The 115,343-nt window shown below is 44.6% G+C and carries 108 protein-coding genes (2 of these 108 running past the window's edge); 74 read left to right on the top strand and 34 right to left on the bottom strand.

The window, feature by feature from the left end; genetic code table 11:
* Positions 1-60, bottom strand: partial view of an endonuclease I family protein gene (locus tag CCS02_RS02965; RefSeq protein ID WP_012069651.1) — the beginning only. Its footprint begins 798 nt before the window's first position; the window shows 60 of its 858 coding nt (coding positions 1-60); the start codon lies at positions 58-60; its stop codon lies off the left edge, out of view.
* A gap of 267 nt (positions 61-327) precedes the next feature.
* On the opposite strand from CCS02_RS02965, the gene CCS02_RS02970 reads away from it, so the two are divergent.
* The 19 genes from CCS02_RS02970 (at position 328) to CCS02_RS03060 (ending at position 19,592) form a co-directional block, all read left to right on the top strand.
* Positions 328-552 (top strand): SHOCT domain-containing protein, encoded by a 225-nt coding sequence (locus CCS02_RS02970; protein WP_012069652.1) that lies wholly within the window; start codon positions 328-330, stop codon positions 550-552.
* A 16-nt stretch (positions 553-568) separates the two neighbouring features.
* Positions 569-2,962: a phosphoketolase family protein gene (locus CCS02_RS02975; RefSeq protein WP_198515318.1), complete on the top strand. Its 2,394-nt coding sequence runs from the start codon at positions 569-571 to the stop codon at positions 2,960-2,962.
* Complete coding sequence (locus CCS02_RS02980; RefSeq protein ID WP_100635705.1) at positions 2,955-4,034, top strand: class I fructose-bisphosphate aldolase; 1,080 nt, start codon at positions 2,955-2,957, stop codon at positions 4,032-4,034. The genes CCS02_RS02975 and CCS02_RS02980 overlap by 8 nt, the downstream gene beginning before the upstream one ends.
* Positions 4,034-4,750 carry an HAD family hydrolase gene (locus CCS02_RS02985; protein WP_100635706.1) on the top strand — a complete coding sequence of 239 codons (717 nt, stop codon included), beginning with the start codon at positions 4,034-4,036 and terminating at the stop codon, positions 4,748-4,750. Before CCS02_RS02980 ends, CCS02_RS02985 begins: the two co-directional genes overlap by 1 nt.
* Positions 4,747-5,925 carry a transaldolase gene (tal, locus tag CCS02_RS02990; RefSeq protein WP_198515319.1) on the top strand — a complete coding sequence of 393 codons (1,179 nt, stop codon included), beginning with the start codon at positions 4,747-4,749 and terminating at the stop codon, positions 5,923-5,925. Before CCS02_RS02985 ends, tal begins: the two co-directional genes overlap by 4 nt.
* Positions 5,926-5,948: 23 nt before the next feature.
* Entirely contained in the window at positions 5,949-8,111 is a 2,163-nt protein-coding gene (tkt, locus tag CCS02_RS02995; RefSeq protein WP_232728804.1) for a transketolase, read from the top strand.
* Between the two features lie 3 nt (positions 8,112-8,114).
* Complete coding sequence (locus CCS02_RS03000; RefSeq protein WP_072842217.1) at positions 8,115-9,410, top strand: efflux RND transporter periplasmic adaptor subunit; 1,296 nt, start codon at positions 8,115-8,117, stop codon at positions 9,408-9,410.
* Positions 9,407-10,690, top strand: a complete 1,284-nt coding sequence (locus CCS02_RS03005) for an ABC transporter permease (protein WP_100635708.1) — start codon at positions 9,407-9,409, stop codon at positions 10,688-10,690. The genes CCS02_RS03000 and CCS02_RS03005 overlap by 4 nt, the downstream gene beginning before the upstream one ends.
* Entirely contained in the window at positions 10,683-11,423 is a 741-nt protein-coding gene (locus CCS02_RS03010; RefSeq protein WP_198515320.1) for an ABC transporter ATP-binding protein, read from the top strand. Before CCS02_RS03005 ends, CCS02_RS03010 begins: the two co-directional genes overlap by 8 nt.
* 229 nt (positions 11,424-11,652) lie before the next feature.
* Positions 11,653-13,152: a F0F1 ATP synthase subunit beta gene (gene atpD / locus CCS02_RS03015; RefSeq protein WP_100635710.1), complete on the top strand. Its 1,500-nt coding sequence runs from the start codon at positions 11,653-11,655 to the stop codon at positions 13,150-13,152.
* A complete protein-coding gene (locus CCS02_RS03020; protein WP_100635712.1) occupies positions 13,127-13,543 on the top strand; it encodes a F0F1 ATP synthase subunit epsilon in 417 nt (138 codons plus the stop codon). Before atpD ends, CCS02_RS03020 begins: the two co-directional genes overlap by 26 nt.
* Positions 13,540-13,944, top strand: coding sequence for an AtpZ/AtpI family protein (locus CCS02_RS03025; protein ID WP_100635714.1), 405 nt, complete (start codon positions 13,540-13,542; stop codon positions 13,942-13,944). The genes CCS02_RS03020 and CCS02_RS03025 overlap by 4 nt, the downstream gene beginning before the upstream one ends.
* Positions 13,931-14,287, top strand: coding sequence for an ATP synthase subunit I (locus CCS02_RS03030; RefSeq protein ID WP_232728805.1), 357 nt, complete (start codon positions 13,931-13,933; stop codon positions 14,285-14,287). The genes CCS02_RS03025 and CCS02_RS03030 overlap by 14 nt, the downstream gene beginning before the upstream one ends.
* Complete coding sequence (locus tag CCS02_RS03035; RefSeq protein ID WP_100635717.1) at positions 14,287-14,991, top strand: F0F1 ATP synthase subunit A; 705 nt, start codon at positions 14,287-14,289, stop codon at positions 14,989-14,991. Before CCS02_RS03030 ends, CCS02_RS03035 begins: the two co-directional genes overlap by 1 nt.
* Before the next feature lie 61 nt (positions 14,992-15,052).
* Complete coding sequence (locus CCS02_RS03040) at positions 15,053-15,334, top strand: F0F1 ATP synthase subunit C (RefSeq protein ID WP_100635719.1); 282 nt, start codon at positions 15,053-15,055, stop codon at positions 15,332-15,334.
* A gap of 3 nt (positions 15,335-15,337) precedes the next feature.
* On the top strand, positions 15,338-16,132 hold the full coding sequence (locus CCS02_RS03045) for a F0F1 ATP synthase subunit delta (protein ID WP_100635721.1): 795 nt from the start codon (positions 15,338-15,340) through the stop codon (positions 16,130-16,132).
* A complete protein-coding gene (locus tag CCS02_RS03050; protein ID WP_100635723.1) occupies positions 16,129-17,661 on the top strand; it encodes an alternate F1F0 ATPase, F1 subunit alpha in 1,533 nt (510 codons plus the stop codon). The genes CCS02_RS03045 and CCS02_RS03050 overlap by 4 nt, the downstream gene beginning before the upstream one ends.
* The gene (locus CCS02_RS03055) at positions 17,658-18,545 is read left to right on the top strand and encodes a F0F1 ATP synthase subunit gamma (RefSeq protein ID WP_100635724.1); all 888 of its coding nucleotides are present in this window, start codon (positions 17,658-17,660) and stop codon (positions 18,543-18,545) included. The genes CCS02_RS03050 and CCS02_RS03055 overlap by 4 nt, the downstream gene beginning before the upstream one ends.
* Positions 18,546-18,851: 306 nt before the next feature.
* Positions 18,852-19,592, top strand: coding sequence for a Crp/Fnr family transcriptional regulator (locus CCS02_RS03060; protein WP_100635726.1), 741 nt, complete (start codon positions 18,852-18,854; stop codon positions 19,590-19,592).
* Positions 19,593-19,597: 5 nt separating this feature from the next.
* Here the strand turns inward: CCS02_RS03060 and CCS02_RS03065 are convergent, their stop codons facing one another.
* The 8 genes from CCS02_RS03065 to CCS02_RS03100 all read right to left on the bottom strand — a co-directional run bounded on the left by CCS02_RS03065 (position 19,598) and on the right by CCS02_RS03100 (position 28,013).
* On the bottom strand, positions 19,598-19,843 hold the full coding sequence (locus tag CCS02_RS03065; protein ID WP_100187802.1) for a DnaJ domain-containing protein: 246 nt from the start codon (positions 19,841-19,843) through the stop codon (positions 19,598-19,600).
* Between the two features lie 78 nt (positions 19,844-19,921).
* Positions 19,922-21,541 (bottom strand): NAD(P)H-hydrate dehydratase, encoded by a 1,620-nt coding sequence (locus CCS02_RS03070; protein ID WP_100635727.1) that lies wholly within the window; start codon positions 21,539-21,541, stop codon positions 19,922-19,924.
* On the bottom strand, positions 21,538-22,386 hold the full coding sequence (locus tag CCS02_RS03075; RefSeq protein ID WP_100635728.1) for a PRC-barrel domain-containing protein: 849 nt from the start codon (positions 22,384-22,386) through the stop codon (positions 21,538-21,540). Before CCS02_RS03075 ends, CCS02_RS03070 begins: the two co-directional genes overlap by 4 nt.
* A gap of 96 nt (positions 22,387-22,482) precedes the next feature.
* Complete coding sequence (adhP, locus tag CCS02_RS03080) at positions 22,483-23,517, bottom strand: alcohol dehydrogenase AdhP (protein WP_100635730.1); 1,035 nt, start codon at positions 23,515-23,517, stop codon at positions 22,483-22,485.
* A 70-nt stretch (positions 23,518-23,587) separates the two neighbouring features.
* Positions 23,588-25,036: an NAD(P)(+) transhydrogenase (Re/Si-specific) subunit beta gene (locus CCS02_RS03085; RefSeq protein ID WP_100187806.1), complete on the bottom strand. Its 1,449-nt coding sequence runs from the start codon at positions 25,034-25,036 to the stop codon at positions 23,588-23,590.
* Positions 25,037-25,046: 10 nt separating this feature from the next.
* Entirely contained in the window at positions 25,047-25,388 is a 342-nt protein-coding gene (locus CCS02_RS03090) for an NAD(P) transhydrogenase subunit alpha (RefSeq protein WP_012069672.1), read from the bottom strand.
* 71 nt (positions 25,389-25,459) lie between these two features.
* The gene (locus CCS02_RS03095; RefSeq protein WP_100635735.1) at positions 25,460-26,620 is read right to left on the bottom strand and encodes an NAD(P) transhydrogenase subunit alpha; all 1,161 of its coding nucleotides are present in this window, start codon (positions 26,618-26,620) and stop codon (positions 25,460-25,462) included.
* Between the two features lie 10 nt (positions 26,621-26,630).
* Entirely contained in the window at positions 26,631-28,013 is a 1,383-nt protein-coding gene (locus CCS02_RS03100) for an NAD-dependent succinate-semialdehyde dehydrogenase (protein WP_100187808.1), read from the bottom strand.
* Between the two features lie 567 nt (positions 28,014-28,580).
* Between CCS02_RS03100 and CCS02_RS03105 the strand changes: the two genes are divergently transcribed.
* Both CCS02_RS03105 and CCS02_RS03110 read left to right on the top strand, forming a co-directional pair.
* The gene (locus CCS02_RS03105; RefSeq protein ID WP_100635738.1) at positions 28,581-28,880 is read left to right on the top strand and encodes a DUF4398 domain-containing protein; all 300 of its coding nucleotides are present in this window, start codon (positions 28,581-28,583) and stop codon (positions 28,878-28,880) included.
* Positions 28,877-29,812: an OmpA family protein gene (locus CCS02_RS03110; RefSeq protein WP_100635740.1), complete on the top strand. Its 936-nt coding sequence runs from the start codon at positions 28,877-28,879 to the stop codon at positions 29,810-29,812. Before CCS02_RS03105 ends, CCS02_RS03110 begins: the two co-directional genes overlap by 4 nt.
* Positions 29,813-29,851: 39 nt before the next feature.
* On the opposite strand, the gene CCS02_RS22120 is transcribed toward CCS02_RS03110, so the two are convergent.
* A complete protein-coding gene (locus CCS02_RS22120; protein WP_157807967.1) occupies positions 29,852-30,028 on the bottom strand; it encodes a hypothetical protein in 177 nt (58 codons plus the stop codon).
* On the opposite strand from CCS02_RS22120, the gene CCS02_RS03115 reads away from it, so the two are divergent.
* The 5 genes from CCS02_RS03115 (at position 30,022) to CCS02_RS03135 (ending at position 35,299) form a co-directional block, all read left to right on the top strand.
* Entirely contained in the window at positions 30,022-31,428 is a 1,407-nt protein-coding gene (locus tag CCS02_RS03115; RefSeq protein ID WP_100635743.1) for a YfcC family protein, read from the top strand. The two genes, CCS02_RS22120 and CCS02_RS03115, sit on opposite strands and share 7 nt — an antisense overlap.
* Before the next feature lie 115 nt (positions 31,429-31,543).
* Positions 31,544-32,785, top strand: a complete 1,242-nt coding sequence (locus tag CCS02_RS03120; RefSeq protein WP_072842264.1) for an arginine deiminase — start codon at positions 31,544-31,546, stop codon at positions 32,783-32,785.
* A gap of 179 nt (positions 32,786-32,964) precedes the next feature.
* Entirely contained in the window at positions 32,965-33,966 is a 1,002-nt protein-coding gene (gene argF / locus CCS02_RS03125) for an ornithine carbamoyltransferase (RefSeq protein ID WP_100187811.1), read from the top strand.
* 65 nt (positions 33,967-34,031) lie between these two features.
* Entirely contained in the window at positions 34,032-34,961 is a 930-nt protein-coding gene (gene arcC, locus CCS02_RS03130) for a carbamate kinase (protein WP_100187812.1), read from the top strand.
* Positions 34,962-35,011: 50 nt separating this feature from the next.
* Complete coding sequence (locus CCS02_RS03135; protein ID WP_100635744.1) at positions 35,012-35,299, top strand: coiled coil domain-containing protein; 288 nt, start codon at positions 35,012-35,014, stop codon at positions 35,297-35,299.
* Positions 35,300-35,395: 96 nt separating this feature from the next.
* Here CCS02_RS03135 and CCS02_RS22325 read toward each other — a convergent pair whose 3' ends face one another.
* The 3 genes from CCS02_RS22325 to CCS02_RS03145 all read right to left on the bottom strand — a co-directional run bounded on the left by CCS02_RS22325 (position 35,396) and on the right by CCS02_RS03145 (position 37,747).
* Entirely contained in the window at positions 35,396-36,226 is an 831-nt protein-coding gene (locus tag CCS02_RS22325; protein ID WP_232728806.1) for a PQQ-dependent sugar dehydrogenase, read from the bottom strand.
* A gap of 22 nt (positions 36,227-36,248) precedes the next feature.
* Entirely contained in the window at positions 36,249-36,728 is a 480-nt protein-coding gene (locus CCS02_RS22330; RefSeq protein ID WP_232728807.1) for a hypothetical protein, read from the bottom strand.
* Positions 36,729-36,853: 125 nt separating this feature from the next.
* A complete protein-coding gene (locus CCS02_RS03145) occupies positions 36,854-37,747 on the bottom strand; it encodes a cation diffusion facilitator family transporter (RefSeq protein WP_100635747.1) in 894 nt (297 codons plus the stop codon).
* 901 nt (positions 37,748-38,648) lie between these two features.
* Here CCS02_RS03145 and CCS02_RS03150 point away from each other — a divergent pair.
* A complete protein-coding gene (locus CCS02_RS03150) occupies positions 38,649-39,038 on the top strand; it encodes a type II toxin-antitoxin system RelE/ParE family toxin (RefSeq protein WP_198515322.1) in 390 nt (129 codons plus the stop codon).
* 20 nt (positions 39,039-39,058) lie between these two features.
* Here CCS02_RS03150 and CCS02_RS03155 read toward each other — a convergent pair whose 3' ends face one another.
* Positions 39,059-39,400 carry a helix-turn-helix domain-containing protein gene (locus tag CCS02_RS03155; RefSeq protein ID WP_198515323.1) on the bottom strand — a complete coding sequence of 114 codons (342 nt, stop codon included), beginning with the start codon at positions 39,398-39,400 and terminating at the stop codon, positions 39,059-39,061.
* A gap of 124 nt (positions 39,401-39,524) precedes the next feature.
* Between CCS02_RS03155 and CCS02_RS22455 the strand changes: the two genes are divergently transcribed.
* The gene (locus CCS02_RS22455) at positions 39,525-39,650 is read left to right on the top strand and encodes a KilA-N domain-containing protein (RefSeq protein WP_100635964.1); all 126 of its coding nucleotides are present in this window, start codon (positions 39,525-39,527) and stop codon (positions 39,648-39,650) included.
* 247 nt (positions 39,651-39,897) lie between these two features.
* Here the strand turns inward: CCS02_RS22455 and CCS02_RS03165 are convergent, their stop codons facing one another.
* Entirely contained in the window at positions 39,898-40,449 is a 552-nt protein-coding gene (locus CCS02_RS03165) for a stationary phase growth adaptation protein (RefSeq protein ID WP_100635749.1), read from the bottom strand.
* 217 nt (positions 40,450-40,666) lie between these two features.
* Between CCS02_RS03165 and umuD the strand changes: the two genes are divergently transcribed.
* The 6 genes from umuD to CCS02_RS03195 all read left to right on the top strand — a co-directional run bounded on the left by umuD (position 40,667) and on the right by CCS02_RS03195 (position 45,090).
* Entirely contained in the window at positions 40,667-41,113 is a 447-nt protein-coding gene (umuD, locus tag CCS02_RS03170) for a translesion error-prone DNA polymerase V autoproteolytic subunit (RefSeq protein WP_100635751.1), read from the top strand.
* Positions 41,113-42,384: a translesion error-prone DNA polymerase V subunit UmuC gene (gene umuC, locus CCS02_RS03175; RefSeq protein WP_100635753.1), complete on the top strand. Its 1,272-nt coding sequence runs from the start codon at positions 41,113-41,115 to the stop codon at positions 42,382-42,384. Before umuD ends, umuC begins: the two co-directional genes overlap by 1 nt.
* Positions 42,385-42,502: 118 nt before the next feature.
* Positions 42,503-42,802, top strand: a complete 300-nt coding sequence (locus CCS02_RS03180) for a type II toxin-antitoxin system RelE/ParE family toxin (RefSeq protein ID WP_100187742.1) — start codon at positions 42,503-42,505, stop codon at positions 42,800-42,802.
* A gap of 12 nt (positions 42,803-42,814) precedes the next feature.
* Positions 42,815-43,099: an addiction module antidote protein gene (locus tag CCS02_RS03185; RefSeq protein WP_100187741.1), complete on the top strand. Its 285-nt coding sequence runs from the start codon at positions 42,815-42,817 to the stop codon at positions 43,097-43,099.
* Between the two features lie 10 nt (positions 43,100-43,109).
* Complete coding sequence (locus CCS02_RS03190; protein WP_072839254.1) at positions 43,110-43,520, top strand: GFA family protein; 411 nt, start codon at positions 43,110-43,112, stop codon at positions 43,518-43,520.
* A 295-nt stretch (positions 43,521-43,815) separates the two neighbouring features.
* Positions 43,816-45,090 carry a cation:proton antiporter gene (locus CCS02_RS03195; protein ID WP_100635754.1) on the top strand — a complete coding sequence of 425 codons (1,275 nt, stop codon included), beginning with the start codon at positions 43,816-43,818 and terminating at the stop codon, positions 45,088-45,090.
* Positions 45,091-45,359: 269 nt separating this feature from the next.
* On the opposite strand, the gene CCS02_RS03200 is transcribed toward CCS02_RS03195, so the two are convergent.
* The gene (locus tag CCS02_RS03200) at positions 45,360-46,391 is read right to left on the bottom strand and encodes an aldo/keto reductase (protein ID WP_100635755.1); all 1,032 of its coding nucleotides are present in this window, start codon (positions 46,389-46,391) and stop codon (positions 45,360-45,362) included.
* Positions 46,392-46,498: 107 nt separating this feature from the next.
* On the opposite strand from CCS02_RS03200, the gene CCS02_RS03205 reads away from it, so the two are divergent.
* A complete protein-coding gene (locus CCS02_RS03205) occupies positions 46,499-47,392 on the top strand; it encodes a LysR family transcriptional regulator (protein WP_100635757.1) in 894 nt (297 codons plus the stop codon).
* 162 nt (positions 47,393-47,554) lie between these two features.
* On the opposite strand, the gene CCS02_RS03210 is transcribed toward CCS02_RS03205, so the two are convergent.
* Complete coding sequence (locus CCS02_RS03210) at positions 47,555-48,076, bottom strand: NADPH-dependent FMN reductase (protein WP_100635759.1); 522 nt, start codon at positions 48,074-48,076, stop codon at positions 47,555-47,557.
* 21 nt (positions 48,077-48,097) lie between these two features.
* Complete coding sequence (locus tag CCS02_RS03215) at positions 48,098-49,282, bottom strand: MFS transporter (RefSeq protein WP_100635761.1); 1,185 nt, start codon at positions 49,280-49,282, stop codon at positions 48,098-48,100.
* A gap of 132 nt (positions 49,283-49,414) precedes the next feature.
* Between CCS02_RS03215 and soxR the strand changes: the two genes are divergently transcribed.
* Positions 49,415-49,864, top strand: coding sequence for a redox-sensitive transcriptional activator SoxR (gene soxR / locus CCS02_RS03220; RefSeq protein WP_100635762.1), 450 nt, complete (start codon positions 49,415-49,417; stop codon positions 49,862-49,864).
* Between the two features lie 21 nt (positions 49,865-49,885).
* Here the strand turns inward: soxR and CCS02_RS03225 are convergent, their stop codons facing one another.
* Positions 49,886-50,101: a hypothetical protein gene (locus CCS02_RS03225; RefSeq protein ID WP_100187736.1), complete on the bottom strand. Its 216-nt coding sequence runs from the start codon at positions 50,099-50,101 to the stop codon at positions 49,886-49,888.
* 252 nt (positions 50,102-50,353) lie between these two features.
* Here CCS02_RS03225 and corA point away from each other — a divergent pair, with 252 nt between their 5' ends.
* The 3 genes from corA to CCS02_RS03240 all read left to right on the top strand — a co-directional run bounded on the left by corA (position 50,354) and on the right by CCS02_RS03240 (position 53,821).
* Entirely contained in the window at positions 50,354-51,541 is a 1,188-nt protein-coding gene (gene corA / locus CCS02_RS03230) for a magnesium/cobalt transporter CorA (RefSeq protein ID WP_100635764.1), read from the top strand.
* 443 nt (positions 51,542-51,984) lie between these two features.
* Complete coding sequence (locus CCS02_RS03235) at positions 51,985-52,827, top strand: carbon-nitrogen hydrolase family protein (protein WP_100635765.1); 843 nt, start codon at positions 51,985-51,987, stop codon at positions 52,825-52,827.
* 265 nt (positions 52,828-53,092) lie between these two features.
* A complete protein-coding gene (locus CCS02_RS03240; protein WP_012069699.1) occupies positions 53,093-53,821 on the top strand; it encodes a VIT1/CCC1 transporter family protein in 729 nt (242 codons plus the stop codon).
* A 91-nt stretch (positions 53,822-53,912) separates the two neighbouring features.
* Here the strand turns inward: CCS02_RS03240 and CCS02_RS03245 are convergent, their stop codons facing one another.
* Positions 53,913-54,323, bottom strand: a complete 411-nt coding sequence (locus CCS02_RS03245; protein WP_084122279.1) for an MAPEG family protein — start codon at positions 54,321-54,323, stop codon at positions 53,913-53,915.
* Positions 54,324-54,576: 253 nt separating this feature from the next.
* Positions 54,577-55,404 carry a PRC-barrel domain-containing protein gene (locus CCS02_RS03250; protein WP_100635767.1) on the bottom strand — a complete coding sequence of 276 codons (828 nt, stop codon included), beginning with the start codon at positions 55,402-55,404 and terminating at the stop codon, positions 54,577-54,579.
* Positions 55,405-55,567: 163 nt separating this feature from the next.
* On the opposite strand from CCS02_RS03250, the gene CCS02_RS03255 reads away from it, so the two are divergent.
* Positions 55,568-64,372: a GH36-type glycosyl hydrolase domain-containing protein gene (locus CCS02_RS03255; RefSeq protein WP_100635769.1), complete on the top strand. Its 8,805-nt coding sequence runs from the start codon at positions 55,568-55,570 to the stop codon at positions 64,370-64,372.
* A 118-nt stretch (positions 64,373-64,490) separates the two neighbouring features.
* On the opposite strand, the gene CCS02_RS03260 is transcribed toward CCS02_RS03255, so the two are convergent.
* From CCS02_RS03260 to CCS02_RS03290, 7 genes are all read right to left on the bottom strand, one after another.
* Positions 64,491-65,516, bottom strand: a complete 1,026-nt coding sequence (locus CCS02_RS03260) for a TRAP transporter substrate-binding protein (RefSeq protein WP_100187730.1) — start codon at positions 65,514-65,516, stop codon at positions 64,491-64,493.
* A gap of 136 nt (positions 65,517-65,652) precedes the next feature.
* Positions 65,653-66,723 (bottom strand): aromatic ring-hydroxylating dioxygenase subunit alpha, encoded by a 1,071-nt coding sequence (locus CCS02_RS03265; protein WP_198515324.1) that lies wholly within the window; start codon positions 66,721-66,723, stop codon positions 65,653-65,655.
* A gap of 45 nt (positions 66,724-66,768) precedes the next feature.
* Positions 66,769-67,713 carry a PDR/VanB family oxidoreductase gene (locus CCS02_RS03270; RefSeq protein WP_100635771.1) on the bottom strand — a complete coding sequence of 315 codons (945 nt, stop codon included), beginning with the start codon at positions 67,711-67,713 and terminating at the stop codon, positions 66,769-66,771.
* A gap of 237 nt (positions 67,714-67,950) precedes the next feature.
* Positions 67,951-68,439, bottom strand: a complete 489-nt coding sequence (locus CCS02_RS03275) for a MarR family winged helix-turn-helix transcriptional regulator (RefSeq protein ID WP_100635773.1) — start codon at positions 68,437-68,439, stop codon at positions 67,951-67,953.
* 287 nt (positions 68,440-68,726) lie between these two features.
* A complete protein-coding gene (locus tag CCS02_RS03280) occupies positions 68,727-69,128 on the bottom strand; it encodes a GFA family protein (protein ID WP_072839240.1) in 402 nt (133 codons plus the stop codon).
* Positions 69,129-69,169: 41 nt separating this feature from the next.
* Positions 69,170-69,994 (bottom strand): hypothetical protein, encoded by an 825-nt coding sequence (locus tag CCS02_RS03285; protein WP_072839239.1) that lies wholly within the window; start codon positions 69,992-69,994, stop codon positions 69,170-69,172.
* A gap of 102 nt (positions 69,995-70,096) precedes the next feature.
* Positions 70,097-71,023: a LysR family transcriptional regulator gene (locus CCS02_RS03290; RefSeq protein ID WP_100635775.1), complete on the bottom strand. Its 927-nt coding sequence runs from the start codon at positions 71,021-71,023 to the stop codon at positions 70,097-70,099.
* Between the two features lie 127 nt (positions 71,024-71,150).
* Between CCS02_RS03290 and lysA the strand changes: the two genes are divergently transcribed.
* Positions 71,151-72,398, top strand: coding sequence for a diaminopimelate decarboxylase (gene lysA / locus CCS02_RS03295; protein ID WP_100635777.1), 1,248 nt, complete (start codon positions 71,151-71,153; stop codon positions 72,396-72,398).
* Between the two features lie 128 nt (positions 72,399-72,526).
* Complete coding sequence (locus tag CCS02_RS03300; RefSeq protein WP_072839237.1) at positions 72,527-73,237, top strand: dienelactone hydrolase family protein; 711 nt, start codon at positions 72,527-72,529, stop codon at positions 73,235-73,237.
* A gap of 56 nt (positions 73,238-73,293) precedes the next feature.
* Here the strand turns inward: CCS02_RS03300 and CCS02_RS03305 are convergent, their stop codons facing one another.
* Both CCS02_RS03305 and CCS02_RS03310 read right to left on the bottom strand, forming a co-directional pair.
* Entirely contained in the window at positions 73,294-74,397 is a 1,104-nt protein-coding gene (locus CCS02_RS03305) for an ABC transporter ATP-binding protein (protein WP_100187726.1), read from the bottom strand.
* Between the two features lie 16 nt (positions 74,398-74,413).
* On the bottom strand, positions 74,414-75,196 hold the full coding sequence (locus tag CCS02_RS03310; protein ID WP_100635779.1) for an IclR family transcriptional regulator: 783 nt from the start codon (positions 75,194-75,196) through the stop codon (positions 74,414-74,416).
* Positions 75,197-75,398: 202 nt separating this feature from the next.
* Between CCS02_RS03310 and CCS02_RS03315 the strand changes: the two genes are divergently transcribed.
* The 17 genes from CCS02_RS03315 (at position 75,399) to CCS02_RS03395 (ending at position 97,831) form a co-directional block, all read left to right on the top strand.
* Positions 75,399-76,274, top strand: a complete 876-nt coding sequence (locus CCS02_RS03315) for a carbohydrate ABC transporter permease (RefSeq protein ID WP_072839234.1) — start codon at positions 75,399-75,401, stop codon at positions 76,272-76,274.
* Complete coding sequence (locus CCS02_RS03320) at positions 76,274-77,125, top strand: carbohydrate ABC transporter permease (RefSeq protein WP_100187724.1); 852 nt, start codon at positions 76,274-76,276, stop codon at positions 77,123-77,125. The genes CCS02_RS03315 and CCS02_RS03320 overlap by 1 nt, the downstream gene beginning before the upstream one ends.
* Before the next feature lie 6 nt (positions 77,126-77,131).
* On the top strand, positions 77,132-79,306 hold the full coding sequence (locus CCS02_RS03325) for an alpha-galactosidase (RefSeq protein WP_100635781.1): 2,175 nt from the start codon (positions 77,132-77,134) through the stop codon (positions 79,304-79,306).
* Entirely contained in the window at positions 79,307-81,043 is a 1,737-nt protein-coding gene (locus tag CCS02_RS03330) for an IlvD/Edd family dehydratase (protein WP_100635783.1), read from the top strand.
* Positions 81,043-81,816 (top strand): SDR family NAD(P)-dependent oxidoreductase, encoded by a 774-nt coding sequence (locus tag CCS02_RS03335; RefSeq protein WP_100635785.1) that lies wholly within the window; start codon positions 81,043-81,045, stop codon positions 81,814-81,816. Before CCS02_RS03330 ends, CCS02_RS03335 begins: the two co-directional genes overlap by 1 nt.
* Entirely contained in the window at positions 81,816-82,820 is a 1,005-nt protein-coding gene (locus tag CCS02_RS03340) for a 2-dehydro-3-deoxygalactonokinase (protein ID WP_100635787.1), read from the top strand. The genes CCS02_RS03335 and CCS02_RS03340 overlap by 1 nt, the downstream gene beginning before the upstream one ends.
* A 1-nt stretch (position 82,821) precedes the next feature.
* Positions 82,822-83,457 carry a 2-dehydro-3-deoxy-6-phosphogalactonate aldolase gene (locus CCS02_RS03345; protein ID WP_100635789.1) on the top strand — a complete coding sequence of 212 codons (636 nt, stop codon included), beginning with the start codon at positions 82,822-82,824 and terminating at the stop codon, positions 83,455-83,457.
* Positions 83,458-83,497: 40 nt separating this feature from the next.
* Positions 83,498-84,367 carry an SMP-30/gluconolactonase/LRE family protein gene (locus tag CCS02_RS03350; RefSeq protein WP_100635790.1) on the top strand — a complete coding sequence of 290 codons (870 nt, stop codon included), beginning with the start codon at positions 83,498-83,500 and terminating at the stop codon, positions 84,365-84,367.
* Between the two features lies 1 nt (position 84,368).
* Positions 84,369-86,339, top strand: a complete 1,971-nt coding sequence (locus tag CCS02_RS03355; RefSeq protein WP_100635792.1) for a beta-galactosidase — start codon at positions 84,369-84,371, stop codon at positions 86,337-86,339.
* A 115-nt stretch (positions 86,340-86,454) separates the two neighbouring features.
* A complete protein-coding gene (locus tag CCS02_RS03360; protein WP_072839226.1) occupies positions 86,455-87,681 on the top strand; it encodes an ABC transporter substrate-binding protein in 1,227 nt (408 codons plus the stop codon).
* A 242-nt stretch (positions 87,682-87,923) separates the two neighbouring features.
* Positions 87,924-89,471 (top strand): ABC transporter substrate-binding protein, encoded by a 1,548-nt coding sequence (locus CCS02_RS03365; RefSeq protein ID WP_232728809.1) that lies wholly within the window; start codon positions 87,924-87,926, stop codon positions 89,469-89,471.
* Complete coding sequence (locus CCS02_RS03370; protein WP_100635796.1) at positions 89,468-90,403, top strand: ABC transporter permease; 936 nt, start codon at positions 89,468-89,470, stop codon at positions 90,401-90,403. The genes CCS02_RS03365 and CCS02_RS03370 overlap by 4 nt, the downstream gene beginning before the upstream one ends.
* Entirely contained in the window at positions 90,400-91,182 is a 783-nt protein-coding gene (locus CCS02_RS03375; RefSeq protein WP_100635798.1) for an ABC transporter permease, read from the top strand. The genes CCS02_RS03370 and CCS02_RS03375 overlap by 4 nt, the downstream gene beginning before the upstream one ends.
* A complete protein-coding gene (locus CCS02_RS03380) occupies positions 91,179-92,567 on the top strand; it encodes an ABC transporter ATP-binding protein (RefSeq protein ID WP_100635800.1) in 1,389 nt (462 codons plus the stop codon). Before CCS02_RS03375 ends, CCS02_RS03380 begins: the two co-directional genes overlap by 4 nt.
* Before the next feature lie 191 nt (positions 92,568-92,758).
* Positions 92,759-93,010: a hypothetical protein gene (locus CCS02_RS03385; RefSeq protein WP_100635801.1), complete on the top strand. Its 252-nt coding sequence runs from the start codon at positions 92,759-92,761 to the stop codon at positions 93,008-93,010.
* 115 nt (positions 93,011-93,125) lie between these two features.
* Positions 93,126-96,905 carry a response regulator gene (locus CCS02_RS03390; RefSeq protein WP_100635803.1) on the top strand — a complete coding sequence of 1,260 codons (3,780 nt, stop codon included), beginning with the start codon at positions 93,126-93,128 and terminating at the stop codon, positions 96,903-96,905.
* Positions 96,905-97,831, top strand: coding sequence for a GGDEF domain-containing response regulator (locus CCS02_RS03395; protein WP_100635805.1), 927 nt, complete (start codon positions 96,905-96,907; stop codon positions 97,829-97,831). Before CCS02_RS03390 ends, CCS02_RS03395 begins: the two co-directional genes overlap by 1 nt.
* Before the next feature lie 110 nt (positions 97,832-97,941).
* Here the strand turns inward: CCS02_RS03395 and leuA are convergent, their stop codons facing one another.
* Complete coding sequence (gene leuA / locus CCS02_RS03400; RefSeq protein ID WP_100635807.1) at positions 97,942-99,630, bottom strand: 2-isopropylmalate synthase; 1,689 nt, start codon at positions 99,628-99,630, stop codon at positions 97,942-97,944.
* 194 nt (positions 99,631-99,824) lie between these two features.
* Here leuA and CCS02_RS03405 point away from each other — a divergent pair, with 194 nt between their 5' ends.
* Complete coding sequence (locus tag CCS02_RS03405) at positions 99,825-100,298, top strand: Lrp/AsnC family transcriptional regulator (RefSeq protein ID WP_100187705.1); 474 nt, start codon at positions 99,825-99,827, stop codon at positions 100,296-100,298.
* Positions 100,299-100,396: 98 nt separating this feature from the next.
* Complete coding sequence (gene ribA / locus CCS02_RS03410) at positions 100,397-101,005, top strand: GTP cyclohydrolase II (protein ID WP_100187704.1); 609 nt, start codon at positions 100,397-100,399, stop codon at positions 101,003-101,005.
* 103 nt (positions 101,006-101,108) lie between these two features.
* Here ribA and CCS02_RS03415 read toward each other — a convergent pair whose 3' ends face one another.
* Positions 101,109-102,314, bottom strand: coding sequence for a DEAD/DEAH box helicase (locus CCS02_RS03415; protein ID WP_100187703.1), 1,206 nt, complete (start codon positions 102,312-102,314; stop codon positions 101,109-101,111).
* 231 nt (positions 102,315-102,545) lie between these two features.
* Here CCS02_RS03415 and CCS02_RS03420 point away from each other — a divergent pair, with 231 nt between their 5' ends.
* Both CCS02_RS03420 and CCS02_RS03425 read left to right on the top strand, forming a co-directional pair.
* Positions 102,546-103,106, top strand: coding sequence for a DUF1415 domain-containing protein (locus tag CCS02_RS03420; RefSeq protein ID WP_100187702.1), 561 nt, complete (start codon positions 102,546-102,548; stop codon positions 103,104-103,106).
* 79 nt (positions 103,107-103,185) lie between these two features.
* Complete coding sequence (locus tag CCS02_RS03425) at positions 103,186-104,019, top strand: CvfB family protein (RefSeq protein WP_072839270.1); 834 nt, start codon at positions 103,186-103,188, stop codon at positions 104,017-104,019.
* Positions 104,020-104,044: 25 nt separating this feature from the next.
* On the opposite strand, the gene CCS02_RS03430 is transcribed toward CCS02_RS03425, so the two are convergent.
* Positions 104,045-104,992: a ketopantoate reductase family protein gene (locus CCS02_RS03430; protein ID WP_100635808.1), complete on the bottom strand. Its 948-nt coding sequence runs from the start codon at positions 104,990-104,992 to the stop codon at positions 104,045-104,047.
* 83 nt (positions 104,993-105,075) lie between these two features.
* Here CCS02_RS03430 and CCS02_RS03435 point away from each other — a divergent pair, with 83 nt between their 5' ends.
* Positions 105,076-105,561, top strand: a complete 486-nt coding sequence (locus tag CCS02_RS03435) for a YajQ family cyclic di-GMP-binding protein (RefSeq protein ID WP_072839214.1) — start codon at positions 105,076-105,078, stop codon at positions 105,559-105,561.
* Positions 105,562-105,604: 43 nt separating this feature from the next.
* On the opposite strand, the gene CCS02_RS03440 is transcribed toward CCS02_RS03435, so the two are convergent.
* The gene (locus tag CCS02_RS03440; protein WP_100187700.1) at positions 105,605-105,925 is read right to left on the bottom strand and encodes an MGMT family protein; all 321 of its coding nucleotides are present in this window, start codon (positions 105,923-105,925) and stop codon (positions 105,605-105,607) included.
* A gap of 47 nt (positions 105,926-105,972) precedes the next feature.
* On the opposite strand from CCS02_RS03440, the gene CCS02_RS03445 reads away from it, so the two are divergent.
* From CCS02_RS03445 to accD, 10 genes are all read left to right on the top strand, one after another.
* Positions 105,973-106,452, top strand: coding sequence for an FxsA family protein (locus tag CCS02_RS03445; protein ID WP_072839213.1), 480 nt, complete (start codon positions 105,973-105,975; stop codon positions 106,450-106,452).
* 129 nt (positions 106,453-106,581) lie between these two features.
* Positions 106,582-106,872 (top strand): co-chaperone GroES, encoded by a 291-nt coding sequence (locus tag CCS02_RS03450; RefSeq protein ID WP_012069737.1) that lies wholly within the window; start codon positions 106,582-106,584, stop codon positions 106,870-106,872.
* 56 nt (positions 106,873-106,928) lie between these two features.
* On the top strand, positions 106,929-108,572 hold the full coding sequence (gene groL / locus CCS02_RS03455; protein ID WP_072839212.1) for a chaperonin GroEL: 1,644 nt from the start codon (positions 106,929-106,931) through the stop codon (positions 108,570-108,572).
* Between the two features lie 116 nt (positions 108,573-108,688).
* Positions 108,689-109,411 (top strand): EAL domain-containing protein, encoded by a 723-nt coding sequence (locus CCS02_RS03460; protein ID WP_100635810.1) that lies wholly within the window; start codon positions 108,689-108,691, stop codon positions 109,409-109,411.
* Positions 109,412-109,558: 147 nt separating this feature from the next.
* The gene (locus CCS02_RS03465) at positions 109,559-111,772 is read left to right on the top strand and encodes a FimV/HubP family polar landmark protein (RefSeq protein WP_100635812.1); all 2,214 of its coding nucleotides are present in this window, start codon (positions 109,559-109,561) and stop codon (positions 111,770-111,772) included.
* Entirely contained in the window at positions 111,765-112,589 is an 825-nt protein-coding gene (gene truA / locus CCS02_RS03470; protein ID WP_100187697.1) for a tRNA pseudouridine(38-40) synthase TruA, read from the top strand. Before CCS02_RS03465 ends, truA begins: the two co-directional genes overlap by 8 nt.
* Entirely contained in the window at positions 112,573-113,190 is a 618-nt protein-coding gene (locus CCS02_RS03475) for a phosphoribosylanthranilate isomerase (RefSeq protein WP_100187696.1), read from the top strand. Before truA ends, CCS02_RS03475 begins: the two co-directional genes overlap by 17 nt.
* Positions 113,183-114,394 (top strand): tryptophan synthase subunit beta, encoded by a 1,212-nt coding sequence (trpB, locus tag CCS02_RS03480; RefSeq protein ID WP_072839207.1) that lies wholly within the window; start codon positions 113,183-113,185, stop codon positions 114,392-114,394. Before CCS02_RS03475 ends, trpB begins: the two co-directional genes overlap by 8 nt.
* Positions 114,391-115,197, top strand: a complete 807-nt coding sequence (gene trpA / locus CCS02_RS03485) for a tryptophan synthase subunit alpha (protein ID WP_100187694.1) — start codon at positions 114,391-114,393, stop codon at positions 115,195-115,197. Before trpB ends, trpA begins: the two co-directional genes overlap by 4 nt.
* Before the next feature lie 31 nt (positions 115,198-115,228).
* Positions 115,229-115,343, top strand: the beginning of a protein-coding gene (accD, locus tag CCS02_RS03490) for an acetyl-CoA carboxylase, carboxyltransferase subunit beta (protein ID WP_072839205.1). Its footprint extends 749 nt past the window's final position; 115 of the gene's 864 nt are visible here — the first part of the coding sequence; it begins with the start codon at positions 115,229-115,231; the stop codon falls past the right edge of the window.

Raw genomic sequence — 115,343 nt, forward strand, 5'->3', positions numbered from 1 at the left:
ATAACCCGCCGACGCATATGCCGAAAAAAACATAAGAAAAACAAACGCTTTGCGCCACATAACAAGACCTCATTTGGATAATGCGAGAATTGTAGGGAAGTGCAGGGTGTTTAGATTCTGGGGATTTGAAAGGATTTGTTAGCAAATGTGTGTTCTACGTAAAGACTTGATCTTGATCATATTAAATGGGCTTTTTCTTCTATCTTTGATGATGAATTTTTAAACGTTCGTTACCGCACAGAATCTCGTCTTTCTATCGTTATAGAGTGAACTATCGAGTTTGTTTGAAAGTCACCTGATTTTCGACGTTTTGACATGGAGATTGATATGTATAACGAATATTGGAACGGTTGGGGCTGGGTGCTGTGGATTGGTTTTTGGTTTTTGCTGATTTCTAGTTTTGGCCATTGGGGTTACAGCTATCGATCTAATCGACGTTACTTTGCGCAAGCCAATAAAACGGCGCTGGATATATTGAACGAGCGTTATGCTCGCGGTGATATCGAACAAGCAGAGTTTTCTCGCATCAAGAAAGAAATCGCCAGCAAATAATAGGGAGCATCTCACTGTGCCAAAAACTACGATGCAAACCGCAGCACTAGCGCCGGATCAACTGAGCCTAATAGACAGATACTGGCGAGCCAGTAATTACTTGTCGGTTGGGCAAATTTACCTTCACGATAACCCGCTATTGTCGCGGCCTTTGGTCTTGGCTGATATAAAACGTATCTTGCTTGGTCACTGGGGCACGACCCCCGGACAGAATTTTATCTACGTACATTTGAATCGCATTATTAAACAATACGATTTAAGCATGATTTATATCTCTGGCCCCGGTCATGGTGGTCCTGCCGTGGTGTCAAATACGTATTTGGAAGGCAGTTACAGCGAGATTTATCCTGATATAAGTCAAGACACAGTCGGCCTACAAAAGCTGTTCAAACAGTTTTCTTTTCCCGGTGGCATTCCCAGCCATGCGTCACCCGAATGTCCCGGTTCCATCCATGAAGGTGGAGAATTGGGTTATTCATTAAGTCACGCCTTTGGTGCGGTATTTGATAATCCAGAATTAATCGCTGCCTGTGTGGTGGGTGATGGCGAAGCTGAAACAGGGCCTTTGGCGACCGCTTGGCATTCTAATAAGTTTCTAAATCCAATTACCGATGGCGTGGTTTTGCCCATTTTGCATTTGAATGGCTACAAGATCGCGAATCCAACTGTTCTGGCTCGAATCAGTCACCAAGAGCTAGAGCAGCTATTTCGTGGTTATGGTTGGCATCCAATTTTTGTCGAAGGCAGTGATCCTGACTATATGCATAAAGCCATGTCGACAGCGCTCGACTTTGCGGTACGGGAAATCAAGGCGATCAAATTGAACGCCCAAGAAAATAGAGTATTTGAACGTCCCTGTTGGCCGATGATTATTCTAAAATCTCCAAAAGGCTGGACGGGCCCTAAGATAGTCGATGGCGTGCAGATCGAAGGCACTTTTCATGCTCATCAAGTGCCAATATCTAATCCAGAATCGAAACCAGAACACCTGCCATTAATCGAAGAATGGTTGCGCAGTTATCGCCCTCAAGAATTATTCGATAGTCTTGGCCGTTTGTTACCAGAGTTAGCCGAGCTTGCGCCGAAAGGTGAACGCCGCATGGGAGCGAACCCTCATGCCAACGGTGGTTTGCTACTGAAACCCTTACAAATGCCAGATTTTCGTGATTACGCTTGTGCGGTGCCGAAACACGGCGTGCGCGGTGTTGGTGATACTCATGTGCTCGGGCCATTTGTGCGAGATGTGATTAAGCTTAACCAAGAGAACTTTCGAGTATTTGGCCCAGATGAAACAATTTCTAATGGGCTTGAGGCGGTGTTCGAAACCACTAATCGACAATGGGAAGCGACCACAAAAATTAATGACGAATACCTAGCTCCCAATGGTCGCGTGATGGAAATGCTTAGCGAACACCAGTGTCAGGGCTGGCTAGAAGGCTATTTACTGACTGGCCGACACGGCTTATTTAATTGCTACGAAGCTTTTATTCATATCGTTGATTCCATGTTTAACCAGCACGCGAAATGGCTAAAAGTCACCGCTGGTTTGTCTTGGCGACCTAAGATCGCCTCGTTGAATTATCTATTGGCGTCTCATGTTTGGCGTCAGGATCACAATGGCTTTACTCACCAAGATCCGGGTTTTATCGATCATGTGGTGAATAAAAAAGCCGACATAGTCCGAGTCTATTTGCCACCAGATGCCAACTGTTTGCTTTCGGTGATGGATCATTGTTTGCGCAGCAAGCATTACGTCAATGTGGTTGTTGCCGGAAAGCATCCAGCGCCGCAATGGTTGGACATGGACGCCGCAGCGAAACATTGTGCGGCAGGCATTGGCATTTGGGATTGGGCAAGTAACGATACCGAGTTAAGTAATCATGCCGAAACAGATATCGTGATGGCTTGTTGTGGCGATGTACCAACGCTAGAAACCTTAGCGGCTGTATCTATTTTGCGAAAGCATTTACCCACGTTGAATATTCGTGTGGTGAACGTAGTGGATTTAATGAAGCTGCAGCCTCAAACCGAGCATCCACATGGTTTGAATGATGCCGAGTTTGATCTTTTGTTTACCGAAAATAAACCGGTGATTTTTGCCTTTCATGCTTATCCATCGCTCATTCATAAATTAACTTATCGCCGTACCAATCATCGCAATATCCATGTTCGTGGTTACAAAGAAGAAGGCACGATCACTACAGCGTTTGATATGACAGTGCTTAATGACATGGATCGTTTTCATCTCGTGATTGATGTGATTGACCGACTACCGCAAACCGGCGTGAAAGGCGTCGAACTGAAACGCATGTTGAGTGAAAAACTGATTGAGCACCGTCAGTACATCAACCAATACGGTGTCGATATGCCGGAAATTCGTGATTGGAAATGGAGCGATAAGGATGAATGATTCGGGCTCATCTAGCCAAGCAATCGGTTCTACAAGTCACTTACTAGAAACCGCAAAGCGCTTGATGGCTGATGATAAAGGCTTGCTCGCGATGGACGAAAGTGTGGCGACGTGCAATCGCCGCTTTGCCAAATTGGGTATAGCGCAAAGCTTAGAGATGCGACGTGCTTACCGAGAATTGATTGTCACCACACCAAGATTAAGCGATAGCATCAGCGGTGCGATTTTGTTCGATGAAACCATTCATCAACATACTCAAGATGGCACGCCCTTCATAAATGTACTGATTGACGCGGGCATTATTCCCGGTATCAAAGTAGATGCTGGGGCAGTAGATATGGCTGGGTATCCGGGCGAAAAAGTCACCGAAGGCTTGGACGGTTTACGTGAACGGTTGGAAGCTTATGCCCTGATGGGCGCGCGCTTCGCAAAATGGCGGGCGGTATTCAGCATTGATGTCGACGCTATTCAAACAAGGGTTATCAATAGAGTCACGCCATCTATAGCCTGTATTGAAGCCAATGCTCATGCTCTCGCGCGTTATGCGGCCTTATGCCAAGAAGCGGGGCTGGTGCCGATTGTCGAGCCTGAAGTGATGATTAATGGCAGTCACACCTTACAACAATGTGCGCAAGTGACGGAATCTGTCTTACAGGCGGTTTTCCAACACTTGAATGAGCAAGGTGTTTTGCTGGAAGGTTTGCTGTTAAAACCCAGCATGGTGTTGCCCGGATTGCTATGTCCTGTACAGGAAAGTGTCGAGACAGTTGCCGATATGACGGTGAGTTGTTTGTTGCGTACTGTTCCTGCGGCGGTGCCGGGCATTGCTTTTTTATCCGGTGGACAAACGCCCGAAATGGCCTCGGCACGTTTAAATGCCATGAATAGCCGATACAAATCCCGTTTGCCATGGGCACTGACGTTTTCATTTTCTCGCGCGATTGAACTGCCCGCGTTAGAAGTTTGGCTCGGACAAGATGACAATGTTGAGGCAGCACAAAAAGTCTTGCAGCAAGGAGCGGCCAACGATAAAGCAGCGCGCCGCGGCGAATATTCCGCTGCTGCTAACTAATGGTGGATAGTAGCGCAACAGACGAGATTGTTTTTCTGCTGGATGTTGATAACACCTTGCTCGACAACGACCATATTTTGGTGGAATTAAAAGCGTTTTTAATTCGTGAAATCGGTGAGGAAAACAGCGCTCGTTATTGGGTGATATTCGAAACGTTACGCACAGAACGCGGTTATGCGGATTATCTAGGCGCGCTGCAACAGTATCGACTTGAACATCTTGATGATGCTCGAGGGCTCTTAATCGCTGAGTTCTTTCTTGATTATCCGTTTGTGGATCGGCTTTATGCCGATGCATTGGCACTCATTAAACATCTGCAAACCCTAGGCAAAACCGTCATTTTGACCGATGGAGAAGCCGTCCTGCAGCCGCGCAAAATCAAGCGTTCAGGGTTATGGGAAGCAGTGGATGGTCAGGTGTTAATTTATATCCACAAAGAAACCATGCTCGATGCGGTCGAGCAACATTATCCAGCCCAGCGTTATGTCATGGTAGACGATAAATTGCGTATTTTGACCGCCATGAAACGCGTTTGGGGAAGCCGGCTTACTACGGTTTTTCCAAGGCAAGGTCATTACGCTCACGATCCAGAAAAGGCACATCCTTATCCAGCTGCCGATGTCACTATTGAACACATCGGCGAGCTGATTCATCACGATTTTTGTATTGGTCTTGGCGCAGCAGACATTCGTTCTGCGTCATTGGAGGAATTATGAAACCTATAAAAGACAGCAATCCTTTTGAAGATGACTTTTTATCTGAAAGCATAAGTGCGACCAAGCAATTGCACATGCTAGGTCAAAGTATCTGGCTTGATAACATTACTCGCGAGCTGCTAAACAGCGGCACTTTGCAGCACTATATTGATCATCTGAGTGTGACAGGACTAACATCGAATCCGACCATTTTCGACAAAGCAATAAAAGACGGTGATAACTATAACCAAGCTATCGCAGAAAAAGCTGCCAATGGTCTATCGGGTGAAGCGCTGTTTTTCGAATTAGCGCTGGAAGATTTAACTCGTGCGGCGGATTTATTACGCCCCATCTTTGATAACACCGATGGAATGGACGGTTGGGTCTCGTTAGAAGTCTCACCACTTTTGGTGAACAATACTGCTGGTACAGTTGCGGCGGCGGTGGATTTGCATAAACGCGCTAAACGCTCCAATTTGTTTATCAAAATTCCCGGTACTCCAGCAGGCTTAGCGGCCATTGAAGAAACGATTTTTGCGGGTGTTCCCGTTAACGTGACCTTGCTGTTTTCCAGCGAGCAATATCTCGCCGCGGCCGAGGCTTATATGCGCGGCATCGAGCGCCGAATTGCAAAAGGACTTGATCCAAAAGTTGGCTCGGTTGCTTCGTTGTTTATCAGTCGTTGGGATGTTGCCGTTAATGACAAGGTTTCATCTAATCTGCGTAATCGTCTTGGTATCGCAATCGCCCAACAGGCTTACAAGACCTATTGTGAACTGCTAGCAGCGCCACACTGGCAATCGCTAAAGGCGGCTGGTGCTCAATCACAACGCTTACTTTGGGCCAGCACAGGCAGCAAAGATCCAACGATTTCTGACTCTTATTACGTCTCAGCACTCGCTGCGCCACACACCATTAATACGATTCCAGAAAAGACATTACTAAGCTTCTCGAAAGACGGCGCCTTGTCTAGCGTGATGTCGATTGATGGTGTTGATGCTGAAAGCAAGCTGTTGGAATTCGCCGTAGAAGGCATCGATGTTGGCGCATTGGCTGATCAGCTCCAACAAGAGGGCGCAGACGCTTTTACTCAGTCTTGGAACGATTTATTGACAGTCATAGAGCAAAAAAGTCAGCAAGTAAAAACCAGTACGTCAAAAAATAGTAAATCAGAAAACGACGAAGCGCCTTTTTAACGATTTTTTAGGAGTCAGCCAAAGTGAAACAGTTAATGCTCGACCAGCTTGCTATTAATACGCTGCGTACTCTGTCTATCGATGCTGTGCAAAAAGCCAAATCGGGGCATCCCGGTACGCCAATGGACGCCGCGCCAACGGCGTATTGCTTGTGGCAGCGTTTTCTACGTTTTGATCCAAAAGATCCTGAGTGGCTGAATCGAGATCGCTTTGTGCTGTCATCCGGTCACGCCTGCGCCTTGTTGTATAGCTTATTGCATCTGACCAGAGTGAAAGCAAAGGGGGCGAGTTATCCCGCTGGCGAGCGCTTAGCGGTCACCATGGAAGATCTCAAACAGTTCCGCCAACTTGGCAGTCGTTGTACTGGTCATCCTGAACACGGCTGGACCAGCGGCGTGGAAACCACCACAGGGCCGCTTGGGCAAGGCCTGGCGACAAGTGTTGGTATGTCAATTGCTGAACGCTGGCAGGCGGCGACTTACAATCGTCCCGATTACACCTTGTTCGACCATAATGTTTATGCCTTGTGTGGCGATGGCGACATGATGGAAGGCATCAGCAGTGAAGCCGCTTCCTTGGCAGGGCATTTGAAGTTATCGAATTTGTGTTGGATCTATGACGCTAATCACATCAGCATCGAAGGTTCAATTGAGATCACTTTTAGTGAAGATGTAGCGGCACGTTTCAAGGCTTACGGTTGGAATGTGGTGCGGGTGAGCGACGCCAATGATTTAACACAACTAAGCGCGGCGTATCAGGCGTTTATTGATACAGAAGATCGTCCGACTCTGATCATTGTGCAGAGTCATATTGGTTATGGTGCGCCCCATAAACAAGATACGGCGAAGGCCCATGGTGAACCACTTGGGGTAGAAGAAGTACATCTTACCAAAGAATTTTATGGTGCTGATCCAGAATCCCAATTCGATGTAGCTGCCGGAGTTGTCGATCATTTTGCAGCGAATTTCGGTCAACGTGGTGTGAAAACTCATGCTGAATGGCAAAAAACCTTTGCGGCTTATCATTATCAATACCCCGAATTGGCAGGGCAAATTACTCAGATGCAGCAAGCGCATCTTCCTCAAGCTTGGGATTTTGGCTTGCCTACCTTCACGGCGGACGGTAAAGACATCTCGACACGACAATCCTCAGGGCTGGTTCTTAATACCATTGCTCAACGAGTGCCTTGGTTGCTGGGTGGCTCGGCAGATTTGTCGCCTTCTACCAAGACGGAATTGTCTTTTGAATCCAATGGTAGCATGAGACAAATTGGAGAATTGAAGGCCGGAAAACCAACCAGTTCTGACTATTTTCAAGCGGACAATTACGCTGGACGAAACTTCCATTTTGGTGTGCGTGAACATGCCATGTGCGCTATCGGCAATGGTCTTGCTTTGTCAAAACTACGACCTTATGTGGCGAGCTTTTTTGTCTTTACCGATTATTGTCGTGCAGCGCTTCGGCTCAGCGCAATGATGGAGCTGCCGCTAATTTCGATCTGGACTCATGATTCAATCAGCATGGGCGAAGACGGCCCAACACATCAGCCCGTTGAACACCTTGCTGCCATGCGAGCTATGCCGGGAATCTTGGTATTGCGGCCAGCAGATGCGAATGAAGTTGTCGAAGCATGGCGCGTTATTATGGCCAATAATCATATGCCAGCGTGTCTGGTGTTAACTCGCCAAGCGTTGCCGACGCTGGATCGAGCTAAATATGGTAGCGCCAGTGGTTTGGCTTTTGGCGCTTATATTGTTGCCGATGCGAAAGATGGCAAACCAGACGTCTTGTTATTGGCAACCGGCAGTGAAGTGTCGCTCTGTGTGGCTGCGTACGAACAACTAAAAATCGAAGGCATTAAAGCGCGTGTGGTCAGCATGCCATCGTGGGAATTATTCGAAAGCCAGCTACAGGATTATCGGGATCAAGTGTTGCCACCAACGATTCTCGCCCGTGTCGCGGTGGAAGAGGCGTCCACTTTTGGCTGGGAACGTTACACAGGTTGTGCAGGGGCAATTATAGGCATGCAAACCTTTGGCTTGTCTGCACCGCGTAAAGTGGTTGAACAGCACTTTGGTTTTGATCCTGCTCATATTATTAAGTCCGCAAAGGCACAAATTGCCCGTCATGCTGGTTCATCGAGTCATCATAAAAGCACGTTAACTTCTTTAAAAAACTTGGAATAGAACATGACCAGTACAAGCGATTCTAAAAATACCAGCGAGCCGGAAGCAGATGGGTCAACTGTCACCTCAAAGATCTTTGGTTTAACTCATAAACATATCGGCATTGTTTTGCTGGTTATCGCTATTTTAGTCTTGGCGATAACGGCAGGAGTACGATTTATGTTGGGGCCAAGAGTCCTGCTTGAAATCGTTGTTCAGCGTGATTTTGTACAAACCGTTGTGGCCAGTGGTCGTGTAGAAGCGCCACATCGCGTTGATATTGGCGTACAAATTACCGGTACAGTGAGAGCGGTTCCTGTTAATGAGGGGCAAAGGGTTGAAGTGAATATGCCACTTGTTGAATTGGAATCTAGTGAGTTGCATGCGGCGGTAAGCCAAGCCAAGGCTGCTGTGCTGTTAGCAAAAGCAGAACTTCGTCAATTACACGAAGTAGAAGCTCCCATGGCAGAGCAAGAAGTAGAAGAAGCCAAAGCCAATCAAATGGCAGCCTTGCAAGATCTGGAACGCAGTCAAAGCTTATTGAAAAAACATTTGATTAGCCAATCCAGTCTGGATGAAGCAGTGCGTGCCGAAAAAGTTACTCGTAGTAAGGTCAGTAGTTTGCAATCAAAAATGATTAGTTTACAAACTAATGGCAGCCAAGTAGCACTAGATGAAGCGAGCCTTGAGCAAGCTCAGGCCGGCCTTGAATTAGCTCAAGCTAAATTGGCTTACACCACATTAAAAGCGCCTGTGGACGGTGTGTTGATTGCACGCAATGTGGAGCCAGGTGATGTAGTTCAACCTGGCGAAACGCTAATGCAGCTTTCTCCATCTGGCGAAACACAAATGGTCGTGCAAATCGAAGAAAAAAATCTTCATCTACTTGCATTAAATCAATCAGCATTAGCTTCTGCTGATGCTTATCCAGATCAGCTTTTTAGTGCCCAACTGGTGTATATCAACCCGGGAATAGACTCTGATCGAGGTTCCGTGGAAGTGAAGCTGCAAGTCCCTGAACCACCAGACTATTTGCGCCAAGACATGACGGTCTCTGTGGACATAAAAGTGGCGAGTCGCAGCGATGCCGTGCTTGTTTCCAGTGCTGCGGTTCATGATGTCAATTCGGTCGCGCCTTGGGTGTTAAAACTGGATGGTAAACAAGTCCATCGACAAGTCGTCACTCTTGGTTTGCGCAGTGATGGCATGAGTGAAGTGTTAACAGGATTAAGCGCTGGTGATCAAGTTGTTCCAGTGAGTTCGGTCACCGTTACCGATGGCGATCGCATTCGTCCATTGCTGCAAGCTGATTCGCTATGAGCGAGAAAGCGTTAGAAGCGAGCGAGTTAAAAACCTTACCCAGTTGGCAGCCGTTTGAATGGATTGTCGCCTTGCGTTTTTTGGGTGAAGGGCGTACTCAAACAGCTTTTATTATCAGTGGCGTTGCCTTAGGTGTGGCGGTGATTGTCTTTATGTCTGCATTGATGGCTGGCTTGCAATCTAATATCACCAAAAGTGTTCTGAGTGGCCAAGCGCATATTCAATTACAGCCTGCTAAAGAAACGGTGCGACCGCTTCGCAGCAGTAACAGCACTTTAGCGGTAGGTGCGGTTGTGGAAGGTGCGATTATTCAGACGCCTTTGCAACGCATTGACAGTATTGATCAATGGCAAAGTATCATGGTGCAAATCTCGGAGATACCTGATGTATTGGTGGTGTCTCCCGCCGCCAAGGGTTCTGCTTTAGTGGTGCGAGGCAATACCAGTCAAGCCATTTCTATTAATGGGGTGAAGCCAGATCTCTATTTCCAGATTATTGATATGACCGACAAAATGGTCAGTGGCACGATGGACTTAACCGGATCAGATATTTTAATCGGCATCGAACTAGCAAGTGATTTGGGCGTCAGTTTAGGCGACAAAATCCTCGTTACCATGGCAACTGGTGCTGACAACACACTTACCATAACGGGTATTTTTGATTTCGGTAATAAAACGGCCAACTCACAAACCACCTATGTTGCTTTGCGCACAGCACAAAGTTTATTAGGCATGGTTGGCAGTGTTTCTGTGTTGGATGTCAATGTCAAAGACATTTATGCCGCAGAAACGATTGCTCAGCGCATCGAAGCTTCAACTGGTGTGCAAGCCGACAGCTGGATAAAAAACAATGCCCAGTTATTTACTTCGTTGGGCGCACAACAAAGCTCAAACACTGTTATTCGCTTGTTTGTCGCGCTGTCGGTTGCCTTAGGCATTGCTAGCGTTTTGGTTGTGTCGGTAGTGCAAAAATCCCGAGAGATTGGCATTTTGCGTGCCATGGGAATCACTCGAGGACAAATCCTGCGTATCTTTTTACTGCAAGGTGGGCTGTTGGGTTTGTGCGGTTCTATTATTGGTTCTGCGATGGGAGGGGGTGGATTATTGATCTGGATGCAAATGCTAACAGGTGAAGATGGTTCGCCGCTATTTTCCTTGAGTTTAGAGCCTAGCTTATTTATTGGTGCTTTGTTGTTGGCAACCTTAACTGGCTTAATTTCTGCTTTCGTTCCTGCTTTAAGCGCGGCACGACTTGATCCGGTGGTGGCAATTCGTGGATAAATTAGAAGCTAAACACAATACAAATGACGTCGTGCTGAAAATGCAGAATGTTCGTAAGTCGTTTAACACAGGTCTACCGAATGAAGTGGAAATACTTCATGGCATTGATTTAATCCTCAAACGTGGAGAATTTTGTGCCGTGGTTGGACCGTCTGGCTCGGGCAAAAGTACCTTGCTCAATATTGTTGGATTATTGGATCGCCCAACCGAAGGAAGCTTGTCAATTTGTGGTGAAGAAACCACGCGCATGGATGATCATGCATTGACTCGCGTGCGCGGTCATAACATAGGGTTTGTGTTTCAATTTCATAATTTATTGAGTGCGTTTAGTGCGCTTGAAAATGTCATGATGCCGTTGTTGGGTGAAGCAGAATTTCCCAATAAAAAAATGACCGAGCGTGCTGCTATGTTGCTCGATAGTGTTGGCTTAACGCCTTGGCGCGATCAGCCCGCTTATCAATTATCCGGTGGACAACAACAGCGCGTTGCCTTAGCGCGAGCACTTGCCATGAATCCCGCCTTATTACTCGCCGATGAACCCACAGGCAACCTCGACACCAAAAGCGCCGATGCAGTATTTGAACTACTGCGTAAAGTCAGCCGAGAACAAGGTATGACGGTGCTATTTGTGACACATGATCCAAGCTTAGCCGCGCGCTGTGATAAAACCATTAAGGTAGTGGATGGCAAAGTAGTAGATGACAAGGAGGTTGATGACAAAGTTGTTAGCTAAATATGGCGAGTTAAACGGCGCATATGTTCGCTAGTGCACAGAGTTTATCTCTTGTTTTTATTACGCTGACAACCGCAATCCTCTATGACCGATTAAGAGAAAGTAAAGTAAAGTGAAAGTGGAAAAGGCTGTCATAGATCATTGTTAATAGCACTGTGTCGGCTCATCCTTTAGTAGTGCTGAGGTGTCGTGCGCTTATTAAAGTCATTACTGGGAGTAATCGAAGGCTATGGAATCAGGAAGAACATTTCAAAACACAGGCACCGTGATTTCGATTCGGGGCAGTGTCGTGGATATCCACTTTGACAGTATATCGTCAGACAATCAGTTACCACCGATTCGCTCTTTATTACGTACTGGTAAAGACAATAGCATTGCCATTGAAGTGTTTTCCCAATTGGATGATCAGCGGGTGCGCGGTATTGCCTTAACGCCAACCCAAGGTCTTGCTCGTGGTATGAAAGTGGAAGACACAGGCAAGCCGTTGCAGACACCAGTAGGCAAGGGGATTTTGTCGCGCATGTTTGATGTGTTCGGCAACGCCATTGACAAAAAAGACGCGCCGACCGACGTCGAATGGCGCTCGGTTCATAATGAACCACCACCGTTAGCAAGACGTTCCACCAAAACCGAAGTATTCGAAACCGGCATCAAGGTGATTGATGTCTTAATGCCGTTAGAGCGCGGTGGTAAAGCCGGCTTGTTCGGCGGTGCTGGCGTGGGCAAAACGGTCTTGTTGACCGAGATGATTCATAACATGGTCGGCCAACACGCGGGCGTTAGTATCTTTTGCGGTATCGGAGAACGCTGCCGAGAAGGCGAAGAGCTTTATCGCGAGATGAAAGAAGCGGGTGTGCTGGACAACATGGTGATGATGTTTGGTCAAATGAACGAACCGCCGGGCGCACGTTTTCGCGTGGGTCATGCCGCATTGACCATGGCGGAATATTTCCGTGATGACGAACATCGTGATGTTTTGTTGCTGGTGGATAATATTTTTCGCTTTATTCAGGCGGGCATGGAAGTGTCTGGTTTGATGGGGCAAATGCCCGCACGTTTGGGTTATCAGCCAACTATGGGTACGGAGTTGTCACAACTCGAAGAGCGCATTGCCAATACAGGCAGTGGCGCGATTACCTCGATCCAAGCTGTGTATGTGCCTGCCGATGATTTTACCGATCCTGCCGCTGTACATACCTTTTCTCACCTTTCTGCTTCTATCGTTTTATCGCGTAAGCGCGCCAGCGAAGGGCTTTATCCTGCCATTGATCCCTTGCAGTCCAGTTCTAAAATGGCGACGCCAAGCGTTATTGGTCGACGTCATTACGATCTGGCACAAGAGATTCGTCGCACCTTAGCGCAATACGGCGAATTGAAAGACATCATTGCCATGCTCGGCATGGAGCAGCTATCGCCCGAAGACCGCAAAGTCGTCGGACGTGCTCGCCGCTTAGAGAGGTTTCTTACTCAGCCCTTTTTTACCACTGAGCAGTTTACTGGTATGTCTGGCAAATTGGTCAGTCTTGATGATGCCTTAGATGGCTGCGAGCGAATCTTACAGGATGAATTTCAAGACTATCCCGAAAGCGCGCTTTACATGATTGGTGCGATTGACGAAGCCCATAAAAAAAGCAAGCAAGCCCCTGTAGAAGATAAACCAAAAATAGAAGATAAAACGAAACCAAAAGCCGAGGAGGACGAAGATGCCACAAGCCTACATGACGCTTAAGGTTTTACTGCCTCATAAAGTATTTAGCGAAGAACAAAAAGTGCTGCGAATCGTGGCGACTACACCACAAGGGGCGTTTGGCATTTTACCGAATCGATTGGATTGTGTGGCGTCCTTGTCAGCGGGCATTTTAGTAGTGGAAGTCGAAGGCGAGGAAGAAGCTTACATCGCTGTTGATGAAGGCGTATTGGTGAAAACCGGAGCGGAAGTACGTATTTCCGTGCGCAACGCCATGAGTGGTATGGGCTTAAATGAATTGCGTATTGCAGTAGAAGAAGAGTTTCTGCAGCTTGACGAACAGCAGCAGAAACTACGTTCGGCATTGACTAAGATGGAAAGCGGTTTTGTTCAGCGTTTGGTCGCGTTTAAGCAGGATGCGAGTTTGTCATGAAAGACGATGATGAAGACAAAAGCACGCCCAAAGCGGACCGTTATCTAGATCGAAAAGTAGACCGCAAACTAGATCGCTCTTTAGATCACAAACCGAAAAACAACTACAGCAAGCAAGTTGGCTCAGTCGCCGCTCGTAAGCTAAAAGCTCAGCGACACGTAACTAGAACTGTCTGGTCTGGCTTAGGGATGATGGGATTGGTTGGCTGGTCGATTGCTATTCCTACTGTGCTTGGTGCGGCGCTGGGTATTTGGTTGGATGGTGCTTACCCAAGTGATCGTTCATGGACACTGGCCTTGCTGGTCGTTGGCCTGTGTTTGGGCTGCTTCAATGCTTGGCATTGGGTGCAAAAAGAAGACAAAGACATTCACCAACCTGAGGACAACGATGATGTTAATTGATTTTGGTGACAACTTTTGGGGTGGCGTTGCCTATGCCGTGTTTGTTGGCATGCTATTAGGGATTTTTTATTTTGCTGGGTTGTGGTGGACAGTACGCCGACTGGGTTCTAGTCGCGTGGTCGCACCTTTATTCTTGTTCAGTATGCTGTTTCGCATCAGCGTCGTGATGGTGAGTTTTTATGTGTTCCTGGGCAATGACTGGCAAAAATTATTGTTAGGTTTGCTTGGCTTCATAATCTTGCGTTTGTTCGCGACGCGGCTGATTCGTTTGAAAGACAACCCAGTCATTATCAAGCCGATTCATACCCTTAAAGAAAAACATTCTCACACAGAAGAGCGCTAATGAACCTGACTCCAGATCTAATTATTTATTGGCAAATGGGCTTTCTAAAGCTTAATGCCACCATAGTCTTCACTTGGTTGGTGATGTTGGTGCTGGTGGTTGGGTCGATTCTAATTACTCGAAATCTGTCCAACAATTTGCAACGCTCGCGCTGGCAAAATGCGCTAGAAGTGGTGGTGATCACCATTAATAAACAAATCGAAGAAGTAGGTTTAAGTCAACCACAAAAATACATCGGTTTTCTGGGAACCTTATTTTTGTTTATCGCCGTGTCTGCTCTTGGCACCATTATTCCGGGTTTTGAACCACCGACAGGTTCGCTTTCCACTACGGCGGCGTTAGCTCTGTGTGTGTTAGTTGCTGTGCAGCTGTTTGGTATTCAGGAAACGGGCTTAGGCGGATATCTGTCTTCCTATACTCAGCCGACCATTATTATGCTGCCGTTCAATATTATCAGTGAGGTGTCGCGGACCTTGGCGCTGGCGGTGAGACTATTCGGCAACATGATGAGTGGCGCGATGATCATCGCGATACTGCTCACCATTACCCCGTTCTTATTTCCGATTGTGATGACTGTGCTTGGTTTGCTTACTGGCATTGTTCAGGCTTATATCTTTTTCATTCTAGCCACTGTCTACATCGCAGCGGCTACACGCTCCTCAAAAACAGAAGTCCAAAGCACTGAGGCAACAGAGACGAGTTAGCTTTGAGCTTTAATTTTAACCCTTTATTTGATTAAACCTTATGAACATTTACGGAGTAACTATGGACAGCATGACAATGATTGCAATGGTTTCGATTATTACGGCAGGATTAACGATTGCCATCGGCGTGATCGGGCCATCATTGGGAGAAGGTAAAGCGGTGGCGACGGCGTTAACGTCATTGGCTCAGCAACCTGATGCCTCTGCGACGATTACGCGAACCTTATTTGTTGGTTTGGCGATGATCGAATCCACCGCGATTTATTGTTTTGTGGTCTCGATGATTTTGTTGTTTGCTAATCCTTTTTGGAATCATGTCATAGCCCAAGCTGCAGGCCAATAAATCATGCTAATCGATTGGTTCACCATCATTGCGCAACTGATTAATTTTCTGGTCCTAGTTTGGTTGCTGAAACACTTCTTGTATCGTCCTATTTTGAACACGATTGACGCGCGTGAAAAACGCATTGCTGATGAGCTGGCCGACGCCGATAGCAAAAGAGCCGAGGCTGAGCAGCAACGCGAGGAATTCCAACAAAAGAACACGGAATTCGACCAACAACGCACGGCGAAGATGAACACAGTAGGCGAAGAAGCGAAAACCGAGCGAGCACGTTTGTTGGAATCGGTTCGACAAGAGTCTGACGCGCTGCGCAGTAAATTGGAATTGGCGCTTAAAAATGAACAGCTAAGTTTGCAAGATACCTTGAGCCAGCGCGCACGAGAAGAAGTATTCGCTATTGTCCGCAAAGCACTCAGTGATCTTGCAGGAACCAGCTTAGAAGCGCGCATGGCTGCTATTTTTGTGCAACGCTTGGATACGCTAAGTGACGATGAAAAAAACAGCCTGCAGTCAGCTTTTAAAGATTCAGATCAGGCTTTAGTCGTCCATACTGCGTTTGATCTTGCCGAAGAAGAAAATGTGCTTATTAAAACAGCCCTCAATAAGTTGTTAACGGATTCGATCGAAATTCAATTTATCACCGAGCCAGATGTGATCAGCGGGATTGAGATAAAGTCCCACGGTCAGAAGATCGGTTGGAGTATTGCTGATTACCTTGCCACTCTGACCAAGCGAGTCAATGAAGTGATGCTTTCTCATAATGCAGTTGAAGATAAAAGCCAAGAGCAGGCTTCATGATGTCGATGTTTGACGCGTTATTTTCTGATTTAAAACAGGCTCGGGAATCGTTCGAACCCGCTTTGTCACCACGAGAAATTGGCAAGATTATCAGTGTCGCCACGGGTATTGCTAAGGTGTCTGGCTTGCCCAATGTTGGCTACGACGAGTTATTGCTTTTTCCCGGTGATATTTATGGCATCGCGTTCAATGTCGATGAAGACGAAATTGGCGTGGTGTTGCTTGGCGAATACTGGCATTTGCAAGCCGGTGATGAAGTCGAACGGCTTGGTCATGTGGTTGATGTGCCGGTTGGCGATGGCTTGATTGGTCGCATTATTAATCCAATCGGTAAACCTTTGGATGGCAAGGGCAATCTGGGCACTACCGAGCGTTTACCCATCGAACGACCTTCGCCAGCCATTATGGATCGAGCAGGCGTGAGTGTGCCTTTACAAACGGGTATTAAGGTGATTGATGCCTTGATACCGGTAGGTCGTGGGCAGCGAGAATTGATTCTTGGTGACCGACAAACCGGCAAGACGGCGATAGCCATGGACACGATTCTCAATCAGCGTGGCAAAAACGTCTTGTGTGTCTATTGTGCTATTGGTCAACGCGCGTCAGGTGTCGCCAAAGTTATTGCCACGTTGCGGGAACAAGGCGCGATGGAATACACAGTCGTGGTAGTGACAGAAGGCAACGAGCCACCGGGCTTGGCCTATGTTGCACCGTACGCCGCGACTAGCATTGCGGAATATTTTATGGAGCAAGGTCGTGATGTGCTGATTGTCTACGATGATTTGACGCACCATGCTCGAGCTTATCGTGAATTGTCTTTGTTGTTGCGTCGTCCACCAGGACGAGAAGCCTTCCCCGGCGACATTTTTTATATTCATTCGCGTTTGTTAGAAAGAGCGACGCATCTGAGCAAGGAACTCGGCGGCGGTTCATTGACGGCGTTGCCAATTATTGAAACCGAAGCGCAGGATATTTCGGCGTACATTCCGACCAATCTTATCTCCATTACCGATGGGCAAATTTACCTTTCGCCGGCCTTATTTGAACTGGGTATTTTGCCTGCGGTTGATGTGGGAAAATCTGTGTCTCGTGTGGGTGGTAAAGCACAAAGAGCAGCGTATCGTGGTGTCACTGTGGATCTTAAATTGGCTTATGCGCAATTTGAAGAATTGGAAACCTTCGCGCGTTTTGGCGCTCGATTAGACGATGATACGCTGAAAATTATTGAACATGGTCGACGCATCCGAGCTTGCTTGAAGCAGCCAGAATTCTCGCCGGTGTCCATGGCGGAACAAATCGCCGTTTTAGTTGCTTTGACCGCAGATTTGTTTGATGACATTGACTTAGACAATATGCCAGCCGCGGAGCAAGCCGTTCGGGATGCTGCTGCGAATATCACCGATGATATTGCAGAGCGTTTAGAAAGTACTAATAAATTAAGTAAAGAAGATAAAGCGGTGATTCTGGAGCTAGCGCGCGAAGCGCTTGAAGCCTTCAGCACCGACACAGATTCAGGTGCGCCAGCATGACAGACAGTATCGCCAGTTTGCGTCACAAAATTACCAGCGCCCAAGACTTAGAATCTGTAGTGCGCAGTATGAAAACCATCGCGTCTTCGAGCATTGGTCAATATGAAAAAGCTGTACATTCGCTGGATGATTATTATCGAAACGTACAATTGGGGTTGTCGGCGTGTTTGTCGCAAACTGCACAATTAGAACAGCCTGCGGTGATAGTTAATCGATCTCAGAAATATGCACCCGCCATCGGCGTGATTGTGTTTGGTTCGGATCAAGGTCTAGTCGGACAGTTTAATGAAGTGATGGTCGAGTTTGTGGTCGACTCCTTGGCAAAATTATCGGGCAATAAAATGGTCTGGGCAGTTGGGGAGAGAGTTGAGTCTCGCTTGTTAGATACGGATTTAAAGACCGAAGAAAGCTTTGAATTACCCCATTCGATCAACACCATTACGGCATTAGTAGGGGAAATTTTAATCGAACTGGAGGCAAAACGTGATCAGGGTCTGATTGATCAAGTGTTTTTGTTTCACCATAAACTAGAAGCTAATTCGATTTCTCGACCCGTGAGTCAGCAGCTTTTGCCTTTGGATGAAGCTTGGCGACAAGAGCTTGTTGCTATTAATTGGCCAAGTAATAACCTTGTTGAAGTGATGCCAGATCAAGATCAAACTCGTCGCGCTTTTGTACGTGAATATCTGTTTGTCAGTCTTTTTCGAGCCTGTGCGGAATCGCTTGCCAGTGAGAACGCCAGTCGACTTGCTGCCATGCAGCGCGCCGAAAAGAACATTGATGAGATACAAGAAAACCTCAATAAAACCTTTCACCGTCTGCGTCAGAGTGACATCGATGAAGAGTTATCCGATGTCCTCTCTGGATTTAATGCGTTAAATTAGAATCTAGATCATGATTTCAGTGAATAAATCGTAGGTTGCACTTTAATAGAGAGTAGTGTGTTCGCTAGCGCACAGAACTTTGAGTAGCAAAACGATAGAAATGTCTTGAGATCATTGCACGATTACTGTGCTTGCCAATACTTTGTTAAAAATAGACTCAAAATGCTCATTTATAACCCATAAACTCTGCTTTTTCGTCTATTTTTGCCTCGTCTTGGCTTCGCTCGTGACTTCGTGAAACGATCTCATTCTATCGCTTTGTTGCGATTTGGTTTTCTCACTTTAAAAAAATTTAAGACTTTTCCTATGCATGATGCAATCGATACGACCTTTTCGCCGTTACAAAACCATCTCTTAGCAGCCTTACCTGAGGAAGTTCAAACTCGTATCTTTCCTTTTCTTGAATTGGAAAAACTGGAATTAGGGCAGGTGATGTACGAAGCGGGCGACAAATTGGCTTACGTACACTTTCCTGTTGATGCCATTGTGTCTTTGCTTTACGTGATGGAAAGTGGCGCGTCTGCCGAAATTTCCGTAGTTGGCAATGAAGGTTTAATTGGCGTTGCCTTGTTTATGGGCGGCGAAAGTACTTCTAGCCGAGCGGTGGTGCAAAGTGCGGGACATGCGTATCGCCTAAAAGGCAGCATGTTAACGGAAGAGTTTAATCGACACGGTAAGCTACTGGAGTTGATGCTGCGTTATACGCAATCCTTGATCACGCAAATGGCGCAAACCGCTGTATGCAATCGGCACCATTCTATCGACCAACAATTATGCCGCTTGTTGTTATTGTCTTTAGATCGTTTGCCCGATAACCATCTCACCATGACCCAAGAATTGATTGCCAACATGTTAGGCGTACGCCGTGAAGGCGTCACCGAAGCCGCTGGCAAATTACAAAAGCTCGGCGTGATCGATTATCACCGAGGTCATATCACCGTGTTAGACAGATCAAAACTCGAAGAATTGAGCTGCGAATGTTACGCCGTCGTGAAGACAGAGACTGATCGTTTATTGCCCTATGTGTTGCCGAAAAAGTCAGCCTGATTCACTCATCTGAAATGATGTTTTAGTGTGATGACATCATTCATTGACGAGCTTCTGTGAGCTGATTGTTTGTTTGCTGGTTTGAGCGCCGCATAGGCTTCAGTAATTTTTTTGAATATTGGCTCGCAATTTGATTGCTCAGAAATATCTGGATGATATTTATGGGCAAGTTTGCGATAAGACTCTCTGATTTCTCTTGTCGATGCGGTGAGTTCTACTTCTAGCGTTTTGTAATAATCATTGAATTGCATGGTCAGTCTCCGATCAAAATAGATGAATAAAAAGTACAGAGTCGTTCATTCTGAGCTGTGCGAATCTATCCATTTTCCTTAATGAGATGCAGAAAACTCGATTGTCGCTTCCGTTTCTGAAAAATGGCGGTCTGTTTGTTTCATCAGCAGGGCCAGTTGTTTAAAGACGGCAGGCAAGCGATAGGGTAAATCTTCCGCGATTAATCCTGGTCCAAAGTTGTTTGCTGCTGCACCTTGCAACCAAACGGCCGCCGCAGCGGCAAGAAAAGGTTCCATGCCTTGTGTAAGTAGACCGAGCGCTATGCCTGCCAACACATCGCCAGATCCTGCGGTTGCCAAAGTTGATGGCGCATTAGCATTGATGATGGCACGTCCATCTGGGGCGGCGATGACGGTATCGTTGCCTTTAAGTATGACGATGGCACCACTTGCTTTAGCTGCAGCACGAGCGCGAGATAGCTTGTCGTTATACGAAGAGTCGACCACGCCTTTGAATAAACGACTGAATTCGCCTTCATGTGGTGTCAGCACGCATGGGCCGGTGATCGCATCAAAAAGATCGGTTGGCGTATGTTGGAATGAAGTAAGCGCATCGGCATCGAGAACGGTTGCCTGTCCAGACTTTAACATGGTCAAAACTCGTGCTTGGGTGTCGGGACCAACACCTGCGCCGGGACCAATCAGTAAACCTGTAATGCGTTTATCACCAAGCAGTATAGCCAAGTCTTGATGTCGATGAATTGGCTTGACCATAATGCAGGTCAGTGTTGCAGCATACACAGAAAGAGCAAGGTAACTCTGGCTCATGTCCACCGCGATAGTTGTCAGTCCAGCGCCGACACGAGCCGCTGACAACGCCGCCATGCGAGCCGCGCCAGTGGTTGGCCAGCCGCCCCAAACCAGCGCATGCCCTCGACTGTATTTGTTGCTGTGTTGATTTAATAATGGCAGATTGTCAGCCCATAACGCGGGGTGATTCTCAAAAGTATCAGGTGGAATGCTGACAAACACGGAAGCAGGTGTTCCTATATTGGCGACGACCAGTTCACCGCACAAGCTTTTCCCTGGTTGCAACAGATGGCCGGGCTTTTTACGAAAGCAGGTTAGTGTAAGGGCGCAAGATACCGCGCCCATATTTTCGCCAGTGTCGCCCATTAATCCGCTTGGCACATCAACCGCGATGATGGTCAATTTTTTAGCCGCCGCTGCCGCAAGAGTCTCCACTGCCGCGCCTTCTAGGGGACGAGTTAGACCCGCGCCAAATATCGCATCGACAATCAGCTCCGCGCCGTTTAGAGCATCGGGCGTGAGCGTTTCAACGGGTCCATTCCAGAGAGAAGCATGATGTGCCGCAGAGCCACGAAGCTGATCACGAGTGCCGAGTAACGCGACGCGCACTGGCCAGTTTGCTTCAGCCAAATGCCGAGCAGCGACAAAACCATCACCGCCATTGTTGCCGGGGCCGCAAAGTACTAATACTGGCCGCAAGCTCCAGCGATTCATAATAGCGTCTGCCACAGGACGGCCAGCGTTTTCCATTAGAGTGATTGCATTGATGCCATAGGCAATGGTTAATCGGTCAGCTTCGGTCATTTGAACTGTACTGAGAAGGACATGTGGCAGCCGATCAGACTGTCCACGTTGTGAGTCAAAGCCTGATTCCCAATGGCTTGGTTGAGGAATCGTTAATGGTTTCATTGTGGTGCCACTAGATTGGCTTTTGGCGCACGAGCCCAATAACCAGTTAGCCCATAATGCTCGTACATTTCCGCTTCTTGGTGTCGATTAATCTGTTCAGTTGAGTTGTATTCTGGTGAGTCTTTGACCAATTGACGAGTCAGATCAATAGTGAGAGATTCGTCCAGCCAATCAATGTCTTTGATCCATTCTGGCGAAATCAGTACCTGATGTCCTCCCCACCAATTGCTGGTATTGATCACCAAATAGCGCACCGCCCAAGTGTTTTCTTCTACTAAGATTTCTGCAATATGGCCAATGTCGCCATCTTTTGCGTGTACGTGATAATCGATGATGGCTTGGCAACTACGCAAATTAGGGTCTTTGTTTTGATGGTTTTCTTGGTTTTCTTGGTTTTCTGCGTCATAAACGGCTTGATGAGCCACTTCTGCCTTGTGGATTTCTTCGTCTCCATTGAGCGAATCGATATAGCCCGGATACATCAAATAAGGGTACATACCACCAGCCCATAGCCCCGTGCCGCCCCAATAATTTGGGTAGCCATAAAACCCCAGATAATCCATTTCATGCTGGCGTGAGACGGGTTGGTCTGTGTCGATTTTTGGGCTGTTTTTTACTTGGTCTGTGGTAATTAACACCGGAAGGATATGTTCCCAGCGGTTGGGTTTTTGAATGGAAATCGGAGAGATAAGAACCTTGCGATGCATCAGCCAAAGCCCTGTTTCCACGACGAAATAGCGTACCACCCACGTTAAGTCATCAAACAAAATGTCCTTTACCATACCCACATGGCCGTCGCTGGCAGCAATGGTGTATTTTTCTAAATCGTTCATGCTGCGTAGCATAAGAAGTTATCCCTTTAAATTAGGTCGCTTGTAATAAAGAATCCCTCGGCGTTAACCGAGGGAAGGGTGTTAGTACTTAGCTGTTAATGGACTAGCTCAGCTCGATGCGAAATTAATGACCACTCGTGACGGAACATCACCATTTTCCAGACGTTTAAAGACATCGTTAATGGCAGACAATGGCTGTAGCTCAATGTCAGCTTTTACTTTGCCTTCGGCAGCAAAGGCTAATGCTTCGGCCATATCTTGGCGTGTGCCCACGAACGAGCCGCGAATGGTGACGCAGTTAGCAACCACATCGAATAACGGCACTGGGAATTCACCCGGTGGCAAACCAACCAATACACAAATGCCACGTTTACGTGTCATGGCAACCCCTTGATTAAAAGCAATCAGTGAAGGTGCGGTGATTAATACGCCATGACCACCGCCGTTTGTTGCCTTGATTACGACTTCAATCGCGCCTTCGTGTTTGGCATTGACCACTGCATCCGCGCCAAGTTGGGTGGCGTGTTCGAGCTTTTTATCATCGATATCAACCGCACAAACGTGCAAGCCCATGGCTTTAGCGTATTGAACAGCCAAATGACCAAGGCCACCGATACCAGAAATAACCACCCAGTCACCTGGTTTTGCTTTGGTTTCTTTAAGACCTTTGTAGGTGGTAATGCCCGCGCAGATCAGCGGCGCAGCTTCTGTGGCAGATAAGCCAGCAGGAATGTGAGCCACGTAATTTGGGTTGGCGAGTATGTATTCAGCAAAACCACCATTTTTGGTGTAGCCGCCGAACTCGGCTTCGCCACACACGGTTTCCCAAGCAGCAAGACAATGTTCACAATGACCACAGGCAGAATAGAGCCAAGGCACACCGACACGATCGCCTTCTTTTACCGCTGTAACTCCTTCACCTAGTGCCACCACAATACCGATGCCTTCATGACCGGGAATGAACGGAAGAGAGGGTTTCACCGGCCAGTCGCCAGCTTCAGCATGCAAATCGGTGTGACAAACACCACAGGCTTCGGTTTTAACCAGAATCTGTCCCGGACCTGGAGTCGGAATGTCCATTTCTTTAAGAAGGAGGCCTTCGCCGAATTGTTCGACGACAGCCGCTTGCATTTTTTTAGTCATAACAGGTTCCTATTGAGTTAATGTGCTAAATAAAGAGAGTGTGAATAGGCTCTCTTTAGCGAAGATTCTTTTAGGATGACGCCTTACCCAAACTACGCACGGATTCGATCATTTTGATCAGTACGGCCTGAGCATCACCAAATACCATGTTGCAATTGGGTGAGTAGAACAGGGCATTGACGATGCCCGAATAACCTTTGCCTTGGCCTCGCTTGATGACATAAACCTGTTTGGCTTTGTCAGCGTTCAAGATCGGCATACCGAAAATGGGTGAGGACTTATCTGTTCTTGCTGCAGGGTTGACTACATCATTGGCGCCAATTACTAGCACCACATCCGTTGTGGCGAATTCTTCATTGATGTCATCAAGTTGGAAAATAATATCGTAAGGAACACCAGCTTCGGCCAATAACACGTCCATTTGCCCCGGCATACGGCCAGCAACAGGGTGAATAGCAAACTTGACGGAAACCTTTGCGGCTTGGAGTAATTTGACAAATTCGTAGAGCTTTTGTTGTGCTTGAGCAGCAGCAAGACCGTAGCCCGGCACTATGATAACGCTTGATGCATAGCGCATTTCAATACCAGCATCTGACGCTGCGGTTTCTCGCTCGGTTCCTTTTATCGCGCCATGTTTGGCCTTAACAATGTCACCGAAATTGGTAAACAACACATTAGCGACGGATCGGTTCATGGCTTTTGCCATTAGCAAGGTTAGTAATAGGCCAGCGGCACCAACCACCATGCCGGCAATCATCAAAGCCGGATTGCCTAAAACGAAGCCTTCAAGACCCACTGCCAGACCAGTGAAGGCGTTGTAGATAGAGATCACCACGGGCATGTCTGCACCGCCAATTGGTAGGGTCATTAATATGCCGAATATCAGAGCAATGGCGAAGAAGATGTAAGTCCAGCTTGAAATGGATAGAAGCGGATTAACGCCACTCAGTGTGACAAAGACGATCCAGCCTGCCACAGCGATGGCAGCAAGAAAGACCACTCCATTGATGATTTGTTGGCTCTTTATTCTTAATGGCTTATTGATTACGCCTTGCAGTTTTGCCCAGGCAATCACAGAGCCGGACATAGAAATGGCACCGATTAATGCACCAAGTAAGGTAACAATCAATTGACTAGCGTCATGGGCGTTATTGCCAAATAACTCCACTGCGGCGATGGCACCTGCTGCACCACCGCCCATACCGTTATAAATGGCGACCATTTGCGGCATAGCCGTCATGGCGACCTTACGTCCGGCAAGCCATGCGCCGACACCGCCAATTGCAAGGGCCAGCAAGGCGAGGGTGATATTCATTAGTAGATAAGGCTTTACGCTGTCATCAATGTTCAAAACGTAGAGAAAGCTTGCCAACACAGCGGCGACCATGCCGATGCCAGCCAAACGAATGCCAGACGCGGCGGTGGCTGGTGAGGACATGCGTTTGAGACCAAAGAGAAAAAGAAAAGCGGCCACAAGGTTGGCAGCGCCGATAGTCAGTTGCGCTAAAAGAGTGAGCATGATTGTGTCCTTAGTGTTTCTTTTTCGAAGCGTGGCTGCGATGTGGTTTGCTGGCTGGTTCACTGCTCTTAAACATCGCCAGCATCCGATCTGTCACCGCGTAGCCTCCTGCAGCATTGCCGGCGCCTAGCAGAACAGCAAAAAAGCCAATAACTTGTTCCTGCGTCGTGCTGGCGTTAATGAGTGTGTAAAGCCCACCAACGACCACAATGCCATGTATGAAATTGGAACCGGACATCAGCGGTGTATGCAAAATAGCTGGCACATTGCCGATGATGACCCAGCCTGCGAATCCTGCCAGCATGAATATGTACAGGGCGACAAAGCCCGTAATCGTGAAATCAAAACTCATCACTCACTTCCTATGCTATTCAAACCGTTTTTGCGGTTTGGTTGTCTAATTTGGTTATCGGTTTTTTTAGGTTATTTAGATTGAGATTTTGCTTTGGCTTTTTTATCTGTTTTATCTGTTTTATCTGTTTTAGTTGCGTCGCAAAGCTTGCCATCGTGGGTGAGAGCAGTATCGGCAAGCACTTCGTCTTCCCAGTCGATGGCGACTATGTTGTTCTTCATCATTAGGGCGAGCAGGTTGAACAGGTTCTTGGCGTAAAGCTCGCTGGCATCCGCTGCGAGCATGGATGGCACGTTTAATGGAGCGATTATCGTGACGCCATCAATATGAGTCGTTTCGCCGGGTGTTGATGCTTCACAATTACCGCCGCCATCAGCAGACAAATCGACAATCACTGAGCCGCGTTTCATGCCAGAGACTTGTGCTTTGCTAATTAGTTTAGGAGACGCTTTGCCAGGAATAGCGGCTGTGGTGATGATCAAATCGGCTGCTTGAATGTGTTTTGTTAGGGCTTTATTGACGGTGATTTTTTCTTCGGGCGTGAGTTCGCGGGCATAACCGCCTTTGCCAGTGGCATCAACGCCTGTGTCGACAAAGGTTGCTGCTAGAGACAATGCTTGTTCTTTGGTTTCTGGGCGAACATCGTAGCCTTCAACAACCGCACCAAGTCGTTGCGCTGTAGCGATGGCTTCGAGTCCTGCGACACCAAGGCCCATCACTAAGACTTTGGCTGGGCCAATGACACCTGCCGCCGAGGTGATTTTAGGTAGCACCTTAGTCATATTGCTCATACCAAGGGCGACTGCATAATACCCCGCTAAAGCCGATTGACTGGATAATGCGTCCATTGACTGAGCACGAGAGATACGTGGAATGCGTTCCATGGCAAAACAGGTGATTTTTTTGGTGAGCAAGCATTGAACAAACTCCGGCTCATTCGCCGCATAAACGAAACAAATCAATATCGCGCCCGGTTTCATAGCATTAATGACCGACATAGCCGGCGGCTGAACAGCTAACACCACATCTGCGTCTTCGACCAAGGCATGGCGGTCATCCATGAAAATGACGTCTTGATAGGCGGAATCTGACAGTTTAGCCGCATCACCAGCGCCCGATTGCATATGCAACCGAGCGCCAAGTTTGATTAATTTAGCGGTGAGTGATGGTACTAAGGAAACGCGTCTTTCATGGGGATGCGTTTCTTTTAAAATAGCAAGGTTCACATACATGACGAGATCCTTATTCTGGAGCATCGAGAGTGGCTAGTCGCACTAATTTTTTGTTAACAAATTCCTGAATTCCCATGTTGCCGAGTTCACGTCCGTAACCCGAATTCTTAATACCACCGAAAGGTAATTCTGCATCCGTCCAGTCGATGTTGTTGATGAACATCATGCCGGTTTCAACTTGGCTGGCGACACGTTTGCCACGTTCGATGTCTTTGGTGTAAACCGAACCGCCAAGACCGAAGTCAGAGTCGTTTGCCAGCGCAATCGCTTCGTTTTCGTTTTTCACGCGGAAAAACATCGCAACTGGGCCAAAGAATTCATCACGGTATGCTGGGTTGTCTGGTGTGATATCGGTGAGAATAGTGGGCTGCATGAAAGCGCCTTTTTGATCGAAGCGTTGGCCACCGATCAGTACTTTTGCACCATGCTCGACTGCGGCATCCACTTGCTTGAGCAAACCGATTAACGCGGATTCAGTAGACAAAGGGCCAAGGGTGGTTTTGGGGTCCATTGGGTCGCCAGGTTTGAGTGCGCTAAGTGCAGCCTGAAATTTATCCAGAAATTTGTCGGCTAATTCTTCGATAACGATAAAGCGTTTTGCTGCGCAACAGGTTTGGCCTGCGTTGTACATGCGCCCCCATACTGCCCATTTGACGGCTTTTTCTAGATCGGCATCTTCAAGGACGATAAACGCATCACTGCCACCTAATTCCATGGACGATACTTTAAGGTGATGACCTGCACTAGATGCAACCGCGCTGCCAGCTGGGACGCTACCGGTTAGCGCGACGCCTTTTATACGAGGATCACCAATTAGATTGTTGGCTTGTTCGTGAGAGATAAATAAATTGGTATACAAGCCTGCAGGAGCGCCAGCTTCTGTCAATAATTCATCAAAGGCAACGGCGCATTGCGGTACGCAGGCCGCATGTTTGATCAAGATGACGTTGCCAGCCATGAGATGCGGGCCAGCGACTCGCGCTAATTGATAGTAAGGAAAGTTCCAAGGTTCAACACAAAGGATCAAGCCAATCGGGCTGCTTTCCATGTACGCTTCGCCGCGAGTTGGGTCGAGTTTGACTGGGGCAAGAAAGCGTTCTGCGTTTTCTGCGTAATACGCCATGATTCGGGCGCTGAATTCGACCTCGCCACGGGCTTCGTCGATTCGTTTACCCATCTCAAGTGTTGCTTTTTTGGCGAATTCATCCGCACGGGCATGCAGTATCTCTCCCGCTTTGGCGATGATAACGGCACGCTCGTCGTAGCTTTTATTACGCCAGATTTGATAACACTCAGCGGCGGTTGCCATTTTATCTTCAAGTTCTTTATCGCTGATATTCTCAAAGGATTTTTGAATCTTGCCATCGTAAGGGTTAACACTTTGGTAATTCATGGTGAAGCATTCCTTATGTTTGATTTAGTCAGCTGATGCTGGTGGTCAAATGATTTGTTGCTAGAGCCTATTCTTCTTAATTTATTTCGTCAGTGCGTTTGCGTACACAGTGCATTTATATGCACTTTGTTTTTTATAGAGTGGGTTATTGTGTAAATATTTTAGTGGGAATATTTTGATGCTCTATTAGTTATTAATATTTTTTATTAATTTAATTTTTATGAGGTATTTTCTATCGGATGATTTTTTCTTTGTGTGTTGGCGTACATACAGGGGGCAAAAAATTGATGTAAATTGATTGAGTTGTATTTAATTTTTTAAAAAGAGATTTTTAATAATTAAAGTATGTGCCTGAGTTCTAGTTCGAAGTTCGACAGTTTTTAATTGTTTTTATTTCAACACCCTCATAGCTCATCAGAGCATGCTTAAGGGATTTAAGAGGACATAATTTATGAGTCAAATTATGAAAGGATTGTTTTTTTCATCGTGTCGTCATGCGCTTAAAAGCTCATCTGTGGTGGCGGTAGTTGTCTTACGACAGCCTGTTCGAATAATCCACAGCCCAAGATGTACGGCGCTTTACAAGCCGCAGAAACGGCCATTGCCGATGCAGATAGGAATGGCGTTAACGGTTATCCATCACCTGAACTAGTTGAAGCACGAAATAAGCTACAGCAAGCACGGGCAGCAATAGAAATGGAGCAAATGCCTTTAGCCGTTTACTTAGCGCAAGAGTCTCAAGTAAATGCCGAGTTAGCATCCGCCAAAGCGACCTTGATTAAAGAGCAGCAGGTGAATGATGAAATAAAAGAGGGCATTGAGGTCTTGAAACAAGAAATGGATCGCAATATGGGAGCGGGCTCATGAGTGCATTAAATATTCGATTTTATCAAGTGGCTGGTATGGCATCCTTGCTTGTACTGTCTGGTTGTTCTGCGCCAGCATCTAAGCCAGAGGGCGCGGATAACGTACGTGCCAAGTTAATTCATTTGCAAATAGATTCTCAGCTGACTCAATCTGCGCCGTTAGAATTTAACGACGCTGAACAAGCATTGCTGTCTGCAGAACAGCCAAGAAAGGATGAAGTACTAGGTCGTCATCTTGTAATGGTTGCAGATCGTAAGGTCGATATTGCTGAAGCACGGGCAAAAAGTCGCCTGTTGGTTTTAGAACGCAAGCAGCTTAGTCAGCAGCGTAACGAGGCCAAATTAGCGGCAAGAGATCGCGAAGTGAATATGGCGCGTAATGATGCAATGCAGTCTAAAGCCGATGCGGAAAAGCTGCGTATGGAAGCCAATGCAGAGCACAATCGTAGTCAAGAATTTCAGCGACAACTTGGAATGCTAAATGCAAAAGCGACCAATCGCGGCATGATCATGACGTTAGGGGATTTGTCTTTCGCTACGGGCAAAGCTCAGTTGCAACCGAGTGTGCTGGTTGATCTCGATAAGTTAGTTGTATTCCTCAATAAGTATGAAGATCGCAGCATTGTGATAGAGGGTAACACCGACAGCGTTGGCAGCGAGGCGCTTAATCTTAAATTGTCCCAACATAGAGCTTCAGCAGTCAGAGATTATTTAGTTGGCAAAGGCATTAATTCTGGTCGTTTAACTGTGGTAGCGAATGGTGAGGGTAATCCATTAGATACCAATGATTCTAAAATTGGGCGTCAGCATAATCGTCGAGTAGATATTGTCATTTCGAATACCGAAATGTCTAGACCTGCTGCTATTCTAAATGGTTTAACTATTAATTCAGTGGAATTTCCAGCGGATATATTAAAAGAAAATAAAGAATAGTAATTTCAAAGGTAAGCATCTTGATAATGGAGATTATTGTCAAGGTGCTTTTTTGTTATCTAATAAAAATGTGACCACCATCAGTTTTTCAGAATGTTTTAATTGCCTTTTTAATTTAATAAAAGCATGGTTTGTATCGTGTTTTTGAATGTTCAATTTGTGGTTTTTATTTTTTAAAAAAGTACCCGTATTTTCACAGGATGTTAATGATGACATTTAAATTTCCAACAGCTTATACCATTTTGTTTTTGCTGATTGCCTTGGTGGCAGCAGGTACTTGGGTTGTGCCCGCAGGCCAATACGAACGTGTTGAAAATGTAACGCTAGGTAAGGAAGTGCCTGTACCGGGTACGTATCAGCAAGTGGACTCTGACCCACAAGGTGTGGTGGATGTTTTCCTTGCGCCTATTGCGGGTTTTTATAATCCAGACAGTTACGAAGCTGCCGCCATTGATGTGGCTTTGTTCGTGTTAATTATTGGTGGATTTCTAGGTGTCGTCACCAAAACAGGCGCGATTGATACGGGGATTTCACGCGCAATGGTGAAGCTGAAAGGCCATGAAAAATGGATGATTCCGATTCTGATGGCGCTGTTTGCTATCGGCGGCAGCACCTATGGAATGGCGGAAGAATCGCTGGCATTTTATGCCTTGTTGATTCCAGTGATGATCGCCGCAGGTTACGACTCTGTAGTGGTGGTGGGCATTATTTTGTTGGGTGCTGGCATAGGAACGCTTGGTTCCACCATTAATCCGTTTGCGACCGTTATCGCCGCTAATGCTGCCGATATTCCCTTCACGCAAGGCATGGTTTTACGCTTCTTTATTTTACTAACGGGATGGTTAGCATGTGTCGTGTATGTGATGCGCTATGCGGCAAAAATTAAACAAAACCCAGAATTGTCTATTGTGGCGGATCATAAAGCGGACATCGAAGCGCAATTTTGTAAAAAAGTTCATACCGATGGCGAGGCTATGCTGACGCTGAATCAGAAGTTTGTCTTGGTGGTTTTTGCTTTAACCTTTGCGGTGATGATTTGGGGGGTGTCGAGCCAAGGCTGGTGGATGGCAAAAATGGGCGCGCTCTTTATTGCTTCGTCTGTGCTGATCGGTTTTGTTACTTGGATGGGTGAAAAAACCTTCACGGAAGTCTTTATTAATGGCGCACGAGATCTATTAGGTGTCGCCATCATCATTGGTATTGCTCGTGGCATAGTCGTCATCATGGACGCAGGTCACATGACAGATACCATTTTGCATTTGGGCGAACAAAGCCTAAGCGGTTTGTCGAATGTGATGTTTATCAACGTGATGTTTGGTATTGAAGTGTTGATGTCATTCTTTGTTCCTTCTTCGTCTGGTTTGGCGGTGTTAACTATGCCGATCATGGCGCCGCTGGCTGATTTCTCTGGCGTGGGCCGAGAATTGGTGGTGACGGCGTACCAGTCTGCCAATGGTTTAGTGAATTTATTTAATCCTACTTTTGCTGTGGTGATGGGTGGGCTTGCTATTGCGAAAGTCCCTTATGAAAGATGGCTGCGCTTCATTTGGCCGCTGCTGTTAATCCTTTGTCTCATCATTATGGGCTCTCTCAGTGTTATCGCATTAATTGAATAAGCCGTTACCTATTCGGCTATGTGAATCAATACATAAAACTAAATAAAGCACATTTTCACCTATCAATAGTCGTGAGACGTTCTCATTAGTGCGTTCTCACTAAAAGGAAAAAACTATGATCGAATTTGGCGTTCACTCCGAAGTTGGCAAACTGCGTAAAGTTATCGTTTGCCGTCCGGGTCTTGCTCATTCTCGTCTTACTCCCGGCAATGCCGCGGAATTGTTGTACGACGATGTGTTATGGGTTCAGCAGGCACGTACCGACCACATGGACTTTTGCATGAAAATGGAAAGTCGTGGCGTAAAAGTGCTGGAATTTGGTCAATTATTAGAAGAAACCGTGCGCGATAAAGGCGCTCGAAATTGGATTCTTGACCGCCGCATTAGCGAAAATCAAGTGGGCGTTGGCATGTTAAATGAGTTGCGCAGCTGGCTTGATGATATGTCTGCCGAGCAATTAGCCATTTACTTGATTGGCGGGATTTCCGTTCACGAATTGCCTTTTAAGCCTCATGGCATGTTTGGTAATTATCTCGGTGGTGATGGTTTTGTTATTCCTCCACTTCCTAATACTCAGTTTCCACGTGATAACAGCAGTTGGATCTATAACGGCGTCACAGTCAATCCAATGTTTTGGCCAGCACGTCGACCAGAAACCTTGTTGGTCACCGCGGTGTATCGTTTCCATCCCGAATTTGCGCCAGCCTTTAACAATGGCGATTTCAAAATCTGGTGGGGCGATCCAGATCAGGATCATGGTCCAGCCACCGCAGAAGGCGGCGATGTCATGGCGTGGGGCAATGGCAGCGTGTTAATCGGTATGGGTGAACGTACTTCACCTCAAGCCGTTGGACAAATTGCCAAACGATTGTTCGAGCAAGGTGCAGCTACCCGTGTGATAGCTTGCCAAATGCCACGTTCTCGATCTGCTATGCACCTTGATACTGTATTCAGTCATTGTGATCGCGACGTTGTAACCGCCTTTACCGATGTTTGTGATGAGATCCAATGCTACAGCCTGCGGCCAGGTGATCACGCTGGACAAATTGATTTCCGTAAAGAAAAGAAACACCTATTTGAACTCGCAGCGGACTGCTTAGGCATCAAAAAACTCAACGTCGTGCAAACTGGTGGCGACCATTATCAGAAAGAACGCGAGCAATGGGACGATGGCAACAACGTTATCGCGCTGGAGCCTGGTGTTGTCGTCGCTTATGACAGAAATACCTACACCAATACCTTGCTTCGCAAAGCGGGCGTGGAAGTGATTACCGTGAGCGGGGCAGAGCTAGGCCGAGGCCGAGGCGGCGGTCATTGTATGACGTGTCCGGTGTGGCGTGATCCTGTCTCTTATTAATGATGCTTCTTAATTCATGAACGCTACGCTCGTTAATACATGGTTAAAAGTAGATTCGTCTACTTTTGCCTTGTCTCTTTCTAAGTAGGTATTAGTGCTCGCTACGTCATGATGCTGCAGTTTTTTTCGTCATCAGTAGTTGTGGGTATTTTTTAATCAATAAGATATAAGGTGTAAATATTTTGTTTAATTTACGAAATAAGAATTTTTTAAAATTGTTGGATTTTAGCCAGCGAGATGTGAGTTTTTTGTTGGATTTGTCTCGCGATTTAAAGCGTGCGAAGTACTCAGGCATGGAACAGCAGGGCTTGAAGGGTAAAAACATCTGTCTGATTTTTGAGAAGTCCTCGACTCGTACCTTGTGTGCATTTGAAGTGGCGTCGTTTGATCAAGGCGCACAGATCACCTATTTAGGCCCTTCTGGTTCGCAAATCGGTAAGAAAGAATCCATGAAAGATACAGCTCGCGTGTTGGGTCGTATGTTTGATGCGATTGAATATCGTGGCTTTGGTCAGGATGTTGTAGAAGAGCTAGCGAAATACGCTGGTGTGCCAGTCTATAACGGTTTAACCGACGAATTTCATCCAACACAAATGTTGGCGGATTTGCTCACTATGCGCGAGCACAGCGGCAAACCGTTGAATAAAATCAGCTATGCCTTTGTTGGCGATGCTCATTCCAATATGGGGCATTCATTGATGATTGCGGGCTGCTTAATGGGTATGGATGTGCGTATTGCTGCGCCTAAATCCTTATGGCCGAGCGACGAGTTCTTAAAACCTGCACGAGAATTAGAAAAACGCTATGGCGCGACACTTACTATTACCGAAGATGTAAACGCCGCAGTGAAAGACTGTGATTTTATTCATACGGATGTGTGGGTTTCTATGGGCGAGCCTGACTCTGTTTGGGAAGAGCGCATCAAATTACTCACGCCTTACCGTGTAAATAGCGATTTGATGAAGGCGACTGGCAACAGCAACACCAAGTTTATGCATTGCTTACCCGCTTTTCATAATCGGGACACCGACGTGGGCGAAGAGATCTTCCAAAAATTCGGCATTGAAGAAATGGAAGTATCCGACGAAGTGTTTGAATCGGAAGCAGGTATTCAGTTCGAGCAAGCGGAGAATCGCTTACATACGATTAAAGCCATGTTGGTCGCCACTTTGGGTCATTAACATTCAAGACTACTGCACTCGTAACGACTTGACAGGAAATGACGTCTAATTAAAAGGACTGGAATATGAGAATTGTAGTGGCTTTGGGTGGTAACGCCTTGTTAAAACGTGGCGAGCCATTAACGGCACAAGCCCAGCGCGAGAATATTAAAATCGCAGCGCAAGCCTTAGCAAAAATAGCCATCAATAATGAGCTAATTATCACTCATGGTAATGGCCCTCAAGTCGGTTTATTGGCACTGCAAGGCAACGCCTATAAGCCGGATGAGCTTTATCCTCTGGATGTTCTCGGTGCCGAAACCGAGGGCATGATTGGTTACATGATAGAACAAGAAATGGGCAACCTTGTTCCCGCTGAACGGCCATTGGCAACACTATTAACCATGATAGAAGTCGATCCGAAAGACCCCGCGTTTAAGAATCCCGCCAAGTTTATTGGCCCCGTTTACGAAGAAGCGGAAGCCAATAAACTCGCCAAAGACAACAACTGGACGATAAAACCAGACGGAAAAAAATGGCGTCGAGTCGTGGCTTCGCCCTTGCCAAAGCGCATTTTTGAAATTCGTCCGATTCGTTGGTTATTAGAAAAAAACACCATCGTTATTGCCAGTGGCGGCGGAGGCATTCCTACTATGTATGACGCGGATCATTCTCTAAAAGGCGTCGAAGCCGTGATAGATAAAGACTTATCCAGCGAACTACTCGCGCGGGAACTGGGGGCCGATTTATACATCATGGCGACTGATGTTCAGGCGGTGTACCTGGACTGGGCGACGCCACAACAGCGTGGCATTAAAAGCATAAATCCTATCGATCTCGCCAACTACGACTTCGCTACTGGTTCCATGGGACCGAAAGTTAACGCTGCTCGACAGTTTGCCGAGAAGACCGGCAAAGTCGCCGCCATTGGATCATTAGAAGAGCTTGAATCAATCGTTAAAGGCACCGCAGGTACACGAGTGAGCAAGCTGGTTGGACCAATGGAAAGGTATTAGCAACTATTGTAAAAACAGTAATTAAATGTTTTTAAAAAAAGGATCAGACAATGAACATGAAAGAAGCTTACCAAAAAAAACTCCAAGCACAATTAGACGAGTGGAGCGCAGAAATTGATTTGCTCAAAGCAAAAGCCCGCAGTTCAGAAGCTGACGCGCAAATTGAGTACTCGAAACAAATCGAGGAGCTGCATGCGATGCGAGAATCGGCCAAGCGAAAAATTACCGAACTGAAAGAAGCCAACGACGATGCATGGGAGGATCTAAAAGCAGGTATGGACAGTGCGTGGAACTCGCTCAGCAAAGCGGTGAAATCGGCTAGCTCTAAATTTAAATAAATAGAGCGGCAAGAGGAATATCGATGTTTGTTTTGTGGTCGAATGTCAGAGCAAAGTTTGTCTGACATTCGAGTGTTGATAAATAAATGTTGAGTCTTAGTTTTTGCTCACTCGCCAAATTGTATTACCCACATCATCCGCTACTAATAATGCGCCAGTTTTATCAATGGTTACGCCAACCGGTCTACCATAGGCATCGCCATCTTCACTAAGAAAGCCAGTTACGACATCGATTGGATCAGCGGAAGGTTGTCCATTAACAAAGGGAACGAAAACAACCTTATAGCCGCTCGGTGGGCGACGATTCCATGAACCATGTTCGCCGATAAACATACCATTGCTGAACGTTGAGGGTAGGCTAGTTCCGGTAGATGAAGTTAAACCGAGAGGCGCCACGTGTGAGCCTAGCGCGTAATCTGGCGCAATGGCTGTCGCGACAAGATCAGGACGTTGCGGTTGAATTCGGGTATCAATATGTTGCCCGTAATAACTGTACGGCCAGCCATAAAATCCGCCATCGATTACCGAGGTTAAATAATCTGGCACTAGGTCATTACCCAGTTCGTCGCGCTCGTTAACTACCGTCCACAATTTCCCTGTAGTAGGCTCCCACGCCATACCATTTGGGTTGCGCAAACCGCTGGCAAAGACCCGAGAGGCGCCAGAGTTAATATCCACTTGCCAAATCGCCGCGCGCTTTGCTTCCGCTTCCATGCCGTTTTCGCCGACATTACTGTTAGAACCAACGCTGACATAAAGCTTAGTACCATCGGCACTGGCGAGAATGTTTTTCGTCCAATGATGATTGATAGGGCCTGCAGGCAAGTCTATTAGCTTGTTTCCAGGTGTTGTAATTTGCTTGTCACCCGTGTGATATGGAAAACCTAAAATTGCATCTGAATCAGCGACATACAAAGTATTACCCACTAAGGCGATGCCAAAAGGGGAGTTAAGGTTTTAAAAATACAGTTTGAATATCAGCAACGCCATCGCCAGTGCTATCGCGTAGTAGAGTGATGCGATTAGCGCTTGGTACAGCTGCTCCAACGCGCTTCATGACCAATCCCATCACCCAACCTTTCAATCCTTTGTTGCCATCTGGTTTGGCCGGAGCGTTAGTTTCGGCAACAAGCACATCGCCATTGGGCAAAACATACAACCAACGAGGGTGGTCTAATCCTTTGGCAAACAGGTTTACCTGTGTGCCTTTAACAGTTACTGGCGTTTTATCAGCAGGCCATCCTATCGCCGGCGCAATTTTTAACGTCGGTATCAAGTCGTGCTCTGGTTCAGGTAACGTTGGGTTTGCACCTACGCCAAAATTTTCTGGATGGGGGGATTTTTCAGCGCAGCCATTAATCGACAATGCTCCGATAACAAGTACCGCAGAAGCAGCAAATCTATTATTTATGAGCAATAAATCTTTCATTATTTTTTCCTGACGAAAATGGTATGCAGGGATGGCATGACTGCCATGGTTACGAGCGAAGCCAAAGAGTAAAAGTAAACACACCCTTTGGCACTGGGCTCGATATAGAAATGCTAAATCATACTTCAGTGCGGACGCTCTAACGAGCAATGTGCTTCGTCTGCTTCGCTTTCTATTTGGATCGTAGCATGTTCTATCGAGAACTCATCGTGTAGATGATGTTGGATTTGATGCAGGAAACCTTCCTGTGTGCTGCCTTTCATCACCAAGTGCACGGTTAAGGCCACTTCTGTGGTGCTTAACGGCCAAACGTGTAGATCGTGAATACGGGCGACGTCTGGCAAGTTTTCTAGGTACTTTTTCAGTGCCAGCATGTCAATTTTGTCTGGCACAGCATCTAATGTGTAGTTCATGGAATCTTTTAGTAGATTCCATGTGCCTATGAAAATCACCGCGACAATCAATAGACTGATAACAGGATCGACCCACAACCAGCCTTTCCACCAAATGAGTGCACCAGCAATCACCACACCTAAAGACACCGCCGCATCGGCCGCCATGTGCAAGAATGCGCCTTTGATGTTTAAGTCGTGCTGATGACCTCCCATAAACAAGAGTGCGGTGGCCGTATTTATCACCACACCAATCGCAGCCACTACCATCATGGTAATACTTGCAACAGGCGCGGGTTCTGAGAATCGCGCTATCGCTTCCCAAGCAATAATCCCCAATGCCGCCAATAGCATGGCAGCACTGATCAGAGAAGCCACCACAGTCACTTTACGAAGACCATAAGTACGTTTTTCGGTCGCGGCTTTTTTGGCTAATACACTTGCGCCCCAAGCGAGCAATAAACTCAGCACATCGCTTAAGTTGTGTCCGGCATCGGCAATCAGCGCGAGTGAATCAGCCGCAAAACCATAAATAAACTCGACCGTTGTAAAAAAGACATTGAGAACAATGCCGATGGCAAACGCACGATTGTAATTACTAACATGGTGACTGTGATCGTGGCTCATAGATCCTCTTACTTAAAACAAATAAAGCAAATAAAACAGAATTCCTTTTCTAACTTACAGGATAGCGAGAGTTGAGGAAATCGTTTGTACATTAAATTCACCAGCCACGACATACGCAAACTCGCCCGCGACAGCCGGTAAGGCAAAAGGGATAGATCGACTGTGCTTTCTTGTAATGAAAAGAGGGGAAGGCACTCAACCACGAACGGGGCGGACTGTACAAGCGCTACATGCACACCCATTCGAGAGAACAGATGCGCAAAGCGTTGGAGGGATAAAAAAATAATCCCTTATATTAATGTTTTTGAGGCACTTATAAGTGCTTGATAAGTTTGGGAACCTTTATGCTGGTGTCTTTATTTACGGGAACATTAATATACTTATCAATTACTTACGGGTTTTTTGCCTTTCTTCCTTGTATCTAGGCAGCTAAGATTAATCAAATACATACGAAATTGTGGTTTAAGTTCCAAGTTGACGAGTAAGTCAAACTTTTATTGGTTATTATATTTCTATATTCATTTAGCCGATGGGCTTATTTGGGTGTTCTAAATTGGATTTTTATAGAGAGGTTAATATGAAAAAGACATAAAAAAGCCGCTTATTTAGCGCAACTAAACAAGCGGCTTCGATGTGCAACCTTGCTCGACAAAGCAATCAGCACTTGCTGAGACAGGCTCAACCTATAGAAATTAGATCGTAGCGTACTTAGGCTGGGATCTCAAGAACCTGTTAATGCCATCGAAGCCTTTTCATTAATCTGTACGTTATAGAGGTAATATCTATGATGAGGTTACAGTACATCCTTGAAAAGGCAGTTGAGGTGCTTTTGCTTCTCAATGAGCTAGTGGATAGCGTAACCATCTTGATCTATTCGCTGGGTTAGGTGGTTTCTGTTTAGGTGTTAAAAGCCGCCGTTCGTGCGGCGGCTTTTCTAGGGACAATAATGAAGGTTTTTAGATTTGTTAATGCCGCAGCGAAACGTGAATTTGGTAAGTTACCAAAAGATATACAGTTACTCTTTGCTACGAGTTTAAATGCTGTCGCTCAGGATCAAGATCCGTTAGTTAATTTCAAACATATTGCTGATAGCGTTGGAAAGGGCGCGATAGAGCTTATAGAGAATGGTAGTCCAGCTTATCGGGCTGTTTATTGTGCAAAATTTGGAGACACTATTTTTTTGCTTCATTCTTTTGTGAAAACGACAAACGGCGTTGATAAAAAGGCTATGAATACCGTTAAGAAACGTTACAAAGATATGATGGATATTGTTAAAAAAGAGAGTTTATAACGCTCTCTTTTGTCATGAAATCATGCTTCGTTTAATGACCGTGTAGTGCATTCGAAAATGGGAGCCTGATTATCCTGCAGTTTCAGCGTTGGTTTAATCGTATAACCAACTTTCGCAAGAAAACCAATGAGTTTATCAGAAGAGAATTTGTCTACTTTGCCTCTTGTTAGCTCACTTACTCTAGGTTGAGTGATGCCCAAGTTAGCCATTATATCCGCTTGTTTCCAGCCTTTTGATTGGAAGTAGTTTCTAAGCACAAGCATCATATCTGCACGGAACTCGAGGTCAGCAGCTTCCGCTGGATCATCTGCAATTGCATCAAAAATGTTTGTATATTGTAATTTTTCCATGGCAGTGCTCACTGTAAGTTCATTCGAAGCAAGTTGAGTATCTTGTTTTATACGAAATAACGTATAAATGATGATAGGCTTAGTTTACATATGCGTCAATACATATTGCAGTATGCATTTGTTTTGAGTCTAGCTAATAAAGTCAGTACGTGGTGGAGCAAATAGAAGAACCTATGTTTGCAAGGAACTGGTTTACGCTTATGCCATGTGGATCTGTCCCAAGTTCAACTTGCAAGTGGCCCGAGCCTTTGACCGAGCTTAAACTCATCAATGACTTCGCCAAATCCTTAGGCCGCCACTTTGGGGAAGGTAGTTGATAAATAAAGTTTACGTGTATAAACTACAAATATTGACAGAGATGTCATGTATGGGTGCAGCAGAGTGAGTAACATCACACATCCGGCTACCGTAAAAGGTCGAGGGCAACCCGGTAAAGGCTTTCTGAATATCGGGCATAGGCTCAAAATTTGAATCAATGCTCGACGGAACCCGCTTTTAAGCGGGTTTTGTTATTTCTGGGGTTTGGGAGGTGGCTGTCCGAACCTAAGATTCTTTGCAATGTTGAAAAAGTTTACCTTATTTAGCTTGGGCATCACCTTCTCAGGATAAGCACTGGTAATGTGTATCCTCATTAATTTTTTCTCTCGGTACATCTTAAAGGGCACGAAATAGATTACTTGCCCTTCTTCCTCCGTGTTGATTGTGACAGATGCATAGCTACCGTAACCTGCGTGCCCTATGCGGGTTTTCTTATCTCCAAATGCATCAACAATTCGCCTCAAGTACTTTTTTGAGAGTTCGTATCTTACAAAACAAAATGGTCTGCTTTCTTTTCGAGCGTGGTACATCAAGCTCGCTTTTTCCTCTTCTGTTTGATGAGAATAGTCTTTTGCAAAGCAGTGGAACGAATAGGAAACCATAAATGTGTAGGTCTCTTTTTTTCCGTTTCTGATATCAGAATATGACGCTTCATGGGCGTCAAGGTGACTAAGATCGTATTCTTGTCCGCTTGAATCGGTAAATGGCTTCCATTTATCTACCTCGTCAATCTTTCTCCGCATTCCTTGCCTCAATTTATCAATAGTAGTGCTAAATAATATACCTTTGGCTGGTTATAAATTCCATATTGAGGCGGGAGGGGCTGGACTTCTCAGGCATTAAATAAGCGCCTCATTTCTGGTGGCAAAATCAGAAACTCTTCCCGTTACAAAAATTCACTTGGTCATTCGCGCTGCTTAAAACTATACTGTGTATCTATACAGTATTTTGGTGTTTATCATGCGTGTGACTTATCTTGGTGTGTCTGAGTCGGCGGCGTTTATCGCGGCCAATAGTGTGCGAATCCCTTTGTATGTGGATTCGGTATCGGCGGGTTTTCCTTCGCCCGCTCAGGATTTTGTTGAAAAATCTTTGGACTTAAATGAGTTCTGTGTCGCTCATCCGAACGCGACGTTTTGCGTGCGTGCGCAAGGAGATTCGATGATCGATGTGGGCATTTATTCGGGTGATGTGTTGGTGGTCGATCGTTCGTTAACCGCACGTCATGGGGATATCGTCATTGCCTGCATTCATGGGGAAATGACGGTGAAGACGTTGGAGCTGAAGCCCAATGTGTTGCTTCGTCCGAAGAATAAAGCTTATAAAGCGATTCATATTACCGAAGAGTCCGAACTGGAGATCTTCGGTGTGGTAACGGGTGTGGTTCGCAAGTACGAGCGCGGTTGATGAAGACGATTTTTGCCTTAGTCGATTGCAATAACTTTTACGCCAGTTGCGAGAAGTTGTTCCGGCCAGATTTAAAACACACGCCTATTGTGGTGTTATCGAATAACGATGGCTGTATTGTCGCGCGTTCCAAAGAGGTAAAGGCGCTGGGCATTAAGATGGGCGTGCCGATGTTTCAAGTTCAGGACGAGATAAGAAAGCACGGCATTGTTTGCTTTTCGTCGAACTATGCGCTGTATGCGGATCTGTCGAATCGGGTGATGACCATCTTGGAAGAGGAAGCGCCACGGCTGGAAGTGTATTCCATCGATGAGGCGTTTATGGATTTAACTGGCGTTGATCATGTGACGGATTTGCTGGCGTTTGGCAAACGAGTAAAAGCCAAGGTCGATAAATGGACGGGTATTACGGTAGGCGTGGGTATTGCGCCAACCAAGACGCTGGCGAAATTGGCAAACCATGCGGCGAAGAAGTATCCAGCTACGGGTTCGGTGGTGGATTTGATGGACCCAGACAGACAAAAGCGCTTGCTGGCTTTGTTGGATGTGAGTGACGTATGGGGTGTTGGCCGTCGGACAACGGCGAAGCTAAAGGCGAGGGGAATTCATACCGCGTTGGATCTAGCGAATGCTGATCCTAAATCGATTCGAAGCGAGTTTTCTGTGGTGTTGGAGCGAACGATTAGAGAGTTGAATGGTGTGTCGTGTTTGGATTTGGAATTGGTAAGGCCAACAAAGCAGCAAATCATTTGCAGTCGGTCCTTTGGTCATAAAATCACAGATAAGCGTGAACTACGCGAAGCCATCGCCAAATACACAACTCGTGCGGCCGAGAAACTACGAGGGGAAAAACGATTTTGCCGCGTGGTGAGCGTGTTTATTCGTACCAGTCCCTTTATTCCAAATGAACCGCAATATTCGAAAACTCTGTCTGCAGAGCTTCCCAACCCAACCGACGACACGCGAGATTTATTAGAAGTGGCCGACGTGTTGTTTAATCGACTCTGGCGTGAAGGTTTTCGTTATATGAAAGCTGGCGTGATGCTGGCTGATTTTTATGAACACGGCAACTTCCAACAAGATTTACTCCGAGCTGATAATACGAAAATAAACTCAAAAGCCCTAATGAACGTGGTGGATCAAATCAACCACAGCGGCCTCGGCAACGTCTTCTTCGCCTCGCAAGGTGTTTCTCCTCAATGGGCCATGAAACGAGAACACCTATCGCCAGCCTATACGACCAATTGGGAAGAATTGCCAAAGGTTTGGTGAGGTCTGTCAGTTGCTAATGACCTTCCTGAATTTACTAGACACCAATAGTTTTTATGCAATTGAATATTGCAAGATGTTTCCTTTAGGATACAATTAAACGGAACAGAGGAGAAATGCTTTGCAGTACAGCATCAAAAAAACGGATTTTTTTGATAAGTGGCTACGGAAATTAAAAGACACTCAAGCAAAAATCCAAATATTGAACCGAATCGCACGAATAGAAAGTGAAGGATACTTTGGTGATTATAAAGAGATAACAGAAGAGCTTAGCGAACTACGTTTTTTCGCTGGTCCTGGTTACAGAGTTTATTTCACTGAAAAAGACGGTCAAATTGTGATCCTTCTAGCTGGTGGTGATAAATCTAGTCAACAGCGTGATATAAAAAAAGCAAAAATATTGCTTAATGATTTACTTTAAAGGAGAGAGGTCATGACAAACACAACAGCATTTGACGTGGCAAGCTACCTCGAAACGGACGAAGATATTAGGGCGTTTTTATCGACAGCTGCGGAAGATGGTAGCCCTGAGCATTTAATCTATTGTCTGGGTATTGCTGCAAGAGCAAGAGGTATGACGCAAGTAGCTAATGAGGCGGGCGTCACTCGCGCGAGCCTTTATAAATCACTTTCAAGTAATGCAAATCCAAAGCTAGAAACAATCACTAAGTTGTTAGGCGTTTTTGGCTGCAAGCTGAAAATTACGCCAATTGATTAAAAGGAATTTTATGTATCAGGGGAGTTGTTTATGTGGGTCGGTGACATTAGAAATTCATGGTGGTATAGATTCCATTATTCATTGTCACTGCTCTAAGTGCAGAAAAAGCTGTGGCACTGCTTATGCCACGAATGGGTTTATCGCTACAAAAGAGTTAGTGATAAAAACCGGGAAGGAGCTGATGGCATTTTATGAGACTTCACCGGGGAAAAAACGTCATTTTTGTAAGGTGTGTGCGTCACCCATTTTTAGCAGCAACGAACAATCGCCAGATCGTCTAAGATTGCGCCTTGGCATTCTAGATTCTGATATTGAAGAAAGACCACTCTCACATAATTTTGTGTCATCAAGCGCTAACTGGGATGATCTGGATGCAAACTTACCTCGTTATGATGCCCATGAACCAAGTCGAGGAGTTTAGGGTTAGATGAAAGCCATATCTATTTTTGACCGGAATGTTGTCGAGAGTAATAAGTACATCTAGAACAGGAAAATGAGTCTGAACGATAAGACAATCTCTTGTGTTAATACCATGCTCTGTACGATAGAGCACAGATAAAACCTCCAGAATTTATTACCATTTATTGCTGATCAATATGCCTCACACGCTGTATAAACAGCCCTACTAGATGTCGATAATGCTAGGTCTCTATGAGTGTTTAGTCAGAAAAGGGTATGACACTTTTTCAACTCAATAACAAACATCAGGAGATCCAATGAGTTTCTTTTCCTTGGTCAGTATTTTGATCACGCTTGCTGCGGTATCCAGTTATTTCAATTATCGATATATCAAGTTGCCGACGACCATCGGTGTCATGCTGGTGGCGTTGGTAGCGTCGCTTACGCTAATTATTATTGGTCCTTACACATCGGGAGTTCGTGAGCAGGCGGCGTCATTGGTGTCGCGCATCGATTTCGATAAAGTCGTATTGCACGGTATGTTGGCCTTTTTGCTCTTTGCGGCAGCCATTCATGTCAAGCTGGATAGCTTAGGGCGTGAATGGTTATCCATTGCTTTGCTTGCTGTGGTTGGCACCTTGATGTCGACCTTTATTGTCGGCTGGGTAACTTGGTTGCTTCTCGGTTGGCTTGGTTTAACCATTCCATTTTTGCATGCACTTTTATTCGGTGCTTTGATTTCGCCGACGGATCCTATTGCTGTGCTTTCCATTATGAAATCGGCGGGCGCCTCTGAGCAGCTCGAAAGTCAGATGGCGGGAGAATCGCTCTTCAACGATGGACTGGGAGTGGTGGTTTTTCTAATATTGTTGCAATTGTCTGGTTTGGATACGCCAGCGGCTGATGGCAGTGTTACTTCATCTTCCATCGACATGGCAGCGATCGGTATCTTGTTGCTAAAAGAAGTGGGTGGCGCGTTGTTACTGGCATCAATAACAGGTTATACGACGTATCTCATGCTGAAACGCGTGGATAACTACCAAGTGGAGGTGCTGTTGACGTTGGCTCTTGCAATGGGGTTATATGCGTTGGCGGATAGTTTGCATTTGTCTGCGCCTATTGCCGTGGTGGTTGCTGGTTTGTTTCTTGGTAATCATGGTCGTTTGTTCGCTATGAAGGACAAAACACGGGAACACGTGGATACCTTTTGGGAGCTGATCGATGAGATTCTGAACGTGGTGCTTTTTTTCCTAATTGGTTTGGAGCTGCTTGTTTTACCCATTGAAAGTGAGTGGTTGTTTGCGGGTGCTTTGTCGATATTGGTTGTATTGGCGGCTCGTTGGTTCTGTGTAGCAAGCATTATTGGCCCGCTTAGTAAGCTGACAAGTCAGTCAAAAGGGGCGATCACTATTCTTACGTGGGGCGGTTTACGCGGTGGTATTTCGGTGGCAATGGCCCTGTCGTTGCCAGTCAGTGAATCTCGCAGTTTGATACTAACGCTGACTTATTGCATCGTCATATTTTCGATTGTCGTGCAAGGGTTAACCATGGGTAAGGTGATCCGCATGAGCAGTCGCTCGACGAAAGAGTGACTGTTTGAAAGCCATAACTAAGCTGATAAGCGTTTTGAGCTACAAAAAGGTAAGTACTTCCATTTTTGACTTCTTATAATCAAAATTATTTTAAATGCGTGGTGATAGAGGATTACTTTTTGAGGAGAGGTGTTAGCAAGGGCTAGGACTAAATTGGAAGCATCTGCTAATAAGTTTGGGGTAAGGTGAAAAATAATGTAGTTTTTCAGCAGACCCCAAATTGAATTATGTAAAACGGTAGTATTTAAATAATTAGAAAGATAAACATATTAGCAAACAGAAGGGTTGCGTTCGCTAAATTGCCCATTCCAATAAGGGTAATATGGGTAGGGAATTGTGGTTTGACTAACTTGATCGAGTCGCTTTACTTGCTCTTCGGTTAGACGCCAACCTAGTGCTTTAATGTTGTCCCTTAATTGAGATTCGTTGCGAGCACCTATTAGTACGGACGACACACTGGGGCGATATAACACCCAATTCAAAGCAATTTGAGGAATAGTTTTGCCTGTTTCCATTGCGATCTCTTCCATCACATCAATCACATTATATAAGTGATCATCGATAACTGGTGGCGCGAACTGGGCTGTTTCGTGTAGTCGACTTTTTTCTGGAATCGGTTTATTTCGACTGATGTTACCAGTCAATCTTCCCCATCCAAGAGGACTCCAGACGATTGCTCCTAGCCCTTGATCTAACCCTAAAGGCATCAGTTCCCATTCGTAATCACGCCCCAGTAATGAGTAATAGGTTTGATTGGCAACAAAACGATTATAACCATAACGATCTGCCACAGCTTGAGACTTCATAACTTGCCAGCCCGAAAAATTAGATACGCCAATGTAACGGATTTTACCGGCACGCACTAAGTCATCCAGTGTCGACATAACGCTTTCTACGGGTGTCATGGCATCAAAGTGATGTAGCTGAAAAATGTCTATGTAGTCAGTGTCCAACCGTTTTAAAGCGTTATCGACGGATTCAATTAAACGATGGCGAGAGGCACCTACTTCATTTGATCCGTCTCCCATTCTTAGAGTGGATTTGGTAGAGATTATGACTTTATCTCTGCGCCCTTTGATGGTGGTGCCTAGAACACGTTCTGACTCGCCATCGGAGTAAACATCGGCCGTATCAAATAAGTTTATTCCATGCTCTAGCGCAATATCCACAATGTGCTTTGCTTCTTTTGCTTGAGTATTTCCCCAAGCACTAAACAGCGGCCCTTTGCCACCAAATGTACCTGCACCAAAGCCTAACGCTGGAACTTTAAAGCCAGAGTTGCCTAGAAATCTGTATTCCATTTTTATAAACCTCATAATGATTGAATAAAACCTAGAATACTCTCTTGATTTTATGTAAAAAACAGCAAAAATAGAGAAACACTTTCAACGTATTTTTGTTAATAGTTATGAGTAATTTAGCCGATATTTCTCTTTTTCTTCGTGTTGTCGATCATAAATCTATCAGCGCAGCAGCTCGTAGCGTCGGCATATCGCCAGCACTAGCGAGTAAAAGGTTACAAGTTTTGGAAAGTAATCTCGGTGTTCGTTTATTGCATCGAACAACGAGAAAGGTAAGTGTCACTCCTGAAGGGTTGGAATTGGCTCTAAAAGGACGACATCTGGTGGAGGATTTAGAAACCTTAACCAGTGATCTTAAACAAGTAACAAAAGAAGTTTCGGGCACACTACGTATAACGGCAGGCGTGTCTTTTGGTAGAGTGTTTATTTCGCCTTTGTTGCCTCAATTTCTGCAGCAGCATCCCAAGTTAAAGATACAGCTCAATCTTAGTGATGAAACCTCCAATCTAATTGATTCCGGATATGACCTCGCCATTCGCATATCGAGTTCTTTAGAAAGTTCTGGATTGGTTGCTAAAAAAATAATCAGTAACAAGCGTATTTTAGCTGCGTCACCAGACTATTTAGGAAAGTACGGTAGTCCCAAGACATTAGAGGAGCTTGCTCAGTATAATTGTTTGATTTTAGCTTCAGGGCAGGGGCGTGAAGATTTTCTACAGCTAATGGATCAAAAAGGGCGAGAGCATAAAGTAAAAGTACAAGGTACATTGGAAAGCAACCTTGGAGATGCCTTGTATCAAGCGGCTTTATCGGGTCTTGGAATCTCACTTCATTCTGAATGGCATATTAAAGAAGATCTTGAACAAGGGCGCTTGTGTCATGTCTTGCCAGAATTTTATAAGGAAACATCCATTTATGCCGTCATGCCACAACGTCAGTTTGTCCCTTTGCGGGTAAGAGCCTTTACTCAATTTATTGAACAACAACTAAATAAATTATAAATTTAGGGACAGATAATAAGCGATACTATTTTTTATCTGTCCCTAAATCCCATTTTTACTTCTCCAAAATAGCGAGTGTCACGTATGTTCTGAACTATCTGAACATACGTAAAGCTATTAGTTATCTAATAAAGAAATGTATTCCTTTTAAACTAGACAAAGTTAGAGCTTGTGGATTGCAGCGAGCAGGCTCTGGTTGAATGGCTCATCAGTCACGACATTTTTCTCCGCATCAAAGTTATCGTAGAAGCTGGGTAGCGATATGGCGCCGATGACGTTTGCGGCAAAGTAGGGCGCTGAGGCTTGTGCGGCGGCTAAAACACTTTGTGCTCCACTGGGGCCGGGTGAGGTGGATAGCATAAGAACGGGTTTATTCTGAAAGACTTTCATGTCTATTCGGGATGTCCAATCGAATAGGTTTTTATAGGCAGAAGTATAAGAACCGTTGTATTCAGCGAATGACATAACGATGCTATCGGCCGAGCCAATGGCGTTATAAAAATCTTGTGCTAGTTGTGGAATGCCCGATTCTTTTTCTCTGTCTTCACTGTAGATCGGCATTTCAAAATCGTTAATGTCGATTAGCGAGACGTCTGCGTTGTTGATTTGCTGCGCGGCATAAAAAGCCAATTGCTTGTTGATAGAGTTTTTGCTGTTGCTTGTGCCGAAGGTCAGTACTTTCATTTTAATATCCAACGATTAATGTTATTTCAAGTTTGTGATGAGAGCGGATTGCTTTTTTAGGGTAGTGGTGCCTGCAAGGGCTAGGACTAAAGTGAAAGCCCCTGCTAATAAGTAAAAATCACTGTATCCAAGCTTGGCGATAAGAGCTGAGGAAAAAAACGGGGAAACAAATTGTCCGATGAAGATGCTGCTGGTGAGCACGCCAGACGCGAGTCCGCGTTTGTTGCTTGGCACAAGTTCCATGCCTTTTGTCATGAAATTAGGCATCACGAATCCCATACAAACTCCCATTAGGCCGCAACCGAGAATAACAGAGCTGAACGAAGTAGCTTGTGATAGCACGAACATGCCAAGACTCATGGCGATGAAGCTTATGAGAGCCACGCCGTAACTTTGGATTTTGGCAACCAGTTTGCCAAAGAATATACTCGATATCGCCGCCATTAAGGTGCCCATTCCGATCGCTAAGCCTGATTTACTAGGGTCGGTTATGCCAATCTCCACCATAAAAAACGGTACTTGTGTTGGAAGGATATAAAAGACCATAAAGTGGCAGAAAATAAGAATTGAGCAGCCAATGAGCGGTTGTTTCCAACGTGTATTTTTATAGTCTTGCTGGTGATCGCTTGGCTGAACTGCCTGCTTAGTTTCAGAAATAGACAGAAATATTAGCGGTACGAATAGAATGGCAACAGCATAAATATAGAAGGGAAGCCGTGTGCTAGTGTTGGCTAAATAGCCAGCTGTGACAATGAATAGGATGCCGCCAATACTAGAAAAAACTTGTTGCAAACCCATGAATTGGCTTCTTTTCTGTCCAGAATAATAATCGGTTATTAGCGCCGTTACGGCGGTCATCAGTCCTGCGACACAAATACCCAAGATCGCTCTACTAATGATAATGCCTTCTAAATCTTGCAGCTGTGCACCAGCGGCACCAGCTATGGAAAAGACGATGGTGGCAATGATGATTTGATTTCTGCGACCGAACTTATCGGCTGTCCAGCCTAATATTGGCGCGAAAATCACCACAAATAAAGCTGGGATCGGTAACAGCATCTTTACTAAGAAATCGGCTGAAGGAGTTCCCGAAAACTCGTTAGCCAAACCGGGTAGCGCTGGGGCAATGGTGACATTAGACATAACCGTTAACGTGGAAATTAACAGCAGGCAAAGTGCTCTGGGTTCTAATAGATTGGTTTTCATTAAGGCTTTCTTCTTAGATATAGATAGTATTCTTTCAAGTATTTTCTAGCTGTTTTATTAAGTACTGAGCTTGAGCAATCTTGGATTTGCAGCTATTCTGCAACCTGAACTTAAGTTGAGGTCAAGCATCAAATGCAAAAAAAACTTATTCCTGAGTGGATATCTGTGGGTGTTTTAAGCGAAAGGACCGGCGTATCGGTGTCGGCTTTGCATTTCTATGAAAGGAAAGGTTTGATAAAGAGTCAAAGAAACACATCCAACCATAGGCAATACCCAAAACATGTTATTCGGATAGTTTCTCTGATTCAGGTTGCTCAGCGGACAGGATTTTCCTTGGAAGACATTTTGTTGGAACTTGAAGGATTACCAAACCGAACCCGCGTCACCCTAGAAGATTGGGAAGCGTTGGGTTCCCGATGGCAAAGCGAGCTTGATAGGAAGATTACTCAATTAATGGAACTGAAAAATATGATGGCCGATTGTATTGGCTGTGGTTGTCTGTCTCTTGAAAGGTGCCGGCTTCTCAACCCATACGATGAGCTGGGCGAAAAAGGCACTGGGCCACGACTGATGACAGAATAGGCTCAATCGACTTTTTGTGACCTATTTTTCTACTGGAATGTCTTTGATTATTTTCAAGATCGCAGGGTCGTTGCCAAGTCCAGCTAGATCGATGAGATAGCTTTTTTCGAGCTCTGGCATTGCTTGGTCTGCGATTAATTCTTTGAGTAGTGTTTGTTCATTGTTCGCGATGGCAGTTTTGATTGCGGCAAAGTTGGCGATACTTTGGCTGTGCTTGTGAGTATTGTTAGTTTCCATTTGTCGTGCTTCCTCTTTAGTTAAATTAAAGGTTTAGCTTGTTTCTAATCACCACGCTGCTTGTTTCTAATAACCACACTACGGGTGTAGCGGATAGAATGCAAATCTCTCTTTTGGACGTTTGTTCGTCAGCGCACCGATAGGTTTTGCCATTCGTCCTATCCTGCCTGTATATTCTTTTGATCTCTTTATTGCAGGCTTCGAAACTCTTACGAAGTAAGCCATTAAAAGTCAAAATGATAAGGGTGAAGAATGACGAAAGATAGCGATGTCTCAGTGGATCAAGCCATTAATGAAACCAATGATAGTGCGTCTTTATTAGGTTCTGGTGCTTGGCAAAATATGCCTTATCGCCAAGTAACGCCCGGTGAAATGCCCGGAATTGAGCATCTGGCGGATGTGTCTGATCCACCGGAAGCTGGCACGGTTATCATCAGTTACATCGATTATTCGGGAACTAAGTATGAAACCGGTTATGTGACGGATCTTGCCGACTATTTTGCTAAGCCAATACCAGATTGGGTGACAACTCGCTGGCTAAATGTCAGTCGTCCGCATCCTTATGTAATTAATCAATTTCGTCAGCATTTTGGTTTTCATACCCTAACGGCGGAAGATGTGATGCACATCCCGCAACGTCCTCGGGTTGAATTTTTTGATGACCATTTGTTTGTCGTGTTGCGAATGTTGCAACTTAATAAACAAGAATCGGACAATCCTTCCGCTGGCAGTGTACTGGACGCAGAACAGGTGAGTTTGTTTCTGTATGACAAGGTGCTAATTACTTTTCAAGAAAAGCCAGGCGATGTCTGGCAGCCAATTCGTGAGCGATTGCTTAAAGAAAATGCGCGTATCCGCAAAAATGGCACTGGTTATCTGCTTTATGCTTTGTTAGATGCCATGGTCGATCATTGCTTTCCGGTATTGGAAGAATATGGCGATATCCTCGAAGAACTTGAAATAACTACGTTAGAAAAGCCCACTCCGGCGATATTACATCGTATTCATGCGGTAAAACGTGAGTTGTCGTTGTTGCGGCGGATTGTCTGGCCAATACGTGAGGTGATTGATCATCTTTATCGTGAAGAAGATGGACGTATGGGGGAGGCCACTAAGCCTTATCTTCGAGATGTGTACGAACACACTATTCAGATTGTTGAGATTATTGAATCTTATCGCGAGATGGTTAGTGGTCTGACAGATCTTTATATGTCGGCGGTGTCCAATCGCATGAACGAAATCATGAAGGTGCTGACCATTATGTCTTCGGTATTTATTCCATTGACTTTTATTTCCAGTATTTACGGGATGAACTTTGAGTATATGCCAGAGTTAGGTAAACAATGGGCGTATCCGGCGCTGTGGGTGTTTTTTATCTTGTTGACGCTTGGCATGCTACTTTTCTTCAAGCGTAAGGGATGGTTGGGAAGTAATAGTTAAGCGTTTCATTTCGTTTTTTACTTCAATCTCTTAACAGAGGAATAACGTTTCTATGTCTAATCAAGTCACTGGGTCTAATCAAAGCACTGGGTCTAATCAAAGCACAGAGTCTAATCAGGAACATCATCGAGTGGATTGGTTCGGAGCCGCTGTAACATGAGCAACTACTGATCAATGTTCCGACATCTTTGGTGATTGCGAAGGATGATCCGGCGGCGGAAGGCTATACCGAACGGTATAAGAACTGGACGCGTGTGACAACGGACATTCATTTGATCGAACTGAATGAAGGCGAGCACTATTTTATGCGGACACAACCTGAAAAGGTCGCTGAATTAGTCAAGTACACATTGTTTTAGTCAAGTGCATGTTTTAGTTCGTGATATTTTGATTTACGATCAGCGGACACGTTGCGAGTCAGCTCTTTTCAAAGGAATGCAAATATGGAAAGTCAATTGAGACCATATCCGGACAAAACATTGCGTGTGGCTGTTGCACAGGCGCAGCCATACGCCGGGGATATTCGTGCCAATGTCCGTCAGTCCGTCGCGTTGATCCGGCAAGCTGCGGAACAAGAGGCCAGAGTCGTCCTGCTGCCGGAAAAATTTCTCAGCGGTTACGAGCCGGATCTGATCAAATCAAATCCTGAAGCATATGCAATCAGCCCGCATGATGAACGGCTTGACCCCATCGCCGCTGCTTGTCGCGAGTCAGGTGTGACGGCGATCGTCGGTGCGGCGACATGGCAGGCGGATAGGTTCTACATTAGTTCGGTGTGTTTCAATGAACAGGGGGAGCGCATCATGGACTACCATAAGCGTGCGCTTTTCAGTAGCGAAGCGGATTTCTTTACTCCGGGCAGTGAAGCTGGCGTTCTGCATATTGACGGGTGGAAACTGGGGCTTGCCATCTGTTATGACTCAGGATTTGCAGAACATGCGCGATCCGCGGCGGTCGACGGCTGCCATGCTTATCTGGTGAGTGCCTTGTTCAGTCAGGGGAACGGTTATCATGAATCTCGGATCTGGATGCCGGCCCGGGCGCTCGACAATACGATGTATGTCCTGATGTCGAATCATGTCGGTACCACGGGGGGATGGCCCGCTTGCGGTGCTAGTGCGATTTGGGGGCCTTACGGTAATCTGATTGTAGAAGCCCACGAAAGTGAGCCCGGTGTCGTTGTGGCCGAACTCGATCCTGAAATTTTGAAACAAATGCGATGCAAAGAAACGATGCTCAATGATTTTGTGAATCGGTATTCATGCTTGTCGCCAACTGAGGCCTGATGACGAAACTAAATATAAAAAGTAAGCACTGGGTGCGTCAGCGCACCGATGCATTTTGTCATTCGTTTTATCCTGCCTGTTTGTTCTATTAATCATTATTTCCAGTCTATCTAGTCTTCAAAGGGTGAACTTTGAGTGCGCGCCAGAATTGAAAAACACGCGATCTATGATGAGTTGTGGATGTTTTCACTTAAATTTCTTATTAAGTCGAATAGCCTACCATTGGGATAAATAGCAGACACATAGTCAGAGGAATAACGTTTCTATGTCTAATCAAGTTACTGGATCTAATCAAGCCACAGGGTCTCATCAGGAACATCATCGCCAACATCGAGTGGGTTGGTTAAGAGCTGCTGTTTTAGGTGCGAATGACGGTATTGTTTCCACGGCAAGTTTGATTATCGGTGTGGCGTCGGCCAATTCTGGACACACGGCGATCATGGTTGCAGGCACGGCAGGTTTAGTGGCTGGTGCTATTTCTATGGCGGCGGGGGAATATGTATCGGTGAGCTCTCAGGCTGATACGGAAAAGTCTGATTTGCAGGATGAAAAAAAGTCACTTGAACAGAATTACGAGGAAGAGGTGATAGAGTTAGCTGATATCTATCAAAAGCGAGGTGTGGAGCCAGAACTGTCCGTCACTGTGGCACGGCAACTGATGGCGCACGATGCGCTGGCGGCGCATTCTCGAGATGAAATCGGGATTTCTGACTTATCAGCAGCGCAACCTATAACGGCGGCTTTTTCTTCAGCGTTGAGTTTTACTTTGGGTGCGGCATTACCCTTGATGACGGCGTATTTTTATCATGATGAAGCAAATTTGTCCGTTGTTACCGCTGTGTTGTCTTTGGTGTTTCTCGCTATTTTAGGGGCGATTTCATCTTATTTGAGTGGTGCGAAAATGCTCACTGGTATAGTACGGGTCGGTTTTTGGGGCGCGTTAGCTATGGCGACGACGGCACTGGTCGGTATTGCTTTTGACGTTGCGGTTTAACAAATTAAATAGCCGATAAAAAAATGGACTGCGAGGTGCAGTCCATTTTTAATTGTTTTTAAACTATCAATATTGTTAATGATTTTGACGGTTAGATGCCACCAGCAAGGCCTGACATAACACCATAAGCCATAACCGGAATAGCGATTAAACTAGGTGCAAAGACGAGAGAACGGACAATCCGCACACCGAAAATATAGACTGGTACATACAGAACTCGTGAGATGATTGTGGCCAGCGCTGCATAATACGTCCAAGGATTGGATACATCGGTACTGACAGCTAAAACTGCCAGCGGTACATACATGATGCCGCCTTCCTTTAAATTTTCTAGCGTTCTATCGATACGATTACCCAAAGGTTTTTTACTGGGCTGCGCTTTTTCTCTGTTGCCAAAGCTAAACACTAAACCAGCTGTTTTGGCCATATAAGTTGACTGTAAAAGCACCATTATAAATATGAGCAGAGCGTAGATTACGACACTTAGTAATTCCATTGACATTTCGTTGAAACCTCTCTTTTTTATCGTTTTTGCGTGTTTTCTGCGCGTACTAATTAACCATAGTTAAAGTCTGTCTACGAGCAAATAATGGCTACTCAATGTAACAATTTTGTGTGTTTTCGTTAAAGGATTGAGCGAGATAAAAACGTAGATTTTATAGATGCGTTATTGCTTTAGTATTACTTGAAATGATGAAATGGACTGCATTGTACAGTCCATTTTTTAGAGCTTAGATAATAGGTTTTTTTAAGGGTTAATCTTGCTTTACTAGATTGGCTTTTTCGCCTCTCGCCCAGTAGCCAGTTAAACCATAATGATCGTAAACCGCTAGCTCATGTTCTCGGTTTAGGTTTTTGGTGGTGTGGTACTCGGGTGCTTCTTTTATTTGATGGCGAGTTAAGTTGATGGTGACTGAATTATCGGTCCAATCCATGTCTTCTATCCACTCTGGCGAGATAAGCACTTTGTGACCGCCAAACCAATTAGTGGTATCGACCATGAAGTAGCGAACCGCCATGGTATTGTCTTCAATTAGAAGCCCAGAAACATGCCCCATTTCACCGTCGATAGCGTGGATTTTGTAACCAATGATGGCTTTGCAACTGCGTAGGTTTGGATCATCGTTTTGATGTAATTCGCGTTTGGCTTTTTCATGAGCAAGCGTTGCATTGTCTGATTCTTCTTTAGAGTCTGGGTAATGGCCAAAGCATGGATACAATGAATATGGATACATGCCGCCACCCCAGAATCCAGTTCCGCCCCAATAATACGGATAGCCGTAGTAGCCTAAATGATCTATCTCGTGTTGGCGGGAAACTGGTTGGTTAGTGTCAATTTTAGGGCTGTTTTTTACTTGTTCTTTGGTGATGGCGACGGGAAAGACTTTTTCTCGCCAGTTGGCTTTTTCTATTCCGATAGGGGAGATTAAGACCTTACGGCTTGATAGCCAGCTGCCGGTTTCAACGACGAAATAACGTACAACCCATTCCTCGTCATCAAACAAGAAATCCGTCACTTCGCCTATATTGCCATCGGTGGCGGCAATGGTGTATCTCTCTAAGTCGTGCATGCTGCGTAACATAATTGATTGTCCTTTTGTCTTGTCTGACGGATTTGTCTTCCTATTAAACTAACCTTCCTGCCTTATGGTGTCAGTTCGCTGGCGTACAGACGCTAGATCGCTTGTTTTATTAAGATGAAAAGACGCTTGATTGCGCCATTCATCAGATGATTTTAAGGCGATTATGTTAAACACTTTTTCTTCTCTACTTGGACGACGATTTTCTCACTCGCTTTGGGACAGCACGATTCCTGTTCGAGAGGAGTTGTTTGGTTTAGAACGGCTTGAAGAACACGCAGAAAGTTTGGCCAAGGCTCAACAAGCATTTGGTTCTGAACCTTCTGTATTGCCTTTGCAGACGCGACTTGATGAAAACGCCACGGCCTTATTAGCGTCTTATCGTGAAAGTGCTGTTGAGTTGGAGCGAGGTGGAAGTGTGGTTCCCGCCGCGGAATGGCTGCTGGATAACTATCATTTAGTGGAAGAGCAAATTCGCGAGATCAGAGATGATTTGCCGGACAGTTATTATCGACAATTACCTAAGCTAGCCGATGGGCCTTTTGCAGGCTATCCGCGGGTATTTGGTTTAACCTGGGCGTTTGTAGCGCACACCGATAGCCATATAGATCCTGATGTTCTGATGCGATTTATTCATGCTTATCAAAAAGTTCAACCGCTCACGATTGGCGAATTGTGGGCGGTGGCGATTACGCTGCGCATTGTATTAATTGAAAACTTGCGACGTTTGGCTGATCAAATTGCCGTCGGACGCGACGCTCGCCACGACGCCGATCATTTCACCGAGCGGCTTTTGGTGGCAGGTTGTGCTCATTCAGCGTTACAAGAAGACATCGCCTCCCGCTCACCGGAACCGCTATCAGAAGTGTTTGCTGCGCAATTGGCGAAGCGATTACGTGACCAAGATCCGAAAACTACACCAGCATTAGATTGGCTAGAGCAGCGCCTACAACTGCAAGGTCTTTCGGTTGAAGAAGTGGTGCAACATGCCCAGCAACGCCAAGGCGCATCGAACGTCACTATTCGAAATGTAATCACCAGTATGCGGTTGATTTCTGACATTGATTGGTCGGAATTGTTTGAAAAAGTCAGTCTCGTCGATCAAGAGTTCTATCGATACAACTTGTTTGCCCAAATGGATTTCCCAACACGTAACTTGTATCGCAGCGCCGTGGAAGAACTGGCGCGAGGTTGTGATTATTCGGAAATAGACATTGCCCAGCGCGCCGTAGAAATGGCAAAAGACAGCTTAGCTTTATTAGAGTTGAAGAGTGTTGAATCAACACATGCAGAAGCGACAGAAACGTTAATGGAAGAAGCTAAGGTAGAGATAAACCGCTTCGGTGACCCAGGTTATTATTTGATTGAACAGGGCCGTTTAGCTTTCGAAAAATCCATCGCCTATAAACCCACCATGCGATTAAGAGTCCGGCGTTTTCATGTGCGCCTAGGCGTCGCGGGTTACAGTGGCACGATTGCCATTGTCGCCTTGGCTTTTCTTACCATGAGTATTTTCTTCGCGGGATTCATGGCGTTTCCTGCACAATCTTGGTTGCTATGGGCAGTAGTGGCCTTTATTCCCGCCACAGAAGTGGCGTTTGCCATCGTTAATCGTTTAGTGACCTGGCGCTTTGGTGCGGTGATGTTGCCGGGACTTGAACTAAAAGCGGGCGTGCCGACCTCGTTACGAACCTTAATCGCCGTGCCGACTTTGCTCACCTCAGAAGCGGATTTATTAGAACAAATTGAACGTCTAGAAGTGCATTATCTGAGCGGTATCGACGGTGATGTGAGTTTTGCTTTGTTAACTGACGGCAAAGATGCCGATCTAGAAGAATTAGAAAGCGACGCCTTATTGTTAGAAAGGGCGGCGTTGGAAATTGATCGGTTAAACCAGCGTTACGAAGAAGGTCCATCCGGCCCGCGTTTTATCTTGTTGCATCGCCGTAGATTATTTAATCCAAGCGAAAATGTGTGGATGGGCTGGGAGCGTAAACGCGGCAAGTTGCATGAGCTGAACCGATTATTACGCGGCGCGACGGACACCACGTTTATGGCCATTCAGGGCAAAGCGCCCAGTGTGCCGAGTGATGTTCGCTACGTGATTACTCTTGACGCCGACACTCGTTTACCACGAGAAGCGGCGTTGCGATTAATCGGTAAAATGGCGCATCCATTGAATCGTCCACGTTTGGATAAAGTCAAACAGCGAGTTGTTGCAGGCTACGGAATTCTTCAGCCTCGCGTCACACCGTCTTTGTCGGTGGGCACGGAAGGTTCTTTGTTCCAGCGTATATTTTCCGCCCCCGGCGGAATGGACCCTTATGCTGCGGCGATTTCCGATGTCTATCAAGATCTTTTCGGCGAAGGTTCTTTCACTGGCAAAGGCATTTACGATGTCGATATGTTCGAAGCCGCGCTGGCGGATCGTGTGCCGAATGACACCATGCTGAGCCACGATTTGTTCGAAGGCATTTTTGCGCGCGCAGGTTTGGTGTCGGACGTGGAAGTAGTGGAAGAGTTTCCAGCACGATACGATGCCGCTGCGAAACGTCAGCATCGTTGGATGCGAGGCGATTGGCAGTTGTTGCCGTGGATTATGAGCAAACCAACAGAGCAGGGCGTTTCCAGTTTGGGGCGTTGGAAGCTGCTCGACAATTTAAGGCGTTCGCTGGTGGCACCAACAACCTTGTTAGCCTTGGCGTTAAGTTGGTTGTTGTTTCCGTCGTCGGCGTTATTTTTTAGCGCTGTATTATTGGCTGTCATGGCTATACCGCCGTTGTTGCCGTGTCTTTTTTCAATGATTCCTCGTCGTTCTGGCGTGGATACCAGCAACCATTTTAGACTTTGGTTAGGGGATTTACGTCTTGCTTTGAGTCAAACTTTTTTGTCAATCGCCTTACTGCCTGATCAAAGCTGGCGCTCATTGGATGCGATCACACGCACCTTGTTGCGTTTGGGTGTGACCCATCGGCGTTGTTTGGAATGGGCAACCGCGGCGCAGAGTAACGCTAGTCCACGACTCAAGGTGGTGGGTTTTTATCAAAACATGGCCTGTGGCACCTTGCTTGCCTTAGCGGTTTGCTTGTTTGTCATCGTGGTGAATCCGGCAGTGTGGCTGCTGGTGTTGCCGTTTGCTTTGCTTTGGTCTCTTGCGCCTTTGGTGGCCGTGTTTGTTAGTCGATCACCGGAAGTCTTGCGACCTGATGAACTTGATGTCGGTGCAGTCACTTTACGCCTTACTGCACGCAAAACGTGGCGCTATTTTGAAACCTTTGTCACAGAAGAAGATAACTTTTTGCCTCCGGATAATTTCCAAGAAGACCCAGAACCTGTGGTGGCGCATCGAACTTCGCCGACCAATATTGGTTTGTATTTGTTGTCGTCTGTGGCAGCGCGGGACTTTGGTTGGACTGGGTTAATTGAAACGATTGAACGGCTTGAAAACACCTTTATCACTTTGCTTAAGCTGCCTAAATACAAAGGGCATTTGTTTAATTGGTATGGCACGCAAACTTTGCATACTTTATTACCTGAGTACATTTCTTCGGTAGACAGCGGCAATCTTGCTGGGCATTTGATTGCGCTGGCAAACAGTTGTGAGCAATGGCGCGAGGAATCTGTAGTTGGGCAATCTAATGGACAATCTCAAGACACTTTAATCGCTAAGCCAAACTTCACAGTGCGCTCGGGTTTTATGGACAACATTACGTTGGCTAGACAATCCTTAGTGGCTGAATCAAAACAAGCAATCCATTCTGTTAGTCCAGATTTGAGTGTTACTGCAACGGACAGCGAACATCCATTGTTGGCAACCTTGGATAATATCGAGAGTAGATTAAACAGCCGACAGACTATTGAGGCGTTAACGCCGATTTTAATTCGATTGACCGATAAAGCCGCGAAATTGGCTCGTGAGCGAACATTGGGTTCGGGCGAAGAGATTGCACAAGGGCGCCATGCTGATTTCATTTATTGGATTGAAGCCGCCAATAAAGTGATGGTTGAACAGCAGCGCGATACGCTTGAGCAGCGCAATTCTCCCGATTCTTTGCTGGCTAGATTAAATGCTCTGGCGAGCACAGCACGAAATATGGCACTAGATATGGACTTTGCATTTCTCATTGATCCTGAGCGCAAACTTTTGTCGATTGGTTATTCTCTTGCCGAAAACAGCCTCGATCCAAGTTGTTACGATTTATTGGCTTCGGAAGCACGATTGGCAAGTTTGTTTGCTATTGCCAAAGGCGATGTGGCAACCAAGCATTGGTTCCGTCTTGGTCGAGCGGCAACGCCCATGGGCAATGGCTCGGCGCTGATTTCTTGGTCGGGTTCCATGTTCGAATATTTGATGCCGTCGCTGATTATGCGAGCGCCAACGGGCAGTCTGCTTGAACAGACCAATCGGCTGATCGTTGAGCGTCAGCAGGAATACGGCAAACAGCTTGGCATTCCTTGGGGCGTGTCGGAATCTTCTTATAATGCCCGTGATATCGAGTTTACTTATCAATATTCCAACTTTGGTGTGCCGGGACTTGGTCTAAAACGCGGCTTAGCGGAAAATAGAGTCATCGCGCCTTACGCTACAGGGCTTGCAACCATGATTGATCCTCAGGCGGCGGTTGATAATTATGAGCGCTTAAACAGCATGGGCGCTTGTGGGCGTTATGGTTTTTACGAGGCGCTGGACTTTACGCCGACGCGTTTACCCGTTGAAAGCCATGTCGCCATTGTACGCAGTTTTATGGCCCATCATCAGGGCATGACCATTGTGGCCATCGCCAATACCTTGCTGGAAGGCGCATTTAGACAACGTTTTCATCAAGAACCGATGATTCAAGCGTGCGAACTCTTATTGCAAGAACGCATGCCAAGGGATGTTTGCATTAGTCATCCACGGGCAGAAGAAGTGAAAACCTTCGCGTCCACTTTAACGGTAATTGCGCCGATCGTTCGACGCCTAAGCCCAACAGCTGCAGGCTCGCCCATTACGCATTTGTTATCGAACGGTCGCTATGTGGTGATGTTGACCGCCACTGGCGCAGGCTACAGTCGTTGGCGCGACATTGCGGTGACCCGATGGCAGGAAGATACCACATGCGATCATTACGGCAGTTTCATTTTCTTACGTGATAAAAATACAGGTCAGCTTTGGTCGAGTTCTGCTCAGCCTTTGCAAGACGAAGGTCATTATCCGGCAGGTGTGTTTGAAGAAGATCATGCGGAATTTGTGCGTCATGATGGTGAGCTAACCACGACAATGGATGTGTTGGTTTCCGGTGAAGACGATGGCGAAGTACGTCGTATTTCCTTGAGTAACAATGGTCGAGCGGCTTATGACATTGAACTGACGTCCTATCTTGAATTGGTGCTAACGACGCCAGCAACAGACAACGCTCATCCGGCCTTTGCCAAGATGTTTGTGCAAACGGAATATGTCCCTGAATACAATGCGCTAATCGCGACTCGCCGTAAACGTGCTGCGCAGGAACCTTCTGTTTGGGCGGCGCATTTTGCCATTGTAGAAGGGGAAGTAACGGCCGATCCTCAATATGAAACCAACCGTGCCTTGTTTATTGGACGAGGTAATTCCATTGCCACCGCCGCGGCGTTTGATTGTGACGATTCGTCGGTTGAAAGTGTCGATCTGAACAATTCAATTGGGACCGTGCTAGATCCTATTTTCTCGTTACGCTATGCCGTTCATGTGCCAGCAGGCAGTGTGGTGAAAGTGGCGTTTTGGACAGTTGTGGCGTCTTCTCGTGAAGAATTAATGGATCTTATTGATCGACATCATGACCGCAGTGCTTATGACAGAGCGAAAACCTTGGCTTGGACGCAGGCGCAAGTGCAATTGCGTCATTTGGATATTAGCCCAACCGAGGCAGGCGATTTCCAACGACTTGCTGCGCCGATTATTTACGCCGATCCGCGTTTTCGTGTTTCAGCCGACTCCATTCATCGCGGCATGGCGGGTCAGTCTGTGCTTTGGCCGCATTCGATTAGTGGTGATTTGCCCATTGTGCTGTTGCGCATTGATGACGTCGAAGACATTGATCAAGTGAAGCAATTATTGCGCGCCCATGAATACTGGCGCATGAAGCGTCTGGCAGTGGATCTGGTGATCATCAATGAGCACGCGTGTTCTTATTTACAAGACTTGCAAATTGCCATTGAAACCGCAGTACGAAGTAGCCAATCACGGCCTCGACTAATCGATAAGTCTAACGGTGATCATGTGCAAGGCGCTGTATATGTTTTGCGTGCAGACTTGGTGGATGTGCAGGTTCGTGATTTGCTGAAATCGGTTGCTCGGGTGGTGCTTATTGCTCGTCGAGGATCTATTGGTAAACATATTCATCGCTTGCCGCCAGCGTCGACTTGGCCGCCGAAGATTCGTTCGATGAATGAATCGACTGGTGGTAATGTCATTCCATTCAAGGCAAAGAATTCAACAGCCAGGGACAAGTTAGCAGCCCTGAAACAAGGACTAGAGTTCTTCAATGGCTTGGGTGGTTTTGGTTTAGATGGTCGGGAATATACGGTGATTCTTGAAAACGGCGCCTCGACGCCTGCGCCTTGGATCAATGTCATTGCCAATGCGAGTTTTGGCTTTCATGTGTCGGTCGAAGGCAGTGGTTATACGTGGGCGGAAAACAGCCGCGAGAACCAGCTAACGCCTTGGTGTAATGATCCCGTTTCTAATCCGTCTGGTGAAGCGATTTACGTGCGCGATGAAGACAGCTTGGAATTGTTTGGCGCCACGGCTCAGCCGCTTCGTTCTTTTAATCAAGCGAACAACAAAGCCAATCAAAGTGCATTTGTTGCTCATCATGGTCGTGGTTATAGCTGTTTTGAACATCAAGCGGATGGTTTGGCGCTGACCTTATTGCAATACGTACCTTTGGCAGATCCGATTAAAATTTCACGCTTAACTCTGCATAACCAAACGGGGCGACGTCGTCGATTCTCTGTTACGTTTTACGCCGAATGGGTGTTAGGCACAGCTCGAGGAACGTCTGCGCCATTTATTACCACGGATTTGGATTCTGCTGGTTCAAACGCCTTATTCGTTTGTAATCGCTGGAATGTGGCGTTTCCGGGGCGTGTTGCTTTTGCCGATATGGGCGGGATGCAGTCGACCTGGACGACAGATCGCACCGAGTTTCTGGGACGCAATGGTCGCATGAATGCACCAGCGGCTTTGCTTAGGGATTCGTCTTTGTCTGGCAGCATTGGCGCAGGACAGGATCCTTGTACTGCACAGCAATCTATCGTTGAGCTTGAACCGGATGAATCGGTGGAAGTGGTGATCTTGCTGGGGCAATGTGCTTCGGTCGGCAAAGCCCGCGATTTGATCGAGAAATATCGCCATGCGGATTTGGATCAAGTGCTGGCTGACGTGACACAGCATTGGGATACCTTGTTAGGCGCAGTTCAGGTGAAAACGCCTGATCGAGCGATGGATATCATGCTCAATGGTTGGCTGCTTTATCAGACGGTGGCGTGTCGAATGTGGGCGCGTTCAGCGTATTATCAAGCCAGCGGCGCGTATGGTTTTCGAGATCAATTACAGGACGGTATGTCGATGACATTCCGCCGACCGGATATGACCAGAGCGCATATTTTGCGTGCGGCGAGTCGTCAGTTTGTCGAGGGCGATGTACAGCATTGGTGGCTGCCTCATACCGGGCAGGGTGTGCGTACGCATATTTCTGATGATAGAGTCTGGCTGGCGTATGCCACGGCGACCTACATTGAAACCTCGGGTGATGTGTCTATTTTGGAAGAAAAAGTCGCCTTTATCGAAGGGCCGCCTTTGCCTGCGGATCAGCATGATGCGTATTTTTATCCTACGGAATCGGATGAGTCTGCAACCTTGTTTGAGCATTGTGCTCGCGGTTTGGATCAATGTCTTGAACTGACGGGCGGAAATGGCCTGCCATTAATGGGCACGGGCGATTGGAACGATGGTATGAACCGTGTCGGGGAAGGCGGCCAAGGGGAAAGTGTTTGGTTAGGTTGGTTGCTGATTCGTACCATCAATTTATTCTCGCCCATGGCGCAAATTCGTGATGAAGACGAACGAGTACAAAACTGGGTAACTCATGCCAGTAAAGTAAGAGAAGCCATTGAAGAAAAAGCTTGGGACGGTGACTGGTATCGTCGGGCGAACTTCGATGACGGCAGTTGGTTAGGTTCTAAAGACAACGACGAATGCCAAATTGATTCTATTGTGCAATCTTGGGCGATATTGTCTGAAGCGGGCGAACCAGAACGCGCCGCGAAAGCCATGGAGTCAGTCGAGCAATATCTGATTCAACCCGAGTCAAAACTGGCGTTATTGTTTACGCCGCCATTTGATAAAACCAGCCATGATCCGGGTTATATCAAAGGCTATCCACCGGGCTTACGGGAAAACGGCGGTCAATACAGTCATGCCGCTATGTGGGCGATTTTAGCCTACGCTAAATTGGGGGATGGCAACAAAGCCAACGACTTGTTTAATTTGCTCAACCCGATCAATCACGCACTGAATGCGGAAGACACAGAGCGTTATAAAGTCGAACCTTATGTGGTCGCGGCGGATGTATATTCGGTTGCGCCTCACACAGGACGAGGCGGTTGGACTTGGTACACAGGCTCAGCAGGTTGGATGTATCGTGCAGGAATGGAAGGCATACTTGGTATTCATCGAGAAGGCAAGGAACTGACGATTCAGCCTTGTATTCCGTTAGGTTGGCCGGGATTTGAAGCCACCGTAAAAATCGACGATACGGAATACTTTATAACCGTCGAGCAATCGGCTGATCGCGCTCATTTTTCAAAAACTGAAGACCCTATAGAAGACTCTTTAGTACGAAGTGGAATCCGAGCTGTGGTGGATGGCATGGATATTCAAATCACCAACAACATTGTGCGCGTACCACTGGATGGTGGAACACATAAGTTGAATATTTCATATTTGTAATTTTAATAAATAGAGCAGGTGGTTATATTTTCAGCCTTACAAAAAGGGAAGTCTTGCGTCGACTTCCCTTTTATTTTTGTTAGCAAATTCTAGTGTCGCTTTTTTAATACTCTGTGCTTTATGACTCTATGTTAGTAGAGCACTCAGCTGAATATTCTAAGGCTTTTTGATAAATATTTTCTGCCTTTTTAGACTGATTTTTCATATCACTAATATAAGATGCAATGACTTTTTTGGTAATTGGTCCCCATACCGGATTGGTATTAACATTGCTAATTATTTCAATAGTATGGCCAGCTTCAATAGCTTCTTTTCGGCCTGCAGCGTCTAGATTGTCTAGTGCTTTCCCCATGACTCGTGACCAATGTTCGCCACTATGTTTATCCATAATTTTCTTAAGATTATCAGGCAGGTTATTGTAGGCACGCTTATTCATTGTGGTTATAAATGAAAGAGTGTAAAGACCTATTTCTGTATGATGTGTTAACAGTTCATTTAGGCGGAAATCTTTCATTGCTTGCCATGGAAAGGCGACGCCTTGGATAACCCCCCGTTGTGCGGACTGGTAGGTATCAGGGGCTGGCATACCAACTGGATTTGCGTTCATTGAACTGAGTAAGTCTGCTACAACAGTTGTTGCTCTGCGTATGCGCATTCCTTCTAAGTCACTTGGTTCGAGAATTTGCTTTTCACTGGTGTGAAGATGTCCAGGCCCATGAACAAATAGGAATAAAGGATGGGTATCCGTGTATTCACTTGAAATAAGTTTATTGTCATAAAGCTTTTGAATAGCGCAGCTTGAGTTTTCAGCAGTGGTAATCAAGCCTGGCAGTTCGACCACTTGTGTAAGTGGAAATCTTCCAGCCATGTAGCCTTGAGCGGTAACTGTGATATCTGCTATACCATTTACTGTTGATGCATAGCTTTGTGCTGCTTTAGCAAGAGTTTGACTTGGGTATATTTCAATTTTTAACTGTTTATCTGAGTCATTTTCGATTGAGTCAGCCCAGTCTTGTATTACATTGCCAACACTTGAGTTAGCTGGCCAGAAGTGAGCTAGACGTAATGTGTAGGTTTGTGAAAATGCTAAAGTTGTCCACAGACTGCTTAAGCAGAGAGTCGAAATTATTAGTTTGTTTTTCATGTTTATTACCTCTTTATTATTGTTTTAGTGGTCTTACATTTTTCTAATTACAAAGACTAAGCAGCACTCTTAGTCTTTTTTAATGTGTTGGGCATTCATAGCAGTGCCACTATGAATTAGCTTAAAGCGAAATGGTTTAAGTCAGCTGTGATTCGATAATACGGCGAGCTCGATTCGGGGCAACGTCAACATGTATGTCTAACATCGTCCTATTTTTAAAGTTCTGCATATTTTTGTATTGCGCTTCAATGACCACTTTGTCTTCATCAAAAGTCAGTCTTGTTTGTTCAATGACTTTTTTCGCAGTCTCTTCTGGATCATGTTTTGGGTTGGTCGACATAGTCCATAGATAGTGACAAGTTGTCTCTGTTTCAGGCGTGATCCCATGGAAACCTTTCATGTGGAAGCCATCGCGGTTTGGGTTATCTAGAGAGTCCGAGCCCGCATCTACTGCCCCCGTCCAAATTTCTAAATGAGATATTTTGAAGAGAATTTCTTGCCAGCGATCGATTTTTCCTTTGAACGGATAGGCTGCGGTGTAAGTTGGAGGTGGAACTGAATCGGGCATATGACGGACAACACGAACCATTTTTTCGTCACTTTCAACCTTGGTTTCTGCAGTCATGTGCAATTTTGCATTACCGCCGATGGTATAGAGGTGAACATATCCCAGATGGCTAAGATCTAACAGGTTGTCGTGTATTAGCTGATAAGGTGCTTCGTAGTGATAGACATCGCCATCAAATAGATATTCTGGGTTGTTATGAACTGGATATTCTGGTGGTGTACAGGTTGGTTCTTGCGTATTTTCATCCCCAAACCAGATCCAAATAAGATGGTTTTGTTCGCAAATCGAATAAGTCGATACTAAGGCTTTGCGTGGAACTTTGTCTTGGCCCGGAACCTCAATGCACTTACCGTCGCCATTAAATAGCAACCCGTGATAGCCACAACGAATGCCGTTATTTTCAATTGTGCCAAGTGACAAAGGCAAAGCGCGGTGACAGCATCTATCCTCAAGCGCAGAGACCTCTCCATCTGAAGTACGGAAAAAAACAATTTGATGATTGAGGATTGTGCGTGCTAAGGGCTTATCTTTCAATTCAGAACTCAAAGCAGCCACGTACCACATATTGAGTGGAAATAAGGACTTTGTTTCGACGTCAGTATTGATTAGTTCAGCTGCGCTCATATGTTGAACACTCATAAAACTCTCCTTCTTATATTTGTTTTGACTTGCTTTGATGTGGCACTAAAGATCGAGCACCAGAGTTTTGGTTAGTGACCTTGAACAACAAGGGGTAAATTTATCGTTCTTAGCGTGTTCTTCGCTGGATAAAAATTGATCCCTATGGTCAGGTGTGCCTGATATGACTCTTGTTAGGCAGGAGCCACATATGCCTTGTTCGCAGGACACATTAATTTCGATACCAGCGTCGTCTAACACTTCAAAAACTGAGTTATTCTCAGGAATGTGAAAGCGTGCGCCAGAACTCGCAATCTCAACTTCAAACGCTTGATTTGCTGCGTTTTCAGTTGGTACCGCAGTGAAATGTTCTTTATGTAATCTTGCTTCTAACCAACCCGTTTCTTTAGCCGCAGAAAAAACAAAATCCATAAAACCATTTGGACCACATACATAGAGGTGAGTTTGGTTATTGGCATCGAGTAGCGCTTGGCGAAAAGATTTCGTTTCATCTCCATCGAAATAAAACGTGCTCTTATCTGCAAAGTCGCCTGAAATTATTTGTTGATAAAAAGCGGTTCTATCGCCGCTGCGAGTGAAATAATGTAAAGAAAAAGAACGATTTTTAAACTGTAAGTCTTCCGCCATGGATAGAATTGGAGTGATTCCAATTCCTCCTGCAACTAAAATATAAGATGGAGCGTCGTAATTTAGCTCGAAAAGGTTTCTAGGCTCCGAAATGCTAATCACATCTCCTTCTTTTATGTTTTCGTGTAAAGCTTTTGAGCCACCACGGGAGTTTGGATCTTTTAAAACCGCGATTTTATAGCTATTTGTTTTTTTTGAGTCATTGTAGATGGAGTATTGTCGAGTGATGTCGCGACTAACTAGCACGTCTATATGAGCGCCAGGAGCGGCTTCAGGAAGTTTTTTATCGTCTACATTCGTAAGTTCAAAACTAACGATACCGTTAGCCTCAATATTTTTTTTCTTAATAAGAACGTCAATCATTTCAAGCTGCCTTAGTTATTTTTAGTTGGCTCTTGCTATGTTTATAACGGCAATATAGTTGTGATGTCAACTAAATAAAGTTGCTATAGCAACCTTTTTTAGCCGGGTTTTATCATGAAATAATGAGTGGATTGTTATAGATTTGTTTTTTTTAGACGGCAGACGTTATCTAAATCATTCATCTATAACGTCTTTAATAAGTTGAGTTTGGGTGAAGTGAGGGGAGTATTGAGGCGATTATTTTGGGATGTTAGGGCGGAAATTATTTACTGTATTAACGCTATCATTTAAGCGGTTTAGGAACTTTACTAAGGTATCAATCTCTTTTTTTGTAAAGCCTTGTAGTAAGAGTTTTTCACGAGCAATGGCAACTTCGAAAACTTTATCGTGCAGAGCTCTTCCTTTGCTGGTCATCCAGATGATAAGTCGACGAGCGTCGTCGGGGTCAAGGCTAGAGTAAACGTATTGTTCTTGTTCTAGAAGTTTTAGAGATCGACTCACGCCAGACTTGTCTAAACCAATAACTTGGCACATACGATTAGCTGATATGCCATTCTCAACAGCAAGTAATGCAAGTAATCTCCATTCTACAATGCCTATACCAAAAAATTCCCGATAAATAGAAGATGCACCGCTTGATAGTTTATTTGCCAAAAAAGTAACAAGGGCAGGAACATAGTATTCTAAATTAAGGGCGGGGGTATCTTCGTGCTGGTCGTTAGACATACCTATAAGTACTCATTAGATGGATGAAATCATAGTTCATGGTTGTGATGAATAAATAATATAAAATTATCAGTCAACTCAATGTATTAGCTTATGGTATTAACGATTTGCTGCTTTGACAATAGATCATGGTTTTTAACTCTCGATCTCGTGTCTTTACTGTTACTGCAAGAGCGACTGGTTTGTTAGTTAGTATTGTTTATCTCAAGAGAATCTTGAGCAATTTAATATGCAATAAGATTAGGGGATATTGCCCCTAATCTTTATTTATTTTTCTCTGCTAGAAGCTACACAACAGGGCGTTCTTCGTATTGCGGGATATCATCGCAGATTTCATGCCATTCGGCTTTTGAACCAACAAAGATATGTGAAGACGGTTTGCCTTCTATTTTTGTGTCGAGTGTGCCAATGCGAAGACGAAGTAGCTCTGGCATGTGTGGGCGTCGGCTATAAAGTGGTGATGCGCATTGTTTGCAAAAGACACGGAAAACACCAGGTGTAGATTCGTATTCAGCCAGTAGTTCTTTGCCTTTTAACAAGGCGAAGGCGGTTGTTGGAATAGCTGCATTGGTAGCAAAAGCAGAGCCGTTGGCTTTACGACATTTTTGACAATGACACTGCATGATGTCGCCCAATTCACCTTTTATTTCGTATTGCACGCCATTACATAAACAGCTTCCCGATAACATGTTTTTCTCCTTAATTGAGGTTGGCCTTACCAGTTTTTCAGTTAAACGCTTTGCTTTGGGCAGACGACTTTTGTGGCTTTTAGGTGATACATAGTTACTTCTGGGTGGCTAAAGAAACCCATTTCCCAAGGATTTTTCTGGATAAAGAGTTCTTGAATTTGTTGGAAAACTGGGTTGCTTTTGGGGATTTCATAAACATCACTTTTGATGATGCTGTAATTCCATTCGATAGCTTCTTCAAAAGTAAAGGTAGCACGACCATCGATAGCAAAGTAACACTGATTGTTGCGACTTAACAGCTTAGCCTTAAATGTGCTCGGGAAGGTAATAAAGAAAATATCATCGTCAACAGAGGATAAGAACGCCATAACAGTGGAATGTGGTTGCTGTTTGGCATAAGTCATCAAAACGCCAATTTTATTGTCGTTTTCACTGTCGTCAATCTCGGGCGCGACAGTAAGCGGGCTGTGTGGTAGATCGATAGCAGGGCGACTATCGCTTGGGTGTTCATAGTCATTCGCTTGGAAAGATTTAGCAATGCTAGCGCCATAGTAAACTTCGTACTCAAGGGCATTTACTTGTGCTTTTTTACCCGTTGTTGATGTAACTATGCCTTTGAACGACGAACGGTATACTTTTAAATCTGCGTCGTATTCCGATACGCCGGTACGATTGTCTAGATGTATGGTGACTTTTTGATTGGACTTGAGTTGATGACCATTGGGAAAGAAAAGCTCCAATGACGTGTCTGTCAGAATGTTTACACCGCAGATATAAACATCCATTTCGTTATCTTGGGAGCCGTAAGTGCCGGCTACGCCAAGTACTTGTTTACCAATGAGATCACTTAAAGCCAACTGCGTCATCGTGTTTTCCTTAATGCCTGCCAAAATGTGCTTGCTATTGATTAGTTACTTATGCAAAAAAGTGTATCAGAAAATACGTTCAGCGATCATAAATAAGCATGCCTAAATTGAATGAGCTGAGTACTGATTAATTTTAGTTTTTATTTCTTTCGATTCATCTTCCAGTGCTGCAATGAAGTCATCTAAAAACGGGTTAAAGGGGCGGTGTAAGGGCAAAAGTATATTGATGGTAAATGGGTAAGACACATTCAATGGACGAATTTGCAGACCATGATCAATAAAGTCCAATGCTGTTAGTGGATTGATGATGGCAATTCCCGCGCCTTTACTTACCAACTGACAGACAGACGCGGCAGTTGGTGTTTCTATCACGGTTTTACGATTGATTCCAAGCCGATATAGATCTTCATCCAATTTTATTCGATATGGATCGTTAGGCGATAAGTTAATAAAAGGCTGGCCTTCGAAATCACGGATATCAATGATGTCTTTTGCTAATAATGGATGATCATTTGGCAAAATACAGACTTCATCGATACTTAACAAAGGTTTAAGTATGGTGCCTGACGGTGAGTAGTTGTTTTCAGTCAACCCCAGGTCGTATTGTTGGTACGTTAAGCTTTGTTCTAAATATGGCGGCTCTTGCACAGAGATGGAGATACCGACATTTTGGTTTGTATCTAAAAACTTCAGACATGCGCCAGGTAACAGAGACTGTGAAAAAGCTGGCAATGTTAGTACTGAGAGCCTTCCTATCTGATCTGTGCGCAAATCTTCAACGGTTGACCAAATTCGTTCTAAGCCAATATACGAACGTTTTACTTCTTCAAAAAGCGTGTAAGCGGCGTTACTGGGTTTGAGTCGGCCGCGCACTCGTTCAAATAGGCTGAACCCTAATATCTGTTCAAGTCTTGCCAGTTCTCGGCTAATGGTCGGTTGTGAGGTATGCAACATATCGGCTGCGCTGGTTACGCTTTCTGCTGTCATCAAAGCATTGAATATTTCAATTTGTCGGAATGTTAGTTTCATAGGTCATATCAGAAATGAATAGAATTTGAATAAATAGATATTATTTGTATTTTTGGACGGGCGCTATGATTGATTCTATTAAATAACTTAAAAAATTGATTCGAGCGATCTATAGGAGCAAGGCTAAGTGACTATTTTTAATCCCAATACACTAGTAGAAATAACTCAGCAATTTGGTACACCTGCATGGGTGTACGATGCGGCAATCATTCGTCATCAGATCAGACAGTTAAGGGATTTTGATGTCATCCGTTTCGCGCAAAAAGCCTGCTCAAATACACATATTTTACGATTGATGCGAGAAGAAGGTGTAATGGTTGATGCTGTGTCTGCTGGAGAAATTGAAAGAAGTTTAGCGGCGGGCTACAGCAACAGCGACAATCCTGAAAGCATTGTTTTTACCGCAGATCTGATAGATCGCGAAACAATAGAATTGGTTATTCAACACGATATTCCTGTCAATATTGGCTCTATGGATATGTTGCATCGAATTGCAGAAGTCGCTCCTCATCATCCAGTTTGGATACGTGTGAATCCTGGGTTTGGCCATGGCCATAGTGAAAAAACCAATACTGGTGGACCAAATAGCAAACATGGTATTTCGCTAGAAGATTTGCCGCAGACCGTTGCTCTGATTCAACAATATGGTTTGGATTTAATTGGCATTCATATGCACATTGGTTCAGGTTCAGACTTTGTACATTTGTCTCAAGCCTGCCAAGCCATGGTCGAGGTGGTGAAGTTAGCCAATGTGGATATCCGAGCCATTTCTACTGGTGGTGGGCTTCCTGCGCCTTATACAGAAAATGACGTAGAATTAGATACCAATAGTTTTTTCCGATTGTGGGATGAAGCGCGTAAAGAGATAGAAAATCATTTAGGCCATGTTATTAAACTAGAAGTAGAACCGGGACGATTTTTAGTCGCAAACGCGGGCGTTTTGGTGGCGGAAATCCATTGTTTGAAATCAACGCAGCAGCACAATTTCATTCTAGTCGATGCTGGTTTTAATGACCTGTTAAGACCGAGTATGTATGGCAGCTATCACAAAATAGAAGTGATTCATCAAGCAACAAATCAGCGGCAAGCAAGCCCATTGTTTGATCCGCTTGAGTATGCGGTGGCTGGACCTTTGTGTGAGTCCGGTGATGTGTTTACACAAGATGCCAGTGGCGTGATTTGCCATCAAATACTGAATAATCCTAGGGTGGGCGATTTGCTGGTGTTTAATGATGTCGGTGCATATGGAGCTTCTATGTCTTCAAATTACAACAGTCGACCGCTGGCGCCTGAGTTTTTGATCGATGGAGGGCATCATCGCCTCATCAGAAAAAGACAAAACATAAGTGACTTGTTAGCGTTAGAAAGCGTGTAATTTGACTGAGATTCTTCAACGATAGAATGAGATTAAACAAGGAACTGAAGAGGAAGCAGATTGATTTCATTCTATTTTGCTGGTTACACTGAATAAACATTATTTATAAATTCTTTAAGGGGTTGCCAGTGAACCAGACATTTGAAGCGATATTTAAAGACAATGTTAAACGCATGCATTATCAAGTTGATGGACTGAGTTCAGATAAAAGCCATATTCAGGTGGTTATTTGGCCAACGTTTTCTGGATTGACAGATTTTGAAAAAGGTATTGCGGATCATATTGCGTCACTAGGGTTTTCAGCAACAGCGCTTGATTTGTATGGTATAGATCAGAATCCAGTAGAGATGGAGCAGAAGCGTGCCAAAATGGGGGCCTTGGTTGCAGAAGCCGACCCACTACACGAGTTACAAAATGAGCTAACACAATCAGCTTGTGATGCTATTCATGGTAAAACCATCGTCCATATTGGTTTTTGTCTAGGTGGTCGCTTGGCTTTGGAAGCAGGTCTGCATCTTGAAAACAGTGCTGGAGCAGTGAGTTTTCATGGTTTGATGAGTTTTTTCCGTGCTCAGTCGGAAGAAAAGGCTAATACGAAAACAAAAATTTTGGTTTTAAATGGTCACCAAGACCCGCTGGTTACAGAAGACGACGCTCAAGAAGCAAAACGTTATTGGACAAGTTTAGCGATGGATTTCCAGTTTGTTGACTTCAGTAATACCATGCACTCATTTATGTTACCGAGTGCGAATAATCCAGAGCATGGTAGTCAATACAATCCATTAGTGGCAAAACGTGGCTATAGCTATTTAGAAAGCTTTTTAGAAGAATTTATTTAAGTCAAAAGACAACATAAAAAAGCCTCGCTTAAAAAATTAGGCGAGGCTTTTTCGTTTTAACGCGCTGGTACTGGTCGATCCACTAAGGCTTCGCCATCACGGTTAAATAAGTAGCAATCTGCTTTTTTGATGCCTACTTTTACACTTTCACCATTGCGAGTTAGGTTAGAGCCGCTGACTTCAATGGTAAGTTTGCTGCCTTCAAATTGGCCGTATAGATAGGTAAGGCCACCTAAGTGCTCAGCCACATCAATATCAAGGTCAATAGTCAGATCGGCGTCTTGGATATTTTCTTTGATATGTTCAGGACGGATGCCGAGTTTTACGGTTTCGTTGACAGAGATCTTGGTTCCATCTACTTCCATCTCGATACGCTGATTTGCGATATCAATTACAGCTACGTCTTTATTGTCGATACTGACCACTTTACCTTCGAGGAAGTTCATTCTTGGTGAGCCAATAAAGCCCGCGACAAATTCGTTGGCAGGGTTGTGATAAAGCTCAAGCGGGGAGCCGACTTGTTCGACATTACCTGCACGTAGTACGACAATTTTATCAGCCAATGTCATGGCTTCGACCTGATCATGTGTCACGTAGACCATAGTAGCTTTTAGTTTGTTGTGCAGCTGCGCGATCTGAATGCGCATGTCGACACGAAGTTCGGCGTCCAGGTTAGAAAGTGGTTCATCAAACAGGAAGACTTCTGGTTGGCGAACAATCGCACGACCGATGGCAACGCGCTGACGTTGGCCACCAGAAAGTTGTTTGGGTTTACGATCCAGCAGTTCATTAAGTTGTAAAATATTGGCAGCATTGCTGACTTGTGCTTTGATTTTCTCTGGCGCTACGCCATTCATACGTAAACCAAAACTCATGTTTTCTTCCACTGTCATGTGTGGGTACAAGGCATAGGATTGAAATACCATAGCAACACCACGGTCAGCTGGTGCCACGTTATTCATATTCGTGCCATTGATCTCTAACTTGCCATCTGTAATGTCTTCAAGGCCTGCGATTAGGCGCAGTAGGGTGGATTTACCACAACCAGACGGGCCCACAAAGACCACAAATTCACCGTCTTGCAAATCTAAATTGACACCATGAATTGTCTCAATGTCATGAAACCGTTTGATGACGTTTGTTAGTTTTATCGTCGCCATAATGGACTTTCCTATGCTAGTTAGAGGCCATAGCCCCCATTCGGGTGGATACTTTCTTACAAGCGTCTTTGACCAATGTTTGAAAGTGTTGGAAGCGCGCCTCGTCTACACGAAATTTAGGTGCAGTAATACTGAGCGCGGCAATAGGTTCGTTTCTATGGTTTAAAATCACCGAAGCAGCGCATTGAATACCTTCTTCATGTTCTTCTAAATCCAAGGAAATTTTGCTTTCACGAATCTTGATAAGATCGTCTCTTAGCATCTCTTCGTTAATCAGCGTGGTGTCTGTGTGCTTGATAAAGCGCTGTTCTTTGATGGCTAGGGCTAATTGATCCTCATTGAGAAACGCCATCATGGCTTTGCCGACACCAGTACAATAAGCAGGGCCTTTTTTGCCGACTGCAGAAAATAAACGCAAACTTTTTTGGCTTTCTAATTTGTCGATGTAAATGACGTCGCCACGATCAAGAACAGCAAGGTGAATGGTTTCACCGGTTTCATCCCACAAATGTTTCATCTGATCAGCTGCTATATCGCGCACATCAATTTTTGACCAAGCTTGGTGTGCTAATTCTAGTAATCCATAGCCAGGATGATAGAGCTGAGTCACTTCATCAAAGCGAACCAAGCTCTTTTCAGTTAATGACATCAAGGTGCGATGTGCTGTGGCTTTCGGTAAGTCCGTTTTATCTACTAATTCTGCAAAGCGTAATGGCACAGGCGTCATGCAAACTTCTTGCAATAGGCTAAGTGCTTTGTCTAACGATGAGCCTCCGCTCTTAGTTTCTTGCTCTGTCATGGTTAGGTTTCCTTAATTTCTATTTTTATAATTTTCTAAGGTCGATTTAGCCTCTAAAAAAAGCCTTAAAAAATGTTCTAAATTGAGTATTGCAAAAAATGGAACTTTATTCCATTATTTTATTAGACGAGTTGTCGGAAGGTAAATTCAGATAACAAGTAGAGCAATTTATAAATTAATAAAAATAAGAGGTATGTGCACCATGCAGAAGTTGCATAGCAAGCAGCAGCAATGGATGCCGGTTTTGTTCTTAGCGCCAGCAGTCATTTTGTTTGTGGTCTACGTTATCTTTCCTATTCTCCAGAGCATCTGGTTGAGCTTTTATGAATGGGATGGAATTGGTGAAAAAACCTTCGTAGGCTTTAGTAATTACATTGAACTTTTCGATGACTATCAGTTTTGGGTGGCGTTAAAAAATAACCTGTATTGGATGGTCTTCTTCATGTTAGCGCCGCCAATTGGGTTGGGTATTGCATTATTTCTTAATCAAAAAATCATGGGCATACGTTTAGTTAAGTCTATGTTTTTCTTTCCTTTTGTTATTTCTCAAGTTGTCGTGGGTTTGGTTTTCTCTTGGTTCTATGACCCTTCTTTCGGACTTTTTAATAAAGCTATTGGCTTATTTGGAATGGAACCTGTGGCGATCTTGTCCGATGAAAATTGGGTGACGTTCGGCATCATAGTCGCGGGGCTTTGGCCACAAATTGCTTACTGCATGATCTTGTATCTCACAGGCTTAAATAATCTCAACCCAGATCAAATCGAAGCAGCGCGTTTAGACGGCGCTCATGGCTGGAAAATGTTGCGTCATGTGATTTTACCTCAGCTACGTCCCGCCACTTTTATTGCTGTCGTGGTGACTGTGATTGGTGCGCTACGAAGCTTCGACCTTGTGGCAACCATGACCAGCGGTGGTCCATTTGGCTCATCCAGCGTTCTTGCTTACTTCATGTATGAGCAATCAATCTTTAACTATCGTGCTGGATACGGTGCTGCGATTGCGACTGTGTTGTTCTTGATTATGGATATTTATATCGCCTACTTTTTGTGGCGTATGCTGAAGAGTGAGAAAGCCTAATGTTTCCAACTCCTATAGAAAAAAGATCATTACCCTTTAACTTGAGCTACCGCGTTGCGGTTTGGATTGCTTTATTTCTTTGGTTGTTACCTTTGATTGCCGTCATGATGACATCTGCTCGTTCAATGGCAGATATTAATGGCGGTAATTATTGGGGAATTCCGACTGAGTGGATGTTCTTTGAAAACTACACCATGGTGTTTACACAAACGCCAATGCTGCGCTATTTGCTTAACTCGCTAATTATCACTTTACCAGCTGTGTTTGGCGCCGTTGCCTTGTCGACACTGGCGGGTTATGCCTTAGCTAAATATAAGTTTCGCGGTAATGTGGCGCTTTTTGCCGCTTTCATTGCCGGCAATTTTGTACCCTTTCAAATCCTGATGATTCCAGTGCGTGATTTGACTATCAGTATGGGGCTGTATGACACGGCGTCTGGTTTGATTCTTTTCCATATCGCTTTTCAAACCGGTTTTTGTACCTTGTTTATGCGTAACTTCATTGTTGGTTTACCTGATGAATTGATTGAAGCGGCGCGTGTGGAAGGCGTGAGCGAATGGCAAATTTTTTGGCATGTGGTGTTGCCATTGGTTCGTCCTGCTTTGGCAGCCTTATCTGTATTGATTTTCACCTTTATTTGGAACGATTACTTCTGGGCCTTGGTATTGGTACAAAGTGATGAAGTACGTCCGATTACCGCCGGTATCAGTGCACTGAAAGGTCAGTGGATGGCATCTTGGCAGCTTATTGCAGCTGGCTCTATCGTAGCGGCTCTGCCACCAGTTATTTTGTTCTTTGCCATGCAACGTCACTTTATTGCAGGCTTAACCTTAGGCGCTACAAAAGGATAATTGATCATGTCTGAAGTGAAGAATGTGTCTTTTTATCGACAAGACTTGCTAACAAAGGACTTGCTAGGAAAAGAGCAGCAAGGCAAAACCTTGGTGATTGCTTGCCCAAAGCAAGGCGCACCTGAGTTGTTGTATTTTGGTGATGCTTTGCCCAAAACGACAGATTTAGCCAGTGTCTATTTGTCACAGCAGGCAGCCATACCGCAAGCGATGATGGATAAACCAACGCCAATGTCGTTGATTCCTGAAGCCGGTCGCGGTTGGTTGCAAACGCCAGCGGTTGAAGCCATTGCAGAAGATCGCCCAGTCTGGGCTGCGTGTTGGTCTTTGGTTGCCGTGGATGAAAAGCAAAGCGGCTTTGTCATTCGTTTGGAGGACAAGGTTGCGCAATTGTCAGTGGCGTTGAACATTGGCTTGTTGTCTTCTGGTGTATTACGCCAACAGTTGACGCTGACCAACCAAGGTCAAGCGAATGTCACCGTCCAACGCTTGGCGTGTACTTTACCAGTTGCCAGTCAATTTACCGAACGAATGGGATTCTATGGTCGATGGTGTCAGGAATTTCAACAAGAGCGCTGTGATTGGCAAGCCACTTGGTTGCAAGAAAACCGTAATGGCCGTAATTCTCAGGCGAACTTTCCTGCGGTGATTGTCGGTGAACAAGGCTTTGGTGAACAACAAGGCGAGCTTGTCGGCGCGCATTTGGCGTGGAGCGGTAATCACAGATTAAAAGCCGATTACACCGCCGAAGCTCATCGTTACTTGCAAGCTGAAGTCCTGTATTTACCTGGTGAAATCGTGCTGGCTGCCAATGAATCAATCTCGACGCCAGAATTCTTAGCCGCACACAGTACTTCTGGTTTGAACACCATGAGTCAACAATTCCATCAAGAAGCGCGCCATCGCCTGAAATTAACCAAACCTCGTCCTGTGCACCTCAATACGTGGGAAGCGTTTTATTTTGACCACGATATGGCCAAGCTGAAAGCGCTTGCGAAAGCGGCTGCCGAAGTGGGTGTCGAGCGATATATCCTCGATGATGGTTGGTTCCGTGGTCGTCATCACGACAAAGCGGCATTGGGTGATTGGTTCGTTGATGAAACTAAATACCCAGATGGATTACTGCCATTGATTAGCTATGTGAGAAACGATCTTGGTATGGAATTTGGTTTGTGGTTTGAACCTGAAATGGTCAACCCAGATTCTGATTTGTTCCGTGCTCATCCTGATTGGGCATTACAATTACCTCAGTACGAGCCAGCGTTGGCGCGTAATCAATTGGTTTTAAATCTTGCCAAACCAGAAGCTTACCAATATATCCGTGAGCGTTTATTTGCTTTGTTTACCGAGTATCCGATTGATTATGTGAAATGGGATATGAACCGAGACTACACTCAGCCGAGTGGCGATATCGCACCGCAAGCCCATGCTCAAGTTGAGGCATTGTATCGTTTGTTGAGCGAGCTCAATCAGGCGTTTCCAGCAATGGAAATCGAAAGCTGCTCGTCTGGTGGTGCGCGAGTAGATTTTGGTATTTTGAATTTCACCAAACGCTTTTGGGCGTCTGATTGCAACGATGCTTTGGAGCGTCAAACTATTCAACGTGGCTTTAGCTATTTCTTACCGCCTGAAGTGATGGGCTCTCACATTGGTCCTGATAAGAGCCACACCACAAGCCGTATTCATGACGTAGCATTCCGAGTAGGCACAGCCATGTTGGGACATTTGGGCATTGAATGGAATTTGCTAGACGCCAATGCAGAGCAGAAAGTAACGATTGCTAATTGGCTCTCTTATTACAAACAGTACCGAAGCGTTTTGCATGAAGGCAATAACTGGCGCTTGCCAAGTGCCGATGGGCGAGCGCAAACCCAATGGGCGCTGAGCCAAGACAGAACGCAAGGCCTAGCTGTTTACTGTCAATTAACCATGCCAAAGCAAGCGCAAACTTTACCGATTCGCTTACCTAATTTATTACCAGATCAGCTCTATCGAGTGAACGTTCTGGAGCATAGCCCATTGCCAGGTCATCTAATGAAAGCCTTGCCTGCGTGGTGGAAAAAAGACCTTATTTTGAATGGTGCGAGTTTGAGTCAAGTTGGACTCAGATTACCTATATTTGACCCTGAATCTCTAGTATTGCTAGCGATTCAAGCCGTACCTTTGATGGAGAAACATTGAATGAGCGACAACAATAACAAAGATAAAAAACCATTACGCAGTCAGCAATGGTACGGCAAGTTGGATAAAGACGGCTTTATTCACCGTAGTTGGATGAAAAACCAAGGCTTGCCAGATCATAGTTTTGATGGTCGCCCAATTATTGGTATTTGTAACTCGTGGAGCGAACTTACACCGTGTAATTCACATCTGCGTGAATTGGCGGAATACGTGAAACGTGGTGTTTGGGAAGCGGGCGGCGTGCCGCTGGAGTTTCCCGTAATGTCTCTGGGTGAAACTCAAATGAAGCCGACGGCGATGCTGTTCCGTAATTTGATGAGCATGGACGTTGAAGAATCCATGCGCGCCTATGGCATGGACGGTGTTGTGTTATTGGGCGGTTGTGACAAAACTACGCCTGCACAACTAATGGGTGCGTGTTCGGTGGATTTACCGACCATTGTTGTGTCATCTGGCCCAATGCTAAACGGCAAATATCGCGGCAAAGACATAGGTTCTGGTACGGATGTATGGAAATTCAGTGAAGCGGTACGTGGCGGCAAAATGAGCCTTGATACTTTCATGCGTGCTGAGTCGGGCATGTCTCGTTCTCGTGGAACTTGTATGACCATGGGAACGGCGTCGACTATGTCCTGTTTAATTGAAGCCTTGGGTATGTCGTTACCAGAAAACGGTACTTTGCCAGCAGTAGACGCGCGTCGTCAGGCACTGGCTCACATGACAGGCGCTCGCATTGTCGAAATGGTCAAAGAAGACTTAAAACCATCTGATATTTTGACTAAGACGGCTTTTGAAAACGCCATTCGTGCCAATGCGGCGATTGGTGGCTCAACCAATGCGGTGGTGCATTTGTTGGCGATTGCTGGTCGTGTCGGTGTGGATTTGACCCTAGAAGATTGGGATCGCATCGGTGCGGAAATTCCTTGTCTGGTAGATTTGATGCCTTCTGGCCGATTTCTTATGGAAGACTTTCATTACGCCGGCGGTTTCCCCGCGTTAATTCAGCGTTTGAGTCACCTGTTTGATATGAACGCCAACACGGTTTGTGGCGCTACTTTGGGTGACATTACCGAAGGTGCAGAGTGTTTCAACGAAGAAGTTATACGTCCTATCGATAAACCTTTGCGTGCAAAAGCGGGCATTGCGGTATTACGCGGTAACTTGTCGCCACTAGGCGCGATCATTAAACCGAGCGCAGCCACCCCCGCTTTGTTGCAACACACGGGTAAAGCCGTGGTGTTCGAAAACATCGAAGACTACAAAGCTCGCATTGATGCACCAGAGCTAGAAGTAGACAAAGATTCTATTCTGGTACTGAAAGGTTGCGGGCCAAAAGGTTATCCGGGTATGCCAGAAGTCGGCAACATGGCGTTGCCAAGCAAGTTGTTAGAACAAGGCATTACCGACATGGTTCGCATCAGTGATGCGCGTATGAGTGGCACGGCGTTTGGTACTGTGGTGCTGCATGTTGCGCCAGAATCGACTGTAGGTGGGCCATTGGCCTTGGTGCAAAACGGTGATGAAATTACCCTTGATGTAGAAGGTCGTGGTTTGCATTTGCATATTTCTGATGAAGAAATGGCAGCTCGTAAAGCTGCATGGCAACCTGAAGAAAGTGATTATCATCGGGGTTATGCCAAACTGTATATCGACCATGTAATGCAAGCCGATCAAGGTGCTGATTTGGATTTCCTTGTTGGCAACAGTGGGTCGAAAGTGAGCAGGGAGTCTCATTAATGACAAATAATAAAAACAAAACTGTCTTTCCTAGTTTGGCTGGACGTCACGCTCTTGTTAGTGGTGGTGCATCTGGTATTGGTGAAGCCTTGGTTCGAGCCTTAGCTCAGCAAGGCTGTTTGGTGAGCTTTTTCGATATTGATCAAAGTGCAGGTGATAGCCTTGCAAAAGAGCTAAACGATCAAGGCTTGAAAGCGCATTTTAATTTGGTTGATTTGACTGAAATAGACACGCTTCAACAAGTAATTACTGAGCGTATGGCTGATTGGGGCGCGATTCGCATTCTGGTAAACAATGCCGCTAACGATCATCGTCATACGTTACAAGACATGACGTCAGATGCATTTGATAAATGTATGTCGGTCAATCTAAAACATCATTTCTTTGCAGCTCAAACCGTCGCGCCTGCCATGGCGGCAGCTGGTGGCGGTAGCATTATTAATATGAGTTCCAACTCTTGGGTGTTGGGACTGGCTGGTTATCCGGGTTATGTGACGGCAAAAGCGGGTATTTCAGGCTTAACCAAAGGCCTGGCTCGCGAACTTGGCGGTCAGAAAATTCGTGTCAATACGGTATTGCCAGGCTGGGTAATGACGGAAAAACAAAAGCGCTTGTGGTTAACGCCAGAAGCCGAAGCCGAGCTGATGACACAGCAAGCGCTGAAAGAAAAAATTGAGCCAGAAGATGTGGCGGATTTGGTGCTGTTTTTGGGCGCTGATGACAGCCGTATGATCTCTGGACAAAGTTTGGTTGTGGATGGAGGGCGTTTGTAATGACCCAATTCAATCCTGTTTCACAACCTGCTGGTGGCCAAGCGAGCTTTATTGCCGTTGATTGGGGAACCACCAATTTACGTGCCTTTTTGATGAATCAGGATGGTCATATTCAAGCCCAGCGCGACAGTGACCGAGGCATGTTAAAGCTCGGTTCTGCTGAATTTGAAAACGTTTTATCTGATTTGTTGGGAGATTGGCTCGCACCGGATCTGCCGATTTACATGGCGGGTATGGTGGGTAGTCGCGGTGGTTGGCAAGAGGTGCCTTACCAGCATTGTCCAATCAAATTAGACGATTTGTCCGAGCACCTTTTTTGGCTGACCACATCGTTACCAAACAAGGTGGCGATCGTACCTGGCTTACGAGGTACGGGGGTGGCAGGTTTGCTTGATGTCATGCGTGGCGAAGAAACGCAATTACTGGGCGCGCTTGATTGGTTAGAAGAGCAAGGTCGTGCCGATGAGTCACCAATATTTTGCTTGCCGGGAACCCATTGTAAATGGGCGCAAATCACTGAAGGCAAGGTGACGCAGTTTTCTACTTCAATTACAGGTGAGCTTTTTGCGCGTTTGAATGACGAATCGAGTTTGGTAAAGGGTTTACCTAAATCGGATCAGCTCAACGAAGAAGCTTTCAAAAAAGGCGTGCAAGCCAGTCTACAGGCGGGCGGTATCTTGCATCATTTATTTAGTGCTCGTAGCCGTTTTGTGTGTGGTGAACTGGCGGCAGATGAAGTGCGAGATTATTTGTCCGGTGTGGTGATTGGTCATGATGTGAATGACACGTTAGAAGCTTTAAAGGTGGTGTCGTTAGAAGTGCCAAAAAGTCCTGTACTGATCATAGGTAGCGAAGGGCTTAGCGAACGTTATGCTCTGGCTTTGTCTTCGCGAGATCTTACTTCTGAATTTTTAGCGGCTAACGAAGCCAGTATTCGTGGTTTAAAGCGCTTGGCGAATCGTCAGGCAGTGTCGGCAAATAACCCGACTACAGGAGCGTTATGATATGAAACATTCTTTTAATGTATTGATGCAAGAATTCCCGATGGTTGCCATTCTTCGTGGTATTAAACCTGATGAAGTAATTGAGCATGCTCAAGTGTTAATTGCTGCGGGCTTTCGCTTACTCGAAGTGCCACTTAACTCGCCTGATGCTTTTACTAGTATTCGTTCTCTTCAGGATAAGTTTGGAGAGCAAGTATTGATTGGCGCTGGTACGGTTTTGACCATGACGCAATTGACCGAATTGGTTGCCACTGGCGCAAAATTAATGGTTTGCCCACATACGGATGTCGAGTTGATTAAAGCTGCCAAAGTAGCTGGTTTATACGCTATGCCAGGTTTTTTTACCGCGAGTGAAGCGTTTGCAGCGTTACATGCTGGTGCAGATGCGGTGAAACTGTTTCCTGCTGAAGCTTTGCCTACGATCAATGTGGTTAAAGCCTTGGGCGCTGTGATTCCCGCCGAGACTTGGTTGTGCCCTGTTGGCGGTGTGACGCCAAACAATGTGGCTGATTATTTAAATGTTGGTGCTCGTGGCTTTGGTCTAGGTTCGGCTTTGTATAAAAAAGGTCAATCTGTAGAAATGACGAAAGCCAATGCGGAAGCCTTTATGGCTGCTTGGAAGGCCTATCAAAAATAGCTTTCTTTAAGTAGACAAGACAAGTTGGAGAATAAAAACAATGAAGCAAATTAGTACTCAACGCCATCAGTTAGCCGAAGGGCCATTTTGGAGTCAACAAGAACAAGCATTGTATTGGGTTGATATTCCAGCCTGCCAGGTATGGTGTTGGCATCAGGCATCTAATGAATACCAACATTGGACTTTGCCCAAAAAAGTATCAGCGGTGTTTACGACGCAAAGTGATCGTTTGTTGGTGGCGTTGGCGGATTCTGTTGCTTATTTAGATAAGACGACAGGTGAGTTAGAGCACCTATGTAATTTGGACACCGATATTCCTGGCAATCGTAGTAACGATGCTAAATGTGATCCAAACGGTGTGTTGTGGCTTGGCACTATGGATGATGCAGAAGAGAAAGCGTCGGGTCGGTTATGGAAGGTTACACCGGAAGGCAAAAAGACATTGATGCTGGAAGGGGTTGGTATTTCCAATACTTTGGCATGGGACGAGTCTCGTGGCCGCTTTTATTTTGGCGATTCCATGACACGAAAAGTGCATATTTTTCCGTACCCAGAATTTTATGACATCCGTAGCCAAAAACCATTTTTTGAGGTGAAAGAAGGCATCGGAGCTGATGGCTCTTGTATTGATTCGGAAGGCTGTATTTGGAACGCCAATTGGAATGGGGCTCGTGTTGTACGATACAACCCAGAAGGCGAAGTGTTGCAGACGATTGAATTACCCTTCTCTAAGCCAACCAGCTGCGTGTTTGGTGGCCCTGATGGCAACACGCTATTTATCACATCCGCCAGTGTGGCGACCAGCGAAGACGACTTGGCTAAGCAGCCGCTTGCAGGTCACGTCGTTGCGATTGATTTAACAACAATAAATATTACTGGCGCGCCGAGCCAGCCATTTGCAGGAGCTTAAAATGAAATTAGGTGTGTGTTATTACCCAGAACATTGGCCAAAAAGTCGTTGGGTTGAAGATGCTCAACATATGCGACGCATTGGTATTCAGTATGTTCGAGTTGGCGAGTTTAGCTGGAGTACGATTGAGCCAACTCCGGGTGAACTGCATTGGGAGTGGCTGGATGAGTCGTTAGATATTTTGCATTCTCAGGGTTTAAAAGTCATTTTAGGTACGCCAACCGCGACACCACCAAAATGGTTGGTTGATCGTCATCCGTCTATGTTGGCAAAAGATGAAGCGGGGCGAGTACGAGGTTTTGGCTCTCGTCGTCATTATACTTTCGCGAGTTTGGAATATAGAGAAGAATGTCGTCGCATGGTGACCATGATGGCGGAACGCTATGGTCACCATCCAGCGGTGGCTTCCTGGCAGACAGACAATGAATATGGTTGTCATGATACGGTGTTAAGTTATGCCGAAGCTGATCTCGCTGCGTTTCGTCTTTGGTTGGCAGAAAAATACGGCACGGTAGAAGCGTTAAATAAAGCCTGGGGCAACGTGTTCTGGAGTATGGATTATCGCTCTTTCGATGAAATCGAATTGCCGAATTTAACGGTTACTGAAGCCAATCCTTCTCACCGTTTGGACTTTCAGCGTTGCTGTTCAGATCAGGTGGTTGCTTTCAACAAGCTGCAAGTGGACATTTTGCGTGAGCATTCTGCTGGCCGTGATTTAGTGCATAACTATATGGGGTTCTTTACGGCATTTGATCACCACAAAGTCGGTCAAGATCTTGATGTGGCGAGCTGGGACAGTTATCCATTGGGGTCTTTAGACAAAGAGCCTCTTTATACTGAAGATGAAAAACATACTTATTTGCGAGTCGGTCATCCGGATGCAGGCGCATTTCATCATGATTTGTATCGCGGCTGCGGTAATGGTCGTTTATGGATTATGGAGCAGCAGCCAGGACCTGTGAATTGGGCGCCACACAATCCAACGCCTGCCGATGGTGCGGTACGTTTATGGACGTGGGAAGCATTTTCCCATGGCGCTGAATTGGTGTCGTATTTCCGCTGGCGTCAGGCGCCATTTGGTCAAGAGCAAATGCATGCTGGCTTGTTACGTCCTGATGCGCAAGAAGCTGAAGCGGCAAAAGAAGCGACCTTGGTGGCGCAAGAAGTGAAAGTCTTGGCTGAATCAATTGGCCTTGATGCAGATGAGTTAATGTCCCTACCAAGTGCTGGAAAAGTCGCATTGATGTTTGATTATGACGCTTGTTGGTCTTTAGATATTCAGCCTCAGTCGCGTGCTTATCGTTACTTTTTCTGGTGTTACCGCATGTATGAAGCCATGCGCGAACTTGGCTTATCTGTGGACATTGTTCCAAGTAATGCGCCATTAGATATGTATGAATTATTGGTTTTACCTGCTCAAGCGCATATTACCCCTGAGCTGCAGAATCGATTGAATTCCTATCAAGGTGTTTTGCTCGCAGGGCCAAGAACAGGTAGTAAAACAGAAACCTACCAAATACCTGAGAACCTTGCTCCGGGTCCGTTGGCTAGCTTATTACCATTAACAGTAGAGCGTGTAGATGCGTTGCCTGAGCATACTCAGCCAGCTGTTTCTGGCCGTTGGGGCGCAGGTAAATTAAAGCATTGGCATGAACAAATTAAGACGGAATTACCTTGTTTGTTAAAAGATGATGGTGGTAATCCAGTGTTAATGGGAGAAGGCCGTCACTATTATCTTGGCTCTTGTATTGATAATACTCTGTTAAAAGCCAGCTTAGCTAAGTTGTCTGAAGTGGCGGGATTATCGACTTACTATTTGCCAAAAGGCGTTCGAGTGAGAGAACGAGGCAATGTGATTTTTGCATTTAATTACAGCTCAAATACGGTTGTTTTTGAGCCTCAGAATGCAGAACTTGTCATTGGTTCTATGTGTTTAGGTGCAGCTGATGTTGCCATTTGGAAAAAACAATAAACAGTAAAAGTAGCTATTTAAATGGAACTTTGTTTCGTTTATTGATTAATTTTTTTGTTTGGTCAATACTGAAACTTGGTTCCAATTAATAAAAACAAAAAGAGGGCTTATTTACATGAAAAAAATACAATCCTTATTAGTAGGGGCAATGGCATTAGGTGCAATCTCTATCGCTAATGCTGGTACCTTGGTGATTAATTCTGATCAGGCAGATCCAGCACCAAAGAAAGCGTTCACTGAAATGGTGCAGAAGTTCGAAAGTGAAAACCCTGACATTACAGTAAAATACAACCTTTACGACAAAGAAGGTTATAAAACGGCTATTCGGAATTGGCTTTCTACTACGCCACCAGACATTGTTTTCTGGTATTCAGGCAATCGTATGAAAAGCTTTGTTGACCGTGATTTGTTTGAAGATGTTAGTGATATTTGGCAAAAACTCGGTTTGAAAGAAATTATGCCTGCAGCGACAGCGGCTTCTACATTGAACAATAAGCAATGGGGCATTCCCTACAGTTATTATCAATGGGGTATTTATTACCGTAAAGATATCTTTGACAAGTTAGGTTTGTCTGAACCTAAAACGTGGGACGAATTTCTTGCCGTCAACGCGAAGCTAAAAGCCAATGATGTTACACCTATTACAATAGGCACCAAGTATTTATGGACTGCAGCGGGTTGGTTTGATTACTTGAATTTGCGTACCAATGGTTTGGATTTTCATATCGATTTGATGGATGGCAAAATTCCTTATACTGATCCTCGCGTTCGTAAAACCTTTGAACATTGGAAAGAGCTTATTGATAAAGGCTACTTCCTAGAAAACCATGCTTCTTATTCATGGCAAGAAGCACAGCCATTTATGTACAACGGCCAAGCAGCCATGTACTTGATTGGTAACTTTATTGTGCCAAACTTTCCTAAAGAACTTGACGGTAAGATGGGCTTCTTCCAATTCCCTATCATTGATCCAGCCATTCCTATTGCCGAAGATGCACCAATGGAAACAGTTCATATTCCAGCAAAAGCAAAAAACAAAGTTGATGCTCGGAAATTCTTGGAATTCATGGCTCGTGCTGATAATCAAACCATGCTAAATGATGTCTTGCTACAGATTCCACCTAATATTAAAGCGAAAGCACCGGATGACTTTTTCTTGAATAAAGGTGTAGCAATGTTGAACAATGCCGCTGGTACCGCTCAGTTTTATGATCGTGATACTGATCCAAGCATGGCTCAAGAAGGCATGAAGGGTTTCCAAGAGTTTATGGTAAAACCAGAGCGTCTTGATGCGATTTTGAAACGTTTAGAAGGTGTCAGAAAACGCGTTTTCAAAAAATAGATATAAGTCTACTTCTGCTTAATAATCAGAAAGTCTTAGGTAATAAGTTCATTAAAGCCAGTTCAACATCAGTTGAACTGGTTTTTTTTGATCTGTACATCAATTAGATGGGTTATTTATATCAGTTATGATCAAATTTTAGACTTTGATACAAGGTGTTCTCAAATGATTGTCAGAATCGTTTAATATGTTATATCATAACTTTTTATTTTGTTGTTATGGATAATATGGACATGAGAGTAATGCCTTTTTTTAAACGAATATTTTTTTGCGTCTCAATATTGAGTGGTCTGTTGGTGATAACGGCTTGTTCAGGGCCAACATCATCTAATACAGTGTCTGTTAGCGCGGCTTTTGAATTTACCAGCTTAGATCCTGCAAAAAATGGTTTTGTCTTTAGTCGAATGCAAGTTCTAGAAACACTTTTGGATGTGGATGAAAAGGGATTGCTTATTCCAGCTTTGGCTAAGGATTGGCATATTAGTGAAGACGCGAAAACTTGGACGTTTGACTTACGTGATGGTGTTTATTTTCACGATGGCGTTTTGATGAACACCGATGCGGTAGTGAATAGCCTTTTGATTGCTCAATCTAAGCATGGCGCATTACGTAATGCGCCAATTGAAAGTATCCAAGCGGCTGGAGATCATTCCGTCGTTATTTCTTTATCTCGTCCATATACCTTGTTGGGTGCGGTGTTGGCGAATTATGCCAATGGTATTTTATCTCCAGCAGCTTATGACAAAGATAAAGAAGTGTTGGCATTAACTGGTACTGGGCCCTATAAGGTTTTTCAATTTGCGCCGCCGCACAAGCTTGTTGTTGAGAAATTTGATGAGTATTGGGGGAAGAAAGCCAATATTCCTTATGCGAGTTACTTAACGGGGCATCGCGCCGAAAGTCGTGTGTTACAAGCAAGAAGTGGCCAAGTAGATATTGTGTTTGGCTTAGATCCTGCCAGTTTGCCTTCGCTACAACGGGTAGACGCTTTAAATCTATATTCGAACCCTATTCCTAGAACTATTGTTTTGAAGTTAAACAGCGGTCATCGTTTTTTAGACGATGTGCGAGCCCGTAAAGCCTTGAGCTTAGCCATTGATAGACAGGGTATCGCCAAAGGTGTTCTGCGAATTCCAGGTTCAGAAACTGAGCAATTATTACCAGCGTCTATGTCTAACTGGTATTTGCAGAATGTCTCTTCTGAAACCGAAGCGGCAGCTGGTACGCCTGAATCCTTGTTGGCATCTTTGGGATGGAAGAAAAACTCACAAGGACTGCTAGAGAGAAACGGCGAGTTGTTTGAATTGACACTTATTACTTATGCGGATCGACCAGAGTTAACCACAGTGGCGACAGCTATTCAGGCTCAGTGGCAAGCCATCGGTATTACCACAAAAGTGGAAGTGACGAATTCCAGCGCCATTCCAATGGGGCATCAAGATGGTTCGTTAGACGTCGCGTTGATTGCACGTAATTATGGTTTCATCGCGGATCCATTAGGGGTGATGTTGTCTGATTTTGGTTCCAATGGCGGTGGCGATTGGGGTGCGATGAATTGGAATAATAGCGCTTTAAGTGCTGATTTGTTGGCATTAGAACAAACCTCCGATCCTGTTAAATACAAAGAAATTTCCCAGCGCAGTGCGCAGATCATTTATGACGAGCGTCCTATGATCCCTGTTTCTTCTTATGTTCAGCAAACGTCTGTTAATACGCGAATTAAAGGTTTCCGTTTTGATCCTTTTGAGCGCAGCTTTTATTTGAATGAAATGGAGTTCGTAAAACCATGAAGGCAATGCTGTTAAAAAGAGCACTTCAATTGATTACTGTGGTATGGGGTGTAGGCACCTTAACTTTTATCTTGATGCGTTCTCTGCCTGGCGATATGGCGTATCGAATTGCTGCTAGTCGTTACGGTCAGGACAATGTTGATTCTCATGCCGCTGTTTTGGTGCGCGAAGAATTGAAGTTAGATCAAGGAGCTTTAACCGCCTATTGGCATTGGTTAACGGATCTTCTGCAATTCAAATTAGGAGACTCGTTAGTTAGTGGTTTGCCCGTCACGGATGCGCTTGAACATATGTTAGGTCATTCGCTGTTACTAGCCGTTGCAGGACTTATGCTGTCTGTGTTGATCGCAGTGCCATTGGGTTTGCTGAGTGCGTGGCGAGGTAATCCTTTGGATTCTGTGCTGATGGGACTGTCCAGTGTGATTCGTGCTATGCCAGTGTTTGTCTTGGGCGTGTTGTTTATATTGCTATTTGCTCTGCATTGGAACTGGTTTCCGGTTGCTGGATTTGGCACGTCAGCGCATTTGGTCTTGCCGGCTATCACCTTGGCGTTGAGCTTAGCGGCGGTATCCAACCGAGTGGTAAGAGATTCAGCTAAGCGAACTTTTCAGGCTGCGTTTTATCAATTTTCTAGAGTGAAGGGGTTATCTGCTTGGCAAACGTTTCGGCAACATGGTGTGCGGAATATTGCGGTGCCAGTAGTGGCATTTTTCGGTATTCAGTTAGTAAGTATGATTGAAGGGATTGTGATGATCGAGTCGTTATTTTCGTGGCCAGGAATTGGCCATGGTTTGGCTCATGCAATTTTTGCCCGCGATATTCCGGTGATTCAAGGCGCGGCTTTAGTGATGGGGATACTCTTTGTTTTGCTCAATACCTTAGTGGATATTATTTGTCTTTGGATTGATCCAAGAGGAGCGAAAGCACTATGAAAATGACACGTTCACAATGGTCAGGTTTGACTATTTTACTTGGTCTTATGGCATTTTCTTTATTGGGTATTTTGTTTTCGCCTCATAGCATGTCAGAGCAAAATTTGGATGCCATTTTAGAAGTGCCTTCTGCGGCCAATTGGCTTGGTACAGATCATTTTGGCCGTAGTATGTTAACGCGTATGGCACATGCTGTGGGCTTGTCATTTGCGCTAAGTCTTTTGTGTATGTTGACATCGTCATTGGTGGGAACGGCATTTGGCGTGTGGGCCGTTTGGGGTGGAAAGAAGGTCGATAATGTCTTGGGTATCGTAGTGAATATTTTACTCGCTTTACCTGGTTTGGTAGTGGTGCTGTTATTTGCTGCCATTGCGCCGGGGTCTTTTTGGGTGCTGTATTTGGCTATTTCTTTGGTGCAGTGGGTGGAATATTTTCGTGTTGTGCGTGCGGTAACGCAGGGCGTGATTCAAAGTCCTGCAAGACAGTCTTCTCAGATGATGGGCTTTGGTCATTGGTATCAATTTAAACGTCATATTTGGCCTGCTATTTCGCCTTCGGTTTTTACCTTGGCAGCATTTGGCGGCGCGAACGCTATTTTAACCATGGCATCCCTTGGTTTTGTTTACGTAGGTATTCAGCCACCGCTTGCCGAGCTTGGTTTGATGACGGTCGAGTTGTTCCCGTATTACAGTGATGCGCCTTGGTTATTGGCTCAACCTTTGGTGGTTATTGCCTTAATGGTATTTGCATTTCATTTATTGGCAGGGAAACGAGCATGAGCGTATTGCTGAAATTGACCAATGTAGCGGTTTATGTGGGTGAGACATGTCTGTTAGAGCCTATTTCTTTGGAGTTAAAACAAGGGCAGCCATTAACTATATTGGGTGAAACTGGTTCTGGTAAAAGTTTGTTGGCACAAGCCATTATGGGATTATTATCAGACGATTTAAGTATGTCTGGTGACGTAGAAGTGTTTGGCAAAGCTATGACAATTGATGAACGTCAGGCTTTGTGGGGGCGAGAGCTAGTAATGTTGCCACAGGAGCCTTGGCACTCCCTTGATCCTTTAATGAAGGGTGTTGATCAGGTAAAAGAGGTGTATCAATTCGTACGTGAGAAGAGTAGCCAAGAGTCTCTTACGATTGCTGAAGATGATTTACGTCAAGTTGGCTTGGCAGGTAGCGGACATAAACGACCAGATGAACTGTCTGGCGGTATGGCACAACGCCTTGCGATTACCGCCGCTACAGCGGGTGGGGCTCATGTGATATTGGCGGATGAACCAACTAAAGGACTGGATGTATCACGTCGTGATGGCATTGTGCAGTTACTTCAAGCTCGTTCAAACTTGGGCAGTTTACTGACGATTACCCACGACGTAGCAGTTGCTCGTCAGTTGGGTGGTTTGCTATTAGTGATGAAAGAAGGTCGCTTGGTTGAGCAAGGTGAGGCAACTCAAGTGCTTGATTATCCAAAAGACGATTATACGCGCGAGTTGATAGCTGCCGAGCCTAGCGCTTGGTCTGACATGGCACCGACGTCTAGACAAGACCGCGCCGAGAGTATTCTTGTTGCAGACAAGCTAACGTTAGAACGAGGTGGACGAGTTTTGTTTGATGGACTGTCTTTTACTATCAAGCAAGGTGAGGTGGTTGGCATTGTCGGTGATAGTGGTTGTGGTAAATCGTCGCTTGGGGATGCCTTGCTGAATCTGTTGTCGATTTCTGCTGGTAGCATTGTTCGTTTGAACCAGGCCGCCAAGCCGCACCAATGGTTAAAACTGTATCAAGATCCGCCGTCGGCGTTTTCGTCAAGTGTGTCTCTCGGTCAGTTACTTGATGATTTGATACTTTTGCACGGTCTTGATAAAGCTCGTATTGCACCGTTAATGGCTCGTTTGAGATTGCCGCAAGGGATTCTCGAGCGTAATTGCCTAGCGGTTTCTGGTGGTGAATTACAACGCTTTGCTATATTGCGGGCCTTGTTATTGGATCCAGTGTTTTTATTCGCTGATGAGCCGACTTCTCGGCTTGATCCAATCACTGCCAAAGAGGTGACGGCCTTATTAGTCGAGTTGGCCTGTGAAGCAGGCTGCGCGGTGCTGTTGGTTAGTCATGATGCTGCATTGGTTCAAAAAACTTGTCATCAGATTATTTCGATATAAATGACCTTATCTTGTTGCGGCATTGAGATGGAAGTTGCTAAGTGCTTTTGCTTAATGTTCGTAACAAGGTGTTACAACGACTTGATGATTTAAACATGTAAATGAGTGATTTCGGCTCAGCTTAAGGTTTCACTTTAGCTTCGTCTATGGTCTAATTTTTCCTAATTAAATAGACTGTTTAGGAAAATATTATGTTGTTCAAAACTTCACTCTCTGTTGGCTTGGTGGGGATCTCTGTATTACTTACTTCAACTAGCGCCTTGGCATTTGACGATTATTGCACGCCAAAGTTAGATGCTTACTTGAGCAACGTTCAAAAGACAGTTGATTCTAAATATGTTTCAGAACGCCAAAAAGACGTCGCGCAAAAAGTATTAGATAAAGTCAAAGCCAGCCGTAATGATACTAAGGATTGTGTTCTGATCGATAAGTTACTGCCATAGTATTTCTATCTTTTGCCTAGCAAAATCCTGATTTTCTGATATGTTTTATAAGTAGGGTGGTGCTTAATTAGTTTTTCTGATTGCGTTTGACATGCAATAAGCCAAGGGGAAGTGAATGGGTCAATTTGAGGCTGCTTTAAAAGTAGCTAGGTCTCTTTTAGGTATGTCTTGTGCTGGTTTACTTTTTAAAGATGGTCGTGTGGTTTTATCTGGTGAAGTCGATGGCCTTCATCAGAAAATTTTTTCAGTCAAGTTATCTCGCTTTAATACTTTTCCTTCCTCTCGATACTCCGATATAAAAAACACACCTTCGGCACATGTTTTGTTTTCTGACTTACCCAATATTGCTAGTTGTATTGTCGAGCCTTTAAGTATTTATGATGCTCGATTTATTGCCTTAAGCGATACTCCTTGTTTGCTAAATAATGAGTTGCTGGAAGAGCATATTGATTCCTTGGTAGGTCTTTTTTCAACTTTAATGGCCTCATCTCCAGTGCAATTATCTTCACTGCCGCATGTAGATGGAAAACCTATATCAATTGGTGATGGTGCAACTGCACAAAAACGAACGTTGAAAACGTTAAAGAACTTGCATGAAGTGACGGCCAATTCAGATTTATCATTAGATGAAAAACTGCAAAAAATTCTACAAGTTGGCGTCGAACATTTTGCCTTACCGATTGGGCTTATCAGCTCAATTAACGGCGATATTTATCAAGTGGAATACAGTCATACTCCAAACGGAGAAGTGCTTCCTGGGGCTGTGTTTGAGTTAGGTAATACTTATTGCGTACATACTCTCAACAGTGATTTGCCAACGTCCTTCTTTCACACAGCGATTAGCGATATTAAAGAACATCCTTGTTATAAGGGCTTTGGATTAGAAGCTTACATTGGCATTGTTATCTATGTCAGTGGTAAGCGCTGGGGAACACTCAATTTTTCTAGTCCAAACCCGAAGAATCAGCCTTTTGGTGATGATGATTATGAAGTAATGAAATTGCTTGCTCAGTGGGTTGGTAATGAGATGACTCTTGCCTACGATAGATCTGTACAGGCTCAATATGAGAATGATCTGCGCGAGCAAAAAATATTCTTTGAGTCGCTTTTTGAAAATGCGCCAGAGGCGATCGTGCTTGTCGGACGAAATCGTGAAATAAAAATGTTAAATCCAGCTTTCACTGAGCTGTTTGGTTATAGCCTTGATGATTTACGAGGTAAAACTACCCAAGTTTTGTATGCGGATGAAAGCGATTTTATTCGGCAAGGCCAAGCGTATAAAGATGATGTAGAAGATGTTTTAAATCGTTATCGTGTGAGCTATAAAAATAAACAGGGTAAGATTTTTCATACCGAAACGATTGGTAGCATGATTCGAAATGCTGACGGAAGCCTCGGCGGCTATATCGCCCATATTCGTGATGTGACAGAGCGTCTAGAAGTTGAGCAGAAAATGATAGATACCAATTTGCGTTTATCTATAGCAGCGGATGCTGCTGGCATAGGAGTCTGGGAATTCGATCTGCAAGAAAGTACTTTGCATTGGGATGACTGGATGTATCGACTTTATGGCTTTTCTATAGGTGAGCGAGCTCAGCCACTTCTAGTTTGGGATGATTGTGTTTATCCGGAAGATAAAGTCAGATTAAGAGATGTGTTTGCTGGATTAGAAGAAAGCGGAGCGTATTTTACCAGTAAAGAGGATGCTTCCCATATTTCTAAAGATTTAGATTTTGATTTTAGGATCATGCGAAAAGATGGGCAGGTTCGTTATTTGAAATCCAATGCTGCCATTGTATTTGATAAAAAAGGCCATGCATCACATCTTATTGGTGTGAACATGGATATTACTTCTAGAAAAGAAACAGAAGTGCTTTTACGGGAAGCGAGCGATCAAGCGGTTGCAGCCAGTAAGGCAAAAAGCAATTTTCTTGCTACCATGAGTCATGAAATCAGAACACCCTTAAATGGTGTATTAGGTATGGCTGAATTACTTTCTGGTAGTAGGTTAAACGCAGAGCAAAAGGAGCAATTGCGCATACTGAAAGAGTCCGGCGAGGGGCTTTTGGGTTTAATTAATGACTTGTTGGATTTTTCCAAAATAGAGGCGGGTCATCTTTCTATCGAACGTGTTGATTTCAATTTAGAAAAAGCCATTTATGATGTTGTGCGCTTATTGCTGATGAAGGCGGAAGAAAAAGGCATCGATTTATTGGTGGAATATGATGAATCTTGTCCACGCTTTTTGGTGGGCGATGTGTTTCGTATTAAGCAAGTGTTAACTAATCTTATTAGTAATGCGATTAAGTTCACCAACTCGGGCCATGTATTGGTATCCGCGAAAGGTGCCGTTGATCAACAAGGGGTAGCCGCCATCACTCTGAGTATTGCTGATACTGGAGTGGGCATTGCAGATCATGTGCAGCCGCAATTGTTTAGTGCTTTTGTGCAAGCAGATAGTTCAACAACACGTAAGTTTGGTGGAACCGGTTTAGGTTTGGCGATTACGAAACAATTGGTTGGTTTAATGGATGGCAATATTTCTTTGTCGAGTAAATTGGATGTCGGATCTGTTTTTACGGTGTCATTTGCACTATCAGAAAGTCATGCAATGTCTCACATCGAAACTGTGGTTGATGAAAATCTATTACTTGGTAAGAAAACCTTAGTCGTTGACGATAATGAAACCAACTTAGCCATACTTAAAAATCAGCTGAAGTCGTGCGATATCTATGCAGATACAGAGCTAAGCCCTGTGGATGCTTTAAGTCTCATTAGGCAATCGATGGATAAAAATGTGCCGTATCAGCTGGTGGTTATAGATTACATGATGCCAGAGTTAGATGGTTTGATGCTTTCTACAGCGATTCGAGAAATGAGCGGCTCTTTGTATCAACCTATAATTTTGATGACTTCTTCTGCCGGTGAGCTAACTCAAAGTGAGTTGGCTGCTGCTGGCGTTAATATGTGTATTGCTAAACCCATGAGTGCTTTGGCCTTGAAGAGAGGTCTGATTACGGCATTGTCTGATAATGTGCTTGGGCATCAACTTTCATACGCAGATAGCAGTGATGATGAAGTATCAGATGTTAGTGATAATGGAAATAAGAGGGGGCTCATTTTAGTTGTTGAAGATATGAAAGCCAATATGGCAGTAGCGCAGGGAATTTTAACGAGAATGGGTTTTGATGTTATTGGTGCTGAAAACGGCTCGATTGGCGTAGAAATGTGGGGTGCCCATCAGCCAGACCTTATTTTTATGGATTTACACATGCCAGTAATGGATGGATTATCGGCTATGCGTCGTATTAGACAAGCCGAAAAATACAGTCAGCATAAACGCGTGCCTATTATTGCATTAACGGCTGATCTCATGGCTGAAACATTATCGGAAGTGCTGCGTGCTGGTGGTGATGGTTTAGTGCCAAAGCCTTTTAAGCAAAAGGAGTTTATAAGTATGTTGGATGAGTGGTTGCCTCATAGTCATCAATCAAAAGATGACACTCTAGACAAAACTATGCAAGCGGCTGATTCTGTTTTTGATGTGAAGTCGGATATTGTAATTGATGAATCTGTTTTGAATGAATTAAAAGTTTTGTTGGGAAGTGATTTTACCTTGTTGATTGATGCCTTTTTTGATGACGCAAAAAGCATCATGGCATCATTTGACAAGATGTTGAGTGAAGAGAGTGATATCGATTACGTAGCGGTTTCTCGTCTTGCTCATAGCTTGAAATCTGTCAGCCAAAATGTTGGTGCAATGACAATGTCTTCAATGGCTGCGCAACTTGAGCATGAAAGCCGTCAGGGTGATGTGCCGGATCTAAAGGCTAAACTGCAAGAGATTCTATCAATGTATCAGAATGTGAAAAATAAACTTCAGGGTATGCTGTAATGCCAATGAAAGTGTTAGTGGTAGATGATACCAACACGGACCGTTTGTTGCTGAAGCTTCACTTGTCAAAGCTAGGTTATACAACTTTAGAGGCCAGTAACGGGCAGGAAGCTATAGATCAGTTTCTGGAGCATTCTCAGGATTTGGATCTTATTTTAATGGATGTCCAAATGCCCTATATCAATGGCTTTGATGCCGTTAGATCTATTCGTAAAATACAACAGCAACAAAATCAAGAGTGGTTGCCAGTTATCTTTTTAAGCGCTAGTGCAGAAGATGATGATATAGAAGGGGCTATTTTAGCCGGCGGCGATGATTATCTTATGAAGCCAATCAGCCAAAAAGTTCTGTCGGCAAAAATGTTGGCTATGCAACGCATTGCAGATATGAGGCGTCGCCTTGTTGATTCAAATCTTGCTCTTGAGCAGTTAGCATCAACCGATCATCTAACTGGTGTTGCTAATCGTCGTTCTTTTGAGCTTATGCTAGACAGAGAGATGTCTTTTACTCGTCGTTATGGTGTACCTATGGCATTAGCCATGTTTGATCTTGATAAATTTAAAGTCGTCAATGATACTTTTGGGCATGATGCTGGGGATGCTGTTTTGGCTGAAGTGTCAAAGCGAATCAAAATAGCCCTAAGAGACAGTGATATTATTGGCCGTTTGGGAGGAGAAGAGTTCGGTATTATTCTACATAATGTTAAAGAAGAAGATGTTTTCAAGGTATTTGATCGTTATCGTAAGATCGTTGCCGAGCATCCGGTGGTGCATGAAAGTGCTGAAATCCCTATTACAGCCAGTATCGGTGTGACTATGTATGCAGGTAAACTAGAAGATAAAGTTGCACTATTGAAACGAGCAGATCAATCATTATATGAAGCGAAAGATACAGGCCGAAATAAAGTGATTTACCATCCACTGTAGTGCTGTGAACAAAACTAAAACTTAGTAGCGCAAAAACCACACATAAAAAAGCCGAAAATCGATTTGATTTTCGGCTTTTTTGTTTCATTCTATCCGCAGAAAATTATTAATTACGCAACAGCGGAATTTTGGTTTGCGGTAATTTTTTGATTCACCGTTGCCAATAAAGCTTGGATGGAAGCAGACACAATATCGTTATCAATGGCGACACCGTTGTAACGGTCACCGTCAATATTAGCTTGAACATAGGCAATGGCTTGTGAGTCGCTGCCGACTGTCAAGGCGTGTTCTTGATATTGGATGATATCAACACGCATATTGAAATGTTTACCTAGAGCTTCGCTGAAAGCAGACAGCGCACCATTACCGTTACCGGCAATCTTGACGCTAGAGTTGTTACTAATAAGTTCGGCATGAACTGTATCAACATCGTCTTTTGCAAGATCGTATTTGCCCAACTTGTATGGTGTAGTGCCCGTCATAAAGCTACTTTCAAACAAGTTTCTCATTGATTCGGCATCTACAACGCCGCCATCTTTCTCTGCAAACCGTTGAACGATTGGGCTGAATTCTACTTGCAACCAGCGTGGCAAAGCCAAACCGTATTCTTGTTCAAGAGTATAAGCGACACCGCCTTTACCTGATTGGCTGTTCACACGAATGACTTCTTGATAGCTGCGGCCGACATCGCGAGGGTCGATTGGCAAGTACGCCACATCCCAAGGTTTGTCGTCTGTCTGGTTAGCCAAACATTTCTTAATCGCATCTTGATGAGAGCCAGAGAAGGCGGTGAACACCAATTCGCCTGCGTATGGATGACGCGGGTGAACTTGTAACAAGGTGCAAGCTTGAACAACACTTATGATGCGGTCCATATCGCCCAACGCCAACTCTGGATCAATACCTTGGCTGTAAATGTTCATAGCCATAGTGACTACGTCCATGTTGCCTGTACGCTCGCCGTTACCTAGCAATGTGCCTTCGATACGGTCTGCGCCAGCCATAACGCCTAATTCTGCTGCCGCCACACCACAACCGCGGTCATTGTGCGTGTGTAGACTTACAATCATGCTGTCGCGCTGTTTAACATTGCGGCAGAAGTATTCAATTTGGTCTGCATAACGGTTAGGAGTAGAAACTTCTACGGTTGCAGGCAAGTTGATAATAATTTTGTTGTTTGGAGTTGGTTGCCACACATCGGTAACGGCATTGACAACTTCTATGGCGTAGTCGATTTCTGTGCCAGTAAAGCTTTCTGGTGAGTATTGGAATACCCACTCTGTTTCTGGATGTTTCGCCGCGTGTTCTTTTACACATTTAGCGCCATTGACCGCGATTTGCTTGATGCCTTCCATGTCCATGCGGAATACTTGCTCACGTTGTGTTGTAGACGTTGAGTTGTAAACGTGAACGATGGCTTTTTTGGCACCTTTTAATGATTCATAAGTACGCTCAATCAATTCTGGGCGCGCTTGAGTCAATACTTGAACGTAAACATCGTCTGGCACTTGGTCTTCTTCAATCAACCAGCGAACAAAGTCAAAATCCAATTGTGAAGCCGCAGGGAAACCGACTTCGATTTCTTTAAAGCCAACATCAACTAGTAGAGCGAAAAATTGTTTCTTTTGTTCCACTGTCATTGGCTCTACCAATGCTTGGTTGCCATCGCGTAGGTCAACGCTAGACCAAATAGGCGCTTTGGTGATTGTTTTGTCAGGCCAAGTACGATTTTCGATGGCGACTGGCTTGAATGGCGTATATTTTTTATGGTCAAAAGCTGTGTGGTCAAAAGATGTCATAATCTTTCCCTTCTTTATGTAATTGAGCTGGTAAGCTCAGATTGTTATTTGGTTCACTTGGTTAAGTGATTTTCTATGTTTCTATCATAACTAATTTTTTTGAGTAAAAGATTGCGTTTTTTAATGGAAATATCAATCTAAATAGCATTATATTGCGTAATGTTTCTTATAATTAGCAGTGTGGAGCTATTAATATGGGTTTTGATAAGATTGATTTGAATATTTTGCGAGAATTACAGCAAGATTCTAGCTTAACCAATCAAGAGTTGGCAGATCGTGTTGGGCTTTCTGCATCACCTTGCTTGCGACGAGTAAAGGCATTAGAAGAAAGTGGTGTAATAGATCGTAGTGTCACCTTGTTGAATCAGAGTAAGTTAGGCCTGAAACTTACTGCATTTATCCAGATTAGTATGGATCGTCATACGCCAGATCGCTTTGAGGTATTTGAGAAAACGCTAGAATCTTTTCCTGAGGTAAAATCCTGCAACTTGGTGACGGGGCAATCGGCTGATTATTTGATAGAAGTGGTGGTAGAAGACATGGATCGCTATCAGGAGTTTCTACTGGGAAGATTGACGCGTATTCCTGGTGTGACTGGTGTACATTCGAGCTTCTTGTTGCGCAGAATTATAAATCGAACCTCTTTACCGCTAGATCATTTGATTTAGAGGCTTATTTCCTTATTTAGCATTGATATTTTAGCTTTTGACCAAATTAATGGGCGTTATACTTGTTACAGTAAAAAAGTCCCTAGTAGAGAAGTAGTATGAGTGATTTGACAATTAAGCGTCGAGTGATGATTCCCGTGAGGGCGGGCGACGTGATGGCAGAATTTATTTCCTTCAACGGAGATGATTCTGGCAAAGAACATATAGGGATATTTTTCGAAGGAACAAAAGCAAAAGATGACAACAGCATTCCATTGGTTCGCTTGCATTCAGAATGTTTGACTGGTGATGTCTTTGGTTCTGGCCGTTGTGATTGTGGCGAGCAGCTTGATGAAGCGATTGATCGAATTAATGAAGAAGGTGGTTACATTCTTTATTTACGTCAAGAGGGTCGTGGCATTGGTTTGTACGCAAAACTAGAAGCCTATGCTTTGCAAGACCAAGGTTATGACACTTACCAAGCCAATGAGATGTTGCATCTACCAGACGATGGTCGTGATTTCGGTATTGCCGCAGAAATGTTGCAAGCGCTTGGGGTTTCCAAAGTTCGTTTGTTAACAAATAATCCTGATAAAGCGCAGCAGTTAATAGAGCACGGTATTGATGTTGCGGAATTAGTTCCGACCAAGGTGCATGTGAATCAGCATAACCGTTCCTATTTAGAAACTAAGGCTAAGCGTAAACAGCATACTTTGAAGTTCGACTAAGAGTAATGTACAAATTTTGTACTTTAGATAGAATTGCATAAAGATAGAAACAATAAAGGCGCTAGTGAAGCGCCTTTATTGTTTTTATAGTGCTGAACCAGCCTTATTTTTTACTAGGAGCTGGTTTCTTCTTTTTCTTCTTGCTGCTTGGTGAGCGAGCTTTTGTTTTTGCTTCAAGTCCTTCAATGCGGCCAAATTTAATGTTGGCTTGCATAAAGCGTTGAATCTTTTCAATCATCGGCAAATCGTTAATATCGATCAACGAAATGCAATCGCCCGGCTCACCTTCGCGTGAAGCACGTCCAGCACGATGGATGTAAGAGTCAGCTTTACGTGGAAGACGAAGGTTGATTACTGTGTTTATTTCTGGAAGGTCGATACCACGTGAGGCGACGTCGGTTGCCACCAATACTTGCAAACGGCCACGCTTCATCTGCTTCATGTGTTCGCTGCGGTCGCCTTGCTTCATTTCGCCGTGCAAACCGTCACACATCAAGCCCATTTTACGGATACGTTGAACCCATATGTCAACATGCTCGCGGTTAGAAACAAACAACACCGCTTGCTGAACGCGCTCTTGCGTTAATAGATGTTGTAGTACGGCTTCTTTGTGCTCTTCGCTGTCTACACGGTAAGCTATTTGGCGAATTTGGCTTGGCACTGTGCGGGACGATTCGCCTAGGCGAATTTGCTGCGTCTCGCTATTTAATAGGGCGCTAGCAAAACGTCCCATTTTTTCGCCTTCTAGCGTTGCAGAGAACATCAAAGTTTGGTGTTCTTTAGGTAGTTCTTTTGCAATGTGGTTAATGGCGCTTACAAAGCCCATGTCTAGCATACGGTCGGCTTCGTCGATAACGAAATAAGACACATCTGTTAGATCAAGCCATTGTTTTTCGTCTAATTCAACCAATCTACCTGGTGTTGCAACCAGAATGTCACATGGTTCACTTAATTGTTGTTGCTGCATCCCATATGGCGTGCCACCAATGATAAGGTGAGATTGAATACGAGTATGCTTTGTTAGCTGTTCTACAACATTGAAAATTTGGCGCGCTAGCTCGCGACTTGGCGCCAAGATCAATACTTTTGGTGCAGTGGTAGATTGCTCATCACGGTCAAGAATATGCTGAATAGCTGGCGCGCAAAAGGCGATGGTTTTCCCTGTACCAGTTGGGGCTGTTGCAAGTAAGTCTGAACCATCTAAGGCGATTGGTATAGCTTGTTCTTGGATTTCTGTTGGGGCTTCAAAGCCAAGATCACTAATGGCTTGTTCTATGGTGAAATCCAAATCTAATTCAGCAAATGACATGTAAACTCTCTGTAGCAGGATAAGTGGTACGACCAACTATGAATGTCATAAATTAACTATGAAAATCATAATGAATTTGGGCGTATGGCCACTATAATGGACTGTATTGTCTGGCATGATACCTTGTTTTATGAGGATTCGAAATCTAAACCTCAGATGATGGCTTGATAAGTTAGACCCTTTGTACGCTTTGCTCTAAAATACTAACAAATATTTATAAGAAGACACGTTATGCTGCTATCAGATGAATTGGTCACCACCCAAACAATGACATGGGTAAAAGAGTTTATTGTGGCGTTAAATGTTTGTCCTTTTGCTAAACGTGAAGTGGAACGAGACAGCGTACGTTGCGTGGTGTTGCGATCCAAAAAGATGGATGTGGCGCTAGAAGAGTTGATGGCAGAGGTTCAGTGGCTGGATGAGCATCCAGAAACAGAAACGACGTTACTGATTTTTCCAACTTTATTTAATGATTTCCATCGTTATTTAGACTTTGTAGAAACCGCTGAAAATCTTATGTTTGATCAAGGTTGCGAAGGGGTTTATCAATTGGCGACTTTTCATCCTGATTATTGTTTTTCAGGTACAGAGCCAGATGATGTATCTAATTACACCAACCGTTCTCCTTATCCGATGCTGCACCTTTTAAGAGAGGCTAGTGTTGATAAGGCGATTGAATTCTATGGTGATACAGCTGAGATACCGAATCAAAATATTGAAAAAATGGAAGAGCTTGGGAAGTCCAAGTTAGATACTATATTTGCTGGTTGTATGAAAGCAGATAATGGTTAACTTGTGACTTAAAAATATCTGTATTGCGCTTATGAATGAAGTGCGTATAGTGCGAAAAAAATTGCTTGCCGGAGAACTCATGGCTACACAAATTGGGCGCTTAAATACATTAAGAGTCGTTAAAGAAAAAGATTTTGGTGTGTATTTAGACGCCGACCAATTAGGCGAAATTTTGCTTCCTAAGCGTTACGTGCCAAAAGGCGTGACGGTAGACGATGAAGTAGAAGTGTTCGTTTATTTGGATTCAGATGATAAATTAATTTCAACCACTGAATTTCCTAAGGCACAAGTTGGAGAGTTTGCTGCGTTAACTGCAATAGCAGTAAACCAAGTTGGAGCGTTCTTTGATTGGGGGTTACCTAAAGACTTATTGGTGCCTTTTAGTCAGCAGAAAAACCGTGTAGAGGAAGGTGAAACGCATTTGCTTTTCATCTACCTAGATCAAGCGACAAACCGTATTGTTGCAACCACCAAAGTAGATGCTTTGTTGAACCGCGAAGAAGCACCTTATCGTGTAGGCGATAAGGTTTCTATTATTATCGGCGATAAAACCAATATTGGCTTTAAGTGTGTTATTGATAATCGCTTTTGGGGGGTTCTGTTTTTCGAAGATGCTTTTAGACAGCTTCGTAAGGGTGAAAAAACGGTTGGTTTTATCAAGCAGATGCGTGAAGACGGCAAGATTGATTTGAGCTTGCAAGAAGTTGGTTACAAGAAAGTACGCAATATATTAGATGATATTCTGGATTACTTAGATGCTCATGGTGGTGAGTCTCCATTGACAGACAAGGCATCACCAGAAGCTATTTATGCAGTGTTTAAAGTAAGTAAGGCAACCTATAAAAAAGCATTAGGTGCGCTTTATAAAGAGAAGAAAATTCTGCTTACTAAAGAAAAGATCTCTAAAATTTAGCTTTGATTGATCGATGAAAAAGCTGCTAAGGAAGACTTAGCAGCTTTTTTTTGACCTCTTCTCTCTGCTCTGCATAGGCAACGCCATCAAAAAGTAAACGCTGTACAGGCAATTCAATAGGGCTGTTATCAAGTAAAAAGCCTGAAATAAAGCTGTTTTCAGTTTGGCGCTGTAATCTAATATCTTCGTGCATAGAAGATCTATTTAAACGAGTGAGCTGGGCAATAGTGTGCACTCTGTTTTTGAGGTTTTCTTGGGTAAGGTGTTGGCTCTCTTGCGCATAACTAAATTTTGGATGGGTAAAAACACTCGATAATTCAGACAGTGTTGCGTCGATTAGTGGCTTAAATTCATCATTAAGAATATCGCCATTATGTATGTTGAAAATAGCAGTAATCGGATTAATTACCGCATTGACTGCGAGCTTCTCGATCATTCTTTGGTGAATATTCGTTACTGTCATATTTTCAATAGGGAATTCTTTCGCGGGAGAGGTAATGCGCCATTGGCCAAAGTAGGAGTCGCCTAAGCCTGTGTGTTTAATGTGATTTGCTTCTATTTTCAAAACACCTTCGCTGGTTGTTCCTGCCCACAGGTTTTGGGTGTCTAATAAAATGTTTTGAAGATCTTCCTGGGCCCCAATTCCATTGCATAGGCAGGCAATATTTGCATCATTTGTTACGTGGTTTGCAATTTGCGAGAAAGCATTTTTTAGATCAAACGACTTTGTGCATAGCAGTACTTTATCGTATTGAGCTGTCAACTCTTCCGCTTTGAAACTTTTTATTTTATGCGTAGAGACACTGACTTGTTGTTGTCCCTCTTCATCAGTAAGAGATTCTAGGGTGATCTTTTTACCGGGGTTCTCCGATCGATACACTAGATGGACTTTATTGCCGAGTTTTTCTAGCTTACAAGCCCAAAATAGGCCGATAGCGCCAGCGCCGATGATTAACCAAGGCGTGTTCTTCATAATAGGTTTCCATTAGGTGTTTTATTTCAATCCCTGTTATTATCACCCCAAAATACATTATTGAAAATGCAAAGGAGTAGAAAATGCCATCATTTGACGTAGTATCTGAGTTAGATTGGCACGAAGTCACTAACGCAGTCGATCAGGCAAACAGAGAGATTACAACGCGTTATGACTTTAAAGGCGTAAAAGCGCACTACGAAATTAAAGACAAAAAAAGCGTTGTTATGGAGGCTGAGGCTGAGCCTCAACTTCGCCAGATGTCTGATATTTTAAATCAAAAATTGGTTGGCCGTGGCATTGATTTAAAAAGTTTGGAAAAAGAAGATGTCGTTAAAGGAAATATGCGCGCTTCTCAAGCGGTTAAAATGAAAGAAGGTCTTGAAACAGACGAAGCGAAAAAAATCGTTAAAATGATCAAAGATAGCAAAGCGAAAGTTCAAGCGCAGATTCAGGGTGACCAACTTCGTGTAACAGGTAAAAAACGAGACGACCTTCAAGAGGTGATGGCATTGTTGCGCGGTGCTGATTTAGCACAGCCAGTTCAATTTACCAATTTCAGAGACTAAATATATTTGCGGAGCCGCCATTCATTGTTAGTTGGTGGCTCTCTTATTTCTTTATTGAGTTTTCATTAAAAGCCAGCTTACTACCCACAATAACCCAGCCTTCTTTTTCTAATTTTTCTTTTTGTCTTAAATATCCATCTGTGTTTTCTGCGAAACTAATGCGACGCTGGGCATTTATGACTCTATGCCACGGCAGCTTAGTGTCTTTAGGTAGGTTTTTCATTAAACTGCCAACTTGCCTTGCATGGCCTGGAAACCCTGCTAGTTTTGCAAGTTCTCCGTAAGCAATGCATTCGCCCTTGGGTATTTCACTTAAAATATGAAACACCTGAGATTTAAATCTATCTATCGGTTGATTCGCCACATTTAGCCCTTAAATAAATAGTTACACTTAAAACAAAGAAGGTAAATATGAGATTTGCACTTTTGCTTTTCATACTCATTCCCGTTATTGAACTATCAGTATTAATAAAGGTTGGTAGTCAAATTGGTGCACTAGCAACGGTTGGCTTGGTTTTCTTAACGGCTATTTTAGGCGTGACTTTAATACGTAAGCAAGGGCTAGAAACGTCACTTAAAGCGCAGGAGAAAATGCGTCGAGGTGAGTTGCCTGCCTCTGAAGTTGCTGAAGGTATCATGCTAATTTTTGCAGGCTTGTGCTTGTTAATGCCTGGTTTTGTAACAGATATTATTGGTGGCTTACTATTGATTCCGCCATTACGTAAATTATTTGCGGCAGGTCTTTTGGTTAACTTTGTTGCATCTATGGTGAAAAAAGGGTCTAAATGGGCGCCTTATGGTGGTTATGACGCTCAACCTCAAGGTGAAACGATTGATGGCGAGTACTCAAAAGAACCTAAAGATGACAATGACTTAATAGATAAAAAATAATTTATTTTCAGGGTTGAAATTGGCTTGTATAGCCGTATATAGAACCTTGTTAAAGATTCCTACTATGTATCAGTAGGGTTATCCAGCCAGGGGAGTCCTGGTATCGTTTTTAATTGGAGAGATTGATCAATGAATATTCGTCCTTTGCACGATCGTGTCGTTGTTCGACGTAAAGAAGAAGAAACAACAACTGCATCTGGTATCGTCCTTCCCGGATCTGCTAAAGAAAAGCCTACTCAAGGCGAGGTTTTGGCTGTTGGCACTGGCCGTATTCAATCAAATGGCGATGTGCAAGCTTTGGCCGTTAAAGTTGGTGATACTGTGTTGTTTGGCCAATACTCCGGTCAAACCGTTAAAATCGAAGGTGATGAACTGCTTATCATGAAGGAAGACGAAATTTACGGCATTGTTGAAGCCTAAGTCACCCTGCAGATCTATTACGATTCATAGCATTTAAACAGTTAAGGTATAAGAAAATGGCAGCTAAAGAAGTTAAATTTGGAGATAGCGCTCGTCAGCAAATGCTGAAGGGTGTAAACGTTCTTGCAGATGCAGTAAAAGTAACCTTGGGGCCAAAAGGTCGTAATGTTATTATTGAAAAATCTTATGGTGCACCGCTTGTTACTAAAGATGGTGTGACTGTAGCGAAAGAAATTGAGCTTGAAAACAAGTTTGAGAACATGGGCGCACAAATGGTGAAAGAAGTTGCTTCTCAAGCCAATGATGTTGCTGGTGACGGTACAACAACAGCAACCGTTCTTGCGCAAGCAATTGTTGCTGAAGGTCTTAAAGCTGTTGCTGCGGGTCGTAACCCAATGGATCTTAAGCGCGGTATCGACCAAGCTGCTGCGGCCGTTGTAAAAGAGATTGCGGCGCAATCTACACCTTGTACTGATACTCGTGCTATCGAGCAAGTTGGTACTATCTCTGCTAACTCTGATTCCTCAGTTGGTAGAATCATTGCAGAAGCTATGGAGCGTGTTGGTAAAGAAGGTGTTATCACAGTAGAAGAAGGTTCAGGTTTTGAAGATGAGCTGGCTGTGGTTGAAGGTATGCAATTTGATCGTGGCTACCTATCTCCTTACTTCATCAACAACCAAGAGACTATGAGTGCGGAACTTGAAAACCCATTCATCCTTCTTGTTGATAAGAAAATCTCTAATATCCGTGATTTGCTACCAGTATTGGAAGGCGTTGCAAAAGCTTCTCGTCCATTATTGATTATTGCTGAAGACGTTGAAGGTGAAGCCTTGGCAACTTTGGTTGTAAACACTATGCGCGGCATCGTAAAAGTAGCTGCAGCTAAAGCGCCAGGCTTTGGTGATCGTCGTAAAGCAATGCTTGAAGATATCGCCGTACTTTCTGGTGCTACTGTTATTTCTGAAGAGGTGGGCTTGAGTCTAGAAACAGCGACTCTTGATCAGCTAGGTACAGCAAAACGTGTTACTTTGACAAAAGAAAGCACAACGATTGTAGATGGTGCTGGTAATGCAGCAAACATCACCAGTCGTGTTGAGCAAATTCGTGCTGAGATTGCTAACTCTTCTTCTGACTATGACAAAGAAAAACTTCAAGAGCGTGTTGCTAAATTGGCTGGTGGCGTTGCTGTTATCAAAATTGGCGCAGCAACTGAGTTGGCAATGAAAGAGAAGAAAGCACGTGTAGATGACGCTCTTCATGCAACTCGTGCTGCTGTTGAAGAAGGTGTTGTTGCTGGTGGTGGTGTTGCTCTAGTTCGCGCTCTTACTAAAATTGTTGATCTTAAAGGTGAGAACGAAGATCAAAGCGTAGGCATCACTCTTGCTCTACGTGCGATGGAAGCGCCAATGCGTCAAATCGTAATCAACGCAGGTGCTGAAGCCTCTGTTGTTGTAGATAAGGTGAAGAAAGGCGAAGGTAACTTTGGTTACAACGCTGCAACTGGCGAGTATGGCGATATGTTGGAAATGGGTATCCTAGATCCAGCTAAAGTAACTCGTTCTGCACTTCAAGCAGCAGCATCTGTGGCGGGTCTTATGATCACTACTGAAGCAATGATTGCTGATTTGCCAAAAGACGACGCTGGCATGCCTGATATGGGTGGCATGGGCGGAATGGGTGGTATGGGCGGGATGATGTGATCCTTCTCTAACCCATTGATATAAAAGAAAACCTCGCTATTTTGCGGGGTTTTTTTTTATAATTAATTGTTGTGCTGATGTGGGCATCATTAATGTTTGTTTTTAGGGTTGTTTAAATGGATTCGTTATCACAAAAGATGTTGTTAGAGTTAGTCGAATCTAGACGATTTGGGGTTGAGTATCAGCCAATTGTGGAATTGAAAACAGGTGATTTTTTTGCCTATGAGGCGCTTTCAAGGTTTAGGTCTCTGAGCGGCGAGTTAATAAGGCCTGATTATGTGTATGCTGCACTGCATGACAACCCATTGCTATTATTTCAGGTGGAGCTTGCTCAAAAAAAGATACAGCTGGAGTGTCTTTCCAATTCGGAGAGAGTGTTTGTCAATCTAGATCAGGATGCTTTTTATGCCTGCGGACAGCATGCAGAAGATAACCCCTTTGTTGAACTTATACAGGCAGCAGGGCGAGATCGTGTTGTGGTTGAATTAATAGAAAATTCTGAAATAAGTGATGCGTTAATGAGTCTATCTATGATTGAGCTGTTTAATGGATTGGGTATTCGGACGGCATTAGATGATTTATGCAACCCAAAATCTATGTTATCTGTTGCTGTATTGCAGTTAGTTGAATGGGTTAAATTGGATAAATGTGTGCTAGAAAAGAGATTAGATGCTAATTTTATGGTGTTTGTATCAAAGATAATTGATTTCGCTCATGCTACGGGGAAGCAAGTTATCCTTGAAGGGGTCGAAGTAGAGGAAGACTTAGCTTTTGCCCGACGTATAGGTGTAGATTATGTGCAGGGGTTTTATTTTCGAAGTGGTTTTTTGAGTCATTAGGTGTAAAAAATGTATTGCTTTGATGTTTTTTATCTCTCTCTTGCATTAAGTGCAAACCATTGATTCTAAAGCTATTGATAAATGATCACCTGTGTAAGATACTTGTTTAGATATTTATGTCCATAATTTGTAAATAAAGGGAAGCTTATGCTCAGAAAAACCCTCGTTAGTATTGCTGTGTCAGGCGCGCTATATGTGTCCAGCAGTTACGCACTGGAACTGGGTGAGTTGACCTCTCAATCAAATTTGGGCGAACCTTATCGCGGAAAAATCGAACTTTCTGATGTAGGGTCTTTAACAAACAACGACATATTAATTCGTCTCGGCAGTGAAAGTGAATTTCGTCAAGCTGGCTTTGCTCAGACAAGAGTTTTATCACAGTTGAGGTTTGATGTTGTTCGTGAAGGTGGTAATCTCGTTGTGGCTGTGTCATCTGACCAACCATTACGAGTAGATGAGTTACATTTTATATTGGCTGCTCGTTGGCCTAGCGGTCAGGTTGTTCGAGAATATCAGACACCATTAAATCAATCCGCATTGGTTAAAAAATCTCAAAAAGAAGTCGTTCAATCCACTCCTGTTGCATCTGTTACGTCGGCATCAAATCAATCAGTTTTTCGTCAAGCGACTATTGATGCGGAAAAAATGTCCCCAAAAGGTCAGTTGAATGTAGTCAAAGGGAATACTCTTTGGTCTATCGCTGGTCAAAATCGTCCGACGAATCAACTAACCATCTATCAAACAATGATGGCGATTCAAGCGCTCAATAAAGATGCTTTTTATTCAGATAATATTAACCTTTTGAAAGAAGGTGCCATTCTGCGTTTGCCAACACAGGATCAAATCGCACTTTTTAATAAATCAATTTCAAAGGAAGAATTCCAACGTCAACATGATGCTTGGATGGCACTGAAAGGCTCTAAAAATAGTTCAGCTATTGAACAAGCTCAATTAAATACTCAAGCAAAAGCTAAAGCTGCAGCTAATGCGCCCGCAGCTGGCGGTGATAAGTTGACCTTGGCTTCTGGGCAAAGTTTACTGCCTGAAAATGCTGCGAGCTCAAATGCTGGTGATGATAAGAGTGCCGCCCTAAATGCTTTGCAAGGTGAATTATCTGCTTCACAAGAAATGCTAGACAAAGAGCAGCGTGAAAAAGGTGAATTATCAACTCAATTGGGTGATTTGAACAAGCAGCTTGAAACCCTTGAGCAGCTGATTAGTTTAAAAGATAAACAAATGGCAGATTTGCAACAGCAATTTGCCAGCGCTCAGCAGGCTCTTCAGGAGCAAAAAAATACTGTTGACCAGCTTCTAGAGGCAGATCAAATTCGTCGAGAAAAAGAGCTGGCGGAAGAGAACTCCCTTGTTAACAAGATATTCGGCAATCCAATCGTTGTATCAATCGGTGCGGTGGTATTGCTGCTGTTTGGTTTCTTGATTGGCCTAGTTATGCGTAGAGCTGGTAAGAAGCAAGAGGAGCAAGATCCATTAAAAAAGGATGAGTTTGATCTCTCATCAGCTGCGGTTGTCGCGCCTGTTGCTGTAGCTGCGGCAGCTAATTATGCATTAGACGATGGAATCGAAGAGAAAGAAGAGCTAAAAGAAGAAGATCCTTTCGCTTTTGATTTTGATACGCCTGATGAAGACGATGATCTTGAAGATTTTGGTTCTTTTGGGGACGATATTGCTTCTGTAGAATTTACTGACCCAATGGTCGATGACAAAATAGACTTATCTGAAGATCCGGAAGATGAACTTGAAAGTGCAGTAGAAGATGATGCTATTGACGATGACATGTTTGCGTCTTTTGATGAGCCAGATGATTTGTCTGATCCAGTATTAGACTTTGATGAAGACGATGAGCTAGATGAACTGGAAACCTTTGTTGAGGATGATATACCAACAATGATACCAGAGGCTGTTGAGTCGGTTTCTGATGATGTGGAAGATGAGGTTGAAAGTGAAGAAGAGTCTTTTGTTTCGAGCCTATTAAATGATGTTGATCAAGATGATGTTGATGAGTCGTCTATCTTTAGTGGTACTCCAAATGATTCTTTGGCTAATTCAATAGAAGAAACATTAGCTGAGGCTCAGCAAGAGGAAGATGAAATAGAGGTTCCTTCATTTGGCGAGGCTGAAGCTGCTGAAGATGAAGAAGTTAGCGATGAAGAAGAAGAGTTCGACTTCTTTGATGCTAGTGGTGATGAGGTTGCAACCAAGCTTGATTTAGCAAGAGCCTATATGGATATGGGTGATGAAGAGGGTGCTCGAGTTATTCTGGATGATGTTATTGAGTCAGGTAATGAACAGCAGATTGCTGAAGCACAGAATATGATGGAGCGAATGTTCCCAAGTGACTAAAAAAGTAGTACTAGTTGTTGAATATAATGGCTCTGAGTATAAGGGCTGGCAAGCACAGAAATTTGGTGTTCCAAGTGTTCAGGAGAATTTAGAAAAAGCGTTAGCCATAATTGCAAATCATCCTGTTAAGGTGGTTTGTGCCGGTCGAACGGACTCAGGTGTCCATGCAAGCGCCCAAGTGGTTCATTTTGAAACTGATGTTGAGCGTAGTGAACGTGCATGGACGATAGGAGTTAATACTTATCTTCCCACAGATATTACCGTTGTAGCTGCAAGTTCTGTTTCAGATGACTTTCATGCTCGTTTTAGTGCATTAAGCCGTCGTTACCGATACGTTATTTATTCGTCGGCTTTTTGTCCGGCAATATTAGCCAAAGGAGTAACTTGGACGTACAAAACACTTGATGTTGCGGCTATGGAAGCAGCTGCGAAAGTGTTTCTGGGTACTCACGATTTCTCTTCTTTTCGCGCGATTGGCTGCCAAGCCAATACTCCTATACGGACGATCCTAAACTTTGATGTACAGCAGCTGGGGCAATATATTGTCTTGGATGTTCGAGCCAATGCTTTTTTGCATCATATGATTCGAAATTTCGCAGGTGTCCTGATGTCTATTGGTGCGGGCGAAAAGCCTGTTTCTTGGGCAAGACAGACCTTAGAGGCAAAGGATCGCACCAAGGGTGGAATTACAGCGCCACCGACAGGGTTGTATTTTGTTGACGCTCAATACCCTGATGTCTTTAATGTACCGAAACGACCTTTAGGTCCTCATTTTTTACCCTATGTAGACGAGCCAGTTTATGAATTGCCGAGTTAAAATCTGCGGGATCACAAATTTAGACGACGCAATAGTTGCGTGTCGCTATGGTGCAGATGCTTTGGGATTTGTTTTTTACGAAAAAAGCCCCAGATATGTTGCTCCTGATGTGGCGAATTTTATTGTTACTCAGTTACCACCATTCGTAACCCCAGTTGCTTTATTTGTAGATGCGGATAGATCTCTGGTTCAATCTGTAATAAGTGGCAGTTCCCGCTGGACTATTCAATTTCATGGTGGTGAACCTGAATCTGAATGTATTTCTTATCAACGCCCTTATATGAAGGCATTGAGAATACAGCAAGGGGATGATGTTGCTGCTTTGGTGGATCAATACCCAAGTGCTAGTGCTATTTTGCTAGATGCTTATAAAGCTGGCGTTCCTGGTGGAACGGGTGAAGTATTTGATTGGTCTTTAATACCGGTCGGCTTGTCTAAACCAATTGTGTTAGCGGGCGGTTTAACGCCAAGTAATGTTGAGCAAGCAATAAGACAAGTTAAGCCATATGCCGTCGATGTAAGTGGTGGTGTTGAATTATCTAAAGGCATTAAGAGTGAGCTTAAGGTTCAAGAATTTATTAGTGGAGCGAAATGTGGATAGCAAAGACATTAATCTAGATTTACCAGACTCTCATGGTCGTTTTGGTCCCTATGGCGGCATATTTGTTTCCGAAACGCTGATGTCAGCGTTGGAAGATCTGACTGAGATGTATGAACGCCTGTCTAAGGACAGCGATTTTCAAGCCGCCTTCGATTATGACTTAGCGCATTACGTTGGTCGTCCTTCACCGCTATATTTTGCTGAGCGACTAACGAAAAAAGCAGGTGGAGCGAAGATATATCTGAAGCGTGAGGATTTAAATCACACTGGCGCTCATAAGATAAATAATACAATCGGTCAGGCTCTGCTTGCGAAGCATATGGGCAAGCCAAACATTATTGCAGAAACCGGCGCTGGACAGCATGGTGTGGCTTCTGCGACGGTTGCTGCTCGATTGGGTTTAAATTGTAAGGTATTTATGGGGGCGGAAGATATTCGTCGTCAATCACTTAACGTATATCGTATGAAGCTATTAGGTGCGGAAGTGATTTCCGTTGAGTCCGGCACCAAAACGTTAAAAGATGCGCTTAATGAAGCGATGCGTTATTGGGTAGGGAATGTGGATGATACCTTTTATATTATAGGTACTGCTGCAGGTCCTCACCCTTATCCTAAATTGGTTCGAGATTTTCAATCTGTAATTGGTCGCGAAACTAAGGCTCAGTGTTTAGCTCAAGAGGGACGTTTGCCAGATGCTCTAGTCGCTTGTGTTGGTGGTGGGTCAAATGCCATTGGTATGTTTCACCCATTCATCAAAGATGAAAGTGTCGCAATGTACGGAGTTGAAGCGGGTGGTGATGGCATTGAAACAGGTCGCCATGCGGCTCCATTAAGTGCTGGGCGCCCTGGTGTTCTGCATGGCAACCGTACTTATGTCATGGCCGATGATGATGGTCAAATTATTGGTACTCATTCTATCTCTGCGGGTTTGGATTATCCTGGTGTTGGTCCTGAACATGCTTGGTTAAAGGATATCGGGCGCGCTAACTACGTGGCGATTAATGATGATGAAGCGATGGATGGCTTTAGAGATTTAACTCGCTTAGAAGGCATAATGCCTGCACTTGAGTCAAGTCATGCTGTGGCTTACGGTATGAAGTTAGCGGCGACCATGGATAAAGATAAGATTGTTGTGATCAACCTTTCGGGGCGTGGTGATAAAGATATTCTTACCGTTGCAGAATTGGATGGGATTGAAGTATGAGTCGCATTAAACAATGTTTTGAAAATTTAGAAAAATCTGGTAAAAAGGCGCTCATTCCGTATATTACCGCTGGCGATCCTAGTCCTGATTCTACAGTGACCTTGATGAATGCTTTGGTTGATGCTGGGGCTGATGTGATTGAAATTGGTATGCCTTTTTCGGATCCCATGGCCGACGGCCCAGTAATTCAGTTAGCCTGTGAACGTAGCTTGGCAGCTGGCACCAGTGTTAAAAAAGTATTGCAGATTATTACTGAATTTAGACAAGGTAATAAGCAAACGCCTATTGTTTTGATGGGTTATTTAAATCCAATTGAGTTTTTTGGCTATCAAGCTTTTTCAGATGCCGCAAAAGAAGCGGGTGTTGATGGTATTTTATTAGTAGATCTGACTCCTGAAGAGGCGACAGATGTAGTAGAATGCTTCCGAGAGAACGAGATAGATCTTATTTATTTGCTGTCACCTACGACAACACCAGATCGCGCAAAGAAAATCTGTGACTTGGCATCAGGCTATGTGTACTACGTTTCTGTGAAAGGTGTAACTGGTTCTGCTGAACTGGATGTTGATAGTGTTAAGAAGCATGTGGATTCATTGCGTGAAATTACCAACTTACCTATTGGTGTTGGTTTTGGTATACGCGATGCAAAAACTGCAGCGGCAGTAAGTAAATGTGCTGATGGCGTGATTGTTGGTAGTGTATTAGTGAATGCTATCGCTGAAAATAAAGATCATCAAAAAGAATATATAGCTGACGCTTTAAGCGCCATTTTATCGCCTATGCGAAATGAAATGGATGCTTAAGCGATAGCAAACGAGAAATGTGGAGAAGTAAATGAGTAGCTGGTTAGATAAATTTGTCCCTTCTATAGTACGAAGTGAATCAAAGCGTAGTGCAGGTTCTGTACCTGAGGGTCTTTGGAAAAAATGTCCAAAATGTGAAAATGTTC

Source organism: Marinomonas sp. ef1 (assembly GCF_002806845.1).
GTDB classification, from domain to species: Bacteria; Pseudomonadota; Gammaproteobacteria; order Pseudomonadales; family Marinomonadaceae; genus Marinomonas; species Marinomonas polaris.

What these genes read in the sequence shown, in the direction of transcription:
- CCS02_RS02970 (WP_012069652.1), top strand. Translation starts at nt 328, where the DNA reads ATGTATAACGAATATTGGAACGGTTGGGGCTGGGTGCTGTGGATTGGT.
- CCS02_RS02980 (WP_100635705.1), top strand. Translation starts at nt 2,955, where the DNA reads ATGAATGATTCGGGCTCATCTAGCCAAGCAATCGGTTCTACAAGTCAC.
- CCS02_RS02985 (WP_100635706.1), top strand. Translation starts at nt 4,034, where the DNA reads ATGGTGGATAGTAGCGCAACAGACGAGATTGTTTTTCTGCTGGATGTT.
- tal (WP_198515319.1), top strand. Translation starts at nt 4,747, where the DNA reads ATGAAACCTATAAAAGACAGCAATCCTTTTGAAGATGACTTTTTATCT.
- CCS02_RS03000 (WP_072842217.1), top strand. Translation starts at nt 8,115, where the DNA reads ATGACCAGTACAAGCGATTCTAAAAATACCAGCGAGCCGGAAGCAGAT.
- CCS02_RS03005 (WP_100635708.1), top strand. Translation starts at nt 9,407, where the DNA reads ATGAGCGAGAAAGCGTTAGAAGCGAGCGAGTTAAAAACCTTACCCAGT.
- atpD (WP_100635710.1), top strand. Translation starts at nt 11,653, where the DNA reads ATGGAATCAGGAAGAACATTTCAAAACACAGGCACCGTGATTTCGATT.
- CCS02_RS03020 (WP_100635712.1), top strand. Translation starts at nt 13,127, where the DNA reads ATGCCACAAGCCTACATGACGCTTAAGGTTTTACTGCCTCATAAAGTA.
- CCS02_RS03025 (WP_100635714.1), top strand. Translation starts at nt 13,540, where the DNA reads ATGAAAGACGATGATGAAGACAAAAGCACGCCCAAAGCGGACCGTTAT.
- CCS02_RS03030 (WP_232728805.1), top strand. Translation starts at nt 13,931, where the DNA reads ATGATGTTAATTGATTTTGGTGACAACTTTTGGGGTGGCGTTGCCTAT.
- CCS02_RS03035 (WP_100635717.1), top strand. Translation starts at nt 14,287, where the DNA reads ATGAACCTGACTCCAGATCTAATTATTTATTGGCAAATGGGCTTTCTA.
- CCS02_RS03040 (WP_100635719.1), top strand. Translation starts at nt 15,053, where the DNA reads ATGGACAGCATGACAATGATTGCAATGGTTTCGATTATTACGGCAGGA.
- CCS02_RS03045 (WP_100635721.1), top strand. Translation starts at nt 15,338, where the DNA reads ATGCTAATCGATTGGTTCACCATCATTGCGCAACTGATTAATTTTCTG.
- CCS02_RS03050 (WP_100635723.1), top strand. Translation starts at nt 16,129, where the DNA reads ATGATGTCGATGTTTGACGCGTTATTTTCTGATTTAAAACAGGCTCGG.
- CCS02_RS03055 (WP_100635724.1), top strand. Translation starts at nt 17,658, where the DNA reads ATGACAGACAGTATCGCCAGTTTGCGTCACAAAATTACCAGCGCCCAA.
- CCS02_RS03060 (WP_100635726.1), top strand. Translation starts at nt 18,852, where the DNA reads ATGCATGATGCAATCGATACGACCTTTTCGCCGTTACAAAACCATCTC.
- CCS02_RS03065 (WP_100187802.1), bottom strand. Translation starts at nt 19,843, where the DNA reads ATGCAATTCAATGATTATTACAAAACGCTAGAAGTAGAACTCACCGCA.
- CCS02_RS03070 (WP_100635727.1), bottom strand. Translation starts at nt 21,541, where the DNA reads ATGAAACCATTAACGATTCCTCAACCAAGCCATTGGGAATCAGGCTTT.
- CCS02_RS03075 (WP_100635728.1), bottom strand. Translation starts at nt 22,386, where the DNA reads ATGCTACGCAGCATGAACGATTTAGAAAAATACACCATTGCTGCCAGC.
- adhP (WP_100635730.1), bottom strand. Translation starts at nt 23,517, where the DNA reads ATGACTAAAAAAATGCAAGCGGCTGTCGTCGAACAATTCGGCGAAGGC.
- CCS02_RS03085 (WP_100187806.1), bottom strand. Translation starts at nt 25,036, where the DNA reads ATGCTCACTCTTTTAGCGCAACTGACTATCGGCGCTGCCAACCTTGTG.
- CCS02_RS03090 (WP_012069672.1), bottom strand. Translation starts at nt 25,388, where the DNA reads ATGAGTTTTGATTTCACGATTACGGGCTTTGTCGCCCTGTACATATTC.
- CCS02_RS03095 (WP_100635735.1), bottom strand. Translation starts at nt 26,620, where the DNA reads ATGTATGTGAACCTTGCTATTTTAAAAGAAACGCATCCCCATGAAAGA.
- CCS02_RS03100 (WP_100187808.1), bottom strand. Translation starts at nt 28,013, where the DNA reads ATGAATTACCAAAGTGTTAACCCTTACGATGGCAAGATTCAAAAATCC.
- CCS02_RS03105 (WP_100635738.1), top strand. Translation starts at nt 28,581, where the DNA reads ATGTACGGCGCTTTACAAGCCGCAGAAACGGCCATTGCCGATGCAGAT.
- CCS02_RS03110 (WP_100635740.1), top strand. Translation starts at nt 28,877, where the DNA reads ATGAGTGCATTAAATATTCGATTTTATCAAGTGGCTGGTATGGCATCC.
- CCS02_RS03115 (WP_100635743.1), top strand. Translation starts at nt 30,022, where the DNA reads ATGACATTTAAATTTCCAACAGCTTATACCATTTTGTTTTTGCTGATT.
- CCS02_RS22120 (WP_157807967.1), bottom strand. Translation starts at nt 30,028, where the DNA reads ATGTCATCATTAACATCCTGTGAAAATACGGGTACTTTTTTAAAAAAT.
- CCS02_RS03120 (WP_072842264.1), top strand. Translation starts at nt 31,544, where the DNA reads ATGATCGAATTTGGCGTTCACTCCGAAGTTGGCAAACTGCGTAAAGTT.
- arcC (WP_100187812.1), top strand. Translation starts at nt 34,032, where the DNA reads ATGAGAATTGTAGTGGCTTTGGGTGGTAACGCCTTGTTAAAACGTGGC.
- CCS02_RS03135 (WP_100635744.1), top strand. Translation starts at nt 35,012, where the DNA reads ATGAACATGAAAGAAGCTTACCAAAAAAAACTCCAAGCACAATTAGAC.
- CCS02_RS22330 (WP_232728807.1), bottom strand. Translation starts at nt 36,728, where the DNA reads ATGAAAGATTTATTGCTCATAAATAATAGATTTGCTGCTTCTGCGGTA.
- CCS02_RS03145 (WP_100635747.1), bottom strand. Translation starts at nt 37,747, where the DNA reads ATGAGCCACGATCACAGTCACCATGTTAGTAATTACAATCGTGCGTTT.
- CCS02_RS03165 (WP_100635749.1), bottom strand. Translation starts at nt 40,449, where the DNA reads ATGCGGAGAAAGATTGACGAGGTAGATAAATGGAAGCCATTTACCGAT.
- umuD (WP_100635751.1), top strand. Translation starts at nt 40,667, where the DNA reads ATGCGTGTGACTTATCTTGGTGTGTCTGAGTCGGCGGCGTTTATCGCG.
- umuC (WP_100635753.1), top strand. Translation starts at nt 41,113, where the DNA reads ATGAAGACGATTTTTGCCTTAGTCGATTGCAATAACTTTTACGCCAGT.
- CCS02_RS03185 (WP_100187741.1), top strand. Translation starts at nt 42,815, where the DNA reads ATGACAAACACAACAGCATTTGACGTGGCAAGCTACCTCGAAACGGAC.
- CCS02_RS03190 (WP_072839254.1), top strand. Translation starts at nt 43,110, where the DNA reads ATGTATCAGGGGAGTTGTTTATGTGGGTCGGTGACATTAGAAATTCAT.
- CCS02_RS03195 (WP_100635754.1), top strand. Translation starts at nt 43,816, where the DNA reads ATGAGTTTCTTTTCCTTGGTCAGTATTTTGATCACGCTTGCTGCGGTA.
- CCS02_RS03200 (WP_100635755.1), bottom strand. Translation starts at nt 46,391, where the DNA reads ATGGAATACAGATTTCTAGGCAACTCTGGCTTTAAAGTTCCAGCGTTA.
- CCS02_RS03205 (WP_100635757.1), top strand. Translation starts at nt 46,499, where the DNA reads ATGAGTAATTTAGCCGATATTTCTCTTTTTCTTCGTGTTGTCGATCAT.
- CCS02_RS03210 (WP_100635759.1), bottom strand. Translation starts at nt 48,076, where the DNA reads ATGAAAGTACTGACCTTCGGCACAAGCAACAGCAAAAACTCTATCAAC.
- CCS02_RS03215 (WP_100635761.1), bottom strand. Translation starts at nt 49,282, where the DNA reads ATGAAAACCAATCTATTAGAACCCAGAGCACTTTGCCTGCTGTTAATT.
- soxR (WP_100635762.1), top strand. Translation starts at nt 49,415, where the DNA reads ATGCAAAAAAAACTTATTCCTGAGTGGATATCTGTGGGTGTTTTAAGC.
- CCS02_RS03225 (WP_100187736.1), bottom strand. Translation starts at nt 50,101, where the DNA reads ATGGAAACTAACAATACTCACAAGCACAGCCAAAGTATCGCCAACTTT.
- corA (WP_100635764.1), top strand. Translation starts at nt 50,354, where the DNA reads ATGACGAAAGATAGCGATGTCTCAGTGGATCAAGCCATTAATGAAACC.
- CCS02_RS03235 (WP_100635765.1), top strand. Translation starts at nt 51,985, where the DNA reads ATGGAAAGTCAATTGAGACCATATCCGGACAAAACATTGCGTGTGGCT.
- CCS02_RS03240 (WP_012069699.1), top strand. Translation starts at nt 53,093, where the DNA reads ATGTCTAATCAAGTTACTGGATCTAATCAAGCCACAGGGTCTCATCAG.
- CCS02_RS03245 (WP_084122279.1), bottom strand. Translation starts at nt 54,323, where the DNA reads ATGTCAATGGAATTACTAAGTGTCGTAATCTACGCTCTGCTCATATTT.
- CCS02_RS03250 (WP_100635767.1), bottom strand. Translation starts at nt 55,404, where the DNA reads ATGTTACGCAGCATGCACGACTTAGAGAGATACACCATTGCCGCCACC.
- CCS02_RS03255 (WP_100635769.1), top strand. Translation starts at nt 55,568, where the DNA reads ATGTTAAACACTTTTTCTTCTCTACTTGGACGACGATTTTCTCACTCG.
- CCS02_RS03260 (WP_100187730.1), bottom strand. Translation starts at nt 65,516, where the DNA reads ATGAAAAACAAACTAATAATTTCGACTCTCTGCTTAAGCAGTCTGTGG.
- CCS02_RS03265 (WP_198515324.1), bottom strand. Translation starts at nt 66,723, where the DNA reads ATGAGTGTTCAACATATGAGCGCAGCTGAACTAATCAATACTGACGTC.
- CCS02_RS03270 (WP_100635771.1), bottom strand. Translation starts at nt 67,713, where the DNA reads ATGATTGACGTTCTTATTAAGAAAAAAAATATTGAGGCTAACGGTATC.
- CCS02_RS03275 (WP_100635773.1), bottom strand. Translation starts at nt 68,439, where the DNA reads ATGTCTAACGACCAGCACGAAGATACCCCCGCCCTTAATTTAGAATAC.
- CCS02_RS03280 (WP_072839240.1), bottom strand. Translation starts at nt 69,128, where the DNA reads ATGTTATCGGGAAGCTGTTTATGTAATGGCGTGCAATACGAAATAAAA.
- CCS02_RS03285 (WP_072839239.1), bottom strand. Translation starts at nt 69,994, where the DNA reads ATGACGCAGTTGGCTTTAAGTGATCTCATTGGTAAACAAGTACTTGGC.
- CCS02_RS03290 (WP_100635775.1), bottom strand. Translation starts at nt 71,023, where the DNA reads ATGAAACTAACATTCCGACAAATTGAAATATTCAATGCTTTGATGACA.
- CCS02_RS03305 (WP_100187726.1), bottom strand. Translation starts at nt 74,397, where the DNA reads ATGGCGACGATAAAACTAACAAACGTCATCAAACGGTTTCATGACATT.
- CCS02_RS03310 (WP_100635779.1), bottom strand. Translation starts at nt 75,196, where the DNA reads ATGACAGAGCAAGAAACTAAGAGCGGAGGCTCATCGTTAGACAAAGCA.
- CCS02_RS03315 (WP_072839234.1), top strand. Translation starts at nt 75,399, where the DNA reads ATGCAGAAGTTGCATAGCAAGCAGCAGCAATGGATGCCGGTTTTGTTC.
- CCS02_RS03320 (WP_100187724.1), top strand. Translation starts at nt 76,274, where the DNA reads ATGTTTCCAACTCCTATAGAAAAAAGATCATTACCCTTTAACTTGAGC.
- CCS02_RS03325 (WP_100635781.1), top strand. Translation starts at nt 77,132, where the DNA reads ATGTCTGAAGTGAAGAATGTGTCTTTTTATCGACAAGACTTGCTAACA.
- CCS02_RS03330 (WP_100635783.1), top strand. Translation starts at nt 79,307, where the DNA reads ATGAGCGACAACAATAACAAAGATAAAAAACCATTACGCAGTCAGCAA.
- CCS02_RS03335 (WP_100635785.1), top strand. Translation starts at nt 81,043, where the DNA reads ATGACAAATAATAAAAACAAAACTGTCTTTCCTAGTTTGGCTGGACGT.
- CCS02_RS03340 (WP_100635787.1), top strand. Translation starts at nt 81,816, where the DNA reads ATGACCCAATTCAATCCTGTTTCACAACCTGCTGGTGGCCAAGCGAGC.
- CCS02_RS03345 (WP_100635789.1), top strand. Translation starts at nt 82,822, where the DNA reads ATGAAACATTCTTTTAATGTATTGATGCAAGAATTCCCGATGGTTGCC.
- CCS02_RS03350 (WP_100635790.1), top strand. Translation starts at nt 83,498, where the DNA reads ATGAAGCAAATTAGTACTCAACGCCATCAGTTAGCCGAAGGGCCATTT.
- CCS02_RS03355 (WP_100635792.1), top strand. Translation starts at nt 84,369, where the DNA reads ATGAAATTAGGTGTGTGTTATTACCCAGAACATTGGCCAAAAAGTCGT.
- CCS02_RS03360 (WP_072839226.1), top strand. Translation starts at nt 86,455, where the DNA reads ATGAAAAAAATACAATCCTTATTAGTAGGGGCAATGGCATTAGGTGCA.
- CCS02_RS03365 (WP_232728809.1), top strand. Translation starts at nt 87,924, where the DNA reads ATGCCTTTTTTTAAACGAATATTTTTTTGCGTCTCAATATTGAGTGGT.
- CCS02_RS03370 (WP_100635796.1), top strand. Translation starts at nt 89,468, where the DNA reads ATGAAGGCAATGCTGTTAAAAAGAGCACTTCAATTGATTACTGTGGTA.
- CCS02_RS03375 (WP_100635798.1), top strand. Translation starts at nt 90,400, where the DNA reads ATGAAAATGACACGTTCACAATGGTCAGGTTTGACTATTTTACTTGGT.
- CCS02_RS03380 (WP_100635800.1), top strand. Translation starts at nt 91,179, where the DNA reads ATGAGCGTATTGCTGAAATTGACCAATGTAGCGGTTTATGTGGGTGAG.
- CCS02_RS03385 (WP_100635801.1), top strand. Translation starts at nt 92,759, where the DNA reads ATGTTGTTCAAAACTTCACTCTCTGTTGGCTTGGTGGGGATCTCTGTA.
- CCS02_RS03390 (WP_100635803.1), top strand. Translation starts at nt 93,126, where the DNA reads ATGGGTCAATTTGAGGCTGCTTTAAAAGTAGCTAGGTCTCTTTTAGGT.
- CCS02_RS03395 (WP_100635805.1), top strand. Translation starts at nt 96,905, where the DNA reads ATGCCAATGAAAGTGTTAGTGGTAGATGATACCAACACGGACCGTTTG.
- leuA (WP_100635807.1), bottom strand. Translation starts at nt 99,630, where the DNA reads ATGACATCTTTTGACCACACAGCTTTTGACCATAAAAAATATACGCCA.
- CCS02_RS03405 (WP_100187705.1), top strand. Translation starts at nt 99,825, where the DNA reads ATGGGTTTTGATAAGATTGATTTGAATATTTTGCGAGAATTACAGCAA.
- ribA (WP_100187704.1), top strand. Translation starts at nt 100,397, where the DNA reads ATGAGTGATTTGACAATTAAGCGTCGAGTGATGATTCCCGTGAGGGCG.
- CCS02_RS03415 (WP_100187703.1), bottom strand. Translation starts at nt 102,314, where the DNA reads ATGTCATTTGCTGAATTAGATTTGGATTTCACCATAGAACAAGCCATT.
- CCS02_RS03420 (WP_100187702.1), top strand. Translation starts at nt 102,546, where the DNA reads ATGCTGCTATCAGATGAATTGGTCACCACCCAAACAATGACATGGGTA.
- CCS02_RS03425 (WP_072839270.1), top strand. Translation starts at nt 103,186, where the DNA reads ATGGCTACACAAATTGGGCGCTTAAATACATTAAGAGTCGTTAAAGAA.
- CCS02_RS03430 (WP_100635808.1), bottom strand. Translation starts at nt 104,992, where the DNA reads ATGAAGAACACGCCTTGGTTAATCATCGGCGCTGGCGCTATCGGCCTA.
- CCS02_RS03435 (WP_072839214.1), top strand. Translation starts at nt 105,076, where the DNA reads ATGCCATCATTTGACGTAGTATCTGAGTTAGATTGGCACGAAGTCACT.
- CCS02_RS03445 (WP_072839213.1), top strand. Translation starts at nt 105,973, where the DNA reads ATGAGATTTGCACTTTTGCTTTTCATACTCATTCCCGTTATTGAACTA.
- CCS02_RS03450 (WP_012069737.1), top strand. Translation starts at nt 106,582, where the DNA reads ATGAATATTCGTCCTTTGCACGATCGTGTCGTTGTTCGACGTAAAGAA.
- groL (WP_072839212.1), top strand. Translation starts at nt 106,929, where the DNA reads ATGGCAGCTAAAGAAGTTAAATTTGGAGATAGCGCTCGTCAGCAAATG.
- CCS02_RS03460 (WP_100635810.1), top strand. Translation starts at nt 108,689, where the DNA reads ATGGATTCGTTATCACAAAAGATGTTGTTAGAGTTAGTCGAATCTAGA.
- CCS02_RS03465 (WP_100635812.1), top strand. Translation starts at nt 109,559, where the DNA reads ATGCTCAGAAAAACCCTCGTTAGTATTGCTGTGTCAGGCGCGCTATAT.
- CCS02_RS03475 (WP_100187696.1), top strand. Translation starts at nt 112,573, where the DNA reads ATGAATTGCCGAGTTAAAATCTGCGGGATCACAAATTTAGACGACGCA.
- trpA (WP_100187694.1), top strand. Translation starts at nt 114,391, where the DNA reads ATGAGTCGCATTAAACAATGTTTTGAAAATTTAGAAAAATCTGGTAAA.